Annotated in this window: 115 protein-coding genes, 2 tRNA genes, 1 other RNA gene and 1 riboswitch (2 of these 119 cut by a window edge); of the genes, 42 read left to right on the top strand and 76 right to left on the bottom strand. The window is 66.9% G+C overall.

Going from position 1 to position 109,556, the window contains the following annotated elements; genetic code table 11:
- Window positions 1-90: the 5' end (the start) of a PEPxxWA-CTERM sorting domain-containing protein gene (locus tag AC3WT0_RS05795; RefSeq protein ID WP_492752160.1), read on the bottom strand. Its footprint begins 495 nt before the window's first position; the window shows 90 of its 585 coding nt (coding positions 1-90); the start codon lies at window positions 88-90; its stop codon lies off the left edge, out of view.
- Window positions 91-305: 215 nt separating this feature from the next.
- On the opposite strand from AC3WT0_RS05795, the gene AC3WT0_RS05790 reads away from it, so the two are divergent.
- Window positions 306-1,541: a dicarboxylate/amino acid:cation symporter gene (locus AC3WT0_RS05790; protein ID WP_492752159.1), complete on the top strand. Its 1,236-nt coding sequence runs from the start codon at window positions 306-308 to the stop codon at window positions 1,539-1,541.
- A gap of 244 nt (window positions 1,542-1,785) precedes the next feature.
- On the top strand, window positions 1,786-2,160 hold the full coding sequence (locus AC3WT0_RS05785; RefSeq protein WP_492752158.1) for a UrcA family protein: 375 nt from the start codon (window positions 1,786-1,788) through the stop codon (window positions 2,158-2,160).
- Between the two features lie 111 nt (window positions 2,161-2,271).
- Here the strand turns inward: AC3WT0_RS05785 and AC3WT0_RS05780 are convergent, their stop codons facing one another.
- The 3 genes from AC3WT0_RS05780 to AC3WT0_RS05770 form a co-directional block, all read right to left on the bottom strand.
- Window positions 2,272-2,832: a TonB family protein gene (locus AC3WT0_RS05780; RefSeq protein WP_492752157.1), complete on the bottom strand. Its 561-nt coding sequence runs from the start codon at window positions 2,830-2,832 to the stop codon at window positions 2,272-2,274.
- Between the two features lie 65 nt (window positions 2,833-2,897).
- Window positions 2,898-3,650 carry a LytR/AlgR family response regulator transcription factor gene (locus AC3WT0_RS05775; RefSeq protein WP_492752156.1) on the bottom strand — a complete coding sequence of 251 codons (753 nt, stop codon included), beginning with the start codon at window positions 3,648-3,650 and terminating at the stop codon, window positions 2,898-2,900.
- Complete coding sequence (locus AC3WT0_RS05770; RefSeq protein WP_492752200.1) at window positions 3,640-4,752, bottom strand: sensor histidine kinase; 1,113 nt, start codon at window positions 4,750-4,752, stop codon at window positions 3,640-3,642. Before AC3WT0_RS05770 ends, AC3WT0_RS05775 begins: the two co-directional genes overlap by 11 nt.
- Before the next feature lie 132 nt (window positions 4,753-4,884).
- Between AC3WT0_RS05770 and AC3WT0_RS05765 the strand changes: the two genes are divergently transcribed.
- Window positions 4,885-5,085, top strand: coding sequence for a hypothetical protein (locus AC3WT0_RS05765; RefSeq protein WP_492752155.1), 201 nt, complete (start codon window positions 4,885-4,887; stop codon window positions 5,083-5,085).
- 292 nt (window positions 5,086-5,377) lie between these two features.
- A complete protein-coding gene (locus tag AC3WT0_RS05760) occupies window positions 5,378-5,929 on the top strand; it encodes a hypothetical protein (RefSeq protein ID WP_492752154.1) in 552 nt (183 codons plus the stop codon).
- 3 nt (window positions 5,930-5,932) lie between these two features.
- On the opposite strand, the gene AC3WT0_RS05755 is transcribed toward AC3WT0_RS05760, so the two are convergent.
- Window positions 5,933-6,691 (bottom strand): NUDIX hydrolase, encoded by a 759-nt coding sequence (locus AC3WT0_RS05755; RefSeq protein WP_492752152.1) that lies wholly within the window; start codon window positions 6,689-6,691, stop codon window positions 5,933-5,935.
- Window positions 6,692-6,771: 80 nt separating this feature from the next.
- Between AC3WT0_RS05755 and AC3WT0_RS05750 the strand changes: the two genes are divergently transcribed.
- From AC3WT0_RS05750 to AC3WT0_RS05740, 3 genes are all read left to right on the top strand, one after another.
- Complete coding sequence (locus AC3WT0_RS05750) at window positions 6,772-8,595, top strand: tetratricopeptide repeat-containing sulfotransferase family protein (RefSeq protein WP_492752151.1); 1,824 nt, start codon at window positions 6,772-6,774, stop codon at window positions 8,593-8,595.
- A 114-nt stretch (window positions 8,596-8,709) separates the two neighbouring features.
- Window positions 8,710-11,073, top strand: a complete 2,364-nt coding sequence (locus tag AC3WT0_RS05745) for a TonB-dependent receptor (RefSeq protein ID WP_492752150.1) — start codon at window positions 8,710-8,712, stop codon at window positions 11,071-11,073.
- Window positions 11,074-11,119: 46 nt separating this feature from the next.
- Window positions 11,120-12,388, top strand: a complete 1,269-nt coding sequence (locus AC3WT0_RS05740) for an APC family permease (RefSeq protein ID WP_492752148.1) — start codon at window positions 11,120-11,122, stop codon at window positions 12,386-12,388.
- On the opposite strand, the gene AC3WT0_RS05735 is transcribed toward AC3WT0_RS05740, so the two are convergent.
- A complete protein-coding gene (locus AC3WT0_RS05735) occupies window positions 12,389-12,511 on the bottom strand; it encodes a hypothetical protein (RefSeq protein ID WP_492752147.1) in 123 nt (40 codons plus the stop codon). It lies immediately after the preceding gene.
- A 155-nt stretch (window positions 12,512-12,666) separates the two neighbouring features.
- Here AC3WT0_RS05735 and betI point away from each other — a divergent pair, with 155 nt between their 5' ends.
- Complete coding sequence (gene betI / locus AC3WT0_RS05730) at window positions 12,667-13,254, top strand: transcriptional regulator BetI (RefSeq protein ID WP_492752145.1); 588 nt, start codon at window positions 12,667-12,669, stop codon at window positions 13,252-13,254.
- 40 nt (window positions 13,255-13,294) lie between these two features.
- On the opposite strand, the gene AC3WT0_RS05725 is transcribed toward betI, so the two are convergent.
- Window positions 13,295-13,370: transfer RNA gene (locus AC3WT0_RS05725), tRNA-Ala, on the bottom strand.
- Between the two features lie 203 nt (window positions 13,371-13,573).
- Between AC3WT0_RS05725 and AC3WT0_RS05720 the strand changes: the two genes are divergently transcribed.
- Window positions 13,574-14,563 carry an NADP-dependent oxidoreductase gene (locus tag AC3WT0_RS05720; RefSeq protein WP_492752144.1) on the top strand — a complete coding sequence of 330 codons (990 nt, stop codon included), beginning with the start codon at window positions 13,574-13,576 and terminating at the stop codon, window positions 14,561-14,563.
- 102 nt (window positions 14,564-14,665) lie between these two features.
- On the opposite strand, the gene ypfJ is transcribed toward AC3WT0_RS05720, so the two are convergent.
- Window positions 14,666-15,574 carry a KPN_02809 family neutral zinc metallopeptidase gene (gene ypfJ / locus AC3WT0_RS05715; RefSeq protein ID WP_492752143.1) on the bottom strand — a complete coding sequence of 303 codons (909 nt, stop codon included), beginning with the start codon at window positions 15,572-15,574 and terminating at the stop codon, window positions 14,666-14,668.
- 101 nt (window positions 15,575-15,675) lie between these two features.
- Here ypfJ and AC3WT0_RS05710 point away from each other — a divergent pair, with 101 nt between their 5' ends.
- From AC3WT0_RS05710 to AC3WT0_RS05700, 3 genes are all read left to right on the top strand, one after another.
- Window positions 15,676-16,827, top strand: a complete 1,152-nt coding sequence (locus AC3WT0_RS05710) for a patatin-like phospholipase family protein (RefSeq protein WP_492752142.1) — start codon at window positions 15,676-15,678, stop codon at window positions 16,825-16,827.
- A 45-nt stretch (window positions 16,828-16,872) separates the two neighbouring features.
- Window positions 16,873-17,658, top strand: coding sequence for a 3-hydroxybutyrate dehydrogenase (locus AC3WT0_RS05705; protein ID WP_492752141.1), 786 nt, complete (start codon window positions 16,873-16,875; stop codon window positions 17,656-17,658).
- A 73-nt stretch (window positions 17,659-17,731) separates the two neighbouring features.
- Window positions 17,732-18,364, top strand: coding sequence for a DUF4893 domain-containing protein (locus AC3WT0_RS05700; protein WP_492752139.1), 633 nt, complete (start codon window positions 17,732-17,734; stop codon window positions 18,362-18,364).
- 132 nt (window positions 18,365-18,496) lie between these two features.
- Here the strand turns inward: AC3WT0_RS05700 and AC3WT0_RS05695 are convergent, their stop codons facing one another.
- The gene (locus AC3WT0_RS05695) at window positions 18,497-18,799 is read right to left on the bottom strand and encodes a hypothetical protein (RefSeq protein ID WP_492752138.1); all 303 of its coding nucleotides are present in this window, start codon (window positions 18,797-18,799) and stop codon (window positions 18,497-18,499) included.
- Window positions 18,800-18,875: 76 nt separating this feature from the next.
- Window positions 18,876-19,847 carry a class II fructose-bisphosphatase gene (gene glpX, locus AC3WT0_RS05690; RefSeq protein ID WP_492752136.1) on the bottom strand — a complete coding sequence of 324 codons (972 nt, stop codon included), beginning with the start codon at window positions 19,845-19,847 and terminating at the stop codon, window positions 18,876-18,878.
- A 110-nt stretch (window positions 19,848-19,957) separates the two neighbouring features.
- Here glpX and AC3WT0_RS05685 point away from each other — a divergent pair, with 110 nt between their 5' ends.
- Both AC3WT0_RS05685 and AC3WT0_RS05680 read left to right on the top strand, forming a co-directional pair.
- Window positions 19,958-20,338 carry a hypothetical protein gene (locus tag AC3WT0_RS05685; protein ID WP_492752134.1) on the top strand — a complete coding sequence of 127 codons (381 nt, stop codon included), beginning with the start codon at window positions 19,958-19,960 and terminating at the stop codon, window positions 20,336-20,338.
- Between the two features lie 55 nt (window positions 20,339-20,393).
- Window positions 20,394-21,611, top strand: coding sequence for a multidrug effflux MFS transporter (locus AC3WT0_RS05680; RefSeq protein ID WP_492752132.1), 1,218 nt, complete (start codon window positions 20,394-20,396; stop codon window positions 21,609-21,611).
- 30 nt (window positions 21,612-21,641) lie between these two features.
- On the opposite strand, the gene AC3WT0_RS05675 is transcribed toward AC3WT0_RS05680, so the two are convergent.
- Complete coding sequence (locus tag AC3WT0_RS05675) at window positions 21,642-22,070, bottom strand: OsmC family protein (protein ID WP_492752131.1); 429 nt, start codon at window positions 22,068-22,070, stop codon at window positions 21,642-21,644.
- Window positions 22,071-22,170: 100 nt separating this feature from the next.
- Between AC3WT0_RS05675 and AC3WT0_RS05670 the strand changes: the two genes are divergently transcribed.
- Complete coding sequence (locus AC3WT0_RS05670) at window positions 22,171-22,395, top strand: hypothetical protein (RefSeq protein ID WP_492752130.1); 225 nt, start codon at window positions 22,171-22,173, stop codon at window positions 22,393-22,395.
- Between the two features lie 18 nt (window positions 22,396-22,413).
- Here the strand turns inward: AC3WT0_RS05670 and AC3WT0_RS05665 are convergent, their stop codons facing one another.
- Window positions 22,414-22,710 carry a glycine zipper 2TM domain-containing protein gene (locus AC3WT0_RS05665; protein ID WP_492752128.1) on the bottom strand — a complete coding sequence of 99 codons (297 nt, stop codon included), beginning with the start codon at window positions 22,708-22,710 and terminating at the stop codon, window positions 22,414-22,416.
- A gap of 565 nt (window positions 22,711-23,275) precedes the next feature.
- A complete protein-coding gene (locus AC3WT0_RS05660) occupies window positions 23,276-23,842 on the bottom strand; it encodes a carboxymuconolactone decarboxylase family protein (protein ID WP_492752127.1) in 567 nt (188 codons plus the stop codon).
- 155 nt (window positions 23,843-23,997) lie between these two features.
- On the opposite strand from AC3WT0_RS05660, the gene AC3WT0_RS05655 reads away from it, so the two are divergent.
- On the top strand, window positions 23,998-24,171 hold the full coding sequence (locus AC3WT0_RS05655) for a hypothetical protein (RefSeq protein WP_492752125.1): 174 nt from the start codon (window positions 23,998-24,000) through the stop codon (window positions 24,169-24,171).
- Window positions 24,172-24,304: 133 nt separating this feature from the next.
- On the opposite strand, the gene AC3WT0_RS05650 is transcribed toward AC3WT0_RS05655, so the two are convergent.
- Window positions 24,305-25,360, bottom strand: coding sequence for a hypothetical protein (locus tag AC3WT0_RS05650; RefSeq protein WP_492752123.1), 1,056 nt, complete (start codon window positions 25,358-25,360; stop codon window positions 24,305-24,307).
- A complete protein-coding gene (locus AC3WT0_RS05645) occupies window positions 25,357-25,545 on the bottom strand; it encodes a hypothetical protein (protein ID WP_492752121.1) in 189 nt (62 codons plus the stop codon). The genes AC3WT0_RS05650 and AC3WT0_RS05645 overlap by 4 nt, the downstream gene beginning before the upstream one ends.
- Before the next feature lie 188 nt (window positions 25,546-25,733).
- Between AC3WT0_RS05645 and AC3WT0_RS05640 the strand changes: the two genes are divergently transcribed.
- Complete coding sequence (locus tag AC3WT0_RS05640; protein WP_492752120.1) at window positions 25,734-26,168, top strand: hypothetical protein; 435 nt, start codon at window positions 25,734-25,736, stop codon at window positions 26,166-26,168.
- 26 nt (window positions 26,169-26,194) lie between these two features.
- Here AC3WT0_RS05640 and AC3WT0_RS05635 read toward each other — a convergent pair whose 3' ends face one another.
- Complete coding sequence (locus AC3WT0_RS05635) at window positions 26,195-26,590, bottom strand: cupin domain-containing protein (protein ID WP_492752119.1); 396 nt, start codon at window positions 26,588-26,590, stop codon at window positions 26,195-26,197.
- A 191-nt stretch (window positions 26,591-26,781) separates the two neighbouring features.
- On the opposite strand from AC3WT0_RS05635, the gene AC3WT0_RS05630 reads away from it, so the two are divergent.
- Together AC3WT0_RS05630 and AC3WT0_RS05625 are read left to right on the top strand one after the other, a co-directional pair.
- A complete protein-coding gene (locus AC3WT0_RS05630; RefSeq protein ID WP_492752117.1) occupies window positions 26,782-27,711 on the top strand; it encodes a hypothetical protein in 930 nt (309 codons plus the stop codon).
- Window positions 27,708-28,370, top strand: a complete 663-nt coding sequence (locus AC3WT0_RS05625; protein WP_492752116.1) for a GTP pyrophosphokinase — start codon at window positions 27,708-27,710, stop codon at window positions 28,368-28,370. Before AC3WT0_RS05630 ends, AC3WT0_RS05625 begins: the two co-directional genes overlap by 4 nt.
- A 26-nt stretch (window positions 28,371-28,396) precedes the next feature.
- Here AC3WT0_RS05625 and uvrA read toward each other — a convergent pair whose 3' ends face one another.
- The 3 genes from uvrA to AC3WT0_RS05610 all read right to left on the bottom strand — a co-directional run bounded on the left by uvrA (window position 28,397) and on the right by AC3WT0_RS05610 (window position 33,926).
- Window positions 28,397-31,348, bottom strand: coding sequence for an excinuclease ABC subunit UvrA (uvrA, locus tag AC3WT0_RS05620; RefSeq protein WP_492752114.1), 2,952 nt, complete (start codon window positions 31,346-31,348; stop codon window positions 28,397-28,399).
- A gap of 101 nt (window positions 31,349-31,449) precedes the next feature.
- Entirely contained in the window at window positions 31,450-32,772 is a 1,323-nt protein-coding gene (locus AC3WT0_RS05615; protein ID WP_492752112.1) for a lipopolysaccharide biosynthesis protein, read from the bottom strand.
- A complete protein-coding gene (locus AC3WT0_RS05610) occupies window positions 32,769-33,926 on the bottom strand; it encodes a CDP-glycerol glycerophosphotransferase family protein (protein WP_492752111.1) in 1,158 nt (385 codons plus the stop codon). Before AC3WT0_RS05610 ends, AC3WT0_RS05615 begins: the two co-directional genes overlap by 4 nt.
- Before the next feature lie 135 nt (window positions 33,927-34,061).
- On the opposite strand from AC3WT0_RS05610, the gene AC3WT0_RS05605 reads away from it, so the two are divergent.
- On the top strand, window positions 34,062-34,766 hold the full coding sequence (locus AC3WT0_RS05605) for an HAD family hydrolase (RefSeq protein WP_492752109.1): 705 nt from the start codon (window positions 34,062-34,064) through the stop codon (window positions 34,764-34,766).
- Between the two features lie 20 nt (window positions 34,767-34,786).
- On the opposite strand, the gene AC3WT0_RS05600 is transcribed toward AC3WT0_RS05605, so the two are convergent.
- The 3 genes from AC3WT0_RS05600 to AC3WT0_RS05590 are packed head-to-tail and all read right to left on the bottom strand — an operon-like array spanning window position 34,787 to window position 37,307.
- Window positions 34,787-35,149, bottom strand: a complete 363-nt coding sequence (locus AC3WT0_RS05600) for a reverse transcriptase-like protein (RefSeq protein WP_492752107.1) — start codon at window positions 35,147-35,149, stop codon at window positions 34,787-34,789.
- Window positions 35,146-35,694, bottom strand: a complete 549-nt coding sequence (locus tag AC3WT0_RS05595; protein ID WP_492752106.1) for a pseudouridine synthase — start codon at window positions 35,692-35,694, stop codon at window positions 35,146-35,148. The genes AC3WT0_RS05600 and AC3WT0_RS05595 overlap by 4 nt, the downstream gene beginning before the upstream one ends.
- On the bottom strand, window positions 35,691-37,307 hold the full coding sequence (locus tag AC3WT0_RS05590; RefSeq protein WP_492752105.1) for an NAD(P)/FAD-dependent oxidoreductase: 1,617 nt from the start codon (window positions 37,305-37,307) through the stop codon (window positions 35,691-35,693). Before AC3WT0_RS05590 ends, AC3WT0_RS05595 begins: the two co-directional genes overlap by 4 nt.
- Before the next feature lie 106 nt (window positions 37,308-37,413).
- Between AC3WT0_RS05590 and AC3WT0_RS05585 the strand changes: the two genes are divergently transcribed.
- Window positions 37,414-38,556, top strand: coding sequence for a pyridoxal phosphate-dependent aminotransferase (locus tag AC3WT0_RS05585; RefSeq protein WP_492752199.1), 1,143 nt, complete (start codon window positions 37,414-37,416; stop codon window positions 38,554-38,556).
- Between the two features lie 7 nt (window positions 38,557-38,563).
- Here the strand turns inward: AC3WT0_RS05585 and AC3WT0_RS05580 are convergent, their stop codons facing one another.
- The 4 genes from AC3WT0_RS05580 to AC3WT0_RS05565 form a co-directional block, all read right to left on the bottom strand.
- Entirely contained in the window at window positions 38,564-39,763 is a 1,200-nt protein-coding gene (locus AC3WT0_RS05580; RefSeq protein WP_492752198.1) for a mechanosensitive ion channel family protein, read from the bottom strand.
- 72 nt (window positions 39,764-39,835) lie between these two features.
- A complete protein-coding gene (locus AC3WT0_RS05575) occupies window positions 39,836-40,897 on the bottom strand; it encodes an acyltransferase family protein (RefSeq protein WP_492752104.1) in 1,062 nt (353 codons plus the stop codon).
- Window positions 40,894-42,231: a putative O-glycosylation ligase, exosortase A system-associated gene (locus AC3WT0_RS05570; protein ID WP_492752102.1), complete on the bottom strand. Its 1,338-nt coding sequence runs from the start codon at window positions 42,229-42,231 to the stop codon at window positions 40,894-40,896. The genes AC3WT0_RS05575 and AC3WT0_RS05570 overlap by 4 nt, the downstream gene beginning before the upstream one ends.
- On the bottom strand, window positions 42,224-42,421 hold the full coding sequence (locus AC3WT0_RS05565) for a hypothetical protein (protein ID WP_492752101.1): 198 nt from the start codon (window positions 42,419-42,421) through the stop codon (window positions 42,224-42,226). The genes AC3WT0_RS05570 and AC3WT0_RS05565 overlap by 8 nt, the downstream gene beginning before the upstream one ends.
- A 106-nt stretch (window positions 42,422-42,527) precedes the next feature.
- Here AC3WT0_RS05565 and AC3WT0_RS05560 point away from each other — a divergent pair, with 106 nt between their 5' ends.
- The gene (locus AC3WT0_RS05560) at window positions 42,528-43,172 is read left to right on the top strand and encodes a hypothetical protein (RefSeq protein ID WP_492752099.1); all 645 of its coding nucleotides are present in this window, start codon (window positions 42,528-42,530) and stop codon (window positions 43,170-43,172) included.
- 69 nt (window positions 43,173-43,241) lie between these two features.
- On the opposite strand, the gene AC3WT0_RS05555 is transcribed toward AC3WT0_RS05560, so the two are convergent.
- On the bottom strand, window positions 43,242-43,607 hold the full coding sequence (locus tag AC3WT0_RS05555) for a DUF983 domain-containing protein (RefSeq protein ID WP_492752098.1): 366 nt from the start codon (window positions 43,605-43,607) through the stop codon (window positions 43,242-43,244).
- A 102-nt stretch (window positions 43,608-43,709) separates the two neighbouring features.
- Between AC3WT0_RS05555 and AC3WT0_RS05550 the strand changes: the two genes are divergently transcribed.
- Entirely contained in the window at window positions 43,710-44,402 is a 693-nt protein-coding gene (locus AC3WT0_RS05550; RefSeq protein ID WP_492752097.1) for a VIT1/CCC1 transporter family protein, read from the top strand.
- Between the two features lie 7 nt (window positions 44,403-44,409).
- Window positions 44,410-45,654: an MgtC/SapB family protein gene (locus AC3WT0_RS05545; protein ID WP_492752096.1), complete on the top strand. Its 1,245-nt coding sequence runs from the start codon at window positions 44,410-44,412 to the stop codon at window positions 45,652-45,654.
- A gap of 17 nt (window positions 45,655-45,671) precedes the next feature.
- Here the strand turns inward: AC3WT0_RS05545 and AC3WT0_RS05540 are convergent, their stop codons facing one another.
- From AC3WT0_RS05540 to AC3WT0_RS05525, 4 genes are read right to left on the bottom strand one after another with little or no spacing between them, the layout of a single operon-like run.
- Window positions 45,672-46,190 carry an NUDIX hydrolase gene (locus tag AC3WT0_RS05540; protein WP_492752095.1) on the bottom strand — a complete coding sequence of 173 codons (519 nt, stop codon included), beginning with the start codon at window positions 46,188-46,190 and terminating at the stop codon, window positions 45,672-45,674.
- A 10-nt stretch (window positions 46,191-46,200) separates the two neighbouring features.
- Complete coding sequence (locus AC3WT0_RS05535; protein ID WP_492752094.1) at window positions 46,201-46,872, bottom strand: TPM domain-containing protein; 672 nt, start codon at window positions 46,870-46,872, stop codon at window positions 46,201-46,203.
- Window positions 46,866-47,699: a TPM domain-containing protein gene (locus AC3WT0_RS05530; RefSeq protein WP_492752093.1), complete on the bottom strand. Its 834-nt coding sequence runs from the start codon at window positions 47,697-47,699 to the stop codon at window positions 46,866-46,868. Before AC3WT0_RS05530 ends, AC3WT0_RS05535 begins: the two co-directional genes overlap by 7 nt.
- Before the next feature lie 21 nt (window positions 47,700-47,720).
- On the bottom strand, window positions 47,721-48,323 hold the full coding sequence (locus tag AC3WT0_RS05525; protein WP_492752092.1) for a LemA family protein: 603 nt from the start codon (window positions 48,321-48,323) through the stop codon (window positions 47,721-47,723).
- A 137-nt stretch (window positions 48,324-48,460) separates the two neighbouring features.
- Here AC3WT0_RS05525 and mscL point away from each other — a divergent pair, with 137 nt between their 5' ends.
- Together mscL and ssrA are read left to right on the top strand one after the other, a co-directional pair.
- Entirely contained in the window at window positions 48,461-48,880 is a 420-nt protein-coding gene (gene mscL, locus AC3WT0_RS05520) for a large conductance mechanosensitive channel protein MscL (RefSeq protein ID WP_492752091.1), read from the top strand.
- A 21-nt stretch (window positions 48,881-48,901) separates the two neighbouring features.
- Window positions 48,902-49,242, top strand: a transfer-messenger RNA (tmRNA) gene (gene ssrA / locus AC3WT0_RS05515).
- Between the two features lie 399 nt (window positions 49,243-49,641).
- Here ssrA and AC3WT0_RS05510 read toward each other — a convergent pair.
- Entirely contained in the window at window positions 49,642-50,058 is a 417-nt protein-coding gene (locus AC3WT0_RS05510) for a GNAT family acetyltransferase (protein ID WP_492752090.1), read from the bottom strand.
- A gap of 8 nt (window positions 50,059-50,066) precedes the next feature.
- Entirely contained in the window at window positions 50,067-50,558 is a 492-nt protein-coding gene (locus AC3WT0_RS05505; protein ID WP_492752089.1) for a GNAT family N-acetyltransferase, read from the bottom strand.
- 168 nt (window positions 50,559-50,726) lie between these two features.
- On the opposite strand from AC3WT0_RS05505, the gene AC3WT0_RS05500 reads away from it, so the two are divergent.
- Window positions 50,727-51,419, top strand: coding sequence for an energy transducer TonB (locus tag AC3WT0_RS05500; protein WP_492752088.1), 693 nt, complete (start codon window positions 50,727-50,729; stop codon window positions 51,417-51,419).
- 93 nt (window positions 51,420-51,512) lie between these two features.
- On the opposite strand, the gene pnp is transcribed toward AC3WT0_RS05500, so the two are convergent.
- From pnp to rimP, 13 genes are all read right to left on the bottom strand, one after another.
- Entirely contained in the window at window positions 51,513-53,843 is a 2,331-nt protein-coding gene (gene pnp / locus AC3WT0_RS05495) for a polyribonucleotide nucleotidyltransferase (protein WP_492752086.1), read from the bottom strand.
- Window positions 53,844-53,993: 150 nt separating this feature from the next.
- Window positions 53,994-54,263, bottom strand: coding sequence for a 30S ribosomal protein S15 (rpsO, locus tag AC3WT0_RS05490; RefSeq protein WP_492752084.1), 270 nt, complete (start codon window positions 54,261-54,263; stop codon window positions 53,994-53,996).
- Window positions 54,264-54,277: 14 nt separating this feature from the next.
- Complete coding sequence (gene truB, locus AC3WT0_RS05485; RefSeq protein WP_492752083.1) at window positions 54,278-55,174, bottom strand: tRNA pseudouridine(55) synthase TruB; 897 nt, start codon at window positions 55,172-55,174, stop codon at window positions 54,278-54,280.
- Window positions 55,175-55,198: 24 nt separating this feature from the next.
- Window positions 55,199-55,582, bottom strand: a complete 384-nt coding sequence (locus AC3WT0_RS05480) for a DUF6491 family protein (RefSeq protein ID WP_492752082.1) — start codon at window positions 55,580-55,582, stop codon at window positions 55,199-55,201.
- 84 nt (window positions 55,583-55,666) lie between these two features.
- Entirely contained in the window at window positions 55,667-56,815 is a 1,149-nt protein-coding gene (locus AC3WT0_RS05475; RefSeq protein ID WP_492752081.1) for a glycerophosphodiester phosphodiesterase, read from the bottom strand.
- A 28-nt stretch (window positions 56,816-56,843) separates the two neighbouring features.
- Window positions 56,844-57,422, bottom strand: a complete 579-nt coding sequence (locus AC3WT0_RS05470; RefSeq protein ID WP_492752079.1) for a GNAT family N-acetyltransferase — start codon at window positions 57,420-57,422, stop codon at window positions 56,844-56,846.
- On the bottom strand, window positions 57,419-57,997 hold the full coding sequence (locus tag AC3WT0_RS05465; RefSeq protein ID WP_492752077.1) for a thymidine kinase: 579 nt from the start codon (window positions 57,995-57,997) through the stop codon (window positions 57,419-57,421). Before AC3WT0_RS05465 ends, AC3WT0_RS05470 begins: the two co-directional genes overlap by 4 nt.
- A 2-nt stretch (window positions 57,998-57,999) precedes the next feature.
- Window positions 58,000-58,413, bottom strand: a complete 414-nt coding sequence (gene rbfA / locus AC3WT0_RS05460) for a 30S ribosome-binding factor RbfA (RefSeq protein ID WP_492752075.1) — start codon at window positions 58,411-58,413, stop codon at window positions 58,000-58,002.
- A gap of 46 nt (window positions 58,414-58,459) precedes the next feature.
- On the bottom strand, window positions 58,460-59,227 hold the full coding sequence (locus tag AC3WT0_RS05455) for a PEPxxWA-CTERM sorting domain-containing protein (RefSeq protein ID WP_492752073.1): 768 nt from the start codon (window positions 59,225-59,227) through the stop codon (window positions 58,460-58,462).
- 190 nt (window positions 59,228-59,417) lie between these two features.
- A complete protein-coding gene (gene infB, locus AC3WT0_RS05450) occupies window positions 59,418-62,042 on the bottom strand; it encodes a translation initiation factor IF-2 (RefSeq protein WP_492752072.1) in 2,625 nt (874 codons plus the stop codon).
- A complete protein-coding gene (locus AC3WT0_RS05445; RefSeq protein ID WP_492752070.1) occupies window positions 62,039-62,791 on the bottom strand; it encodes a DUF448 domain-containing protein in 753 nt (250 codons plus the stop codon). Before AC3WT0_RS05445 ends, infB begins: the two co-directional genes overlap by 4 nt.
- Window positions 62,772-64,409, bottom strand: coding sequence for a transcription termination factor NusA (gene nusA, locus AC3WT0_RS05440; protein ID WP_492752068.1), 1,638 nt, complete (start codon window positions 64,407-64,409; stop codon window positions 62,772-62,774). The genes AC3WT0_RS05445 and nusA overlap by 20 nt, the downstream gene beginning before the upstream one ends.
- Before the next feature lie 6 nt (window positions 64,410-64,415).
- Window positions 64,416-64,940: a ribosome maturation protein RimP gene (rimP, locus tag AC3WT0_RS05435; RefSeq protein WP_492752067.1), complete on the bottom strand. Its 525-nt coding sequence runs from the start codon at window positions 64,938-64,940 to the stop codon at window positions 64,416-64,418.
- A 234-nt stretch (window positions 64,941-65,174) separates the two neighbouring features.
- Here rimP and AC3WT0_RS05430 point away from each other — a divergent pair, with 234 nt between their 5' ends.
- Window positions 65,175-66,305: a PQQ-dependent sugar dehydrogenase gene (locus AC3WT0_RS05430; protein ID WP_492752065.1), complete on the top strand. Its 1,131-nt coding sequence runs from the start codon at window positions 65,175-65,177 to the stop codon at window positions 66,303-66,305.
- A gap of 5 nt (window positions 66,306-66,310) precedes the next feature.
- Here the strand turns inward: AC3WT0_RS05430 and AC3WT0_RS05425 are convergent, their stop codons facing one another.
- Window positions 66,311-67,570, bottom strand: coding sequence for a chloride channel protein (locus AC3WT0_RS05425; protein ID WP_492752197.1), 1,260 nt, complete (start codon window positions 67,568-67,570; stop codon window positions 66,311-66,313).
- A 38-nt stretch (window positions 67,571-67,608) separates the two neighbouring features.
- Window positions 67,609-68,292 carry a tRNA (guanosine(46)-N7)-methyltransferase TrmB gene (gene trmB, locus AC3WT0_RS05420; protein ID WP_492752064.1) on the bottom strand — a complete coding sequence of 228 codons (684 nt, stop codon included), beginning with the start codon at window positions 68,290-68,292 and terminating at the stop codon, window positions 67,609-67,611.
- A 116-nt stretch (window positions 68,293-68,408) separates the two neighbouring features.
- Between trmB and AC3WT0_RS05415 the strand changes: the two genes are divergently transcribed.
- Complete coding sequence (locus tag AC3WT0_RS05415; RefSeq protein ID WP_492752063.1) at window positions 68,409-69,098, top strand: DUF2490 domain-containing protein; 690 nt, start codon at window positions 68,409-68,411, stop codon at window positions 69,096-69,098.
- Window positions 69,099-69,152: 54 nt separating this feature from the next.
- Window positions 69,153-70,553, top strand: a complete 1,401-nt coding sequence (cls, locus tag AC3WT0_RS05410; RefSeq protein WP_492752196.1) for a cardiolipin synthase — start codon at window positions 69,153-69,155, stop codon at window positions 70,551-70,553.
- 54 nt (window positions 70,554-70,607) lie between these two features.
- Here cls and AC3WT0_RS05405 read toward each other — a convergent pair whose 3' ends face one another.
- The 15 genes from AC3WT0_RS05405 to AC3WT0_RS05335 all read right to left on the bottom strand — a co-directional run bounded on the left by AC3WT0_RS05405 (window position 70,608) and on the right by AC3WT0_RS05335 (window position 84,066).
- Window positions 70,608-71,939, bottom strand: coding sequence for a PQQ-dependent sugar dehydrogenase (locus tag AC3WT0_RS05405; protein WP_492752062.1), 1,332 nt, complete (start codon window positions 71,937-71,939; stop codon window positions 70,608-70,610).
- Window positions 71,940-72,254: 315 nt separating this feature from the next.
- Complete coding sequence (locus AC3WT0_RS05400; RefSeq protein WP_492752061.1) at window positions 72,255-73,160, bottom strand: hemolysin family protein; 906 nt, start codon at window positions 73,158-73,160, stop codon at window positions 72,255-72,257.
- A gap of 40 nt (window positions 73,161-73,200) precedes the next feature.
- Window positions 73,201-73,713 (bottom strand): rRNA maturation RNase YbeY, encoded by a 513-nt coding sequence (ybeY, locus tag AC3WT0_RS05395; RefSeq protein ID WP_492752060.1) that lies wholly within the window; start codon window positions 73,711-73,713, stop codon window positions 73,201-73,203.
- Window positions 73,713-74,708, bottom strand: coding sequence for a PhoH family protein (locus tag AC3WT0_RS05390; RefSeq protein WP_492752059.1), 996 nt, complete (start codon window positions 74,706-74,708; stop codon window positions 73,713-73,715). The genes ybeY and AC3WT0_RS05390 overlap by 1 nt, the downstream gene beginning before the upstream one ends.
- 71 nt (window positions 74,709-74,779) lie before the next feature.
- On the bottom strand, window positions 74,780-75,868 hold the full coding sequence (locus AC3WT0_RS05385) for an MlaA family lipoprotein (RefSeq protein ID WP_492752058.1): 1,089 nt from the start codon (window positions 75,866-75,868) through the stop codon (window positions 74,780-74,782).
- Window positions 75,869-76,144: 276 nt separating this feature from the next.
- A complete protein-coding gene (locus tag AC3WT0_RS05380) occupies window positions 76,145-76,918 on the bottom strand; it encodes an enoyl-CoA hydratase (protein WP_492752056.1) in 774 nt (257 codons plus the stop codon).
- Between the two features lie 90 nt (window positions 76,919-77,008).
- Window positions 77,009-78,352 (bottom strand): tRNA (N6-isopentenyl adenosine(37)-C2)-methylthiotransferase MiaB, encoded by a 1,344-nt coding sequence (miaB, locus tag AC3WT0_RS05375; RefSeq protein WP_492752195.1) that lies wholly within the window; start codon window positions 78,350-78,352, stop codon window positions 77,009-77,011.
- Complete coding sequence (locus AC3WT0_RS05370) at window positions 78,349-79,128, bottom strand: lysophospholipid acyltransferase family protein (protein WP_492752055.1); 780 nt, start codon at window positions 79,126-79,128, stop codon at window positions 78,349-78,351. The genes miaB and AC3WT0_RS05370 overlap by 4 nt, the downstream gene beginning before the upstream one ends.
- Window positions 79,100-79,522, bottom strand: coding sequence for a Fur family transcriptional regulator (locus AC3WT0_RS05365; RefSeq protein ID WP_492752054.1), 423 nt, complete (start codon window positions 79,520-79,522; stop codon window positions 79,100-79,102). The genes AC3WT0_RS05370 and AC3WT0_RS05365 overlap by 29 nt, the downstream gene beginning before the upstream one ends.
- Window positions 79,523-79,654: 132 nt before the next feature.
- Complete coding sequence (locus AC3WT0_RS05360; protein WP_492752052.1) at window positions 79,655-80,068, bottom strand: Ros/MucR family transcriptional regulator; 414 nt, start codon at window positions 80,066-80,068, stop codon at window positions 79,655-79,657.
- A 130-nt stretch (window positions 80,069-80,198) separates the two neighbouring features.
- The gene (locus tag AC3WT0_RS05355) at window positions 80,199-80,675 is read right to left on the bottom strand and encodes a GNAT family N-acetyltransferase (protein WP_492752050.1); all 477 of its coding nucleotides are present in this window, start codon (window positions 80,673-80,675) and stop codon (window positions 80,199-80,201) included.
- 8 nt (window positions 80,676-80,683) lie between these two features.
- On the bottom strand, window positions 80,684-81,301 hold the full coding sequence (gene tsaB, locus AC3WT0_RS05350; RefSeq protein WP_492752048.1) for a tRNA (adenosine(37)-N6)-threonylcarbamoyltransferase complex dimerization subunit type 1 TsaB: 618 nt from the start codon (window positions 81,299-81,301) through the stop codon (window positions 80,684-80,686).
- Window positions 81,302-81,304: 3 nt separating this feature from the next.
- On the bottom strand, window positions 81,305-81,898 hold the full coding sequence (locus AC3WT0_RS05345; RefSeq protein ID WP_492752046.1) for a malonic semialdehyde reductase: 594 nt from the start codon (window positions 81,896-81,898) through the stop codon (window positions 81,305-81,307).
- A 45-nt stretch (window positions 81,899-81,943) separates the two neighbouring features.
- The gene (locus AC3WT0_RS05340) at window positions 81,944-82,516 is read right to left on the bottom strand and encodes a NifU family protein (RefSeq protein ID WP_492752194.1); all 573 of its coding nucleotides are present in this window, start codon (window positions 82,514-82,516) and stop codon (window positions 81,944-81,946) included.
- Window positions 82,517-82,758: 242 nt separating this feature from the next.
- Window positions 82,759-84,066, bottom strand: a complete 1,308-nt coding sequence (locus AC3WT0_RS05335; RefSeq protein WP_492752044.1) for a M20/M25/M40 family metallo-hydrolase — start codon at window positions 84,064-84,066, stop codon at window positions 82,759-82,761.
- A gap of 128 nt (window positions 84,067-84,194) precedes the next feature.
- On the opposite strand from AC3WT0_RS05335, the gene AC3WT0_RS05330 reads away from it, so the two are divergent.
- From AC3WT0_RS05330 to AC3WT0_RS05320, 3 genes are all read left to right on the top strand, one after another.
- A complete protein-coding gene (locus AC3WT0_RS05330; RefSeq protein WP_492752042.1) occupies window positions 84,195-85,925 on the top strand; it encodes a tetratricopeptide repeat protein in 1,731 nt (576 codons plus the stop codon).
- Between the two features lie 251 nt (window positions 85,926-86,176).
- Entirely contained in the window at window positions 86,177-87,514 is a 1,338-nt protein-coding gene (locus tag AC3WT0_RS05325) for a DEAD/DEAH box helicase (RefSeq protein WP_492752040.1), read from the top strand.
- Between the two features lie 62 nt (window positions 87,515-87,576).
- Window positions 87,577-90,477, top strand: coding sequence for a M16 family metallopeptidase (locus AC3WT0_RS05320; RefSeq protein WP_492752039.1), 2,901 nt, complete (start codon window positions 87,577-87,579; stop codon window positions 90,475-90,477).
- Window positions 90,478-90,643: 166 nt separating this feature from the next.
- On the opposite strand, the gene hslU is transcribed toward AC3WT0_RS05320, so the two are convergent.
- From hslU to AC3WT0_RS05305, 3 genes are all read right to left on the bottom strand, one after another.
- A complete protein-coding gene (gene hslU / locus AC3WT0_RS05315; protein WP_492752037.1) occupies window positions 90,644-91,945 on the bottom strand; it encodes an ATP-dependent protease ATPase subunit HslU in 1,302 nt (433 codons plus the stop codon).
- A 100-nt stretch (window positions 91,946-92,045) separates the two neighbouring features.
- The gene (hslV, locus tag AC3WT0_RS05310; RefSeq protein WP_492752035.1) at window positions 92,046-92,594 is read right to left on the bottom strand and encodes an ATP-dependent protease subunit HslV; all 549 of its coding nucleotides are present in this window, start codon (window positions 92,592-92,594) and stop codon (window positions 92,046-92,048) included.
- A gap of 59 nt (window positions 92,595-92,653) precedes the next feature.
- Window positions 92,654-92,992, bottom strand: coding sequence for a DMT family protein (locus tag AC3WT0_RS05305; RefSeq protein WP_492752033.1), 339 nt, complete (start codon window positions 92,990-92,992; stop codon window positions 92,654-92,656).
- A 138-nt stretch (window positions 92,993-93,130) separates the two neighbouring features.
- On the opposite strand from AC3WT0_RS05305, the gene AC3WT0_RS05300 reads away from it, so the two are divergent.
- Window positions 93,131-94,558, top strand: coding sequence for a mechanosensitive ion channel family protein (locus tag AC3WT0_RS05300; protein ID WP_492752031.1), 1,428 nt, complete (start codon window positions 93,131-93,133; stop codon window positions 94,556-94,558).
- A 10-nt stretch (window positions 94,559-94,568) separates the two neighbouring features.
- Here the strand turns inward: AC3WT0_RS05300 and AC3WT0_RS05295 are convergent, their stop codons facing one another.
- The 4 genes from AC3WT0_RS05295 to metE form a co-directional block, all read right to left on the bottom strand.
- Window positions 94,569-94,979 carry a holin family protein gene (locus AC3WT0_RS05295; protein ID WP_492752030.1) on the bottom strand — a complete coding sequence of 137 codons (411 nt, stop codon included), beginning with the start codon at window positions 94,977-94,979 and terminating at the stop codon, window positions 94,569-94,571.
- A 132-nt stretch (window positions 94,980-95,111) separates the two neighbouring features.
- A complete protein-coding gene (locus AC3WT0_RS05290; protein ID WP_492752028.1) occupies window positions 95,112-95,651 on the bottom strand; it encodes a glycoside hydrolase family 108 protein in 540 nt (179 codons plus the stop codon).
- Window positions 95,652-95,815: 164 nt separating this feature from the next.
- On the bottom strand, window positions 95,816-96,220 hold the full coding sequence (locus tag AC3WT0_RS05285) for an acyl-CoA thioesterase (RefSeq protein WP_492752027.1): 405 nt from the start codon (window positions 96,218-96,220) through the stop codon (window positions 95,816-95,818).
- Window positions 96,207-98,522, bottom strand: a complete 2,316-nt coding sequence (metE, locus tag AC3WT0_RS05280) for a 5-methyltetrahydropteroyltriglutamate--homocysteine S-methyltransferase (protein ID WP_492752026.1) — start codon at window positions 98,520-98,522, stop codon at window positions 96,207-96,209. Before metE ends, AC3WT0_RS05285 begins: the two co-directional genes overlap by 14 nt.
- Window positions 98,523-98,639: 117 nt before the next feature.
- A riboswitch (cobalamin riboswitch) is annotated at window positions 98,640-98,857 on the bottom strand.
- 238 nt (window positions 98,858-99,095) lie between these two features.
- On the opposite strand from metE, the gene AC3WT0_RS05275 reads away from it, so the two are divergent.
- Entirely contained in the window at window positions 99,096-99,524 is a 429-nt protein-coding gene (locus AC3WT0_RS05275; protein WP_492752025.1) for an organic hydroperoxide resistance protein, read from the top strand.
- 58 nt (window positions 99,525-99,582) lie between these two features.
- Here AC3WT0_RS05275 and AC3WT0_RS05270 read toward each other — a convergent pair whose 3' ends face one another.
- The 3 genes from AC3WT0_RS05270 to AC3WT0_RS05260 form a co-directional block, all read right to left on the bottom strand.
- On the bottom strand, window positions 99,583-100,053 hold the full coding sequence (locus tag AC3WT0_RS05270; protein WP_492752024.1) for a hypothetical protein: 471 nt from the start codon (window positions 100,051-100,053) through the stop codon (window positions 99,583-99,585).
- Window positions 100,054-100,076: 23 nt separating this feature from the next.
- Window positions 100,077-100,607, bottom strand: a complete 531-nt coding sequence (locus AC3WT0_RS05265) for a hypothetical protein (RefSeq protein WP_492752023.1) — start codon at window positions 100,605-100,607, stop codon at window positions 100,077-100,079.
- Window positions 100,608-100,818: 211 nt separating this feature from the next.
- Window positions 100,819-100,895, bottom strand: a tRNA-Pro gene (locus tag AC3WT0_RS05260).
- Between the two features lie 192 nt (window positions 100,896-101,087).
- Here AC3WT0_RS05260 and yajC point away from each other — a divergent pair.
- Genes yajC through AC3WT0_RS05240 form a run of 4 tightly spaced genes read left to right on the top strand, consistent with a single transcriptional unit; the run spans window position 101,088 to window position 104,397 of the window.
- Window positions 101,088-101,429, top strand: coding sequence for a preprotein translocase subunit YajC (yajC, locus tag AC3WT0_RS05255; RefSeq protein ID WP_492752022.1), 342 nt, complete (start codon window positions 101,088-101,090; stop codon window positions 101,427-101,429).
- Window positions 101,429-103,027 (top strand): protein translocase subunit SecD, encoded by a 1,599-nt coding sequence (gene secD / locus AC3WT0_RS05250; protein ID WP_492752021.1) that lies wholly within the window; start codon window positions 101,429-101,431, stop codon window positions 103,025-103,027. The genes yajC and secD overlap by 1 nt, the downstream gene beginning before the upstream one ends.
- A 15-nt stretch (window positions 103,028-103,042) precedes the next feature.
- Complete coding sequence (gene secF / locus AC3WT0_RS05245; protein ID WP_492752020.1) at window positions 103,043-104,014, top strand: protein translocase subunit SecF; 972 nt, start codon at window positions 103,043-103,045, stop codon at window positions 104,012-104,014.
- Window positions 104,014-104,397, top strand: a complete 384-nt coding sequence (locus tag AC3WT0_RS05240; protein ID WP_492752019.1) for an Mth938-like domain-containing protein — start codon at window positions 104,014-104,016, stop codon at window positions 104,395-104,397. The genes secF and AC3WT0_RS05240 overlap by 1 nt, the downstream gene beginning before the upstream one ends.
- 50 nt (window positions 104,398-104,447) lie before the next feature.
- Here the strand turns inward: AC3WT0_RS05240 and AC3WT0_RS05235 are convergent, their stop codons facing one another.
- Both AC3WT0_RS05235 and AC3WT0_RS05230 read right to left on the bottom strand, forming a co-directional pair.
- A complete protein-coding gene (locus AC3WT0_RS05235) occupies window positions 104,448-105,599 on the bottom strand; it encodes a glycosyltransferase (RefSeq protein ID WP_492752018.1) in 1,152 nt (383 codons plus the stop codon).
- 10 nt (window positions 105,600-105,609) lie between these two features.
- Window positions 105,610-106,431: a class I mannose-6-phosphate isomerase gene (locus AC3WT0_RS05230; RefSeq protein ID WP_492752017.1), complete on the bottom strand. Its 822-nt coding sequence runs from the start codon at window positions 106,429-106,431 to the stop codon at window positions 105,610-105,612.
- Between the two features lie 111 nt (window positions 106,432-106,542).
- Between AC3WT0_RS05230 and AC3WT0_RS05225 the strand changes: the two genes are divergently transcribed.
- Window positions 106,543-107,325 carry an outer membrane protein assembly factor BamD gene (locus AC3WT0_RS05225; RefSeq protein ID WP_492752016.1) on the top strand — a complete coding sequence of 261 codons (783 nt, stop codon included), beginning with the start codon at window positions 106,543-106,545 and terminating at the stop codon, window positions 107,323-107,325.
- Window positions 107,326-107,375: 50 nt separating this feature from the next.
- Entirely contained in the window at window positions 107,376-109,031 is a 1,656-nt protein-coding gene (recN, locus tag AC3WT0_RS05220; protein WP_492752014.1) for a DNA repair protein RecN, read from the top strand.
- A gap of 39 nt (window positions 109,032-109,070) precedes the next feature.
- On the opposite strand, the gene AC3WT0_RS05215 is transcribed toward recN, so the two are convergent.
- Complete coding sequence (locus AC3WT0_RS05215; protein WP_492752012.1) at window positions 109,071-109,265, bottom strand: hypothetical protein; 195 nt, start codon at window positions 109,263-109,265, stop codon at window positions 109,071-109,073.
- Window positions 109,266-109,384: 119 nt separating this feature from the next.
- Here AC3WT0_RS05215 and ligA point away from each other — a divergent pair, with 119 nt between their 5' ends.
- Window positions 109,385-109,556 carry the 5' portion of an NAD-dependent DNA ligase LigA gene (ligA, locus tag AC3WT0_RS05210; RefSeq protein WP_492752010.1) on the top strand. 1,937 nt of this gene lie beyond the right edge of the window, so 172 of the gene's 2,109 nt are visible here — the first part of the coding sequence; its start codon is at window positions 109,385-109,387; its stop codon lies off the right edge, out of view.

Below are 109,556 nucleotides of genomic sequence, written 5' to 3'. Positions count from 1 at the left end.
CAGATCCACGCTGGTGATCGTCGCGGCCGAAGCCGGGGCCGCGATGGCGGCGCCGGCAGCCAGCGCCAGGGTCAGACAAAAGCGGTTCATTTACGCCTCGCTACAGTTACGCGAAACGCTAGGCACGGAGCGTGCCAATGGCGGATTTCCGCTAAAAATAACTATGGTTAACAATATGTTGTAAATCAGGGCGACGCCGTTTCTGGTTAATCGCCGGTGCTGGCGGTCGCCTGCGATGCAGCTTGCCGGGGGCGATCGGGTACGGCAAGCATTGGCTTTCGGGGCAGCGAAAGGGCCGGGGACGAATGAAGCGACTGTCGGGCGCATGGCTCATCCTCGGCGGTCTGCTCCTGGGTCTAGCCGCCGGCGCGCTGCTCGCGGCCGTCGCGCCGGCGCTGGCGCCGCAGGTCGCGGCGATCGCCGATCCGGTCGGCGGCATCTGGCTCGATGCGCTCAGGATGACGATCGTCCCGCTCGTCTTCGCCTTGCTCGTGCAAGGCGTCGGCGTCGCGGCCGAGGCGGCCGAGGCGGGCGGCGTCACCGCGCGCGCGATGCTCGTCTTCGCGCTCGTGCTGCTCGCATCGGCGCTGGTCGGCGCGATCGTCTATCCGCTGCTCCTCGATCTCTTCCCGCTCAACCCGGCGGCGACGGCCGCGCTGCGCGGCGGGCTGGCAGGCGCCGGGCCGGTGCCGCCGATCCCGCCGATCGGCGAATGGCTGCGTTCGATCATTCCCGCCAATCCGGTGAAGGCGGCGGCGGATTCGGCGATGCTCCCGCTCGTCATTTTCGCGCTGATCTTCGGCTTCGCCGCCTCGCGTATATCCGTCGGCGGGCGGACCGCGATCATGGACCTGATGGCGGCAATCACCGATACGATGCTGGTCATCGTCCGCTGGGTGCTCGCCTTCGCGCCGCTCGGCGTCTTCGCGCTCGGCCTTGCGACGGCGGCGCGCACCGGGCTCGCCGCGATCGGCGGGCTGGCGCATTATCTCGCGCTCTACCTCGCCATTCTCGCGATCGTGACGGCGGGGGGCTATGTGCTGGCGGTCATTTTCGGGCGCCAGCCCTTCGGCCGCTTCGCGCGCGCGGCGCTTCCCGCCCAGTCGATCGGCCTGTCGACGCAAAGCTCGCTCGCCGCGCTTCCCGCGATGATCGATGCGGCGCGCGGCCCGCTCGATCTGGGCGAGGAGAAGCCGGCGATCATCCTGCCGATGGCCGTGGCGCTGATGCGCGCGACCAGCCCGGCGGCCAATCTCGGCATCGTGCTCTACGTGGCGATGCTGGCGGGCGTGACGCCGGGCCTGACGGCGATGATCGCCGGCACGCTGGTCGCGGCGGTCATCAGCCTTGCCTCGGTCAGCATCCCCAGCACCGTCACCTTCTTTATCACCACCGTGCCGATCGCGCTGGCCATGGGCGTGCCGATCGCCCCGCTTGCCCTGTTCGTCGCGGTCGAGCAGATTCCCGATCTGCTCCGCACCGTCGGCAACGTCACCTACGATCTCGCCGCGACTGCCGTTGCCGCCCGTCGGCGGGATTAGATTCGCCGCGCGGCGGAGCATCCCGACGTTCGTCGATGCCATTCGTCGGTTGGTGGCCGACGCCGGCCGTTGGCCGATGCCATAAGCCCTCCGTCGAGCCGCGAATGCCTCGCAACAGCGCACGCGCTATCCCGGAAATGCGCGGCGGGCCAGCGATGCTCCCCGGCCCCCCGGCCCGCCGCGCAAACGCATCCCAGCGATGCGCCGACCCTTTGCGATTGCCCCTCGATTGGAAGGAATTGTCATGTTCAACAACCGTTATGCGAAGGCTGCGATCATGTCCGCCGCTGCGGGTGTGGCCGCCTTCGTCTTCATCCCCTCCGCCAACGCCGCGACCGGCTTCGGCGACACCGTTTCCACCCGCGTCAGCTATGCCGACCTCAACCTCGACACGCAGGAAGGCATGGATCGGCTGAAGGCGCGGATCGACTATGCGGCGCAGCGCGTCTGCGGCACGCGCTCGGCCCAGTCGCTGATCCAGCAGCGCGACGCGCAGCAGTGCCGCGTCGATGCGGTCGAAGGCACGCGCCTGCCCAGTGTCGAGGTGCTCTCGGCCTCGGCCGACAGCGCGAACCGCGTCGCCAGCCTCGCCGTCACGGCAACCCGCACCGGCCGCTAAGGCTGCCGGCAAGCCCAGCGCGCCGGTCCCTCATTCCGGCGCAACCCCACTGACGCCCTCGGCCACAGTCCCCGGCCGGGGGCGTTTCTTCGCGCCCCAGGCGGGCTGCGGTCAGTTCATCGGCGGGCCAAACGCGGTCTGCAGGCGGACCGACTCGGCGCGCGCGTAGGATTCGGCCAGGTCCCAGTCATGCTGGGTCAGGCAGACCTTCTTGCGGATGAAGAGCGATCCGGCGAGGGTCGACCAGCGACAGATCACATCTTCGCGCGCGCTGGCCAGCCTGCGCAGGCTGCTACGGGCCGGCGGCGGATCGCGGCGGGCCTCGACCGGCAATTCCCAGACGACGCGCGCCAGGCGATTGCCTTCGATACGCCTGCCTTCGACGGTCGTGACCGGCTTGATCCTGGCATTGGCGATCATCAGGTCGCACGTTGCGGTGTCGAGCGCAGCATAGCCGCTCGAAGCGATCACCGCGCAGCGCAGGATGCGGCCGTCGCGCATCGCGCGCACCTTCACGTCCACAGTTCCTTCCTCGCCGCGCTTGAGCGATTCGACCGGATAGTTCTGGAAGATGATCCTGTTTTCGGACGCCGGCGTCACTTTCGGCAGTGCCGCCTGCGCCGCGCCGGCCCAGCCCGCAAAGCACAATATGAGAAGATGCCCCGTCTTCATCCTGCCCCTCCTTCGCGAAAGAGGGGGACAGATTATCATCGAAGCATCGGGAGACAAAGGTGAATCTACCGCCCGGCAATCCCCTTGGCCGCCGCCAGATAGGTGCGCCCGATCCGCACTTCATGCCCGTCGGCAAGGTCGGCATACCAGACGCCGCTGCCGTCGTGGCGCAGCTTGGCGATGCGGTCGCGGCGGACGATCGTCGATCGGTGGAGGCGGATGAAGCGATCGGGATCGAGCCGTTCCTCGAGCGCGCTGATCGTCTGGTGGAGCAGGAAGCTGCGCGCGCCGACGTGCAGGCGCATATAATCGCGCTCGGCGTCGATCCGGTCGATATCCTCGGATGCGACGCGGATCAGCTCGGCGCGGTGCGGCACCCAGAATTCCTCGGCATAGGGCGAAGCTTCGGCCGGCGCGCCGGCCGGCGGCGCCTGGCGCCTCTTCTCCCCGACGCGCGCGATCGCGCGGGACAGGCGGTCGGGGGCGACGGGCTTCAGAAGATAGTCGATCGCCGCGAGATCGAAGGCCTCGACCGCGAAGCTGTCGAACGCGGTGATGAAGATCACCGCCGGCCGCTCCGCCGATTGCCCGAGCGCGCGGGCGACGGAGATGCCGTCGCGCTCGGGCATCGAGATGTCGAGCAGCAGCAGATCGGGCTTGAGCGCTTCGGCAAGCCGCAGCGCAGCCTCGCCATCGGTCGCGGTGCCGACCAGCGCGATGCCCGGCTCGCGCGCGCACAGCAGTTGCAGCCGTTCGACCGCGAGCGGCTCATCGTCGACGATCAGCGTGCGCAGCGGGGCATCGCCTTCAGCAGCCATTGCGTGTCTCCGGGAACGTCAGCGTGACGCGGAAGCCGCCGCCCGCCGGCGCTTCGCGGGTCAGCGTCGCCCCGGCGCCGAAGCGCGCCGCCAGCCGGTCGCGGACATTGGCGAGGCCGATGCCGCCGCCCTCGCCCTTGACCGCCGAGCCCTTGCCGTCGTCGGCGACCACGATCGTCAGCCAGCCGTCCGCGGTGCGGGCCGAGATCGTCACGGTCACCGGGCGCGCGGCGGGCGAGACACCATATTTGATCGCATTCTCGACCAGCGGCTGGAGGATCAGCCCGGGCACGCAGACGTCGAGCAGCGCATCGGGAATGTCGATCACGGTGCGCAGCCGATCGGGGAAGCGGACCGCCTCGATATCGAGATAGAGCTGCTGGAGCTTCACTTCCTCGGCCAGCGTCACATCCTCGAGCGGATCGCCCGACAGGCTGGTGCGGTAGAAGGTCGACAGGTTCATGATCATCCGCTCGGCCTCGACCGGGCGCTCGGTCATTACCAGCGAGCTCAGCGAATTGAGCGTGTTGAACAGGAAGTGCGGATTGACCTGATAGCGCAGCGCCCTGATCTCGGCATCCTTGGCCGCGCGGGCGAAGGCGGCGGCCTTGCGCTCGGCCTCGCGCGTCTCGGCGGCATAGGAAATGGCGAGGTAGAGCGCGGCCCATGCGGCGAGGAAGAAATAGCGCGAGATCGCAACTTCCGCGAAGACCTGCAACGCCGTGCCGCTGTCCTTCATCTCGCGGAGCAGTTCGGGGTCCTGCGTCAGCCCGACGGGATCGTAGACGTTGAAGATATAAAAGTTGAAGCCCGATATCGCGAGCGCGCACGGCATCGCGCCGAGAAAGGCGGCGATGACGCGCTGGCCGAACGGCCGGTCGTCGAACAGCCTGAGGAACAGGTAGAGGCCGTAGGTCAGCGCGATGCCGAACACAGTGACGACCGCACGGCGCTCCGCCATTTCGCCCTGCGACGGAAAATCCATCACCACGGCGCGCGCGGTGGTGACGAGGATATAGAACAGCCAGAATCCGAGTATCGTGTAGAGCGCGACTTCCTGGCCGATGCGAGGCCGGCGGTTCGCCGGGTTTTGGGCAATCATGCCGCTTTCTACCGCGCCCGCGCGCGCGGCGACAGCAGGCGCGCCGTCGATCGTCGAAACCGGTTGTTGCTTCATCGAACGGAACCCCTCGCCTGACCGCCCGTTGCAGCGTCATAACCGAAGGAGGACGACGTGGGAACGAAGGTCAGGGGAAAGCCCGGCGACGCCGGCCGCGATCGCAAGCTCTCCGAACGGCTGGCGCGCGATCCCGAGAATCTCGATGCCCAGCTCGATGTCGGGCTCGACGAATCGATGGACGCATCCGATCCGCCCGCCGTCGTCGCGCCAGGATCGGACGAACCCGAACCGGGCGTCGATAAGCCGGTGCGCTGACCGGCAAAGCCGTTACCGGTCCGTCATTGCGAGCGCAGCGAAGCAATCCAGAGTGGCGCCGGGCATTCTGGATTGCTTCGCTGCGCTCGCAATGACGGGAAGAGATGCAATTCCCACTGTTGCGATGCTGCAACGCCCGGTGCGCAATTGACCTGATTTCCGCGCCGTGTCGCAATTCTGTTGCAGTGCAACACGCTTTCTGATTCGATCCTGTCCTGTAGGCAACAGTCGGTTAACGCGCCGGTAAGCGGGGTCGGCGCATGATCCGCCTGATGGATCGGAGGCGAAGACGATGAGTTCGGGGGCAAGGCAGGCTGCCGGCGCGCTGGCTCTGGCCGAGATGCGCGAATTTGCTGGGTTCGAGGCGGCGACGCAGCGTTATATCCGTCGCTCGCTCGATGTCGGGCTTCGGCGGATCGACGCGATGAAGCTCTGGTCGCGCGACGTCGTAGAGGCCGCCAGCATCCGCGCGCAGTCCCGCGTCTACGACCGGCTCGACGAACTCCGCGCCCGCGTTCCCGACGATAGCGGCCTCGATGCGATCGAGCCGTTCATGGCGCCGCTCGTCACCGTCTCGGCATTCGACCTCGGGCAGAACCGGCTCAACAGCTTCGCCGCCTATCGCTTCCTCTACGAGCGGCTGATCGGCGCCAATGCGCGGCCCTGGCTGCCCGGCGCCTTCTGCGCGGCGGCGGCGCTCCCGCATCTCCACCCTGATAAAAGGCGCGCGCTGCTCCAGTCGATCAGCGAAGCGGCGGCGACCGCCCCTGGCTGGTCGAACCGCGAGCCCGGCTTCTACCCCGCCTGGGTCGACAAGGTGGACGTGACCGCGCTTCCCAACTGAGCGTCAGCCGCGCATCGCGCTCGCCAGCGTCTCGCTCGTCACAGGATAGCCCCGATCCTCGGGGATGCAGAGCAGCCTTTCGCCGTCGCGTTCCTCGATCCACGGCGTGATCGTCTCCGCCGGGATCGTGCGCGCATGCGCCACGGCGGACGCGAAGTCGGCGAACTGGGCAAGGCGTTCGAGGTTGCGGCGCGTGGGAAAGATGATCTTGCCCTCGCCCCGGTCGCAGGCGGCGATCACCTCGGCCGCGCCGGCCCAGAAGACGCGGACATTCTCGGTCGCGTCGACGACCGGGTCGGGCGCGCCCTCGGGAAGCGCCGCCAGATAGAAGCGCGTGTCGAAGGTCCGCGCTTCCTTGAAGTTGGGCCGCCAGCGCGCGAAGGGCTCGAGCCGGTCGAGCAGGGGATCGATCCCCGCGATCGCCAGCGCGTCGCCCAGCGCCCTGCCTTCGTGGAGCCGCGCGCGCAGTTCGGCCAGCGCCTCGCCGCCGGGCAGCGGGTCGAGCGCGGGGGCGATGCCGCTTTCCTCGATCGTCTCGCGGATCGCCGCGACGCGCGCCGCCGCATCGTCAGGATCGAGCACGCCGCCGATCGCCGCCGCCAGTTCGCGGTCGGCGGGGTCGATCCGCCCGCCGGGGAAGACGAGCGCGCCCGCCGCGAAGGCCATCGATCCCGCGCGCTCGACCATCAGCAGTTCGGGCGGCGCGTCGGCGCGGTCGCGGAAGAGGACGAGCGTGGCGGCGGGGATCGCGGTATCGGTCATCGTGCGATGCTATGCATGGCCGGCCTCCTGTTGCCCAGCCTCCTGTTGACAGCGGCGCGCCTGCCCGCCTTGATCGCGCGATGGCAACGACACCGCTTCGCCCCATGACCTTCGACGCCGCGATGACGCTGGGCTGGAACCACGCGCGCGCCGGCCGGCTCGAAGAGGCATCCCACGCCTTCGGCCGCGCGACGGCGATCGTGCCGGGATCGCCGGTCGCCTGGCGCGCGCTGGCCGACACGCGCCACGCCGCCGGCGACCGCAAGGGCGGCGACGCCGGGCATATGCGCGCCATATCGCTTTCGGTGCGCGAGCCGCGTCTCGTCGAGGCCGCGCGCGCCATGGCGGAGGACAAGATCGCCGTCGCCGAGCCTCTGCTGCGCGCGCAATTGAAGGACGCGCCGACCGATGTTGCGGCGATCCGCATGCTGGGCGAACTCGCGACGCGCCTCAGCCGCTATGGCGATGCCGAACGGTTGCTGGGCCGCGCGCTCGAACTCGCGCCGTCCTTCGATCCCGCGCGCCACAATCTGGCGGTGATCCTCTACCGCCAGACCAAGTCGCCCGAAGCGCTGGCCGAGGTCGAGACGCTGCTGAAGCGCGATGCGCAGAACATCGCCTACCGCAACCTGAAGGCCGCGATCCTCGTCCGCGTCGGCGATTACGAGACCGCGATCGCCATCTACCGCAAGGTGCTCGCCGACCAGCCGAAGCAGCCCAAGGTCTGGATGAGCCTGGGCCACGCGCTCAAGACGGTGGGCGACATTCCCGCCAGCGTCGACGCCTATCGCCGCAGCATCGATCAGCAGCCGGGGCTCGGCGAAAGCTATTGGAGCCTCGCCAATCTCAAGACCTTCCGCTTCGAGGACAGCGAGCTGGCGACGATGCGCGCGTTGCTGGCGGGCGACGCGCTTTCGCCCGAGGATCGCTTCCATATCGAATTCTCGCTGGGCAAGGCGCTTGAGGATGCGGCCGATCACGCCGAATCCTTCGCCCATTATGCCGAGGGTAACCGGCTGCGGCGCGAGCTGCTGCATCACGATATCGACGAGCTGACCGACCAGCGCGAACGCGCCGGGCGGCTTTATACGCCGGCCTTCTTCGCCGCGCGCGCCGACGCCGGTTGCCCCGCGCCCGATCCGATCTTCGTCGTCGGCATGCCGCGTTCGGGATCGACGCTGGTCGAGCAGATCCTTTCCAGCCATCCGCTGATCGAAGGCACGATGGAACTGCCCGACATGACGACGATCGTCCGTCGCCTCGCGGGCAAGAAGACGCGCAGCCAGGACAGCGACTATCCCGAGATCGTCGGCACGCTTTCCGCTGCCGAGCTGACTGCGCTGGGCGAGGAATATCTCGATCGCACGCGCATCCAGCGCAAGACCGACCGGCCCTATTTCATCGACAAGCTACCCAATAATTTCCTGCATGTCGGCCTGATCCGGCTGATCCTGCCGCAGGCGAAGATCGTCGACGTGCGCCGCCATCCGCTCGGCTGCTGCTTCTCGGGATATAAGCAGCATTTCGCGCGCGGGCAGGCGTTCAGCTACGACCTGACCGAGATCGGCACCTATTATGCCGATTATGTGCGGCTGATGGCGCTGTGGGACGCCGTGCTGCCCGGCCATGTCCACCGCGTCACCTATGAGAAGCTGGTCGCCGACATGGAAGGCGAGACGCGCGCGCTGCTGGCCTATCTCGGGCTCGATTTCGATCCCGCCGTGCTGCGCTTCTACGAAACGCGGCGCGCGGTGCGCACGCCCAGCGCCGAGCAGGTCCGCCAGCCCATCTACGCCGATGGGCTCGATCAATGGCGGCATTACGAACCCTGGCTTGGCCCGCTCAAAGCGGCGCTTGGCCCGGTGCTCGATCATTACCCCGATGCGCCGTCGCCTGTAGTATAATTGCAACATCGCGCAGGATTGCGACCGGACGTTGTGCGGCGCGGCATGAGTGCGCTTGACAGGATTTCGACCCCGTAACAGCCTTGTCGCAACAGACAAATTGGGGGGTCGTTGATGAAGTCCGTTGCCCGTGCAGGCGTGAAAACATTGTTTGTCAGCGCTTTGCTTGCATCCTCCAGCCTTGTGGCCGCGCAGACGACGCCGCCCGCCGAAACCAGTTCGCCCGATGCGGCCGAAGGGCTGGGCGACATCGTCGTCACCGCGCTGAAGCGCACCGATACGCTGCAGAATATTCCGCTGGCGATCACCGCGATCGACACCAAGAAGCTCGATCAGCTTCAGGTCGCCGATTTCTACGATTATGCCCGCTACCTGCCGTCGCTGTCCTATCAGACGATCGCGCCGGGCTTCTCCAACGTCTATTTCCGCGGCATCGCGAGCGGCGAGAACGCCAACCATTCCGCCCAGTTGCCCAGCGTCGGCACTTATCTCGACGAAGCCCCGATCACGACGATCCAGGGCGCGCTCGACATCCATGTCTACGACATTGCGCGCGTCGAGGCGCTCGCCGGCCCGCAGGGCACGCTCTACGGCGCGTCGAGCGAGGCGGGCACCGTCCGCATCATCACCAACAAGCCCGAGATCGGCAAATTCTACGGCGCGGTGAATGCCGAGGTGAATACCGTCCGCCACGGCGATCAGGGCTATGTCGGCGAAGGCTTCGTCAATATTCCCATCGCCGACATGATGGCGCTGCGCGTGGTCGGCTGGTACGATCATGCGGCGGGCTATATCGACAATATCTTCGGCTCGCGCACCTTCCCCACCGGCGACATCACCGTCAACAACGCGCCGTTCGTGAAGAAGAACTACAACGACGTCGACACTTATGGTGGCCGCGCCTCGCTGCTCATCGAGCTCGACGACAACTGGACGGTGATGCCCCAGCTCATGGGGCAGAAGCAGAAGACCAACGGCTCCTTCGCCGAGGAGCTGGGCCTCAAGAAATATCAGACGATCCAGTATAATCCGGAGAAGATCCAGGATAACTGGTATCAGGCCGCTCTGACCATCACCGGCAAGCTCGGCAGCTTCGACCTGACCTATGCGGGCGCCTATCTGAACCGCAAGGACCACACCCAGTCCGACTATTCGGACTATGCCTATTATTATGACGCGCTGTTTGGTTACGGCGCCTATTATGTCGATAACGAGGGAAACCCGATCCCCAACCAGCGCGTCGACGGCTTCGATCGCTACAAGAAGATGAGCCACGAGCTGCGGCTCAGCTGGCAGGGCGATCATGCCCATTGGGTCGTCGGCGGCTTCTACCAGCGCCAGACGCACAATATCGAGCAGCATTATATCATCGACGGGCTGGCGAACGACCTGTGGGTCGATCCCTCGGCGCCCGACAATATCTGGCTGACCAAGCAGCGCCGCGTCGATCGCGACTATGCGGCCTTCGGCGAACTGACCGTCAATCCGACCGACAAGTGGGAAGTCACGCTCGGCGCGCGCGTGTTCAAATATGACAATTCGCTGGTCGGCTTTTACGGCTACGGGCTGGGCTTCAGCTCGGGGACAGGCGTCGGCGGCTGCTTCGGGCCGGCGATCGTGCCGGGCAGCCCCTGCACCAATCTCGACAAGCGCGTGAAGGACACGGGCTTCACGCACAAGATCAACATCACCTACAAGATCACGCCGAACAAGCTGATCTACTTCACCAACTCGCGCGGCTTCCGCCCGGGCGGCATCAATCGCCGCGGCACGCTGCCGCCCTACAACCCCGATTTCGTGCTCAATTACGAAGCGGGCTGGAAGACGAGCTGGCTCGACAACCGGCTGCGCTGGAACGGCGCGCTTTACTGGATCGACTGGAAGGACATCCAGTTCTCCTATCTCGGCGCGAACGGCCTGACCGAGATCCGCAACGCCGGCAACGGCCGGTCGCGCGGTGTCGAGACCGAGATCACGGCGGCGCCGATCAAGGGGCTGACGCTCACTCTTTCGGGCGCTTACACCGACGCGAAGCTCAAGACGCCTTATTGCCGCATCGCCAATCCGCAGTTCGACTGCTCGATTCCTGAAGGCAATTTCACCCAGGCGCCGGCGGGCACGCGCCTGCCGATCACGCCGAAGTATAAGGGCAATGTGCAGGCGCGCTATGAATTCGATGCGCTGGGCGGCACCGCGCACGTCCAGGCGGCGGGCGTCTATCAGAGCAAGATCAGCTTCGATCTGCGCACCGTGGAGCGCGGCATCCTCGGCGACCAGAAAGGCTATGGCACCGTCGATTTCGCGGCGGGCTGGGACAAGGGACCGTATAGCGTAGAGCTTTACGTGCGGAATGCCTTCGACGCCGAAGGCGGCGTGTTCCGCTTCACCCAATGTGCGGTGCAGACGTGCGGAGGGACGGTCTATTCGATCCCGGTCCAGCCGATGACGATCGGCCTCCGGCTGGGGACCAAGTTCTGACTTATTCCTTGCGCGCGCCCGTCCGTTCCGTTTGAACCTTGACGTCATGAGCGAGAAACGTCCCTTCGGATTCTGGACGGCGACAGCGCTTGTCGTCGGCGGCATGATCGGCTCGGGCATCTTCATGCTGCCCGCGCAGGTCGCGCCTTATGGCTGGGTCAGCGTCATCGCCTGGGCGATCAGCATCGGGGGCGCACTGTCGATCGCCTGGTGCCTGTCCAGCCTCGCTTCGCACATGCCGGAGGAAACCGGGGCGATCGCGATCACCGCATCGGTGCTCGGCCGGCTGGTCGGCGTGCTGGTGGGGTGGAGCTACTGGATCTCGGTCTGGACGGCGGTGGCGGCCATCGCGATCGCCGCCACCGCCTATATCTCCGTCTTCCTGCCCGTGCTCAATGCGCGGCCGATCTACGGGGCGCTGGGATCGGTTGTACTCATCTGGCTGATGACCCTGCTCAACCTCGGCGGTGCGCGGCTTGCCGGGCGCTTCCAGGTCGTCACCACGATATTGAAGCTCGTTCCGCTCGCCGTCGTCATCGTGATCGCGGTGGCGCTGGCGCATGCAGGCAGCCTCGCGCCGCCGTCCTTGCCTGCAGGTTTCGGCATTGCGGCGCTCACCGCCCCCGTCGCGCTCACCTTCTTCCCGCTCGTCGGCTTCGAGACCGCTTCGGTCGCGGCGGAACGCGTGCAGCGGCCCGAAGTGACCATCCGCCGCGCGACCATGGCGGGTACGGCGCTCACCGGCTTGCTCTATATCGTCGTCTGCTCGGGCATCGTGCTGGCGTTGCCGGCGGACAAGCTGGCGGCGTCGGCGGCGCCTTTCGCGCTGTTCGTCGAGACCTTCTGGGGGCCGGGCGCGGCGCTGACGATCGCTGCCTTCGCCGCGATTGCCGCGATCGGCGCGCTCAACTGCTGGGTGCTGATCCAGGGCGAAGTGCCGCTGAGCATGGCGCGCGCCGGGCTCATCCCCCGCTGGTTCGCCAGGACCGAACGGCATGACGTGCCGGTGCGCGTGCTCGTCCTCTCCTCGATCGCCGCCAGCCTGCTGGTGCTGTTCACCGCCAGTGGGTCGCTGTCGAGCCTGTTCGAGCTTGTGCTGCTGCTCACCACATCCTCGTCGCTGTGGTTCTATCTCGCTGTGTGCATCGCCGCGATCGTCCGCCGCGTCGCGGTGCCGGCCGCCCTGCTCGGCGCCGCCTTCTCGCTCTGGGCCTTGTGGGGGGCAGGGGTGAAGCCGAGCTCGCTCAGCCTGCTGCTGACGCTGACCGCGCTCCCGCTCTACCTGATCCGCCCGCGCCAGCCGGCCGTGGCCTGATCAGCCCCGGCTGCGCAGCAAGGCTTCGGCTGGCATGGCCAGCAGGATCAGGTTAAGCGCGATCAGCAGCCCGATCGCTATATATTCGCCGCGCGTCAGCGGCTTTTCCTCATGCTCCCGCATGCACCCGGTTTAACGGCCTCCGGAGAGCATGGCGGGCGAACCTGCGCCATAACCGAGCAAAAAGGCCGGATTCGCGTCCGAATCGCATCGGCTTGTTCGACGCCCGTAAAACAGCTACGCCGAAAACCTTATTCCCCCCTGATAAGCTAGCAGGAATGTCCCGCGCCGCCTTCCACCGCGCCGATCCCGATGTCCGCCGCCTCGAACTGATCGAGGCCGCCGCGCGCGTGCTGGCGCGCAGCGGCGCCACCGGCGCATCGGTCCGCGCAATCTGTGCGGAGGCTGGCGTCTCGCCCGGTCTGCTCGGTCATTATTTCGCCGGGGTCGATGCGCTCATCGCCGAAACCTACCGCCATGTCGGCGAGAAGGTGGCAGGCGTGCATGGCGGAGCGATGCGCGCGGCGGGTGACGATCCGCGCGCGCAGCTCCGCGCCTATGTCACCGCCAGCTTCGGCCCGGAGATCGTCGATCGCGCGCTGCTGTCGACCTGGCTCGCCTTCTGGAGCCTCGTCATCTCCGATCCCGCGATCGCGGCGCTCCACGGCGATATCTATGCCGATTATCGCCGCACGATCGAAGCGCTGGTCGCCCAATGCGCGCCGCATCGCGACGCCCGCATCGCCGCGATCGCGATCGGCGCGCTGGTCGACGGCCTGTGGCTTGAGCTGTCGCTCGACCCCAGCGTCTTCACGCCGGCCGAAGCCTGCGCGATCGTCGAGGACTATCTGGAAAAGCTGGTCTAGATTGAGCGGCGCGGTCTGAGGTTTCTCGCGCTGATCTGGCTGGTGGAGCCGAAGGGAATCGAACCCTTGACCTCGTCATTGCGAACGACGCGCTCTCCCAACTGAGCTACGGCCCCTCGCCAGATTTTTCGCGGGTCGCCCCGCGAGGTCGCACCCTGTAGCGGCAGCTTTCGGGGGATGCAACAGCCTCTTTTACAAGATCGTGACCGCGTATCCGGGCAGCGGCGCGGCGCCGTGCCGCTTTCTTTCCAACATCGCCTTGTCGCTGCGTTCGGTTTCGGAATAGGACTGAATGCACAGACCAAAGAGGAGAGATGAAATGGCACGCGCCTGGCACCTGAAATCGCGCCCCAAGGGTGAGCCCGTGATCGGCGACTTCGAACTGAAGGCGCTTCCCGATCAGTCCCTCGCGGACGGCGAGATCCGCGTCCGCAATCTCTGGCTGTCGGTCGACCCTTATATGCGCGGGCGGATGAACGACGTGAAATCCTATGTGCCACCCTTCCAGATCGGCGAGCCGATGACGGGCGGCGCGGTCGGCGAAGTGATCGAGAGCCGCAACCCCGGCTTCGCGGTGGGGGACAAGGTGCTCCACATGGCGGGTTGGCGCGACGAGGCGGTCGTCGTCCCCGAACTGATGCCCACCAAGCTGCCCGATCTGGGCGTGCCCGACGAGGCATGGCTCCACAATCTGGGGCTGACCGGGGGCACCGCCTATTTCGGCCTGCTCCGCACCGCGAGCGCCAAGGAAGGCGACATCGTCTTCGTTTCGGCGGCGGCTGGCGCGGTCGGGTCGGCGGTGGTGCAGATCGCCAAGCTGAAGGGCATGACGGTGATCGGATCGGCCGGCGGGCCTGATAAATGCGCCTGGGTGAAGGAACTCGGCGCCGATGCCTGCATCGACTACAAGGCCGGGCCGGTGCTGCCCCAGCTTGCCGAGGCCGCGCCCAAGGGCATCGACGTCTATTTCGACAATGTCGGCGGCGAGCATCTCGACGCCGCCTTCGCGACCGCGCGGCAGAATGCGCGCTTCGCGATCTGCGGCATGATCGACAGCTATAATGACGGCAAGCCGCTGGAGATGCGTTACCTGATCCGCACCATCCCGGCCCGCATCCGCATGCAGGGCTTCATCTACACCGATTTCTACTCGGAGTTCCCGGCCTTCACGCAGGAGATGGCCGGGTGGGTGAAGGCCGGCAAGGTGACGGCGCGCACCACGGTGAAGGACGGGCTGGAAAGCACGGTCGATGCCTTTCTCGGCCTGTTCAAGGGCAGCAACACCGGCAAGATGCTGGTGAAGCTGTAAGATGGGGGCACGCCTCTGACGTCATTGCGAGCATAGCGAAGCAATCCAGTCCGATGCCGAGCATCGCTGGATTGCTTCGCCGTCTCGCAATGACGAAAGGGGTTACAGCACGCCCTTGAAGGTATCGCACTGGGCGGGATCGCCGCTGTCGATGCCGCGCTTCAGCCATTCCATGCGCTGCGCCGACGTGCCGTGGGTGAAGCTTTCGGGCACCGGGCGCTGGCCCGCCGCCTTCTGCAGCGTATCGTCGCCGATCGCATTGGCCGCGGTCATGCCTTCCTGCACGTCGCCGGGATCGAGCCGGTCGCGATTCTGCGCGGCCCAGACGCCGGCATAGCAATCCGCCTGCAATTCCATCCGCACCTGCAGCTGGTTGGCCTGCGCTTCGCCGCCGCGCGACTGGGCGGCGCGGACCTTGTCCGAAATGCCGGTGATCGTCTGGATATGGTGGCCCATCTCATGCGCGATCACATAGGCCTGCGCGAAATCGCCGGCGGCGTGGAAGCGGTTCTGGAGCTCGTTGAAGAAATCGGTGTCGAGATAGATGCGATTGTCGGTGGGGCAGTAGAAGGGCCCCATCGCCGATTGCGCCGCGCCGCAGCCCGAGCTGCCATTCTGGCTGTAGAAGACGAGCTTGGCTGGGGTGAACTGCTCGCCATGCTGGGCGAAGATCTTGCTCCACGTGTCCTCGGTGCTGGCCATCACCTGGCAGGAGAAGCGGCTGGCGGCGTCGATCGCGCAGCTTTGCGCCGCCGTCTTGCCGTTGGTCACAGCTTGCGGGGCGGGGCCGCCGACCGTGCCGCCGCCGCCGAACGGATTGATGCCGAGGAGGAAAGCGCCCGCGATCACCACGATGATCCCGACGATGCCGAATTTGGAGCCGACGAGGCTGAGGATCAGGCCGAGACCGCCGCCGCCCATCCCGCCGCCGCCAAGGCCCAGCCCGCTGCCACCGCCCGCGCCGCGCTGGTCCTCGACATTGTCGCTGGTCCGATAGTCGTCGAGCCGCATGATCTTTCCCCGATTTAATGACGGGGACAATGCGCCAGCTTCGCTTCTGTTGCAAAAGGAACAATAACGCTCTTACGCTATTTGGGATATTGCAGCGCAATATGGCCGACTCGGAAAGCCCCAGAGCACGCCACTCGGCGGAAGCACTCCCCCTCCCCAGCGAGGTGGCGCTCGTCCTTCAGGGCGGGGGCGCGCTCGGCTCCTATCAGGCAGGCGTATTCGAGGCGCTGGCCGAGCGCGGCATCGCGATCGACCGCGTGGCCGGCATCTCGATCGGCGCGGTCAACGCCGCGATCATCGCCGGCAATCCGCCCGAGCGTCGCGTCCATCAGCTCGAGCAATTCTGGAATATTGTGACGGGCGGACTGCCCAGCTTCCCGATCTGGAACGACGACCGGATGCGCGAATGGCTCCACGAGCTGTCGGCGGGCTGGGTGGCGAGCGCGGGGGTGCCGGGCTTCTTCAAGCCACGCATGATGCCGCCTTTCCTGGCGCCGCCGGGCAGCCCCGATGCGCTCAGCTTCTATGACAGCGGCGCGCTGGCCGAGACGCTAGACCGGCTCGTCGACTGGGATCTGCTCAACAACGGCCCCGTCCATTTCTCGGTCGGCGCGGTCGATGTCGAGAGCGGCAACTTCTTCTATTTCGACAACCGCAAGCAAAAGATCGATGCGCGCCACGTGATGGCGTCGGGCGCGCTGCCGCCGGGGCTGCCCCCGGTCGAGATCGACGGGCGGTTGTGGTGGGACGGCGGGCTCGTCTCCAACACGCCGCTGACCGACGTGCTCGACACGCAGACCAGCGACCTGCTCGTCTTCCAGGTCGATCTGTTTTCGGCCACCTCGGTTCGCCCCAAGACGATCATGGACGTGATCGCGCGCGAGAAGGAAATCCGCTTCTCCAGTCGCACGCGCCAGGTCAGCACCGAACAGGTCAAGCTGCGCCGCGCGCGAGAGATCGCACAGCGCCTGCTCGCCAAGCTGCCGCCGGAACTGCGCGACGATCCCGACGCTGTGGCGCTCTGCGCGATCGCGACCGAGAAGCCGGTCAGCATCGTCCACCTCATCTACCGCGCCAATGCCTGGGAAGGCGGATCGCGCGACTTTGAATTCTCGACGCGGACGATGCGCGAGCATTGGGATGCCGGCCGCGCCGCCGTCGCCAAGACGATGGGCAAGGCGGGCGTGCTTGCGCGCAACATCCTCGACGGGCGGACCGCGACGTTCGACCTTGCGCGGGATCATGCCGAATAATCCACCGCGCCAGTCCCTCGGGCGCCAGCAGAAAGGCGAATGCACATGTTCCTGAAAGGCAAGACCGCCCTCATCACCGGTTCCACCTCGGGCATCGGCCTCGCCTATGCGAAGGCGCTGGCGGGCGAGGGCGCGGCGGTGATGATCAACGGCTTCGGCGACGCGGCTGATATCGAGAAGGAGCGCGCCGCGATCGCCGGGATCAGCGGGGCGGGGGCGCTCTATTCGGCCGCCGACATGACCAAGCCCGAGGAGATCGAGGCGATGGTCAAGGAATGCGCCGACAAGCTGGGCGGGCCGGACATCGTGATTTCCAACGCCGGTATCCAATATGTCTCGCCGATCGACCAGTTCCCGATCGACAAGTGGAACGCGATCATCGCGATCAACCTGTCGTCGACCTTCCACCTGATGCGCGCCGCGATCCCGGGCATGAAGGCGAAGAAGTGGGGGCGGATCATCTCGACCGCATCGGCGCACTCGCTGGTCGCCAGCCCCGACAAGTCGGCCTATGTCGCGGCCAAGCACGGCATCGCCGGGCTGACCAAGACGGCGGCGCTCGAAACAGCGCGCTATGGCATCACCGTCAACTGCATCTCGCCCGGCTATGTGTGGACGCCGCTGGTCGAGAAGCAGATCCCCGACACGATGAAGGCGCGCGGGATGACGCGCGAGCAGGTGATGAACGACGTGCTGCTCGAGGCGCAGCCGACCAAGGAGTTCGTGACCGTGGATCAGGTCGCGGCGCTCGCGCTTTATCTGTGCGGCGATGCGGCCAAGTCGATCACCGGCGCCAACCTGTCCGTCGACGGTGGCTGGACGGCCGAATAGACCGCTCCGGTCGCGATCGCGGCTGGCCAAGCGCGCGCGCCCTGCTATCCTCGCCGCAAAAGCGGGGGTCGTAATGTTGAGGGTTGCCGGGCTGCGCGCAGGTGGCGCGTTGCTGTTTCTGTCCATGCCCGCGTCGCCGGCCATTCCGGCGCGCGTGGACGTGACCAAGCTCGATTGGCGGCGCGTTGCGACCGATGCTGATCGCCAGCGCATCCGGGGCTGGCGCGATGCGCTGCTGAAGGGTGTCGCGGCGGCGCAGGCCGACGGCTATGGCCGCGAGATCGCCGCCGAAGGCGCGCTGTTCAAGCCCGAGGCCGCGCTCGACGGCGCCGCGATGCCGCCGGGCAATTATAGCTGCCGCGTGATCAAGCTGGGCGCCAAGGGCAGCGCGACGCTGACCTATACCAGCTATCCCGTCTACACCTGCCGCGTCGACGGCGCGGGCAATGGCGCGCAGCTGCGCAAGACCACGGGGTCGCAGCGCCCCACCGGCGTGATCTTCACCGACGGCGATGCGCCGCGCCAGATCTTTCTCGGCACGATGATGCTCAGCGACGAACGGCGGCCGGTCAATTATGGCCTCGATCCCGATCGCGACATGGCGGGGATCATCGAACGGATCGGCGACAAGCGCTGGCGGATGCTGCTGCCCTATCCGCGCTTCGAAAGCATCGTCGACGTGGTGGAGCTGGTCCCGCAGCCTTAGTCCGCGCTGACCCGCTTCCCCTCCCGTTCGCTTCGAGCGTAGTCGAGAAGCGTCGGTGCAAGCATATCTCGACTTCGCTCGACACAAACGGAGAACCTGTCTGCGCGCGGTCGAGGTCAGGATGACGCTCGATCACTTGCCGTCGGGCGTCATCGCCATCACGTCGATAAAGCGGCCGCGCGCGTCGAAGCGGCATTTGAACGCCTTGATGCCTTCGCTTCCCCTGTCGACCGTGCCCGAGATAGAGGTCGTCCCGCCTTCGTCCTTCGCCAGCTTCGCGGTCTTCACGTAGATCGGCCTTGTGCCGTACATGCCAGACACCTCGCCGCGGCAATAGGCCGCGCGATTGCCGTGGGTAACGGGCGGCCCGGCAGCGACGATCAGCGCCGCCGCGGGCGCGAGGAGCAGGAAGCGGGGGACGGGCCGGTGCATCATCACCTCCTCCATGCGGTGGCAGTCGCCCCGACCTTAGCCGATCGGGGTGCGAGGACCAACCGGCCCGGCGCGCCGATCAGCGCTTGCGATGCTCGCCCTTGACCCAGCGCACGGTACCAGAGCTGGCGCGCATCACCACGCTGTCGGTGGTCATCACGCCGCCCTTGAGGCGCTTGACGCCGTCGAGCAGCGAACCGTCGGTCACGCCCGTCGCGGCGAAGATGCAGTCGCCGCGCGCCAGTTCGGTCAGGTCATAGATCTTGTTGAGATCGCTGATGCCCCATTTGCGCGCGCGCGCCTTCTCATCCTCGTTGCGGAAGAGCAGGCGGCCCTTGAACTGCCCGCCGACGCAGCGGAGCGCGGCCGCCGCCAGCACGCCCTCGGGCGCGCCGCCCGATCCCATGTAGATGTCGATCGTGGTGTCCGGGTCGGTCGTCGCGATCACGCCGGCCACGTCGCCATCGGGGATGAGCATGATGCCGCAGCCGATCTCGCGCAGCCCGGCGATCAGCTTCTCGTGGCGCGGACGATCGAGGACGCAGGCAATCACCTCATGCGGCTCGACGCCCTTGGCGGCCGCGACGGCGCGGATATTGTCGGCGGGCGACTTGTCGAGGTCGATCACGCCTTCGGGATAGCCGGGGCCGACCGCGAGCTTGTCCATATAGACGTCGGGCGCGTTGAGCAGGCAGCCTTCCTCGCCGATAGCAAGCACGGCCAGCGCGTTGGGGCCGGCCTTGGCGGTGATCGTGGTGCCTTCGAGCGGATCGAGCGCGATATCGATGCGCGGGCCCTTGCCGACGGCGGAGCCGACCTTCTCGCCGATATAGAGCATCGGGGCCTCGTCGCGCTCACCTTCGCCGATCACGACGGTGCCGTCCATGTAAAGGCCGTTCAGCGCCTCGCGCATCGCCTCGACGGCGGCGGCATCCGCAGCCTTCTCGTCGCCGCGGCCAACCAGCTGCGACGCGGCGATCGCCGCCGCTTCGGTGACGCGAACCATTTCGAGCACCAGAACGCGATCGAGAACCTTGCTTGCCTTCACCATATTCGAAAACCTCTCTAGCCGGTGATCCGGTCCTATTGGCTTGCGCCGCGCGATAGGCGAGGCTTGGGACAATGTCGAGAATCGCCGCCGTATCCTGCCTGGCATTTTTGATGTCCGCCCTGCCGGCAAGCGCGCAGACGGCGGAGGAGGCGATCGCGCAGTCCCGGTCGCTGACCGGCGTCGATGCCGATGGCTGCGCGAAGCAGCGCGACGCGAGCGCCATCGTGGTGTGCGGATCCAACCTCGAAAGCCGCCGTCAGCGCCTGCCCTATCGCGAGCCGGACGATGCCGGGGCGCCGCCGCCGAAGGGCGAGGTTCGCGCCGCGTCCGCCGCGCCGATCCGGCAAGGCTCGTGCGGGGCGTTGATCGCCGACAAATGCGGGGGCGGTTTCAGCATCCTCGCGCTGGTGCCGTTCGCCGCGAAACTGGTCGCAAAGGCGATCGACCCCGAAAGCGGCGATCCGCCGACGCCCATTCCGACGCCGCGTTGATCGCGTTGTCAGATAAGGGGTTCCCCCACAGCGCCTGACTTGCCATGGAGCCGCCATGGCTTCCCCCCGGCAATTTCCGCCGTTCGGCGAATTCGTCGCGCTGATCGCCGCGTGCATGGCGATGACCGCGCTGTCGATCGATTCGATGCTGCCGTCGCTGCCCGCGATCGGCGAGGGGCTGGGCGTGGCCAACCCCAATCATCGGCAGTGGGTGATCGGGGCATTCATGATCTCGTTCGGCGTCGGGCAGGTCATCCACGGTCCCCTGTCCGACAGGTTCGGGCGGCGGCCGGTGCTGCAGGTCAACCTGATCCTCGTCGCCATCTTCAATCTCCTCGCGGCCTTTGCCGGCAGCTTCGCGATGCTGATCGCCGCGCGCGTCGCCTGCGGACTCACCGTTTCCGCGTGCCGCGTGCTCGCGGTGTCGGTGGTGCGCGACCGGTTCGAGGGACGCCAGATGGCGCGGGTGATGAGCCTTGCGATGATGGTGTTCATGGCCGCGCCGATCCTGGCGCCGAGCGTGGGGCAGCTGATCCTGTTCGTCGCGCCCTGGCACTGGATATTCATCGCGCTGTCGGCCTTCTCGCTCGGCCTGTGCATCTGGATCACATTGCGCCTGCCCGAGACGCTGACGCCCGATCATCGCCTGCCGCTTTCGGTAAGCCGCATCGCGGCGGGGTGGCGGACGACGCTCACCGAGCGCAACTCGCTGGGCTACACCGCTGCGCTGGCATTGCTGTCGGGCGGGCTCTACGGCTTCATCAATTCGGTGCCGCAGGTCTTTTCCGAGGTGTTCCATCGGCCGCTGCTGCTCACACCGGTCTTCGCCTGCGTTGCGGGAACGATGGCGCTGGGCTCGCTGCTCAACTCGCGATTGGTGGTGAAGCTCGGCACGCGGCGCATCTCGCACAGCGCGCTGATCTGCTTCATCGGCTTCGCCTCGCTCCACCTCGCGGCGGGACTGACGCAGATGGATACGCTGCTGAGCTTCGCGGTCGTGCAGGCGCTGATGATGGGCTGCTTCGGCCTCGCCACCGCCAATTTCGGCGCGATGGCGATGGAGAAGATGGGCGGGCTCGCGGGCACTGCGGCAAGCGTGCAGGGCTTCTTCGCGACCGTCGTCGGCGCATTGATCGGGGTCAGCATCGGCCAGGCCTTCGACGGCACGACGGTGCCGCTCTACAGCGGCTTCGTGCTGACCGGGCTTGCCGCGCTCGGCGTCGTGCTGGCGACGGAGCGCGGCAAGCTGTTCCAGCCGCACGCGCGGGCTTAAGGGGGGTGGAGTTCGCTCCTGAACGCCGCCTCAGGCGTTCAGCGTGTGCGTCAGGCTGATCTGGGCCTTCAATAGCTTCGAGACCGGGCAATTGGCTTCCGCATCGGCGGCGATCGCGGCGAATTCGTCGGCGCCGATCCCGGGCACGGTGGCGGTGAGCGTCAGATCCGAATGGGTGATCGTGAAGCCCGCCCCATCCTGCTCGAGCTTGACCGCGGCCTTGGTCTCGAGACTGCCTGCGCTGTAGCCGGCGCGGGCGAGCGCGAAGCTGAGCGCCATGGTGAAGCAGCCGGCATGCGCAGCGGCGACCAGCTCCTCGGGATTGGTGCCGGGTTCGTCGCCGAAGCGCGTGTTGAACGAATAGGGCTGGTCGCTGAGCACGCCCGACTGCGTCGTCAGCTTGCCTTTGCCGTCCTTTCCAAAACCTTCGTAGCGGGCGGTTGCGGTGCGGGTGGTCATCACGTCATCCTTTCGCGATCGATTGCGGCGAGTCGTCCGGAACCAGCCGGGCAACTACGCTGTTTTGGTTTCAGCGCACGGATCGGGAAAGGGATACCAAATGGTGGGTCCGAAGGACAGGATCGAGGAAGAGCGCGAAGGCTATGACGACAGCCAGCGCGCCGAGGTCCATGAATATGAAGGCGGCGGCCCGAATGACGGGGTGGTGCTGACCGACATGAGCCGCGATCGCGGCGAATCGATCGACAGCGACGACGAGTTTGAAGGGTTGGACGACTTCGCGGCCGACGCGCCGGAACCGGGCGACGACCGCGAAGCCGAATAGCGATCGACTGGCCGGGGATCAGCGGCAGCGGCGCTTGCCACCGCGATCGATCTCGCGGCCGAGCAGCGCGCCGGCGCCGGCGCCGACGAGGGTGCCGACCGTGCGGTCGCCGCGCGTATCGATGGCGCGGCCGGCGAGGGCACCCGCCGCGCCGCCGACGATCAGGCCGGTGGTGCCGTTCGAACGGCGGCAATAGACGCGGCCGTCGCGCCCGCGCCATTCGCGATATTGCGAGCGCGCATCGGCGGCCGAGGGGATGGCGGCGATCGACACTGCCGTCGCGACCATGGCGAGACCCAGAACAAGTTTACGCATGAACGTCCCTTTCTTCTTCTTGTTGACGGGCGGGACAACGAGGCGGGACAGCGCCGGTTGCATGAACCTGAAACAACAAGCCGGACGGAGTGCGCGGCGCGGCCTGAATTATTCCCGTTATCCTCGTTATCCACAGGCTTGAGCAGCGGATTCAGGCTTTGTCGAATCGGGGATGAATGACAGCATCTCCCCAAGGCCAACAGAGAAAAACCGCCGGAAACGGGGGCGGATCGAGGGGCCGGATCCGGTGAGGACGGTCGGGAACCGCAAGGAAACCGCCACTACTCCCGCCGGAGGGGACGAGGGAGCGACATCCGCTTCCCAGCCGCAAGGCAGGGAATGGACGATGCGAAGACGGACCCGGCACCGCAAGGGCCCTTTGGGTCGGACGCGATGCGAAAACGCCAGGCGGGCATGGCCGGTCGCGAGACCTTGCCAGGCAAGGCCGGCGTGAGAGTGGGGGCTGGCGGCGACGCCGGCCCCCATTTGATTCCGGCATTTCCGGCATTTCCGGCATTTGATTCCGGGCGGATCGCGCCGCGATGCGCCCGGATATGCGACCTCCCTATTCGCGTTCGGGGACGGGGACGTTGAAGCCGTTGAGCGTCATCGAGACCATGCAGTAGAGCCCGACGAGGTAGATGAGTTCGTTGGCGCCGTGCTGGCCGAAGAGCTTCACCGCGCGCGCGTAGCAGGGCTCAGGCAGCACGCCGCCGCCGGTGAGCGCGAAGGCGACGTCGTAGGCGCAGCCTTCCTCCTCGCTGAAATCGGCGGGGCGGCTGCCCGAGACGAGCGTCGAGATGCGCGAGTCGCTCATGCCGTCGCGCTCGGCGACCGCGATATGAGCGTAAAGCTCATAGGCCGCATTGAAGCGCGCGCCGACGACGAGGATCGCGATCTGCCGGACATTGTCGGGAAGCGAAGCCTCCGCCGTCATCGCCTCGGTCAGTTCCCAGATCGCCGCGCCGATGCGCGGTTCATGGAGCCAGGCGTTCCACGGGCCGATCAGCGAGCCGTCGTCTGTGATCGTGCGGAAAGCATTGAAATCGGAGGCGATGCCCTTCTTCATATCTTCGTAGAGCGGCTTCTGGGCAGCGCTGAGATCGGCGACGGGGATGAGGGGGAGGCGCATCGGCAAGGCTCCTTCGCGGTTGCAGCATCGTCATAGCGCAACGCGCGATTCGGCGCATCATGCCAATGGTTCGGCCGCGACATGCGGCGAAGCGAGGAACGGGGCACCGTCTCCACCGGTTCTAACGGGCGGAGCGGGAATCCAAGGAGAGTGCCATGAACGAGCGCAACCAGGGCCAGCAGGGCGGCAACGACCGCAACCCGCAGCAGCAGCAGGACCGCGAACATCGCCAGCCCGGCCAGCAGCAACAGCAGCAGCAAAAGGGCGGCCAGAAGCGCGACGAGCATCAAGGCGGGAGCGAGAAGCGCGACGATCCGCAGCGCCGCTAAGGCGCGGGCGCCGATCGCCTGCCCGTCACCGCGCGGCGCGCGGAGACGACGCAATCCTGCCCCATGCCGGGCATAGTGGATTGCTTCGCCGCACTCGCAATGACGGCGTGAGGCGGTGGGCGGCCCATCGGCCCTAGATCGGGCTGTGGGCGGGCGGATCGTTCCCGGCGGGGCGGTCCGCCCGCTTCGCGTCCGCCGCGCGCCAGCGGGCATGATCGACCTCGTTGGCGGCGCGAAGTTGACAAAGTTGAGAGGCTGGCGCGTCGTCCTCAAGCCCGCGCTCGGCGGCTGCGGCGCGGGCGAAGATGGCGCGCCGCGCGCGGATCGTCGCCCAATCCTCCGCGTTCAGGTCGATGCCTTCGGGGAGGAGATCGTCGTCCTCGCCTTCGGCATCGACATCGTCATAGCCGTCGTCGAACTCGGGATCGTCCATCGCGCGATCGGCGACGACGATCAGGCCGGCGGCGTCGGCGCGCGCCCATTGATCGGCGCTCCACTGCGCGCGGCGCGCGGGATCGAGATCGCTGATGTCGACCTCGCCCGCCATGCCGGCATGGCCGCGCAGGTAGCGATCGGCGCGGGCGAGCGCGAGGACGGGATCGATGTCGCCCCAGGCGACGCCATCGCCCGCGACGCGCGCACCGACGAACAACCCGGTGCGCGCCGGCCCCTCGTCGCGCTCGACGAGATCGAGGAAGGCATCGAATTCCTGCGCGACGAGGCGCGCGGCCTGCGGCACGGGTCCCTGCGCATCCTCGGCCAGCCGATCGAGCCGGGCGAGCATCGCCGTGGCGAGGCGATTGTCGTAGCGGTGGCGCGTGAAGACGGCGTCGCCGCGCGTATAGGTTTCGGTCTGCCCCTCGATCGCGCGGGCGAGGAGGGTATCGGCCACCTTGTCGCGCGCGAGCAGGTTCGCCGCATCCCAGCCGAGGCGGAAGGACGTACCCGCCGCGCGGCGGCGCAGCGCATAGGCCGATGCGGGCGAAAGGCCGACATGCGCGCAGGCCTCGCCCACGGTCGAGCCCTCGGCGATCGCCTCCAGGAAGGTGCGCTGGCGCTGGGGCGACCAGCCGTCGCGCCGGGCATGGGCGGCGGCGGGCGACGGGCCGTGGAGGACGGGCGGCTGCGCCGCAGATCGCGCCGCGGCGGTGCGGGGCGTGGCGCCGGACGTGTCGGGCGAGGCGCTCATTGCGCGTCCTCCGGATGGCGCTGCCATGCGGCGAAGCGGCCGAGCAGATCGGCCATGCGCGCCTTCTTCGCGACCAGCGCGGGATCAGGCGGCGGGCGGCGGCCGATGCGCCCGGCCTCGACATGCGCGCGCCACGCATCGACGGCGGCGCGGCCATCGGGGCCGTCCGCGAAGGGAATGATCATATCGGTTCTGCTGAGCTGCGGATGATCCACGGCCGGTCCTTTCGGTTCGAGAAGGACCGTCTAGATATGCCGGAATGGGGTCTGTAGGACAGCCTTATTTGCACCACGCAAAAGGCGCCATATTTGTTCGTGGCGGATTGACCTACTCGCGTTCGAGTGTGATCCTATTCGTGGAGATGGAGGCATCCATGAATAACAAGATTATCGCACTCATAGGTGCCGCGATGCTTTTCGTCGGCGTGTTTACTCCAATCGTCAGCATGCCAATCGTAGGCCAGATGAACTACTTTCAAAATGGACGAGGAGACGGGATCTTTATCTTTGGATTCTCCTTGATCGCCGCGATTCTCGCGTTGATGGGGTGGGTGCGCCACGTCCTGTGGCCCGGTATCGCAAGCCTCGCCTTGCTGGGATATACTTTTTTCGGTTTTCAACAGCGCATGAGCGAATTGCGGGTTCAAATGAACTCTGAGCTAGCTGATAATCCGTTTCGGGGACTTGCTGAAGCAGCGATGAGTTCGGTCCAGTTGCAATGGGGATGGGCTATCCTGGTCCTCGGCGCCGCGCTGACCATTTATGCTGGAGCGTCCGAGTTTCGCAACGGCGCGCCCGAAGAGCCTTAAAGCGGTGCGATCAGGGCTTTCGCGCCTCAGCGACCCCGATGCTCCGTCCCCAGCCCTGCCGTGATGAAGATCGCGGTGCAGACGGTGCCGGCGGGAACATCGGCGGTGTGCCAGGTGCCGGGGGGATTGATCGCATAGTCGCCGGGAGTGAGGGTGACGCTCTCGCGCGTGCCGTCGGCATGTTCCTGATGCAGCGTGATGCAGCCGGCGGTGCAGATGACGACCTCCGCGCCGTGGGGGTGCATCTCCCACATGTCCCAGCTCCGGTCGAAGCTATATTGCGAGACGAGCCGGCTCTCGACCCCATCGGCCTCGTGGCGCGCGCCATAGGCGGCGTACCATTCCATGCCGGTGAAGGCTGGCTCGACCGATGCGGCGGCGGAGAGGCCTAGATGGATGGGGTTGGTGGGGAGGTGGGGCATGGGAAAATATCATCCGCAATGGTTTGATCGTTGGCCAATTGAAGGAAGTTTAGCATTGATTTTTTTCCCCTACCAAGGTCACGTGGAAATAGGGGAGGATCAATTTGCCAATATCAAAAGCTTTTGCGTTCCTGACCCCACCGGGGAAGGGTGCTTCTGGGTGCGGAGCAATATCCGGAAAAGAGATACCTTTGGGTACCGGCAAGCTCTTCAGAATGCTGGACGGGATATTTTCGGGAGACGCGTCCTCTCGGGATTTTGAGATTACCTTCAATCCCGCCATCGAAGGCGTGCAGGTAAATGACTGCCGTAATTTGTTTATCGAATTTGAAGCGGCGCCCACTCAGGATAACGGACTAGCCATTGCCCAGCGATTGCATCGGGCAACAGATAATCGAAGCGGCGATGGCTTGTTGTTTCTACTAGTTGGCGTCAATGGAACTAAAAGGCGATTGATAGTATCAAGATTTCCTACAGATGAGGCCATTTTAGCCGAAGTAAGTTCAGAAGGACTGGCTGTAGAGTTTCTTGAGCAAGTATTCATCAAGAGATTGTCTTCATATAAGGCAGTTATGCTCGAGCATCATGTTCCAAAGGATGGATATTGGAAAGGATTTGCTACCGATAGGCAGGCTGGTCAATCGGGCGAGCATATATCCGAATATTGGCTAAAAGATTTTCTGAACGCTGATTTCTCTGAAACTGCGGCAGCTGGAACAAGAAGGCTGGCGACGGCGCTAAAACAGGCTGTAAAATCAACGCCAAATCTTTCTATTAAATCAGAAATTGCTCATGCGAGCACGCTAGCGCCGGCTGTTTTTAAAGGGAAATCAATCACTATAGACGACTTCTGTGAACGTTTCGGATTTAGTCAATCCGCCAGGGATACTGTCATAAATCAGCTCGCGAAGCCGAGTTTATCTGGAAAGAAATTCCAGTTCGACCACAATGAGTTTCGGATTGTGGCTCCATATCGAACCGTCGAGATGAATAACGGGGCTATACTGACGGCTCCGAACGACGATTTTGAGAGGGTGTTTGAGTTGAAATCTTCCGACAATGGAGAAGTGGAATACACAACTAAAGGCAAGATAAGTGATCAGAGGTTGGCTAGAAAATGAAAAATGATCATATTCTTAGTGAATATGAAGAGAGATATCCGACACTAGTCGGAATTGCTAATTCTCTTGAGAAGTATATAGCAGTTCATCTTGAAGGCGCGGAGCGCATAGACAGAATTTCTGCGAGAGCGAAAAGTCCCGATAGGTATATCTCTAAGGCAGAAAAGTTAGATCAAGATGGATCAATGAAATATAAAAATCCGAACGACGAAATACAGGATCAAATAGGAGCAAGAATAACGGTATTTTATTTGAAAGATATCGGCATAATAAAGAAGAGTATCGAAAAATATTTTCGATTTATAGAAAAACAGAACAAGATACCTAGCTCTGACTCTGAATTCGGTTATTTCGGACTGCATTATATATTAAAATTGCCGGATGACGTTGTGCCGGATGGTATTGACGTTAAAATACCTGATTTCTTTGAGTTGCAGATAAAGACGCTTTTTCAACACGCTTGGTCAGAGGCGCATCACGATTTGGGTTATAAATCTCTAAAGAGCATTACCGGAGATGAGCGAAGAAAAATTGCATTTACGGCCGCTCAAGCCTGGGGGGCGGATACAATTTTCGATGAATTGGCAAGTGCCCTCGTTTACAACGATAACGAGGCAGAAAATCAGGCGGCTACTAGTTCCTCTAAAGAACACGAATAGCGCAAAATCGCCAGTGTATTAATCGCTCACCCCAATAACGGCGCTAGATAGGCCCCGGTAAAGCTCCCCGCGACCTTCGCGACCGCCTCCGGCGTGCCTTCGGCGACGACCTGGCCGCCCTTCACGCCGCCTTCCGGGCCCATGTCGATGATCCAGTCGGCGGTCTTGATGACATCGAGATTATGCTCGATCACGACGACGCTGTTGCCTTGCTCGACGAGGGCGTGGAGCACTTCCAAGAGCTTGCGGACATCCTCGAAATGGAGGCCGGTGGTGGGCTCGTCGAGGATGTAGAGCGTGTTGCCGGTGGCGCGGCGGCTCAGTTCCTTGGCGAGCTTGACGCGCTGGGCCTCGCCGCCCGAGAGCGTCGTCGCCTGCTGGCCGACCTTCACATAGCCGAGGCCGACTTCGACCAGCATCGCCATCTTGTCGCGGATGGGGGGCACGGCCTTGAAGAATTCGGCGGCGTCCTCGACCGTCATGTCGAGCACGTCGGCGATCGACTTGCCCTTGAACTTCACTTCCAACGTTTCACGGTTGTAGCGCGCGCCGTGGCAGACGTCGCACGTCACATAGACGTCGGGGAGGAAGTGCATCTCGATCTTGAGCACGCCGTCGCCCTGGCACGCCTCGCAGCGGCCGCCCTTGACGTTGAAGCTGAAGCGGCCGGGCTTGTAGCCGCGCGCCTCCGCCTCGGGCAGGCCCGCGAACCAGTCGCGGATATTGGTGAAGGCGCCGGTATAGGTGGCGGGGTTGGAGCGCGGGGTGCGGCCGATGGGCGACTGATCGATGTCGATCACCTTGTCGAGATGCTGGAGCCCCTCGATCTTCTCATGATGGCCGGCGAGGAGGCGCGCGCCGTTCAGCTGGCGCGCGGCCGAGGCGTAGAGCGTGTCGATGGTGAAGCTCGACTTGCCGCTGCCCGAGACGCCGGTGATGCAGGTGAAGGTGCCCAGGGGGATGCTGGCGGTGACGTTGCGCAGATTGTTGGCGGTGGCGCCGCGCACGGTGAGCTTCTTGCCCGATCCCTTGCGGCGCTTTGCCGGCACGTCGATGCGGCGGCGGCCGGCGAGATAGTCAGCGGTGATGCTGTTTTCGTTGGCGAGCAGTTCCTCCAGCGTGCCGCGCGCGACGACCGCGCCGCCATGGACGCCCGCGCCGGGGCCCATGTCGACGACATAATCGGCCTGGCGGATGGCATCCTCGTCATGCTCGACCACGATCACGGTGTTGCCGAGATCGCGCAGGCGGCGCAGCGTGGCGAGGAGCATGTCGTTGTCGCGCTGGTGGAGGCCGATGCTGGGTTCGTCGAGCACGTAGAGCACGCCCGAGAGGCCGCTGCCGATCTGCGAGGCGAGGCGGATGCGCTGGCTCTCGCCGCCCGAAAGCGTGCCCGAGGTGCGATCGAGGTTGAGATAATCGAGCCCGACATTGTTGAGGAAGCCGAGGCGCTCGACGATTTCCTTCAAGATGCGCTCGGCGATCGCGCGCTGCTGATCGCTCAGCTGCGGGGGGAGGGCGGTGAACCAGCCGAGCGCGTCGACCACCGACATGCGCGTGGCCTGGCTGATGTCAGTCATCGCGATCTTGACCGCCAGCGCCTCGGGCTTGAGGCGCGCGCCGAGGCAGACCTCGCACGGGGCGGAGGACTGGTACTTGCCCAGCTCCTCGCGCATCCAGGCGCTCTCGGTCTGGAGCAGGCGGCGGTTGAGATTGCCGATAACGCCCTCGAACGCCTTCTTGACCTCGTAGCTCTTGCGCCCGTCCTGGAAGCGGAGCGTGACGGGCTTGCCGCCGGTGCCGTGGAGGATGATCAGCTTCACCTCGCCGGGCAGGTCCTGCCACGGCGTATCGATGCTGAAGCCGAACTCGGCCGCGAGGCTGTTCAGCACCTGCATGTAATAGGGGCTGGGCGGGTTGGACTTGGCCCAGGGGACGATCGCGCCCTTCTTGATGCTGAGCGCGTGGTTGGGGACGACGAGATCCTCGTCGAAGATCAGCTTCTCGCCAAGGCCGTCGCATGCGGGGCACGCGCCCTGCGGGGCGTTGAACGAGAAGAGACGCGGCTCGATCTCGGCAATGGTGAAGCCCGAGACGGGGCAGGCGAACTTCTCGGAAAAGGTGATGCGGCCGGGGGAGGCGTAATCGAGCTTCATGCCCGATCCGGCGGCTTTTGCTCCGTTCGTGTCGAGCGCAGTCGAGACACGTCCCTCGACTTCGCTCGGGACGAACGGCGATTCTTCTCCCGCCGTCGGAAGCGAGTCCGCCGGATCGACATAGGCAAGGCCCTCGGCGAGCTTCAGCGCGGTCTCGAAGCTGTCGGCGAGGCGCGTCTGGATGCCGTCGCGCACGACGATGCGGTCGACCACCACCTCGATGTCATGCTTGTACTTCTTGTCGAGCGCCGGGGCTTCCTCGATGTCGTGGAACTGCCCGTCGATGCGCACGCGGGTGAAGCCCGCCTTCTGCCACTCGGCCAGCTCCTTGCGATATTCGCCCTTGCGCCCGCGCACCACGGGGGCGAGCAGGTAAAGGCGCGTGCCTTCGGGCAGGGTCATCACGCGATCGACCATCTGGCTGACGGTCTGCGCGCTGATCGGAAGGCCCGTCGCGGGCGAATAGGGGATGCCGACGCGCGCCCAGAGCAAGCGCATATAATCGTAGATCTCGGTGACCGTCGCGACCGTCGAGCGCGGGTTGCGCGAGGTCGTCTTCTGCTCGATCGAAATGGCGGGGGAGAGGCCCTCGATATGATCGACGTCGGGCTTCTGCATCAGCTCGAGGAACTGGCGCGCATAGGCCGAGAGGCTCTCGACATAGCGGCGCTGCCCCTCGGCATAGATGGTGTCGAAGGCGAGCGAGCTCTTGCCCGATCCCGACAGGCCGGTGATGACGATCAGCTTGTCGCGCGGGAGATCGACATCGACGCCCTTGAGGTTGTGCTCGCGCGCGCCGCGCACGGAAATATGGGTGAGCATGACCGGATATGTTCCATATATGTTCGCGCGAGGCAAGGGGCGCGGATGGCAGCCCCTAGGATGGGGAGCGCGGTCACGAGTCGCAAGGCCGGGGCCGTTGTTCAGCCCGGCGCGGACCGGCGCACCCCGGTCTCGCGATTCAAATAGAGGACCAGGATTCCTGTCGCGATCGCCGCCTCGACCGCAGCCAACATGCCGGCCCCGGAAAGTCCCATAAGCTGCATCGCAAGAGGCAGGAGCGGGAGTGTCGCGAGTGCCGCGAGCAGGCTGGCCGATACCGACGCGCCCGGCCGGCCCAGCGCCACCAGCGCCGCGCCGGCGGGGGGCGCCGCCATGCGTATCACGCGCGCCAGCATCAGCCAGGCGACGATTCCCGCCGCGCCGCCAAAGGCCCCGCCCGCGATCAGCTTGATGAACAGGCGCGGGAAAGCGAGCAGCAGGAACAGGACCGGGCTCGCGGCCAGCGTCGCGATCCCGACGCATCGATAGACGGCATGGCGCAGCGGCAGGCCGCGCTTGCCCTCCGCAACGAAGCGCGCAAGCTCCGCATAGGCGGCCTGGCCCAATATGATCGCGGGCTGGGCGATGATCGCGGTCGCCCGCTGACCGATCGAATAAAGCCCGGCGGCGGCAGGACCCAGCACCCAGCCCACGGCGAGCAGCGCGATGCGGGGCGCCAGATCGGCGAAGGTCGCATCGACATTGGCCAGCGTCATGAACCGGAAGAGGCCAGGATTTTCGCGCCGCACGCTCGGCGCGCGTGCGGGAGGCCCGGCCCAGGGGCGATAGCGGCGCATCGCCCAATAGCCGAGCAGCCACATCGACAGGCATTCGGCGAGCGCCGCGAGCAACCAGGTCGCGAGGAAGGTCCGGAGTCCCGCATGAAAGGCGAGCGCGACGATCGTGCCGGCGAGCCGGACCAGCGGGTTCACGATATTGTGGAGGCCCAGCAGCCTGAACTGACCCTGCAGCTGCAATAGTCCGGCGGGGGTCGTGCGAACAGTGGCGAGCACCGCGAGGCAATACATGGTCGCAAAGGACTGCGCGGTCGGATCGAGCCCCAGATGGGGGCCGATGACCGGCGCGAGCAAGGCGGCGAGCGCGACCGCCAGCACCCCCGCTGCCAACTCGAGCAGCGCCGTGAAGCGCATCAGGCGAAGGAGGCGCGGCGCATCGCCGGCGTTGAGCGCTTCTGCCCCGTAGCGGACGACGGCGTGCCAGGCCGGGAAGGTCACGACGCCGGCGACGACCAACGTATAGCCGTGAATCAGGACCAGCATGCCATAGTCGGCAGGCCCGAGCAGGCGCGCCGCGATCCCGGTGTAGATCAGGCTGAGGGCGCCTGCCGCCGCCTTGCCGCCCAGCAGCGCGCCCAGATTGCCATAGATGCGCGCGACGATCCCGCGACTGCGCCCGGCCGTCACGTCGGCGCGGCATCCAGTATCGCGCGGGCCGCGCGCGCGGCCGACGGCTCCGCCCCGATGTCGAACGTATAATCGAAAAGCCCGTCCTGCGCGGCGGCATAGCGGCTTTCGTGCAGCGCCCATGCACGGTCCAGCGCGGCGCCGAGTTGATCGACGTCGCCGATGACTTCGCCCGCGCTCCAGTGACTGAAATTCGGGTCGCCCCGGTGGTCTATGCCGTGCGCGTTCAGGAAAATACACGGCCGCCGCCGGCGCATGAATTCATAGACCTGGCTGCTCACGTCGCCCAGATACAGGTCGGCCACGGCGACATAGCTCATGTCGGTGCTGTAATGGCTCCCAAGATCGACGTGGATATTCTCCGCCCCGAAATATTTCATCGCGATTCCGCCGGGGAAGGCGATGCGCAACCGATCGATCGTGGTGACCACGCGCCGGTTGAAGAGCATGATATGCGGCGCGAAGATCAGATTATAGCGTTCGGATCCGAGGAAATAGTCGAGCACCCGCCGCCCCATGCCGAACCAGGACGAAAGGTGCGGCGAGAGATGCGGGTTGTAAAGGACGGTCGGCCGGCCATTGTCGCGCATCGGAAGCGCCATGAGCTCCCTCGGGGACAGATCGAATTTGGGATAGCCGACCATCGATATGCGCGACGGATCGACGCCGGCGTCCGTCACCATGCGATCGCGTATCTTCGGCCCAGCGACGAGCAGTTGATCGAAATCGGAAGCGCTGGACCCAAATCCGATCGCCCGATCGCCGGCTCCATGATCGATAAGCACCATCCGCAAATTGTTCAGCGCATAGCGCCGCTTGAGGATCAACGATGTCCGCTCGGTGACGACGAGGATATCCAGAGCCCGAAAAAACGCCAGATTATCCCTGTATATCAGGATCTTTCTTGCGGGGACCAGGCCATTGAGCGCCGAGGCCACGCCCCGCGCCAGCGCGCTTTCGAGATCAAGCATGACGAGCTCTGCGCGGGTGAGTTGCGCCGGGTCGGCGATCCGCCTGATCTCCGCCATGATCGCGGCGTTCGTCGCGGCGATGACGACCTGCGCGTCGGGCCGCCCGGTCAGCGCCAGCGCGACCGGCAGGCTGTGCGCGATCTGGTGAATCTGATCGTGGTTGAAGAGGAAACATACCCGCATGTCGTCTAGACGACGCGGGTCCCGACTTTCCGCACCCAAGCCGTTACGGGCCGCCTGCTGCCGCGGCGTCTACGAGACAGAAGGGGGCTCTGCGACATGCAATCGGAACATCCAGTCAACGACCCGGATCGGCGCTTGGGCAAGCCGCTCCTCGTCGCGGTCGAGCGAGCGGTGGCGGTATCCGTCTTCGATCTCGACAGGACGCTGACCCGGCACGGCACCTGGTCGCCGCTCCTGCTGATGGCGGCCTGGCGGCTCGCGCCCTGGCGGTTGCTGTTCCTGCCCGCCGTGCTTGGGGCGATGATCGCCTACAAGGCGAAACTGATCGAGCGCGAGACGCTCAAGAGCTTCATGCAGCGCTGCATGATGGGCGGCCGTGTACCCGCCCGATCCGTTCGCGCGCTCGCGTCGGCATTCGCAGAGCGGCTGACGCGAAGGCAATGCTATGCCGAGGGGATCGCCCAGATCGCGCTGGACCGGGCGGCCGGACGTCGCGTGATCCTGGCGAGCGCCGCCAATCGCTTCTACCTCGACGCCATCGCCGCGCGCCTCGGCATCACCGAGATCATCGGCACCGAGTGCCGCTGGGAGGACGGACATCTGCTGCCCGCCATCAAGGGCTTCAACTGCTATGGCGCGATGAAGGCCCGGATGTTTCTCGACTATGCGGCGGCCGAGGGGCTTGCGCCGGGCGGCATGCACGTTCGCGTTTATACCGACCACGCATCGGACACGCCGCTGCTCGAGCTTGCTGACGAGCCCGTGACCGTGAATCCATCGCGCAAGCTGCGCGCCATCGCTGCGGCCCGCGGCTGGGGGATCGTCAAATGGTCAGGCTGACCATGCCAGCGCGAGGAGTGTTATCGCTGCAGGCGGGCGAGGGCGATGCCGGCGAGGTTCTGGGTCCGCTTGACGTGGCGGATGCGCAGGGCGGCGGGATCGGTCAGCGCCGCCAGCGTCGCGAGATGGCGTACGAAGGTAGCCCGGCATTTCACCGCGCCGGTCGCCTGCTCAATGACCGCGAGGGCGTCGCCGAGGAAGAGGGGATTCTCTGCCCCAAGCTCCTGCGCGACGCGGACGGCGTGGATCAGTGCCAGCCATTCGGCGTCCATGGCGGTGCCGGGGCCGAGATCGCGCCGGAGCCAGGTGCGGCCGCCCGCGACGACGGCGGTTTCCATCCCGATGGGCGCGGGGCGGCAGCCGCCGTCGAAATAGATTTTCACGGTCGCTGCGATCGCCATTCGCCCGGGGGCACGTCGGCGATCGACCAGTCGCCGATGCTCCAGCGGACGAGGCGCAGCGTCGGGTGGCCTACGGCGGCGGTCATGCGGCGGACCTGGCGGTTGCGCCCTTCGCGGATGGTCAGGCGGACCCAGCAATCGGGGACGCTCTTGCGGAAGCGCACCGGAGGCACGCGCGGCCACAGATCGGGCGCATCGATGCGCGCGGCCTCGGCCGGGCGCGTCGGGCCGTCCTTGAGCATCACGCCCTTGCGGAGCGCGGCGAGCGCGGGTTCGGCCATATCGCCCTCGACCTGCACCAGATAGGTCTTGGGCATCTTGTATTTGGGATCGGCGATGCGCGCCTGCAGCCGACCGTCGTCGGTCAGCAGCATCAGCCCCTCGCTGTCGAGATCGAGGCGGCCGGCGGGATAGACGCCGGGCAGGTCGATATAGTCGGAAAGCGTCTGGCGATCCGATCCCGCCGTGCCGCGATCGGTGAACTGGCTGATCACGCCGTAAGGCTTGTTGAAGAGGATCAGCGTCATGGCGCGGCGATGCTGCGCGCCACGGCCTCGGCGACCTTGATGCCGTCGACCGCCGCCGAGAGGATGCCGCCCGCATAGCCCGCGCCCTCGCCCGCCGGGAACAGGCCGGGCGTGTTGAGGCTCTGAAAATCCTCGCCGCGCGTGAAGCGGACGGGCGAGGAGGTGCGCGTCTCGACGCCGGTCATCACCACGTCGGGGTGGTCATAGCCCTTGATCTGGCGGCCGAAGGCGGGGATCGCCTCGCGCATCGCCTCGACCGCGAAATCGGGGAGGCAGGCGGAGAGATCGGTGGGGGTCACGCCCGGGCGGTAGGAAGGGATGATGCTGCCGAGCGCGGTCGACGGACGCCCGGCGAGGAAATCGCCGACGCGCTGCGCGGGCGCCCTGTAGTCGGACCCGCCCGCCACGAAGGCGAGCGATTCCCAGTGGCGCTGGAAAGCGATGCCCGCCAGCGGATCGCCGGGATAGTCGCGCTCCGGATCGATGGCGACGACGAAGCCCGAATTGGCGTTGCGCTCGTTACGCGAATATTGGCTCATGCCGTTGGTCGCGACGCGGCCTTCCTCCGAGGTCGCGGCGACGACGGTGCCGCCGGGGCACATGCAGAAGCTGTAGACGGTGCGGCCATTCCTGCAGTGATGCGAGATATGATATTCGGCCGCGCCGAGGATCGGATTGCCCGCATCGACGCCGAAGCGCGCCTTGTCGATCCACGACTGCGGATGCTCGATCCGCACGCCGATCGAGAAGGGCTTGGCCTCGACATGGACGCCAGCCTCGACGAGCATCGCGAAGGTGTCGCGCGCGCTGTGGCCGATCGCCATCACCACGCGATCGGCCTCCAGATAGCCGTCGTCGTTGAGGTGGAGCCCGACGATGCGGCGTTCGCCCTGCGCGTCGGTGGCGATGTCGAGCCCGTCGACGCGGGTGGAGAAGCGATATTCGCCGCCCAGCCCCTCGATCGTCTCGCGGATGCTCTCGACCATCGTCACCAGCCGGAAGGTGCCGATATGCGGATGCGCTTCGGTGAGGATTTCGGGCGGGGCGCCGGCCTTGACGAACTCGGTCAGCACCTTGCGATCGAGGTTCCGCATATCCTTGATCCGGCTGTAGAGCTTGCCGTCGGAAAAGGTGCCCGCGCCGCCCTCGCCGAACTGGACGTTGGATTCGGGGTTGAGCACGCTGCGGCGCCACAGGCCCCACGTGTCCTTGGTGCGTTCGCGCACCACCTTGCCGCGATCGACGATGATCGGGCGGAAGCCCATCTGCGCGAGGATGAGCGCGGCGAACAGCCCGCAGGGGCCGGCGCCGATCACCACCGGACGCTTCACGCCCGCCGGCGCCTGCATGATCGGGCGGTAGCTGGTGTCGGGGGTCGGGCCGATATTGCGATCGGCGCGGAAGCGCGCGAGCACCGCCGCCTCGTTCTTCACATTGACGTCGACCGAATAGACGAGGCGGATGTTGGTGCGGTCGCGCGCGTCATTGGCGCGGCGCGCGACGCTGTAGCGGATCATCTCGCGCGGGGTGATGCGCAGGCGCTTGCAGATGGCGGCGGGCAGCGCCTCCTCGGCATGATGGAGGGGCAGGGTCAGTTCGGTCAGGCGGATCATCGCGCACGCTTTAGCGTGGCGCAGGCGGCCGCGCCATTGATGCGTGCGCCCGCGAAATCGGACATAGGGCTTGAGCTATGCCGCCGGGCGCGTCATCGCTCTGCGCATGACCGCGCGCATCGATCCCTTCCACGCCATCTCGCTGAGCCGCCTCGCGCATCGCATGGCGGCGGCGGGCGAGCCCGTCATCCACATGGAGTTCGGCCAGCCTTCGACCGGCGCGCCGCCCGCCGCGATCGCACGCGCGCATCATGTGCTCGACCATGACGGCATGGGCTATTGGGAAAGCCCGGCGCTCAAGGAACGGATCGCGCGCCATTATGTCGAGGCTTATGGCGTCACGGTCGATCCCGAGCAGGTGATCCTGACCTGCGGCGCGTCGCCGGCCTTCGTGCTTGCGCTGTCCTGCGCCTTCGCGCCCGGCGCGCGCGTCGCGCTCGCGCGGCCCGGCTATGTCGCCTATCGCAACACGCTGAAGGCGATGCATATCGAGCCCGTCGAGATCGCCTGCGGGGAGGCCGAGCGCTTTCAGCTTACCGCCGCCGCCGTCGAGGCGCTCGACCCCGCGCCGGAGGGGCTGATCATCGCCAGCCCCGCCAACCCGACCGGGACGATCATCGGCGACGCCGAGTTGCAGGCGATCGTCGCGGTGTGCCGGCGGCGGGGCATCCGCATCATCTCCGACGAGATCTACCACGGGCTCTCCTATGTCGGCGCCGCGCGATCGGTGCTGCAGGACGAACCGACGGCGTTCATCGTCAACAGCTTCTCCAAATATTTCAGCATGGCCGGGTGGCGATTGGGCTGGCTGGTGGTGCCGGCCGATCAGATCGACGCGGCGCGGGCGCGGATGGGCAATCTGTTCCTGACCCCGCCCAGCCTTGCCCAGCATGCCGGGCTGATCGCCTTCGACGAGCGCGACGTGCTCGAGGGCCATGTCGATACCTATCGCCGCAACCGCGACATATTGCTGGGCGCGCTGCCCGACATGGGGCTGCGGCGGATCGCGCCGCCCGACGGGGCCTTCTACATTTATGCCGATGTCGGGCACCTGACCGGCGACAGCTTCGCGCTATGCATGAAGCTGCTGCAGGACACCGCCGTCGCGACCGCGCCGGGGCGCGACTTCGACCCCGTCGACGGGCATCGCTTCATGCGGCTGAGCTTCGCCGTCTCGACCGACCGGATCGAGGAGGCGTGCCGGCGGATGGCGCCCTGGTTTGCCGAGATCGCGCGGCAGGCGGCGTGAGCGCCGATCAGCCCCCGGTCGCTTCGCCGCCGCTTCCATCCGGCCTGGGCGCCGTGATCTCGGCATAGGGCATGATCATCCGGCCGTCGGGCGCGGCGGTGAAGGTCGTCTGGGTGGGATAGGCGAAATCGATGCCTTCGTCGTTGAAGCGGCGAAGGATGGCGAGGCCGATATTGTGGCGCGTCTGGAAGGTGACGGCGAAATCGGGGCTCATCACGTCGAAATCCAGTTCGAAATCGAGCGTGCTCGCGCCGAAATTGACGAAGCCCGCACGGACCAGCGCCGCTTTGTTGGCCCTGACGATCTCGGCAAGCATCGCGGGGATCTTGTCGCAGACATCGGGCGGCGTCTGGTAAGTGACGCCGAGCATGAAACGGATGCGGCGGCGGGTGAGCTCGCTGAGGTTGGAGAGCTCCTTGCCCAATAGCTGCGAGTTGGCGATCACCTTTTCCTCGCCGGTGATCGCGCGGATGCGCGTCGACTTCAGCCCGATCGCCTCGACCGTGCCCTGCGTCTGATCATATTGCACCGTGTCGCCGCGCCGGAATGGCTTGTCGAACAGGATCGAGAGTGCTGCGAACAGATCGGAGAAGATCCCCTGCGCGGCGAGGCCGATCGCGATGCCGCCGACGCCGAGACCGGCGATCAGGCCGGTGACGTTGACGCCGAGATTGTCGAGCACGACGATCACCGCGATCGCGAACAGCACCACCGTGACCAGCAGGCGGATGATCCCCATCGCGCTGCCCAGCGCCTCGCCCTCGTCGGTGTGCGTGCGATGCTCGATGAAGCCGAGGATCAGCTCGCGCGCCCAGATCGCCGCCTGGAAGGCCGAGGCGACGATGAAGATGAAGACGAAGACCTCTGCCACCGGCCCCGGCGCCTGCGCGAAATGGACGACGAGGCGCGCCGATATGGCGAAGATGAAGAAATTGCCGGTCCTGGAGATGGCGCGGCCGAAGATCGTCGTCCAGCCCGCGCCCGACCGGTCGTGGCGGCACAGCCTTTCGCCGAGCGAGCGGGCGAAGCGCAGCGCGAGCGCGATGATCAGCGCCGCGCCGATGCCGATCGCGATCTGCAGCCAGTGGGTCTGGAACCAATGCGTGGCGGCGACCCAGAATTCGGTCGTCTGGCGGCTCAGGTCGGCCGGATCGAGCTTGTCGGCGAAGGTCGGCGACGGGCTCGGGCTTGCGGTCGGGGAAGCGATGATCGGTCCTTTCGGGCTTGCTGGCCGCGGGCGCGACCCAGATAGCCGGTCGCGCGGGGCGACGGCAACGGGTCAATCCCGCTGGAGCCGAAGGGTTCCCATGGGCCGGTGTGCGTTGAGCCACGCCTGCGCCGGGCGCTCGACGAGGCGGTGGAGCAGCCCCGATGCGACGATGACGATCGCGACATAGGCGGCGATTGCGACGGGGCCGACATGCGCGGCGTCCTTCACGAACAGCAGCTTGAACGCGATCCAGATCAGCACGTGCGACAGGTAGATCGAATAGCTGACCTCGCCGAGCCAGATCAGCGCGCCCGACCGCCCGAGCAGGCCGGGGCAGCAGGCGAGGAACAGGACGAGGCCGGCGAAGCCGAGCGGCGCGGCGATCGTCTCGGGCACGCCGCCGAACCAGATGAGCGGGGCCATGGCGAGCATGATCGCGCCGCCGATCGCGCCTGTCGTGCGCGTCGAGCGTTGCCACAGCGCGCAGACGATCGTGCCCAGCGCGAATTCGACGAGGCAACGGACGAGGCCGTAGTGCGCGACATCGAGATACAGCACGCCCTGTGGCGCATAGGCATAGGCGAGGATCGCGAGCAGCAGCGCGAAGGCCAGGGCCAGCGCGATCGTCGGCAGCCGCCGCCAGTCGATCGCGACGAGCAGGGGGAAGGCGAGATAGGCCGCCCATTCGGTGCTGATCGACCAGGCCGGGATGTTCCATGTGAGGACGGGCGTGAAGCCCCAGTTCTGGAGCAGCAGCATGTGGAGCGGAAGCTCCGCAAAGGGATAGCGGACGGGATCGGCGCGTCCGGTCAGCGCGAAGAGCAGCGCCATCGCGGCGGTGCCCGCGAGCAGCGTGATATGGAGCGGCCAGATGCGCGCCCAGCGTCGCCACAGATAGGCCGGGACGCCTGCCGGCCCCGCCTCGCGCAGCCGCGCGGCATAGTTGAGCCAGATGACGAAGCCCGAGAGGACGAAGAATAGATCGACCGCCAGATAGCCCCGCCCGAGGAACAGGTGCATCGGGCGCGACAGGCCGTCTATGCTGTCGCGGATGTGGAAGAACATCACGTAGAACGCCGCGAAACCCCGGATCGCGGTGAGCGCGGGCAGATCGGCGATGCGGCTGCTCATATGGCGGCGATGCGGCGCGCGAAGCCGCGCGGTGCGGCCTGCCGATTACGCCGCGCCAGCCAGGCCTCGAGCCCGATCTGCAGGCCGGTGAGCATCAGCATGAAGGGCTGGATCGCGATCGCGACGAACAATGCGCCGACCATATAGACGATCTGCGCATTCTGGAGCGCGGTGGCGAAGGGGCGCACCCAGGCAAGATCGGACGGCGCATCGGCATAGCGCCTGCGGATCGCGCCCATCCGCCACAGCCCGCCGAGCTGGATCGCGAGCCACAGGCCGAGGCCCGGCCAGCCCTGTTCGCCCAGCATCTCGAAATAGGCGCTGTGATAGGCGCGCGCCTTATCGACGATCGGGGTCATGGCGACGGAACGGGAGCCATCTTTCGTCTCGGTCTCCACCACGATGCGGTTGGCGCGATAGGCGTCGAAGCCGCCGCCCAGCGGATGCGCCTTGGCATAGTCCCACGTCCATTGCCACACGGCGAGGCGCGTCGAGGCCGACTGGTCGGCACGGTAGCTGCCGATCGTTTCCATGCGCTGGGTGAAGCTCTGCGGCAGGAAGGGCAGGGCGACGAGCGCGAGCGCGCCGAGCGCCGCGACATAGGCTGCGCGGCGCCTGACCTCGCGGAGCATCAGCAGCGCCAGCACCCCGATGCAGACGAGGCCGGTGCGTGCCTCGGTCCCCACCGGCAAGATCAGGCAGGCGAAGATCAAGGCCCCGCCGAACAGTTTCACCCGCCAGTCGGGCGCGAAGATCGTGCCGTGGCGCATCAGGAAGAGGATGAGCGGGATGAGCGCGATCGCCACCGTCGAGATGGTGCTGCCTTCGTAAAGCCCGCTGTTATTGTCGACCATCAGGTTGAGCGCGCCATAGCCGCCGCCCGAGGCCAGCGTCTTGATGCCGCCGACGATGATGATCGAGGCGGCCGACAGCGTCATGAACAGCGCCAGCGCCTCCATCCGCAGCCGGGTGCGCAGCGTGAAGGGCAGGAAGGCGGCGAAGGCCAGCGCCTTCCACACCCAGCCCCATTTGTCCTGCGCCTCGACCGGGAAGGCGGCCCATCCGGTCGTCAGCCAGCACCAGCCGAGCAGCAGCAGGATCAGCGCCTGACGCGGGGCGAGGCGGAGGCCGCGCTTGTCGTCGGCGAGAATCCAGCCGCCGAGCGCGAGCGCGGCCACGATCAGCGAGACGGGAACGGCGTTGAGCAGATAATAGGTCAGCCGCTGGGGCGCGACGATATCGACATAGGCATAAGCGAGGACGAAGAGGAACGGCCGCCTGAACCCGAAGCCGAGCAGCGCGACGAGAAAGCCGATGAAGGCGAGATCACGCACGGGGCCGCCGCCAGCCCTTGCCCCCCGGCGCGGCATCGGGGGCCGGCGGATCCCCGCGATCGAGATCAGGGCGCGACAGCAGGCGCCATGCCGCGATCAGCAGCAGCGCATGCGTGAGGCCCAGCGAAAAATTGTCGATCACGTCGCGGCTATAGGCGCGGCGCGGTTGACGCCGTGTAAACCGTGGCAAGGGGCATCATCGCCATTGCAAAATGGCCGGGCCTGCGCAACGTCCCCACGGGGGCGGAACGATCTTCGACCGGCGCGCCCGCCGACACAATGAGGCCCAGTCCATAATGCTCGACGTCCACACTCCGCATCACGCCCTTCAGGGCTGGCGTTCCTTTTTCGCGCATATCGCGACGATCACGGTCGGCCTGCTCATCGCACTCGGGCTGGAGCAGACGGCCGAGCATTTCCACCATCGCGCCCAGGTGGAGGAGATGCGCGAGAGCCTGCGCCAGGAGGGACTGGACACCCAGACGATCGTCTCGGAAAACAGCCGCGCGATCGACGCGACGATCGCGAAAATCGACAGATCGATAGACCGGATTCAGGCGTCGGAACATGTCGAGCATCCGGACGAGGTGATTCTCGCCATTCCCAGCGACAGCGCCTGGGCGGCGGCCCGCGACAGCGGATTGCTGTCGCTCGCGCCGCGGACGCTGGTCGACAATTACTGGAAGGTCTATTATCTTCAGGAAGCGGCTGTCATCCAGATACGGACGACTTATGTCGAGCTCGACAATCTCAACGCGATGTTCCGGATCCATCCCGACACGGCCGTGCTGTCCCCCGCCGAGCGCGAAACCATGCTGATGTCGTTCGCGCGCTATCGCGAGAAGCTGAAGATCCTGAAGCTCGATCTCAGCATCCTCGGCAAGGTGGAGAAGCTGGCTGCGCAGGACCGGAAGATCGACGCCGCAGCGATTTACAAATAACGATCCGCGGTAAGCGGATCCGCGCCGCCGCCGGAGCGGCGCTCTCCGGACCGGACGTTGCGTGCAGCGCTAGCGCGCCCAGAGCAGGCCGAGCACGAAGCCCTTGGCTGGCTGGATCATCGCCAGCGCGATGAGGGCGGCGAGGATCGGCCACCCGACCATCTGGAGCCAGATCGGCAGATCGGTCTTCAGGTTGACCGCGACCACGACGGGCACGAGCAGGTGGCCGAGGATCAGGATCACCAGATAGGCGGGGAAATCGTCGGCGCGCCGATCCGCCCAATGCTCGCCGCAATGCGGGCAGGCGGCGACGGGCTTGAGGAAGCTGGCGAACAGCTTCGCCTCGCCGCACGACGGGCATTGCCCCATGATCCCGCGCCTGAGCGCGAGAGCCAGATCGCGCTTGCCCGAAGCGTCGTTTGAGGATGTGCTCATGCGCCGTCTGGTGCCAGCTTCGCAGGCATGGAGCAAGCTGGACGGATTGCCGCGGCCAGCGACCTGCCCTAGCAAAGGCGGGCCGCATTTCCGGGGGATGCCATGCCTCGTCACCGTGAAGTCCACCTCGTCGCGCGTATCGGCTGGCTGCGCGCCGCCGTGCTGGGGGCCAATGACGGTATCGTGTCGACGGCCTGCCTGATGATCGGCGTCGCGGCCTCGGGCGCGCCGCGCCCGGCGGTCCTGGTGGCGGGCATTGCGGGGCTGGTGGCAGGCGCGATGTCGATGGCGGCGGGCGAATATGTGTCGGTCAGTTCGCAATCGGACACCGAAAAGGCCGATCTGGCGCGCGAGCGTTCCGAGCTGGCGACCAGCCCCGAAGCCGAGCTCGAGGAGCTTGCCGCCATCTATGTGGCGCGCGGCGTGGAGCCCGAGACGGCGCGCCACGTCGCCCGCCAGATGATGGCGCATGACGCACTGGGCTCGCACGCGCGCGATGAGCTCCACATCTCCGCGCAGACGACCGCGCGTCCCGTCGTCGCGGCGCTGACGTCCGCCGCCACATTCACCGCAGGCGCTGCCGTGCCCGTATTGCTGGCCGCGCTGCTGCCCCGATCGACGATCGTCGCGGGCGAGGCTGTCGGCTCGATCCTGTGCCTTGCGGCGCTGGGGGCGATCGGCGCGGTCACGGGCGGGGCGAGGCCGTGGCGGCCGGTGGCGCGCGTCGTTTTCTGGGGCGCGCTTGCCATGGTGGTGACGGCGGGGATCGGCCGCCTGGTCGGCGCGGCGGTTTAGCGGCCGCATGGCGGCGGTCGACCCCCAACTGATTCCGCTCGCGGCGGCGCTCGCCGCCGGCCTGATCGTCGGCATGGAGCGCGGTTGGGCGCAGCGGGCGATGGAAAGCGGCAGGCGTGTCGCGGGGTTCCGCACCTTCGGGCTGATCGGGCTGGCGGGCGGGCTTGCCGCCCTTGCGCCCGATTCGATCGGAGCCGCGATCGGCATAGGCGTCGCGATCGTGCTGGGCGTTGGCTATGCCCGCTCCGCGCGCGACGACCACATGTCCGCGACGACGACGATAGCGGGGCTGCTGACGTTCGCCATCGGGGTTGCGGCGGTGCGGCTGGGGCCGGCCCCAGCGCTTGCCGCCGCCGCCGCGACATTCGCCATATTGAGCGCCCGGCGATCGATGCACGCCTTGCTGAGAGGGCTAAGCGCGGCCGAGGTGGAGGCCGTCGCGCGCTTCCTTCTCGTCGCGCTCGTCGTCCTGCCCTTTCTGCCCGATGCCGACCTCGGCCCCTATGGCGCATGGAATCCGCGCCGCATCTGGATGGTCGTGGTGATGGTCGCCGCGCTGTCCTTCGGCGGCTATGTCGCCGCGCGGCGATTCGGCAGCGAGCGGGGCATCCTGATCGTCGCCCTCACCGGCGCCATCGTTTCGTCGACGGCGGTGACAGCCGATCTGGCACGCCGCCTGTCCGCCCAGCCCGCGGCCCACGGCGCGCTGACCGCCGGCATCGCGCTGGCGTCGATCGTCATGTTCCTGCGCGTCCAGTTGCTGACCGCGATCCTCATGCCGCGCGCGCTACCGACGCTGGCGATCGCCATAGCGCCGGCGACGATCGTCGCGGCGCTGCTCGCGCTGCTCGCCTGGCGGCGACAGGCGGGCGAAAGCGGCGCCGTGCCCCTTGGCAACCCCTTCGCTTTCGGGCCGGCGCTGATGCTCGCGGGGCTGGTAGCCCTCTTGTCGCTGGTCGCGCGCTGGTCGCTGCATCAGTTCGGCAGCTCCGGCATGGCGGTGGTGCTGGGGCTGACCGGCATGTCCGATGTCGACGCCGCCGTGATGACGCTGGCCGGCCTGCCCGCCGATTCGATCGACGATCGCGCGGCGGGGCTGGTGCTCGCCGTTCCCGTGCTTGCCAATACGGCGATCAAGGCGGGCATGACGATGGCGATCGCGCGGGGCGTCGCGGGCGTGAAGGCAGCCGCGCCGCTTCTCGCCTCGCTTTCCGCCTCGCTTGTCGGGCTCGCCGTCTGGCGGCTTTTATAGGTCAGCGCCGCAGGCGCTCAGCCGATGATCTCGCCGGCGAGGAGCAGGAGCAGCTTGACGTCGATCATCGCGCCGTCCGCGCGCTTGCCGGCGATGAAGGCGGGCACGTCTTCCAGCTTCACGCGGTGGACGATGATGTCCTCATCCTCGATCCCGCCGCCCGCGCCGACCTTGTCGAGCCCGTCGGCCTTCACCAGCGTGAAGGTTTCGGAGACCATGCCGGGGGAGGAAGCGAAGCGGCCGATCAGCGTCAGATGCTCGGCGCGGTAGCCGGTTTCCTCTTCCAGTTCGCGCGCGGCAGCGACGCGGATCGCCTCGCCGGCATGATCGTCGCCGACCAGCCCGGCGGGCAGCTCGATGCACCAGGCGCCGAGCGGGACGCGATACTGCTCGACGAGCAAAATGTGCCGGCCTTCCTCATCCTCGTCGATCGCGACGATCACCGCCGCCTCGATATCGCGTGAGCGCGAGACATATTCCCACTTGCCGTCGCGCTTGGTGGTGATGAAGCGGCCCTGCCAGACGATTTCTTCCATAACCCGATCCCTACAATAGGATGATCCTGTCCGGCAGTTCGTTCTTGTCGTCCGCGCCGCGCGGGAAATGTTCGGCCAGGATCGCGCCGACGCTGTCGACGGCGGCGATCATCCCGTCGGCCACGCGGCCTTCGCGGACATGATCGATCAGCGCGGCCATCGCGTCGCCCCATGCTTCGGGTGCGACCTTGGCGTGGATCGCCTCGTCCGAGACGATCTCGGCGACATGCTCGGCCATCGAGAGGTAGATGAGGATGCCGGTATGCCCCACGGTGCGCTTCTCCGCGCCGACCTTGAAGCAGGTGATCGCCCGCGCCCGCACGCGCGCCGCCTTCACCCCGCGCGGGGTGAGCCAGACGCGCAGCGGCCGCCAGCGCGTGACCAGCCAGACGGTGATGAACTTCAGCACCATCATCGCGAGCAGGGCCGCGCTGATCGACGCCGCCTCATGCTCGCCCGCCCAGCCGCCCGAGGCGAAGGTGACGATCTGCATCAGCAGGCCCGGGCGAAGCGCGAAGAAGGCGGGCACGAGCAGCATGATCGCAATCGCCCAGTGCAGCGCGGTGTCATAATAGGGATCGGAGGCATCGGCGACGATCGTCACGATCTCGCCGTTCGAGCGGGCCTCGGCATTGGCCACGGCCCGCGATACGCATTCGGCGTCCTCGGCGTTCATCACCATCCCCCCGATGCTCCGCCGCCGCCGAATGATCCGCCGCCGCCCGAGAAGCCGCCGCCTCCACCGCCGCCGCCACCCCAGTCGCCGCCGCCCCAGCCGCTCCCGCCACTGCCGCCGCCCGAGCCCCAGCCGGGGCCCCAGATGACCACGGGGCCGCTGCCGCCGCGATAGCGCCGCCCGCGCCGGCGGCCGAAAATGGCGGGAAGGACGAAGACGAAAAGCACGATCAGCCAGAAGATCAGCGCGATCGGCACGCCCTGCTGCTTCTTGTGCTTGGCCTGCGAGAGCAATTGCTGCTGGCGCGCCTGCGCCTGATCCTCGGGCAGCTTCAACTGCTCGATGATCGCATCGGCGCCGGCGATGATCCCGCCCGCCATGTCGCCCTGCTTGAAGCGCGGGACGATCTGGGTGTTGATGATTACCGAGGAAAGCGCGTCGGTAAGATAAGGTTCGAGCCCGTAGCCGACCTCGATCCGCACCTTGCGCTCGTTGGGCGCGACGATCAGCAGGACGCCGTCATTTTCCTTCTTGCTGCCGATCCCCCAGGCGCGGCCGAGGCGGTAGCCATAATCCTCTATCTCATAGCCTTCGAGGCTGGGCAGCGTGACGACGACGAACTGCCGTCCGCTCGCCTGCTGGATCGCGGCGAGCTTCGCGGTGAGATCGGCGGTTTGCGCGGCATCGAGCAGATGCGCATCGTCGACGACCTGGCCGGTGAGCTTGGGGAAGGTCTGGGCGTGCGCCGCGGTGGCAAGCAGCAGGGCAAGCGCGAGCAGCAGCCACACAATGCCCGTCTGCCATGCCCTCCGCCGCATCGATATGGCGGTCATCGATTTTACTCCGCCCGCGGTTCAGCCCTTCGTGCCGAAATCGACCTTGGGGGCCTGGTCGGCGTTGGGCGTGGTCGCCTCGAACGGCGTCATCGGCTTGGCGCCGTGGACCAGCTTCGCGCCGATGATGTCGGGGAAGGTGCGGATCATCGTGTTATAGGCGCGCACCGCTTCGTTATAGTCGCGGATCGCGATGGTGATGCGGTTCTCGGTGCCTTCGAGTTGCGACTGGAGCGACAGGAAATTCTGGTCAGCCTTGAGGTCGGGATAGGCCTCGGTCGTCACCAGCAGGCGGCCGAGCGACTGGCTGAGCGAGCCCTGCGCATCCTGGAATGCCTTGACCTTCGCGGGATCCTTCAGGTCCTCGGCGCTGAGCTGGACCGAGGAGGCGCGCGAGCGGGCCTCGGTCACCTGCGTCAGCACGTCATTCTCATGCTGGGCATAGCCCTTCACCGTCGCGACGAGATTGGGGATCAGGTTGGCGCGGCGCTGATACTGCGCCTGCACGTCGGCCCAGCGCGCCTTGGCCGTTTCCTCGGCGGCGGGGACGCTGTTGATGCCGCAGGCCGAAACCGACAGCGCGATGGCGGGGGTGGCAAGCGCGGCAAGCAGGCGACGATCCATAAACTCACTCCTCTCGGGGGCGTAACTGTATTGCCCGCCAAATACAGTAGCGTCGCCCGCGCCGCAATCGCTCTTGCTTTCACCGGCCGACGGGGGAAGTCTGCCCGTTCGCGGGGAACAGTAGAGGGAGACCCAGCATGCTCAAGGAATTCAAGGCGTTCATCGCGCGCGGCAACGTGCTCGATCTGGCGGTCGCGGTGATCATCGGCGCGGCGTTCAGCAAGATCATCACGTCGCTGACCGAGGATGTGCTGATGCCGATCATCGGCAAGCTGTTCGGCGGCCTCGACTTCTCAAGCTACTTCATCGCGCTCGGCCCGATCCCCGAGAAGCTGGCCGGATCGACCGACTATGCCGCGCTCAAGAAGGCCGGCGTGCCGTTGCTCGGCTATGGCGAGTTCATCACCCAGTTCGTCAATTTCGTGATCATCGCCTTCATCATCTTCCTGATCATCCGCGCGGTGAACAAGGTCGCGCCCTCGACGCTGGCCGATGCCCCGGCCGATCCCGCCGATGTCGTGCTGCTGCGCGAGATTCGCGACCTGCTGAAGAAGTAAGGCCGCGCCCGCCGGGTCCGCTCACTTCACATTCACCGCCGATCGCCTATATCGGGCGTGCCGGATTCGTCCGGAGATGGCGATGAACGATGCCGTGTAATAGATGCAGCGGACCCGGGGGCAGTACCCGGCGGCTCCACCAAAAACCCCGGAAACGGGGCTTCTGACGGGGCCGAACCAGGATCGACGTGTGTTCAAAGACGGTATTTTTGCCCGGGCTGAGTAACCCGTTAAAGGCTCAAAACGACAAGTGCCAACGACAACGAGGCGCTCGCGATTGCTGCCTAACTGAACCCCTCTTGGGACTAGGTTAGAAGGCTTTAGCGCGGTCCGGGCCGCACCGGGCAACAGAAGCGGATTCCAGCGGTACGGGAGGCACCGGGCAACAGAAGCCTCCCACTTTCCCCAACTTTTCAGGCGCGTGGGCTTTTTGCCCTGTTTTCAACGCCGATCGCCAAATAAAGGCGCCGCGAAGTCGATCGGTGGACTTGGCCCGCCCAGTCGTCGCGGCGAAGCGATTCACAAATTCGTCGCACATTTGGGGCGGGGGATCATTTTGGGACTTGCTCCAGATCAGTTTCGCGACAAAATGTTTCCGTCCGATGGCGAAATCGATTCCGGTTGAGCCCTTCCGGTCGCAAAGGGTCGGCGTCTCCTCCTACCCCTGGAGGCGCCGGCTTTTTCTGATAACGCTCTCAACGATTTGGCGGGACGGCTGCGGGCGTGGCTAGCGCTCGGGACGAATCGCTGACGTCATGCCGTCAGGGTTGGAGCAGGCGGCCCATGCTGATGCGCGGTTCTACCGCATAGCCCAGCCGCTCGTAGAAGCGGACGACGGCTTCGTTGCCGCTCCTCACCTGCAGGTTGATCTTGGCGCAGCCGAGCGCGCGCAACGCGGCCTCGGCATGGCGGACCAGCGCGGTGCCGACCCCGCCACGATGCGCCGCGCGCCGGACCGCGACGGCATAGAGCCAGCCGCGATGGCCATCATAACCCGCCATGATCGTGCCGATCACCGCATCGCCGGCGAGGGCGACGAAGAAAAGGTCGGGCTGGACGGCGAGCTTCTCCCGAATGGCATGGGTAGCGCGATTGCGCGGCGGATCGTTGGGGAAGGCTTCGTTCCACAGGCTGTCCACCCCGTCGAAATCGCCCGGCCGATAGCATCTGATCTCCATGCCCTGCCTCAGCCTTCCAGCGCGCGGAACATCACCAGCGCGTCGACATAGCCGAGCGCGGGGTGACGGAAGGCAGCGGGCAGGCGGCCGACGACCGCGAAGCCGAGCGATTCCCACAGATGCACCGCGCGCGCGTTGCTGCTCACCACGAAGTTGAACTGCATCGCCCGGTAGCCGCGCGCCCGGGCATGGTCGAGCGAGTGGAGCGCCATGCGCCGCGCCACGCCCCGGTCGGTCGCGGCGGATGCGGTCATGTAGCCGCAATTGCAGACATGGCCGCCGCCGCCCGCCTGATTGGCGCGGATATAATAAGTGCCGAGGATCGCGCCGGCCTCGTCCTCGGCGACGAACGTCTCCTTGTCGGCGGCCAGCCAGTAGGCGAGCGCATCGGCCTCGCTCATCTGCGGATCGAGCGCATAGGTTTCGCCCGCGCGGATCGTGGGGCCGATGATCGACCAGATGGCGGCGCGGTCGCGTGGCGCGGCAGGACGGATCTGCATGATGCCGGGCTATCTCGATGCGCTGGCGGCGGCAATGGCGGGCGAATACAGATCCATGCCATTGTCACCGAGCGAATGCATGTTGTTGAACCGGCGCCCGATAATTGTAGTTAGTGGTCGTCATACGGGGCATGGATGTCACTATGATTTATGAGGGGGAGCGAGTTCATGCGGTCTGTCAGGATGGTGTGGGCGACGATTTGCGCCATTTTTCTTGTTTTCGGGGCTGGGCAGGCGACGATCGCCCAGATATCTGAAGGCGATCAGAAATATATCCTAAGCGCGTATCAAATGTGCATCCAGGGTGAATTTAGAAATCTGCTGAAATATGACCTTGCGAGTAAAGATATATATCCGCTCATGCGGATCGCCGACGAGGATGTGTTCAAATATCTCAAGTCGAAATGCTCGTCGGTTCTGACTGGACTTCTGTCGCGGGCGGATGATGCCGCGACGGCAGGCCAGTATGTCGACGAGATGGAGGTGGCGGATCAGCGACGCCTGCTGACCACGCTTCAGAGCTTGCGACCGAAAATCACTACGGTCGTCAATTCCATTAGGATGCCTGGCCCGCGGCCCGCCGTCCGCCTGCCGGAGTTCGGCGTCGCGATGGACGATTATCCGAGCATGGCATTGAGAAACAATGAGCAAGGGACGTCAGAGGCAGTCTTCACGGTATCGGCGGACGGTAAAATCGCCGCCTGCTCGGCGAGCGGCGCGACGGAGCTGCTCAACGCAAATACCTGCCGGGTCATCCAACGTCGTTGGAAATATGCCCCTGCACGCGATGCGCATAACGAGCCAGTCGCCTCTGTGCTGACCAAATATATGACGTATTCGATGGGGTCGGTTCAGTATTAAGTCCGGAAGCGCTCGCGATCGGAGTATCGGCTAGACAAAAAAAAGGGGGCCGCGAGGCCCCCTTTCCCGTTTCAGCGCTGACGCCGGGACGACTTAGTCGTCGTCGCGGGTCAGGAAGGCCGGGGCGAACTCGGGCGCGGGGCCGTCGTCGCGCTCGGCGCGTTCGCCACGCTCGCGGCGGGGGCCGCGATCGCCGCGATCGCCACCACGGTCGCCACGGTCACGGCGGGGACCGCGATCGCCACGGTCGCCGCCGTCACGACGCGGACCGCGATCGCCGCGCGGACCACGATCCTCGCGCGGCTCGCGCGGGGGACGGGTGTCGGGCAGTTCCTCGCCGGTTTCCTGGTCGACGACGCGCATCGACAGGCGGACCTTGCCGCGATTGTCGATCTCGAGGACCTTGACCTTCACGTCCTGGCCTTCGGACACGACGTCGGTCGGCTTCTCGACGCGCTCATTCTTCATCTCGGAGACGTGGACGAGGCCGTCCTTGCCGCCCATGAAGTTCACGAACGCACCGAAGTCGACGATATTGACGACCTTGCCGCTGTAGATCTTGCCGACCTCGGGCTCCTCGACGATGCCGAGGATCCACTTCTTGGCCGCTTCGATCTGCGACACGTCCGACGAGCTGATCTTGATCACGCCTTCGTCGTCGATGTCGACCTTGGCGCCGGTTTCCGCGACGATCTCGCGGATCACCTTGCCGCCGGTGCCGATGACTTCGCGGATCTTCGACTTGTCGATGGTGATCGTCTCGATACGCGGCGCGTGAGCCGAAAGCTCCTCGCGGGTGTGGTCGAGCGCCTTGGCCATCTCGCCGAGGATGTGGGCGCGGCCCTCATGCGCCTGCGCGAGCGCCTGCTTCATGATCTCCTCGGTGATGCCCGCGATCTTGATGTCCATCTGAAGGCTGGTGATGCCTTCGCTGGTGCCGGCGACCTTGAAGTCCATGTCGCCGAGATGGTCCTCGTCGCCGAGGATGTCGGAGATCACGGCGAACTCCTTGCCCTCGAGGATCAGGCCCATCGCGATGCCCGACACCGGGCGCTTCAGCGGCACGCCCGCATCCATCATCGACAGCGAGCCGCCGCAGACGGTGGCCATCGACGACGAGCCGTTCGACTCGGTGATGTCCGACAGGACGCGGATCGTGTAGGGGAACTCCTCCTTCGTCGGCAGCACCGGGTGCAGCGCGCGCCAGGCGAGCTTGCCATGACCGACTTCGCGACGACCCGGGGCGCCGAAGCGGCCCACTTCGCCGACCGAATAGGGCGGGAAGTTATAGTGCAGCATGAAATGCTGGTAGGTCAGACCGTTGAGGCCGTCGATCATCTGCTCGGCGTCCTTGGTGCCGAGCGTGGTGGTGCAGATCGACTGCGTCTCGCCGCGCGTGAACAGCGCCGAGCCGTGGGTGCGCGGCAGGAAGCCGACGACAGCCTCGATCGGGCGGATCTGCGTGGTGGTCCGGCCGTCGATGCGCTGACCGTCCTTGAGGATGGCGGTGCGGACGATCTCGGCCTCGAGCTTCTTGACGAGCTTGATCGCGGCCATCTGGTCCTGCGGCGTCTCGTCGGCGAAGGCGGCCTTCGCCTTGGCGCGCGCCTCGTTGAGCGCGTTCGAGCGGGCGGACTTGTCGGTCAGCTTGTAGGCTGCCGCGATGTCCTTGCCGACGAGGTCCTTGAGCTTCGCCTTGGCGGCCGAGAGATCGGCCTGCGGCGCCATGTCCCACGGCTCCTTCGCAGCCTGCTCGGCCAGCTTGATGATCGCGTCGATCACCGTCGCAGAATGCTTGTGCGCGAACATGACGGCGCCGAGCATGACCTCTTCCGAAAGCTCCTTGGCTTCGGATTCGACCATCATCACCGCGTCCTGCGTGGCGGCGACGACAAGGTCGAGATCGCCGGCCGCGACCTGTTCGTCGGTCGGGTTCAGCACATAGTCGCCGTCGACATAGCCGACGCGCGCGGCGCCGATCGGGCCGAGGAAGGGCACGCCCGAGAGCGTCAGCGCGGCCGAGGCGGCGACCATCGCGAGGATGTCGGGCTCGTTCTCGCCGTCATAGCTCATCACCTGGGCGATGACGTTGATCTCGTTGTAGAAGCCTTCGGGGAAAAGCGGGCGGATCGGGCGGTCGATGAGACGCGAGACGAGAGTCTCCTTCTCGGTCGCGCCGCGCTCACGCTTGAAGAAGCCGCCCGGGATGCGCCCGGCGGCCGAATATTTTTCCTGATAGTGGACGGTCAGCGGGAAGAAGTCCTGGCCTTCCTTCACCGACTTGGCGGCGGTCACCGCGCAGAGGACCACGGTCTCGCCAAGCGTCGCGAGAACCGCGCCGTCGGCCTGGCGGGCAACGCGGCCCGTTTCGAGCGTGAGGGTCTTGCCGCCCCACTCGATCTCAACTTTCTTCATGTTGAACATTTGGTTTCCTTCGTCCGGCGACCCTATGCCGCCGGGGCCTGTTTGAGAGCCCGTCTGGATGGGCTCGGGGGCAGTCCGCCCCACCGGAGCCCGCGCCGGATTGCGCGGATGCCGGATATGAAACGGCCCCCGTGGCGGGGGCCGTTGGACTTAGCGGCGAAGACCCAGCTTCGCGATAAGTGCGGTGTAGCGATCGCCGTCCTTCTTGCGGAGATAGTCCAGAAGGCTGCGACGCTTGTTGACCAGCATCAGCAGGCCGCGACGCGAGTGGTTGTCCTTCGCGTGGCTCTTGAAGTGCTCGGTCAGGTTGACGATGCGCTCGGTGAGGATCGCGACCTGGACCTCGGGCGAACCGGTGTCGCCGTCGATGCGGGCATGTTCCTTGATCAGCGCTTCCTTGCGCTCGGCAGTGATCGACATCGTGGTCCTTTCATCTAGAGGTTGAAGCCGCGCACCACCCGGACTTCAGGTCCGGTGGCTTCCACCAAAGCGACGGGGGTTTCGCCCAGCATCGCGAAGTGAAGGCCTTGGGTGTCGACAATCCCGACCAAGACCCGCCCCTGACGGAGCAGCCCTGCCTGATCGGGGGTGAGGGATAGAGCCGGGATGTCGTCCAGCCCCGCCCTCAACGGCAGGCAAACGTCTTCAAGGGCGCGCCCATGCCCCAGTTGCTCCAGCTTGTCCAGCGAAATCGCGGGTTCGAGCGTGAACGGACCGGCCTTCACGCGCCTGAGCATCGTCACATGTCCGACGGTGCCGAGCGCCTGCGCGATGTCGCGCGCGAGGCTGCGGATGTAGGTGCCTTTGGAGACATGGGCGGTGAGGGTGACGCTTTCAAGCGCGCCGGACGCCGGCGTCGCGGGATCGGCGGAGAGCGCATGGATCGTCACCGCGCGCGAGGCGAGCTGCACCGCCTCGCCGGCGCGGGCAAGGTCGTAGGCGCGTTCGCCGTCGACCTTCAGCGCCGAATAGGCGGGGGGCACCTGATCGACAGGGCCGGTGAAGCGGGGAAGGACGGCCTCGACCTCGGCGCGGGTGGGGCGGTGGTCCGACGACGCGATTGCCTTGCCCTCGAGGTCGAGCGTATCGGTCTCGACGCCGAAGGCTATGGTGAAGTCATAGACCTTGTCGCTGTCGAGCATCCGCCCGGCGAGCTTGGTCGCTTCGCCCACCGCGACGGGCAGCACGCCCGACGCCAGCGGATCGAGCGTGCCGCCATGGCCGACCTTCGCCTTGGGATAGCCGCCCGCGCGCAGCGCGCGCTTTACCGCCGAGACGATCTGGGTCGATCCCGGACCCACGGGCTTGTCGATGATCAGCCAGCCATGCATCGCGCCCCGATAGGGGCAATGCGATCACTTGTCCGCAACCTTATGCGTGCTGGGCGGCGGATTGGAGGTGACGAGCTTGCTGATCTGGCAGGTCTGGCGGCCGACGATGATCGACGAGAACTGATCGAGCGAGCCCGTGCCGCCGCCGCTGTCGAAGCCCACCGTGTTGGCGAAGGGCAGGTTGGGGCAATAGCCCATCAGCGAGGCATAGTACCAACGGTTATTGTAGGTCTGGATGTAGAGACCCTTGTCGCCATCGGCCTGGTAATTCTGGATGCTCGTCCCCGGGAAGGGGATCGTCGCCTCGGCGCCGATCGGCTGCGGCTGGGCAGGTTTCGCCATTGCGGGGGCGAAGGACAGGCCCAGCATCAATGCTGCGATCGGGGCGGTCAGTCTGAAGCGGTTCATCGTCCGGCTCCTTGCTCAAATGCTGCGCGCATTAAGGCACCGAGCGGCTGGACCGTTGCTGAACCGAAAATATCTGGACGCGAGTTAATGGCGCGGAGAGGTTGGCGCGAAGGCGCCGACCGCCGCGCGGGCGCGGTCGGGCGCGTCGGCGAACAGCGCATCGACCCCGGCTTTCAGGAAGGCGGCGAACTCGGCAGCGTCGTCGCCATAGGCGCGCAGGTCGTCGCCCTTGCGCAGGCTGGTCGGCAGGAAATAATTTTCGGGCCGGAAGGTGTAAGGCGTGACCAGCAGCCCGGCGGCATGGGCATCGGCGACGAGCGTCGTGGGGGCGAGGAGATTGCCCGCCGTGTCGCGCGGGATGATCCAGCCCTTGTCAGGGCCGATCGCGTCGGCATGGGCGTGAAGCTGTTTCAGCCCGGCCGGGGTCATCAGATCGGCATAGGTGCGCTTGTCGCCGGCGATGACGAAATCCTGCGGCCGGGCGTCGGGAGAGTCGACGAGCTGGACCAGCCGCGCTTTGGTCATCGCGCGCAGCTTTATAAGGTTGGCGACCTCGAAAGACTGGATGAACACCGGGGCATCGGCGCTGTCATAGCCGTTGGCCTTGAGCGCCTTGACCAGCGGCTCTTCCAGCGCGAGCCCGATCGACTGGAAATAGCTGGGATGCTTGGTTTCGGGGATGATCCCGATGCGGCGCCCCGTTTCCTTCTCGCGCCTCTTCACCAGATCGATCATGTCCTGGAAGGTCGGCACCTCGAAGCGGCCGTCATAGCCGGCATTGGCGGGGCGGAGCTGGGGCAGGCGCTCCTTCGCGCGCAGCGTCTTCAGCTCGGCGAGCGTGAAATCCTCGACGAACCAGCCCGTCAGCGACACGCCGTCGATGACCTTGGTCGTCTTGCGCGCCACGAATCCGGGGTGGCTCGCGACATCGGTGGTGTCGCCGCCGACCAGCGCCGACGAATCGCCGCCGATGTAATTTTCATGCCGGCAGACGAGCACGCCGTCCTTCGTCGAGACCAGATCGGGCTCGACGAAATCGGCGCCCATCGAAATGGCCAGATCATAGGAAGCGAGCGTATGTTCGGGCCGGTAGGCCGATGCGCCCCGGTGGCCGAAGACGAGCGGCGCGGCGTGCTGCGGGTTGTGCTGCGGCGGGGGTGAGGCAGCTTCTGTGCCGGTGACGGTCATGGCGCTGAATAGCAGCAGCGCGGCGGCGCGGAAAAGCGGGATCATGCCGCGCCTTAACCCGCCATCCATGACATCAGCGTGACGTGGCGGCCTCTGCGGCGCGTTCCTCGGCCAGTTTCGCCATCCATTCGTCCCTGAGGATCGAGAAGATAGCGGTGTCGCGGACATAGCCCGTCCAGGTCACGCGTTCCTGCCGCAGCAGCCCTTCGCGCACGCCGCCGATCTTCTCCATCGCCGCCTGGCTGCGCTCGTTGCGCTGGTCGACGCGGAACTCGACGCGGCGATAGCCGCTGGCGAAGGCATGGCCGATCATCAGCCGCTTCATCTTGTCGTTGAGGCCGGTGCCGCGCTGCTTGGGGACGATATAGGTCATGCCGATCTCGACCACGCCCTGCTGCTGGTCCGGATCGATATAGGATGTCATGCCCACCACGCGGCCGTCGATCGTGACGGCATAGGGGCGATAGCGAACATCATTAACCAGCTTGTTGAAATTCTTGTCGAAATTGAGCGGATCGAAGGAGATGCTGTAGATTCCCCAGATGTCGCGATCCTCGGCGCAGGCCGAGGCCAATGCGCTGCGATGATGCTCGCCGAGCAGCGCCATCAGCACATGCCCGTCGACCAGCGGCGCCCACAATGGATCGCTCATGCCCGTCGTGCCTCCATGAAGTGCCTGCGGCACAGTGCGACATAGCGGTCGTTGCCGCCGATTTCGGTCTGGTCGCCGTCGCTCACCGCGCGGCCCCGGGCGTCGACGCGCAGGTTCATCGTCGCCTTGCGCCCGCATTCGCATACCGCCTTCAGCTCGACGAGCGAGTCGGCGATGGCGAGCAGATGCGCGCTGCCTTCGAACAGATTGCCCTGGAAATCGGTGCGCAGCCCATAGGCGAGCACGGGGATCGACAGCTCGTCGCAGATGGCGGCGAGCTGGAGCACCTGCGCGCGCGTGAGGAACTGCGCCTCGTCGACCAGGACGCAGGAAAGCGGTCGGCGGCGATGCTCGGCCTCGACCGCGACGCGCAGATCGCTCGCCGGATCGAAGCAGGCGGCCGGGCTTTCAAGCCCGATGCGCGAGGTGATCGTGCCCGGTGCGTAGCGATCGTCGATCGCGGCGGTGAAGAGCATCGTTTCCATGCCCCGCTCGCGATAGTTGAAATCGGCCTGCAGCAACGTCGTCGATTTGCCCGCGTTCATCGAGGCATAATAGAAATAGAGCTTGGCCAAGCTCAGTCTTCCCCGTTGTCCGGATCGTTGCCGCCCAGATCGCGCGCGACGCCCGGCGAGCGCAGCACGGCATCGATATGGCTGCCTTCGTCGAAGCTTTCGTCGGCGACGAATTTGAGCTTCGAGGCATATTTCATGTTCACGCGCCGCGCGACTTCGCTCTGCAGATAGGCGGTGTTGGTGCGCAGCGCCTTGATCACCGCTTCCTCATCCTTGCCGAGCAGCGGCTTCACGAAGACCGTGGCGTGGCGAAGGTCGGGCGACATGCGGACTTCGGTCACGCTCACCATATGGCTGGCGAGCGTATCGTCATGCACGTCACCGCGCGTCAGTATCTCGGACAGGGCATGACGCACCTGTTCGCCGACGCGCAACGTGCGCACCGACTTGGTTTCGGGGGATGAGCTTTGCTTCATCCCCGCGATGTAGGCGTTCCGCCCGGGAAAGGCGAGACGGCTCCGATCAGGCGATGGCGCGGGCCGTGCGCCGGCGCGTCGCAGCCCCGACGAGACCGAAGCCGGCGATCATCATCGCCCAGGTCGCAGGTTCCGGCACGGCGTTGATCGCGATCCGGAAATTGTCGGCGCGGAGTACGCCCGAGGCGTCGCCCTCGACCGGATTGCCGTTGCCGTCTGTGACGCCCGCAGCGCGCATCGCGAAGCCGAAGGTGATTGCGCCGCCAGCGAAGTCGAGCCCCGTCAGCGTGCCACTCGCCGCATAGTTGGCGGGATCGAACAGCTTGAAGTCCGAGGCGAGCAGACTGGACTGCGAACCCGTGTACCAGTCGCCGCCCGGCTGGTTGGTCGGGCCGAACGTGTAGATGGCCTGATAGAGATTACCGCCCTGCTGGGCGAAGATGCGCATGCTGTAGCTGCCGACGTTGATCGGAGCGCCAAGGAAGGTCGGGACGAAATAGCGATCGAGCGAGGCGCCGAGCGAAGTGATCGCGCCCTGCGCAGTCGGATCGTAGACGAAGCCGTTGTTGAGCGCGACGAAGAGCGTGCCGAGCGAGTTGCCGCCGGTTGAGGCATAGGTGCCCTGAAGCGCGGTTCCGGGATTGCCCGACGCGGTCTGCCCGAAGGTCGTGGCGACGCTCGGCTGCGCATAGGCGGTCAGCGTGTAATCGGCGGTGTTGAAGGTGCTATCGGTGAAGGTGACGCTGGCGGCGGAGGCCGGTGCGGTGGCGATAGCGAGCAGGGCGAACGAGAACGTCTTCGAAAGATTCGGCATGGTTTCCCCCAAAATCAGACGAGTCGCAGCAATATTCCGTCACAACTCATAGTCGAGATTTAACAATGTTTCATGACGTCATTGCGTCATGTCCTGTCCCGGGACAGGACAGCGGGGGAATGCGGCGGACATGGAAAGGCCGCCGCCGACCATTGGTCGGCGACGGCCCCGTCCATTTCGATGCAGCGGTTTAGAGCGTGCGTTCGCGCAGCTCGACCTCGAAGGTTTCGAGATAGTCGCCTGCCTTGATGTCGGTGAAGTTCTGGCTGAACGTCACACCGCATTCCAGACCGGCGCGAACCTCGGCCACATCATCCTTGAAGCGGCGGAGCGAAGCGATCTCGCCGGTGTAGATGATGACGTCCTCACGCGTGATGCGCGCCTTGAGCGCCTTGCGGATGACGCCTTCGGTGACGAGCAGACCCGCCGCCTTGCCGTGCTTGCCAGCCGAGAAGACCTCGCGGATCTCGGCGCGGCCGACCACCGTCTCGAACGCCTCGGGGCCAAGCTCACCGGCCATGCCCGCGCGGATCTCGTCAATCAGGTCGTAGATCACGTCATAATATTTGAGCGCGACCTTGTTGCGTTCGGCGATCTCGCGCGCCTTGGCGTTGGGGCGGACGTTGAAGCCGATGATCGGCGCGCCGCTGGCGGCTGCCAGCGTCACGTCGCTCTCGGTGATGCCGCCGACGCCCGAATGGAGGACGCGCGCCTTGATGTCGTCGGTCGAGATCTTGTTGATCGACGAGACGATCGCCTCGACCGAACCCTGCGTGTCGGCCTTGACCACCAGCGGATATTCGATCGCCTGCTTGTCCTTCAGCGCGGAGAACATGCTCTCCAGGCTCGCCGGGGCCTGCGTCGTCCGCTTCTGGTTGATCACGCCCTGGCGATAGGCCGCGACCTCGCGCGCACGCGCTTCGTTCTCGACCACGGTCAGCGCATCGCCTGCCTGCGGCACGCCCGACAGGCCGAGCACCTCGACGGGCATCGACGGCGTCGCTTCCTTGACGTTGCGACCCTTGTCGTCGACCAGCGCGCGGACCTTGCCGCTTTCCGCGCCGACGACGAACACGTCGCCGACCTTCAGCGTGCCGCGACGCACGAGGACGGTCGCGACCGGACCGCGGCCCTTGTCGAGCTGCGCTTCCACCACCGTGCCTTCGGCGGCGCGATCGGGATTGGCCCTGAGCTCGAGGACTTCGGCCTGCAGCAGGATCTTGTCGATCAACTCGTCGAGGCCGGTCTTCTTGAGCGCCGAGACTTCGACTTCCTGCGTCTCGCCGCCCATGCTTTCGACCTGGACGTCATATTGCAGGAGCGCCTCGCGGACGCGCTGCGGATTGGCTTCGTGCTTGTCGATCTTGTTGATCGCCACGATCATCGGCACGCCGGCCGCCTTGGTGTGGTTGATCGCCTCGATCGTCTGCGGCTTCAGCCCGTCGTCGGCGGCGACCACGAGGATCACGATGTCCGTCACGTTGGCGCCGCGCTGGCGCATCTCGGTGAAGGCTTCGTGGCCCGGCGTATCGAGGAAGGTGACCTTCTCGCCCGACTTCACCGTCACCTGATAGGCGCCGATATGCTGGGTGATGCCGCCCGCTTCGCCCGCGACGACATCGGTGCCGCGCAGCGCGTCGAGCAGCGAGGTCTTGCCGTGGTCGACATGGCCCATGATCGTCACGACCGGCGGACGCGGCTTCAGCGTCTCGGGCGCATCGACATCGTCATGGCTGGCGATATCGACGTCCGAATCGGACACGCGCTTGATATTGTGGCCGAATTCGGTGACCAGCAGCTCGGCCGTGTCCTGGTCGATCGTCTGGTTGACGGTGACGGGCATGCCCATCTTGAACAGCGCCTTCACGAGGTCGGCGCCCTTCTCGGCCATGCGGTTGGCGAGCTCCTGGACGGTGATCGCCTCCGGCACCACCACGTCGCGGACCTGCTTGGCCGACGGCTGATAGCCGCCGCCGCCCTGCGCACGACGCTCCTTCTCTCGCGCGCGCTTGAGCGCGGCGAGCGAGCGGGCGCGGGCCGCGCCGTCGCTCTCGTTGAGCGCGCGGGTGACGGTCAGCTTGCCCTGACGGCGATCGTCGCCGCCGCGCGGCGCGGCGCGCGCCGGGCGCGCCGGCGGCTCGGGCCGCTTGGCGGGCGTGACGGGGGTGAAGCGACGCGGCGCGGGGCGTTCCTCGCCGCTGCGGGCCTGTTCCTGCGCGGGAGCGGCGGCGGCAGTCGCCGGGGTCGCAGCGGGGGCGGCCGGCGCGGCCGGCTCAGCCCTGGCCTCGACCTCGGGCTGCGGCGCATTCGCGGCTTCCTCGGCGGCCTTGCGGCCGGCTTCCTCGGCGAGGCGATTTTCCTCGGCGCGGCGGCGCTCCTCCTCGCTCGCGGCGGCGCGTTCGCGCTCTTCGCGGCGGCGGGCTTCCTCGAGCGAGTTCATGCGCGCTTCGTCGGCCTGACGCAGCAGCCGCTCCTGAAGCTCGCGGCGCTCCTGCGGCGACAGGCTGGCGGCCGGGGTCGGCGCCGGGCCGGCGGGGCGCTGCGCGACGGGGGCCGGCTGCGGACGCGGGGCCGGCGCGGGTGCCTCGGGCGCGGCGACGGGCGCCGGCGCGGGGGCCGCAGCCTCCTCGACGACGGGCGCATCGCCTTCGCCCGGCTTGCCCAGGATGCGGCGGCGCTTCACTTCGACGACGACCGTGTTCGAGCGGCCATGGCTGAAGCTCTGCTTCACCTTGCCCGTCTCGACCGTGCGCTTCAGCCCCAGCGGAGCACGCGCGCCCAGTTTCGGTTTGTCCTTGTTGTCGATATCACTCATGAATCTGCTCGAAACCCTTCGTTCGTCGTCTGCTCGCGCGCTGCGCCACTGGCTGCGGATGCCGATGAACCTTGCGAGACGCTTTCGCAAGGCCGGTCGCCCGCTTTGAATCCTATGAAGGCGTGCCAGCGGGCGATGGCTTCGCCCACGCGCTCCGCCGCGCCGCGATCGATGATCGCGATATGTACCACATTTTCGCGCCCCAGCGCCAAGGACAATATGGTGCGCGAAGCCGCGATCACCAAGCCCCGTTCGCCCGATCCTTCCGAATCGCTGCCCACGCGCTGCGCCTGATCGAGGCGGCGATTGCCGTCCTCGCCCGCGTCGGCGGCGTGGATGAGCAGGAAGACGCGACCTTCGCGCGCCGCCGTCGCGATCCGTTCGGATCCGGTCAGCAGCGTGCCGCCGCGCGCCTCAAGCCCCAGCCGGTCGAGTACGCCCCGCTCCAGCGCATCGGCGATGCGCTGGCCGAGATCGGCGGGCGGATTGATCTCGCCGGCCTTGAACGCGCGCGCCAGCGCGGCCTTGAGCTTGCCCTTGGCCTGCGCCGCGTCGAGCGTTTCGCGATCGACGCCGATCCACGCGCCGCGCCCCGGCGCCTTGCCGCGCACGTCGGGGAGGATCTGGCCGTCGGGGCCGAGGGCAAGCCGCACCAGCCGCGCCGGATCGGCGCGGTCGCCGCTGAGGATGCAGCGGCGGCTATTGCCCTCGAAATCGGGGTCTAGCGTGTCATTGGGGAGTATCCGCAACCGCGTCCTCCCCCTGCTCCACGCCGGCGTCGGCGCCAGCTTCCTCGTCGGTGAACCAGTGCGCGCGCGCCGCCATGATGATCTCGTTGCCCTGCTCTTCCGAGAGGTTGTACTCGGCCAGCACGCCGCCGCGATCCTCGCTGCGGCGCTGCTCGGCGGCATCGCCACGGCGGCGCGGCTCGGCGCGACGCTTCTGGATCAGCTCGTCGGTGGCGAGATCGGCGAGATCGTCGAGCGTCTTGATGCCCGCCTTGCCGAGCGTGACGAGCATCGCCTCGGTCAGATAGGGCATGGTCGCCAGATCGTCCTCGACGCCGAGGTTGCGGCGTTCGGTGCGGTTGGCTTCCTCGCGGCGCTCGAGCGCTTCCTGCGCACGGCTCTGCAGTTCGCCCGCCAGATCCTCGTCGAAGCCTTCGATCGTCGCGATCTCGTCGGCTTCGACATAGGCGACTTCCTCGAGGCTGCCGAAGCCCTCGGCGACCAGCAGCTGGGCCAGCGTCTCGTCGACGTCCAGCTCGTTCTGGAACATTTCCGAACGCTCGGTGAACTCGCGCTGGCGCTTCTCGCTGGCGTCGGCCTCGGTCAGGATGTCGATCGCCTTGCCGGTGAGCTGGCTGGCGAGGCGGACATTCTGGCCGCGGCGGCCGATGGCGAGCGAGAGCTGATCGTCGGGGACGACCACCTCGATGCGATCCTCTTCCTCGTCGATGACGACGCGGCTGACGTTCGCGGGCTGAAGCGCGTTGACGACGAAGGTCGCCGTATCCTCGCTCCACGGGATGATGTCGATCTTCTCGCCCTGCATTTCCTGGACGACCGCCTGGACGCGGCTGCCCTTCATGCCGACGCAGGCGCCGACCGGATCGATGCTGCTGTCGCGGCTGATGACGCCGATCTTGGCGCGGCTGCCCGGATCGCGCGCGGCGGCCTTGATCTCGATGATGCCGTCGTAAATCTCGGGCACTTCCTGCGCGAACAGCTTCTTCATGAAATCGGGGTGCGCGCGGCTGAGGAAGATCTGCGGCCCGCGATTCTCGCGCACCACGCGCAGGATCAGGCTGCGGATGCGATCGCCGACGCGGACGACTTCGCGCGGGATCTGCGCGTCGCGGCGGATGACGCCTTCGGCGCGGCCCAGATCGACGACGACATGGCCGAACTCGACGCGCTTGACGACGCCGGTGATGATCTCGCCGGCGCGGTCCTTGAACTCGTCATATTGGCGCTCGCGCTCGGCGTCGCGGACCTTCTGGAAGATAACCTGCTTGGCGGCCTGCGCGGCGATGCGGCCGAACTCGATGGCGGGCAGCGGATCGACGATGAAGTCGCCGACCTCGGCGCCCTTCTGCAGCTTCTGCGCGTCCTTGACCGAGACCTGCTTGAAATAGTCGTCGACCAGCTCGACCACCTCGACGACGCGCCACAGACGCAGGTCGCCCGACTGCGGATCGAGCTTCGCGCGGATGTCGTTCTCGGCGCCGTAGCGAGCGCGGGCGGCGCGCTGGATCGCGTCTTCCATCGCCTCGATGACGATCGACTTGTCGATCAGCTTTTCCTTGGCGACCGCGTCGGCGATCGCGATCAGCTCGGCCTTGTTGGCGGAAATGGCGTTGGCCATCGTCTCTTACCCTTCTACCTTGATACTGTCGGCGCCTTCGGCCGAAAGCGGCGCGGTGGCCGCGATGAGAGCGTCGGTGAAGAGCAGCTTGGCGTTCTTCACATTCGCGAAATCGATATGCGCCTGGCCATGCTTGCCCATGTCCACGGCGATGACATTGCCTTCGACGCCGGTGAGGATGCCCGTCACCTGCTTGCGCCCGTCGACCGGCTCGACCAGCCCGACGCGCGCTTCGTGGCCGGCCCAGTCGCTGAAATCCTTCAGCCGGGTCAGCGGCCGGTCGATCCCCGGCGAGCTGACCTCGAGCCGGTACGCTTCCTCGATCGGATCGACCTCGTCGAACAGGTCGGACAGGCGGCGCGACAGATCGGCGCAGTCGTCGATCGTCAGCTGGCGCGTATCGGGCCGTTCGGCCATCACCTGCAGCGTGGGATCGGATGCGCCGCCGATCATCTTCACGCGCACGAGTTCGAAGCCCAGGGCCTTGGCCTCGGGTTCGATCAGTCGTGTCAGCGCGTCGATGTCGGTCATCGGGTCTCCGTCGGATGCACGAGCCTTTTGCCGCCGGCCCCGGCGGGACCAGCCTCAACTCCGTTGCCGATGTCGAGAAAGCTCACGGGCGATATAGGCGGTTCGGCGGCGCGCGGCAAGCGGGGACTTGGCGAAGACCCGCCTTGCCTGAAACCCGCCCTCTTGCGATGCGTTGACATGAAAGTTTGTGCGGTGCCGCGCCGAACAAACATCAAACGGCTGGAGGAGCCCCCGATGAAGCATCTGCCCGCGCTCGCCGCGATCCCCTTGCTGTGCGCCGCCTGCTCGGGGGCCGCCCAGCCTGTGGCGAAGGCGGCCAGCGACGCCTTGCCCTTCAAGGTCCAGACCGTCGCCACGCTCGACAGCCCCTGGGCCATGGCCTTCCTCCCCGGCGGCCGCATGCTGGTGACCGAGAAGGCGGGGCGCATGTTGCTCGTCTCGCGCGACGGCAAGACCAGCAAGGCGCTCGCCGGCATCCCGGCCGTCGACAGCGACGATCAGGGGGCGCTCATGGACGTCGTCCTTGCCCCCGATTTCGCGACCAGCGGCCGCGTCTATTTCAGCTATTCGGCAAAGGGCCCGGGGGGCAGCGGCGTCGTGCTCGCGCGCGGCACCTTCGTCGATGGCGCGGCGCCCGCGCTCGCCGGGGTCGAGACGCTGTTCACCGGCAGCCCCTTCGTAACCGGCGGCGGCCATTATTCGGGGCGCATCGCTTTCTCGCCCGACGCGCAATATCTGTTCTTCACCGTCGGCGAGCGCCAGAAATTCACGCCGGCGCAGGACAGGCAGGCGACGCTGGGCAAGGTGCTGCGCCTTACCCCGGACGGCAAGCCGGCGCCGGGCAATCCGCTTGCCGCGCAGGGCTTCAATCCGGCGATCTGGTCCTATGGCCACCGCAACCTGCTGGGCATCGCCTTCGACAAGGCCGGGCGGCTGTGGGAGATCGAGATGGGGCCGCGCGGCGGCGACGAGGTCAACCTGATCCAGCCGGGATTGAACTATGGCTGGCCCAACGCTTCCAATGGCGATCATTATAACGGCAAGCCGATCCCCGATCATCGCCCCGGCGACGGCTATGAAGCGCCCAAGGTCTGGTGGAACCCGTCCATCTCGCCTGCCTCGCTGATGATCTATTCGGGCGACATGTTCCCTGAGTGGAAGGGATCGGCCTTCATCGCCGCGCTTTCCGGCCAGGCGCTGATCCGCGTCTCGCTCGACGGCGACAAGGCGGCGAAGGCCGACCAGTGGGACATGAAGACGCGCATCCGCGACGCCGCGCAGGGGCCCGATGGCGCGATCTGGCTGCTCGAGGATGGTGAACGCGGCGCGGGCGGCCGCCTGCTGAAACTGACCCCGGCGCGGTAAGGCGTTTACTGCACCTTCGCCAGCCAGGGCTTGGACAGGCCGTGGTAGAGGCGTTCCTTGCACACCAGCCGCGCCGCGCCGTCGGCGATCAGCGCCGTCGCGAAGAGCGGCATGATGAGCCCGCGGCTCGCCGTCGCCTCGACGATGATGATGACGGCGGTCAGCGGCGCGCGCACCACGCCGGTGAAATAGGCGGTCATGCCGAGCAGCACGATCGGCCCCGCCGCGTCGCCAGGGAAGAGCAGGCGCAGCAGTCCGCCGAAGCCCGCGCCGGTCGCGAGCGAAGGCGCGAAGATGCCGCCGGGGACGCCCGCCACCGCCGTCGCCAGCGTCGAGACGAACTTGGCGGGCGCGAACCACCAGGGGGAACTGCTCCCCTCGATGATCGCGCGCGCGGCGTTGTAGCCGGTGCCCCAGGTCAGCCCGGTCGCGACGCCAACCCCTGCGACGATGAGGCCGCAGGCCAGCGCCCAGAGGATCGGGCGTGATCCGATATAGGGAAAGAGCCGTGCGCGGCGGAGGCTCATTTCAAGCATCCCGCGCGCGAACAGCCCGCCCGCCAGCCCGCCGAGCATCCCGGCCACGGGGGCGGCGAACATCGCCGATGACAGCGTCAGCCGATCGGCGACGAAGCCGAAATAGACATAGTCGCCGGCAAGCCCGAGGCTGACGATGCCCGAGATGAGGATGGTCGTCATCACCAGCAGCGCGACGCGCTGCTCATAGGCGTCGGCCAGTTCCTCGATCGCGAAGGTGATGCCGGCGAGCGGAGTGTTGAACGCCGCCGCCACGCCCGCCGCGCCGCCCGCGATGATCACCGATGCACGGATCGGCACGCGCAACAGCCGGTGGAGCCACGCCATGATCGCGGCAGAAATCTGCACCGTCGGCCCCTCGCGCCCCACCGATGCGCCGCCGACCAGCGCGGCGAGGGTGAGCAGGAACTTCACGCCCGCCGCGCGCATCGAGATGAGCGTGGTCGTCGCGCGTTCGGGGTCATTGGTCGCGGCGATCACCTGCGGGATGCCCGATCCCGCCGTCTCGGGTGCGATGCGCAGCGTGACCCAGGCGATGCCGGCGAAGATGGCCGGGGTTAGGATCAGCGGCAGCCACCAGGCGAGGTGGACGATCTGCGCGAACTGCGCATTGGCGCGGTCGGCGAAATTGGCGAAGAGCAGCGCCGCGAGACCCACCACCACCGCGCCCGCGCCAAGCGCGATCCGCCGCCGCCAAACCAGCGCGGTCGGCCCGTGCCGCCGCGTCATCACGCGCGCCATCCGGACGGCGCGGTCGATGTGCGCGTTCAGCCGCATCGGCGATACCGGAAATACCACACTTCGTGACCCTTGCGCCGCGCCTTCGCCTCGTAGCGCGTCTGCGGCCAGTCGGCGGGGCGGGTGAGGAAATCGTCGGGCGTGCGCGCCAGCCATTCGAAGTCGCGGCGCTGGTCCATGATCATCATCGACCAGCGGCAATAGGTCGGGTCGTCGGTGCCGAGGCGGAACTCCGCGCCGGGCTTCAGCTTGCGCGCGATCATGTCGACCGGGCCGTGGTTCATCATCCGCCGCTTGGCGTGGCGCGCCTTGGGCCAGGGATCGGGATGGAGCAGATAGAGCCGGTCGAGCGAGGCGTCGGGCAGGCGATCGAGCACGGTCAGCGCGTCGCCCATGTGGAGCCGCACATTGGTGAGCTCCCGCTCGCGGATATGGAGCAGCGCGCCGACGACGCCGTTGAGGAAGGGCTCGCAGCCGATGAAGCCATGGTCGGGCCGCGCCGCTGCCTGCCCGGCGAGATGCTCGCCCGATCCGAAGCCGATCTCGAACTCCAGCGGCCTGTCGTCGCCGAACAGCGCGGGCGCGTCGAGCGGCCCGTCCTCGGGCACCGAAAGCGCGGGCAGCGTCTCCTCGACCAGCGCGGCCTGGCCGATGCGCAGCTTGTGCCCCTGCCTGCGCCCGTAGAGGCGCCTTATCGTCGTCGGATCATTCACCACCGCCCCGCTAGGCAATCGCGCCGCCCGCGTCAAAGGGCCAGAGCGGCCGGCGCCGTCATCCTTCGTGATTGTCCGGCAACGGTCCAGCAATATCGCCGCTCTACCCGCGCCCGATGCCCCATCTTCCGTTTCGCGCGCTCGCCGCCGCGCTCCTGCTGTCCGCCGGCCCCGCTCTCCATGCCCAGACGCGCCATGACGAGCAGATCTGGGTCAACCTCACCGCCATGGGCGCGATCAAGGGCGACATCGTCTATTTCGCCGAGGTGCAGCCGCGTGTGGGCGACGGGGTGTCGCGGCTCGACCAGATGCTGCTGCGCGGCGCAATCGGCGTAAAGCTGTCGCCGTCGCTGACGCTTTATCAGGGCTATGCGCATGTCGCGGTGCCGCTGGAGGGGCGGCGCGACGTCAACGAGGAACGCAGCTTCCAGCAGCTGACATGGACGCTGGGCAAGGCGCTGGGCGGCGAGTTCTCGTCGCGCACGCGGCTCGAGCAGCGCTGGCGTTCCGACGGCCATGACATGGGCTGGCGGCTGCGCGAGATGATCCGCTACGAAGCGCCGCTGCGCCGCGACGGCAAGGGGCCGAACGCGCTGCTCCATTCGGAGAGCTTCGTCGCCTTCAATGATACCGACTGGGGCGCGCGGGCGGGCTTCGACCAGATCCGCAACTTCGCCGGGCTCGAAATCCCGGTCGGCGGCGCGTCGACGGTCGAGGCGGGCTATCTCAACCAATATATCAACCAGGCCGGCGGGCGCGGCCGGATGAACCATGTCGCTTCGCTGACGCTGTTTTTCCGGCACTGACGAGCGATCAGGGGCGTTCCCATTTGCCGTTCCCCGGCATAGGATCGCCCGGTGATCACGCTGTCGCCCGCGCTTGGCGCGGCTTATAATCTGATCGAATGGGCGATCCGGATCGGCGCGCTGATCGTCGTGCCCTGGCGGCGGACGCCCGATGCGACGCGAAGCTGGCTGCTGCTGATCTTCTTCCTGCCCATCCCCGGGCTGCTGCTGTTCCTCGCCATCGGCCGGCCGCGCTTTCCCGCCTGGCGCGAGGCGCGTTTCCAGAAGATGATCCATTATTTCGGCGAGGTGGCGGCGCGGCTGGAGGCCGGTGCGCCGGCGCCGCAGGACGACGCGGCCGAGCTTGCCCGGCGGCTGGGCTATCTGCCCGCGACCGCCGGGAACGGCGTCGAGCTGATCGAGGATTATGACGCGACGATCGACCGGCTGTGCGCCGACATCGACGCCGCGCGCCACCATGTCCGCCTGCTCGTCTATATCTTCGCGAGCGATGCCATGGGGCAGAAGGTGGCGGCGGCGTTGAAGCGCGCGGTGGCGCGCGGGGTGACCTGCCAGGTGATGATCGATCCGGTCGGGTCGCACAAAGGCTTCAAGCGGACGATGCGGCTGCTGGCCGATGCGGGGGTCGAGACGCGCGCGGCGCTGCCCTTCCGCCTGCTGCGCCAGCGCACGCGGCGCGACATGCGCAACCACCGCAAGCTGTTCGTGATCGACGGGGCGATCGGCTATGCGGGGTCGCAGAACATCATCGACAAGGATTTCCGGCCCGGCGTCGTCAACCGCGAGCTGGTCGCGCGCGTGACCGGGCCGGCGGTGGCGGCGATGGAAGCGGTGGTGCGGGCTGACTGGTATCTGGAGACCGAACGGCTGCCCGACGATCCGCTGACCATCCCCGCGCCGGCGGGCGCTGCCCTGGCCCAACTGCTGCCCAGCGGCCCCGACTATCCGCTCGAAGGCTTCGAGACATTGCTCGTCTGGCAACTGCATCAGGCGCGCGATCGCGTGACGATCGTCACCCCCTATTTCGTCCCCGACGAGGATGTGCTGGGCGCGATGCGCACGGCGGTGGCGCGCGGGGTCGCGATCGATCTCGTCGTCTCGGCAGTGGCGGACCAGCCGCTCGTCAACCTCGCGCAAAGCTCATATTATGACGACCTGCTGACCGCCGGGATCGGCATCCACCTGTTCCGCGACTTCCTGCTCCACGCCAAGACGATCAGCATCGACGGCACGCTGGCGATCGTGGGGTCGAGCAATGTCGACCTGCGATCCTTCCAGCTCAACGAGGAAGCGAGCCTGCTGCTCTACGACGCCCCGTCGGTCGCGGCGGTGGAGCGCATCCACGACGCCTATCTGGACGGCAGCGACCGGCTGACCCGCGACGAATGGCGGCGGCGATCGCCGCTGCGCAAGCTGCTTGAGAATATCACGCGCCTGTTCAGCGCGCTGCTTTAGAGTCACCGAAGATCGTCATCCCCGATCAAGTCGGGGATGACGAAAGGGGCGGAGTCACTGTGCCTTCGACACGCGCCAGATCTTGTTGCCGACATCGTCGGCGACGAGCAGCGCGCCGGTCTTGTCGATGATCACGCCCACCGGGCGGCCGCGCGCCTGGCCCTTGTCGTCGAGGAAGCCGGCGAGCAGATCGACGGGCTTAGCGCCTTTGACCGGATAGCCGTTGTCGCCGAAGGGCACGTAGATGACCTTGTAGCCCGAGGGCGGGCGACGGTTCCACGAACCGTGCTCGCCGATGAAGGCGCCGTTGGCATAATCCGGCCCCAGATTGGCGCCGGCCGCGAAGCTCAGCCCCAGCGCCGCGACATGCGGCCCCAGCGCATAGTCGGGACGCTTGGTATATTCGAGCAGGTCGGGGCGCTCGGGCTGGACGCGGTGGTCCACATAGCCGCCCCAATAGCTGTAGGGCCAGCCGTAGAAGCCGCCGAATTCGACGCGCGTCAGATAATCGGGCGCGATGTCGCCGCCCATCATGTCGCGCTCGTTGACCACGGTCCACAGGTCGCCCGAATGGGGCTCGAAGGCGAGGCCGTTGGGATTGCGCAGCCCGCCGGCGAAGATGCGGAAGCGGCCGTTGGCGACGTTGACCTGCAGCACCGCCGCGCGATTCTCCTCGGCCTCGATGCCGTTGTCGGCGATGTTGGTGGCCGATCCGACCGTCACATAGATCGTTTTGCCGTCGGGCGCGGGCAGCAGGTTGCGCGCCCAGTGGTTCGCGCCGCCGGGCAGCGCCACGATCTTGCGCGGCTTGGCCGTGATCTTCGTCTGTCCGGGCTGGAAGGGATAGGCAAGCACCGCATCGGTATTGGCGACAAGCAGCTCGCCGCCGAGCAGCGCCATGCCGAAGGGCGAATGGAGCCCGTTCGACGCGTCGAGCAGCACCGATCGGCTCTCGGCGCGCCCGTCGCCGTCGGCGTCGCGCAGCAGCACGATCTTGTCGGGCGAGGGGACGCCGGCGCCGGCGCGGCCCATTAGCCAGTTCATGATCTTGGTCTGGATGCCGCCCTTGCGCGGGGGCGAATTGGTCTCGGCGACCAGCACGTCGCCATTGGGCAGCAGCAGCATCCAGCGCGGATGCTCGAGATCGCCGGCGAATTGGTTCACCGCCAGTCCCTTGGCGGGGACGGGCTTGGCATCGCCCCAGCCGATCGGCTTGGCGATGCGGACGGTGGGGATCAGCTCGTCGCGCGGCGCGGTGATGTCGGGCTTGGCGCCGACCACTGCGTCGAAGGCGAGCTTAACATTGTCGCGCCGCGCCATGATCGCCACGGCCGCCGCCGCAGCGACGATCAGCACGAGGATGAAGATGATCAGTTTGCGCGACATATCCGCTTGCCTCTCCAGTCAGTCGGGCAGGGGTTCTAACCCGGAGCCGCAGTCGAACGGAAGCATCGGCGGGAAAAAAGAAAAGTGCCGCCGGCAAGGGGGGCAAAACCGGCGGCACATTTCGTGGGGCGAAGGGGGGCGCCCCAGTTGCGACCCGAAGCGGCAGATACGCGCCTTCTCCGGATGTCCCGCATCCCCGGGGAGGGGGAGAAGGGATGCTGGACCCGGAAGACTTGCTTCCGTTGAGGTTCATATAGCGCGCGAGGGTCGATCGAGGAAACGCACACTTTCGTATAGAGTGATCGATTGCACCGATCAGTCGTCGGCGCTTTCCTCCACCACCGGCGCGTGAAGGCGCAGGCGGGTCACCCGCCGCGCATCGCCCGAGACGATCTCGATCTTCCACCCGCTGGGATGCACGATGACTTCGCCCGGCTGGGGGATATGCCCTGCCAGCACCACCGCGAGCCCGCCCAGCGTCTCGACATCCTCGTCGACCAGCGCCAGCCGGGGATCGATCATCGTGCCGACGTCCTCCAGCGGCGCGCGCGCATCGGCGTCCCACAGGCCGGGTCCGACCTCGGTCAGCGCGGCGGGGGCTTCCTCGTCATGCTCGTCCTCGATGTCGCCGACGATTTCCTCGACGATGTCCTCGATCGTCACCAGCCCGTCGGTGCCCGAATATTCGTCGACCACGATGGCGAGGTGCGTGCGCGTCGCGCGCATCTCGGCCAGCAGCTCGAGCACGCCCATCGATTGCGGCACATAGCGCGGCTCGCGGATGAGGCCGCTGAGGTCGGCGGGCTTCTCGGCCCCCGTGGCGAGGATGCCGAACACGTCCTTGACGTGGATCATCCCGATCACCGTATCGAGGCTGCCGCTGAACACGGGCAGGCGGCTGTGCCCCGCCTCGGCGAAAAGCGCGACGAGCGCGTCGAAGCTCGCCGTCTCGCTGACTGCGATGATGTCGCCGCGCGGCACCGCGACCTGGCCGACATTGCGCTGGCCGAAATGGAGGAGGTTGCGGACCATCTGCCGCTCGATCGGCGAGAGATCGCCCTTGGCGTCGGGTTCGGGATCGCCCTCATGCTCCTCGATCGCTTCCTCGATCTGATCGCGGAGCGTGGGCTCGCTCTCGGTGCCGAAAAGGCGGCCGATCAGCCCGTGGAACAGGCCACCACCCTGCTGGGGGTGGCCGTTGCTACTCGAATCCTCTGGCATCTTGGGTGGTCGTCAGCCCCTGTTGCGCGACGCCTGCCGATCAGACGTCCTCATCGTCTTCATAGGGATTGTGGAGGCCAAGCGCAGCCATCGTGGCGCGCTCCAGCGATTCCATCGCCTCGGCCTCTTCGGTCCCCATGTGGTCATAGCCTAGCAAATGATAGGTGCCGTGGACAATCAGATGCGTGGCGTGGGCGGCGATCGCCACGCCTTTCTCGGCCGCCTCGCGCGCGCAGACGCCATGCGCGAGAACGATGTCGCCCAGCAATATCTCGCCGTCATCGGTATCGGCGAGGGCATCGATCAGGTCGGGCTGCACCATCGGGAAGGACAGGACGTTGGTCGGCTTGTCCTTGCCGCGATATTGCGCGTTGAGGGTATGGACCTCCGCGTCGGAGGTCAGCCGCACCGCGACTTCGACGCTGGCCGACAATGCGGCGATCGGCGCATGCGGGCTGTTCGCCACCGCCGCCTCGACGGCGCGCGTCGCAAGCGCTTCCCAATCGGTATCGGCAGGCCAGTCCTCCTCGGCCTGCACCGCGATATCGAGCATCAGGCGTCCGGCCCCTCATAGGCTTCGACGATGCGCCCGACGATCGGGTGGCGGACGACGTCGCCCGCGCCGAAGCGGATCATCGACATGCCCTGCACGCCTTCCAGCCGGCCCACCGCGTCGGCAAGCCCGGACTTGCCGATATCGGGAAGGTCGATCTGGCGCGGATCGCCGCACACCACCATGCGGCTGTTCTGGCCGAAGCGGGTGAGGAACATTTTCATCTGCGCGGGCGTGGTGTTCTGCGCCTCGTCGAGGATGATGAAGGCCTCGCTCAGCGTGCGGCCGCGCATGAAGGCGATCGGCGCGATCTCGATCTCGCCGCTGGCGATGCGCCGCTCGACCTGCTCGGTCGGCAGCATGTCGTAGAGCGCGTCGTAAAGCGGGCGGAGATAGGGATCGACCTTCTCCTTCATGTCGCCGGGCAGGAAGCCCAGCCGCTCGCCCGCCTCGACCGCGGGGCGCGACAGGATCAGGCGGCTCACCGATCCCTGGATCAGCTGCTGCACCGCCTGCGCGACGGCGAGATAGGTCTTGCCCGTGCCGGCGGGGCCGAGCGCGAAGATGATGTCGTCGCGCGACAGCGCTTCCATATAGCGGATCTGCGTCGCCGATCGCGGCACGATCGTCTTCTTGCGCGTGCGGATCATCACGCTGGGCGGTTGCGACACGTCGGCGCGGATGATGCCTTCCAGCGTCGGTTCGGCCGACATCTGGATGACCGCATCGACCGCGCCCGAATCGACATCCTGCCCCTGCACGATGCGATTGTAGAGCCCGGTCAGCACGTCGCGCGCGCGCGCCGCCGCCTCGGCCTCACCCTCGATCTGCAGCTTGTTGCCGCGCGCCGCGATATAGACGCCCAGCCGATTCTCGATCGCGACCAGATTCTGGTCATATTGGCCGAACAACTGGCCCAGAAGCTGGGGCCGGTCGAACAGCACCTCAAGACGGGCACGCTCCCCCGCCTGCGCGGGAACTGGCTTACGGCTCATTCGGACCTTTCATGTGCGCGAGTCACGACCGGCAGGTTGATCCGCGCGCGGAAGAAAATCCACCCCGTTCGTCACGCCGCCTCATCGAGCGGGCAGGGCGATGCAGCCGTGCCACAGTCGGGGGTCGGCGCAGGCGCGGGCGGCTGCGCTGCGGGGACCGGGACGGGTGCGGGCTGCACCGCAACCGGGATGGCCGTGCTCTTCGCCGGGCGCGCGAACGGCGCGGGAATCGGGTTGGGCACGACGAACAGGCCGTGCTTCAGCCGGTATTTCACGCTGTGCAGCGCCGCGATCTCGGCCTGCCTCTGCTTCAGGTAAAGCTCGCGCGTCGAGCTGTAGCCGTCGCTCTGGGCGCGCATCGTGCGGATCTGGTCGTCGCGCTGGATGCGGTCGTCGAGCGAGCTGATGATGAACACCGGGATGACATATTCGGGCCGGTCGAACGGCTTGCCGATCAGCCCGGGCAGGACGAGCTTGTCCGCCCAGTTGCCGAGCAGGTCGCGCAGCGTCGTCGGCCCGACCAGCGGCACGAAGAAATAGGGGCCGGGGCCGACGCCGTAATAGCCCAGCGTATTGGCGAAGCCGTTGGCCTGGTAAGTGAGCCTGAACGGCTTGCGCTTGGCCTGATCGAACAGGCCGGCGACGCCGATCGTCGAGTTGATCGCGAAGCGTCCCAGCGTCCGCGCCGCGCGCCCCGGCTTCAGCTGGAGCATGAAGTTGAGGAAATTGACGGGCTCCCTGAGGTTGTTCAGGAAGTTGCGCAGCCCGCTGCGCACCTGGTTGGGCAGCGCCGACTTGTAGGCGTTCGACACCGGCGCCACGAAAGCGTCGTCGACCTTCTGCGTCACCTGGTAGGATTTGACGTTCACGTCCTGCATCGGATCGGCGGCCGATTTACCGCGCCCGGTGACGACGATCGAATCGTCATGCGATCCGGGCGCTTGCGCAGCCGGGGGAGGCGTCGCATCGCCCGGGGGGGGCGCCGCAGCGGCATCGCCATCGGACGCCGCGGCCGGCGCGACGGGCTGGATCTGCGCGGCCGGAGCCGCCGCTTGTTCGGCGGCGGGCTGCGTGGGCGTCGTCGCCGTCACCGCCTGCATGTCGAAGGGAAGCTGGGCCCCGGCAAGCAGCATCGCGCCAGCGAAAATCGGATGGCTCATCCGCGATTCTCCGACCCGCGCCCGGCGCGCCGCATTGCGTGGATGCTCAACCGACTCAATCTACTCAACATGCAATCCCTGTCCCGTTCGCGAAACGGGCTGGCAGAAACTCGGTTCCCGGTAAAGGCCTGCGCGGTCATGACTTGCCGCAACGCAGCGTCGTGCAGGCGCGTAATCTGATTTCAACCCGTCATTGCGAGCATAGCGAAGCAATCCAGAGGATGCCCGACGTCAATCTGGATTGCTTCGCTACGCTCGCAATGACGAAAATGTGCTTTAACCGAAGCGACTGAAATCGGGCGCGCGGCGCTCGGCGAAGGCGGTGAAGGCCTCGCGTGCCTCGTCGGTGGTCAGGCGGCTGGCGAAGTGATCGCCCTCGGCCGCCATGCGCGCGGCGATCGCCTCGTGCTCGCGCATCAGCATCTTGGTGGTGACGACCGCGCCCAGCGGCTGCTTCGCCAGCCGCGCCGCCAGCGCTTCGGCCGTCGCCTGCAGGTCGGCGAGCGGCACGACCTTGTTGGCGATGCCCCAGGCAAGCGCGTCGGCGGCGCTCGCCGGCTCGCCGAGCGCGAACATCGCGAAGGCGCGGGCATGGCCGATCCGCTGGGGAAGCAACATGCTCGAAGCCGCCTCGGGCACCAGCGCCAGATTGACGAAGGGCGTGGTGAGCTGCGCGTCATCGGCAAGCACCACGAGGTCGCAGTGGAGCAGCATCGTCGTGCCAACGCCGACCGCGCGGCCCTGCACGGCGGCGACGAGCGGCTTGGTGGCGGCACCGAGCGCGTGGAGGAAGCGCGTGACGTTGCCCGGGCCGCTGCGCCCGCCGCTCGCCGCCGTCGCCGCGAACTCGCCGACATCGTTGCCCGCGCAGAACAGGTCGCCTTCGCCGCGGATCAGGATGGCGCGCACCGCCGAATCGCCTTCGGCCTCCTCGAGCGCGTCGGCGAGCGCCTTGTACATCGCGTCGGTCAGCGCATTCTTCTTGTCGGCGCGGTCCATCACCAGCGTCAGCACGCCGCCGGCCTTCGCGATCCTGATATGCTCGCTCATCGGTCTTGCTCCTTCGCCGCAATCCCTCGCGCCTTCCATGGCGGGCGGTAAAGCGCGAAGGCGTCGCGACGGGGTTTTCAGGACGCCTTGTCAGGCCGCGTGCGGAGCGGCTTCGGCGTCGAGTGCGACGGCGGACAGGCTGTTGGGGCCGGCCGCGACGATCTCGACCTCGACCAGTGCGCCGATCGGCGCTTCGGTCTGGAGATGGACCGACTGGAGCCAGGGCGACTTGCCCAGCTTCTGTCCAGGCAGCTTGCCGATGCGATCGAGCAGCACGCTCATCCGCCGGCCGACAAAGGCGCGGTTGAAGGCATGTTGCTGTTCGTTGAGCAGGTCCTGCAACCGCTTCAGCCGCTCGTCCATCAGCGCGGGCGCGATCTGATCGTCCATCGACGCGGCGGGCGTGCCGGGGCGCGGCGAATATTTGAAGCTGTAGGCCTGCGCATAGTCGCACGCGCGAACCAGCGCCAAAGTCTCCTCGAACTCGGCATCGCTCTCGCCGGGGAAGCCGACGATGAAGTCGCCCGACAGCGCGATGTCCGGCCGCACCGCGCGCACGCGGTCGATGATCCTGCGGTAGCTCAGCGAATCATGGCTGCGGTTCATCGCCTTCAGCACCCGATCGCTGCCCGACTGAACGGGCAGGTGGAGGAAAGGCATCAGCTTCTCGACATCGCGGTGTGCCGCGATCAGCCCGTCGCTCATGTCGTTGGGGTGGCTGGTGGTATAGCGGATGCGCGCAATCTCGGGGATCAGCGCGATCGCCTCGATCAGGTCGTGCAGCCCGCGCCCGGCCTCGTCGGCCCAGGCGTTGACGTTCTGGCCGAGCAGGGTGATCTCGCGCGCGCCGGCATCGGCCAGCGCTTTGGCCTCGTCGACGATCGCGTCCCATGGGCGGCTGATCTCGGCGCCGCGCGTATAGGGCACGACGCAATAGGTACAGAATTTGTCGCAGCCTTCCTGCACGGTCAGGAAAGCGCTGGCCCCCGTCCGCCGCCGCGCCGGCAGCGCGCCGAACTTGGAATCGGCGGGCATGTCGGTATCGACCGCCAGTTCGCCCTTTGCTGCCTGCGCGACCAGTTCGGGCAGGCGATGATAGGCCTGCGGGCCAACGACGATGTCGACATCGCGCGTGCGGCGCTTGACCTCGCCACCTTCGGCCTGCGCGACGCAGCCGGCCAGCGCGACCATCGGGCGCGTGCCGTCCTCGCGGCGCAGCCGGCCGATGTCCGAATAAACCTTCTCCACCGCCTTCTCGCGGATATGGCAGGTGTTGAGCAGCACGATATCGGCGTCGTCGGCGCTGGCGGCGGCGCTCATGCCTTCGGCGGCGAGCAGCTCGGCCATGCGCTCGCCGTCATAGACGTTCATCTGGCAGCCGAACGACTTGACGTGGAAACGGCGGGGAAGCGGGCGGTTCATCGCCGGCCCTATAGGATGGTCTGGCCTCCGAGTGAAGCCGAGAGCGCGGCGCGGATCCGCTCGCGCGCCTCGCGGGCGATCGCCTTGCGGTCGCCGAGCGCCGCCGGATCGAAGGGCTCGAGATACTCGATGCGCACCTTGAAGCCGCCGGGGCGGCCGAGCACGCGGCGCGTATTGTCCAGCCCCGCTTCCTCGCCGACCCAGGCGATGTCCGGCCCGGCCTCGCCATAGTCGAGCAGCACGGGCTGGACGAGCATCGGGCGCGGCGGCGGCGTCATCACCGCGAACAGGGCGGGCTTGAAGGGCAGCAGGCTGCGCCCGTCGGTCGTCGTGCCTTCGGGGAAGATGGTGATCGGCTGCCTGGCCGCGAGCGCCCAGCGCAGCGCCTCGACCTGCGATCCGACGCTCAGCCGATCGGTGCGCGAGATGAAGACGGTGTTGTTGAGCCCGGCCAGCCAGCCGACGACGGGCGCCGTCTCGATCCCGTCCTGCGAGACGAAGGCGGTGCCGCTCGCACCGCCCAGCACGCAGATGTCGATCCAGCTCAGATGATTGCAGACGTAGAAGACGTCGCTTTTCACGCGCTCGCCCTCGGTCGTCACCACCGCCCCGCAGATGCGCCCGACGCTGCCGAGGAAGATGCGCGGGAAGGGCGAGGGCAGGCGGAAAAGCCGGGTGATCAGGTGCAGCGGCACGCAGACGATGAGCGCCGCGACCATGCCCGCGACGCGGGCGAAGACGCGCAGATTGGCGAGCGGATCAGCTCTTGCGATCGAGAGCGACGCCATAGAGCTCCATGCGGTGGTCGACGAGGCGGAAGCCGAGCTTCTCGGCGATCTGGCGCTGGAGCTGTTCCAGCTCGGGATCGACGAACTCGATGACCTTGCCGGTCTCGACGTCGATCAGATGATCGTGATGCGCCTCGGGGGCCGCTTCGTAGCGTGCGCGCCCGTCGCCGAAATCGTGGCGCTCGAGGATGCCGGCTTCCTCGAACAGACGCACGGTGCGATAGACCGTCGCGATCGAGATGCCCGGATCGATCGCCGCAGCGCGGGCATGGACCTTCTCGACATCCGGGTGATCCTCGGCCTCGGACAATACCTGCGCGATCACGCGGCGCTGGTCCGTGATGCGGAGCCCCTTTTCGGCGCACAGCGCCTCGACATCGATTTTGCGATTCATGGCCCCGATGTAATCACTTTGGCCGCATCGGAAAAGCCGCCGGAATCATCCGGCGGCTTTCATGATCCCGGGCTTTGTCCGGCAATGCGCCGCAGGCGCATTTCGCGGCACCGGCCCGCCTCAAGTCGAAACTCAGCGCTTGCGGCGCTTGGTGCCGAGGCCGATCTTCTTGGCGAGGCTGCGGCGCTGCTCGGCATAGTTGGGGGCGACCATCGGATAGTCCGCCGGCAGGTTCCACTTGGTGCGGTATTGCTCGGGGGTCATCTGGTAATGAGTCATCAGATGACGCTTGAGCATCTTCAGCTTCTTGCCGTCCTCGAGGCAGATGATGTAGTCCGGCTTGACAGAAGCGCGCACCGAAACCTTGGGTTCGAGCTTGACTTCCGGAGCCTCCGGCGCCTGGCCGAGGTTGGAAAGCGCTGCGTGAACATTCTGGATCAGCGCAGGAACATCCGAAACCGCGACGCTGTTGTTGCTCACATGCGCGGCAACGATGTCGGCGGTCAGGGTCATCAGCGTTTCGCGCAATTCGGTCGAATCTGTCATGTCTTGGCGACTCCGTATGCTACGGCGGAAAGATTGGCAGTCGGGGGCGGCTGCGCGGAACCGCATGTCGCTTCCAATGGATCAATACAAGATTAATTCGACGGAACGCAGGACATTTCTGCGCAGATCATCATGAAATCTGCGTAAGGTCTCTGCTGAACGTCAGCGCATCAATCATCCGGCCGTCGCTGCCGCGATAATATTGCGAACGTCTTCCAACACATCTGAAACCCGCCGCCATGTAAAGCGCCATTGCTTCGTTGCCCGCGCGGACTTCGAGATGGAGCGGGCCGACACCGCGTTCGCGCGCCGTATCGATCACACGGTCGAGCAACGCGCGGCCGATGCCGCGCCGCCGCCAGCCGGGCCGCACGCCGATCAGCAGCAATTCGCCTTCGCCCGCCACCGCGCGACTGAGCGCGAAGCCGGCCGGTCCCTCGGCCGTGCGCGCGACGAGCAGCCAGGTGCCGGGCATGCCCATGATCCCGGCGCACTGCGCCTCGGTCCATGCCTCGCCGTAGAGCGGGTCGAAAGCCTCGCCCATCACCTGCATCACCTCGCCAAGGTCGGCGGTGCAGGCGTCGCTTACCAGCAGCATATCCCCCATCGGCCGTTTCAGCTCCCCGGCAGGCGCGCATCGGGCGCGCGGCCGTAGATCGGGCTGGCGGGCAGATCGGCGAAGGCGGCGGGCAGCCGCGCGACGTCGCGTGCATCGGGGACGAGGTCGAGCGCCACGCCCCCGGTCAGCGCTGCGACCTGCGCGGCGCCCGATCCGTAGAGCGGCAGCGATCCCACGGCTTCCGCCGCGACGGCCGGCGGCAACGAGGCAAGCGGTGCGATCTCGCGCATCGGATCCCCTTCAAAGGCGTGGACGAACAGCTCACCATGCCCGCCGATCAGCACGACGGCAAGCGAGCGCGGCGCATCCCCGGAGGCAAAGGCTGCGGCGGCGATCAGCGCGGTCGACGAGAAGCCCCGGGCCTCGGCGCCCCAGCCCAGCGCCAGCGCACGCGCCGCCGCTAGACCGACGCGCACGCCGGTGAAGCTGCCCGGCCCGCAATCGACGAGCAACCGGTCCGCGCGCCCGCCGTCGGGCAGTTCGGCGATCATCGGGATCAGGCGTTCGGCGTGGCCGCGCCCGACAATCTCATGCCGGGCGTCGACGAGCGCGCCATCTTCCCAGAGCGCGACCGAGCAGGCGGTGGTCGCTGTCTCGATCGCAAGCGTCCGCAAGATTTACGCGATCTTGTTGAACTTCTCGAAGGCCGGGCGAGGCAGGCGATCGAAGATGGTCGAAGGATCGCCGTAGCCCAACGTCGAGATGAAGTTGGACTTCACGGCCGGCGTGTCGGCGAAGAAGGCGGCATCGACGGCGGCGTTGTCGAAACCCGACATCGGCCCGGTATCGAACCCCAGCGCGCGCGCCGCGATGATGAAATAGGCGCCCTGCAGCGAGCTGTTGCGCATCGCGTGCGTCTTGCGCAGTTCCAGATTGCCCTCGAACCAGCTCTTGGCGTCGACGTGCGGAAACAGCTCGGGCAGATGCTCGTGGAAATTCTCGTCCATCCCGATGATCACGGTCACCGGCGCCTTGCGGATTTTCTCGCCGTTGGTGCCGGAGGACAGCGCGGCCAGCTTGTCCTTCGCGTCCTGGCTGACGCACCAGATCAGGCGCGCGGGAAGCTGGTTGGCCGAGGTCGGCCCCATCTTCATCAGATCCCAGATCTCGTGCAGCTGAGCCTCGGTCACGGGCCGGTCGGTATAGCCGTTATAGGTGCGCGCCTTGCGGAAGATGAGGTCGAGCCCTTCGGGCGACAGCGGAGCAGCCATGTTTTCAGTCCTTGATCGAGAAAGATGGAAATCGCGGGAACGCACTCAGATGGCGCGGACCTCGGTCACTTCGGGCACATAATGTTTGAGCAGCGATTCGATGCCCTGCTTGAGCGTGGCCGTGGACGAGGGGCAGCCGGCGCAGGCGCCGTGCATGCGCAGATAGACGGTGCCCTTGTCGAAGCCGCGATAGACGATGTCGCCGCCGTCATTGGCGACGGCGGGGCGCACCCGCGTCTCGATCAGGTCGCGGATCTGCTCGACGATTTCGGCGTCCTCGGGATTGTCGGCGAAATCCTCTTCGGCGTCGATCGCGATGCCCGCCGCGCTGCCGGGGCGGAACAGCGGCATGTCGGCGACGAAATGGTCGAGGAGGACGGCCAGCACCTGCGGCTTCAGGTCGCGCCATTCGGAACCCGGCGCGGCGGTGACCGATACGAAGTCGCGCCCGAAGAACACGCCTTCGACATCGCCCAGCGTGAACAGCGCCTCGGCCAGCGGCGATGCCTCGGCTTCCTCGGGGCTCGCGAAATCGCGCGTCCCGGCGTCCATCACGATGCGGCCCGGCAGGAACTTGACGGTCGCGGGGTTCGGTGTCGCTTCGGTCTCGATCAACATGCCCGCCATGTGGGGCGAGCCGCGCGCGCGATCAAGCCATAACAGGGGCTGCTGGCGGCAACGCTGGGTTTCCGTCCACGATGTGCTCCAGCGCAGGCTGGAGGCAGCCGTATCGACGCCGGCTCCTTCCGTCATTGCGAGCGCAGCGAAGCAATCCAGTGGGGCGCCGGGCATCGCCTGGATTGCTTCGCTGTGCTCGCAATGACGATCGTGTCGGGCAAGAGCATTTATGAGGTCGTCCCTCAGCGCGGCGTCGCGGCGAGGCGGCTCATCAGGATTGCGGCGCGTTTGGCCTGGCGCTGGATGCTGTCGAGGTCGACGGTCTCGCCCGGCGCATGATCGCCTTCGCTCGCCGTGCCGAGGCCGACCAGCCCGTCGACATCCTTCGCGACGAAGGCGATGTCGCCCGCGCCGCGCTTGAGCGGGTCGAGCGCGGGCATCTCGGCCAGGCCGAGGTCGCGGTTGACGCCATTCAGGCGCGCGAGCAGCGCACGGTTGCCGTCGGTGGGCGCCATCGCCGGATAGCCGCCCTCCTCGAAGACGATCGTCGAGGTCGCGCCGGGCAGCGGGGTGGCGACGATCGCCTTCATTTTCGCGCGCGTCCGCTCGGTCTGCTCGTCGCTCAGCGTGCGCATGTCGCCACGCGCGATCGCCTTTTCGGCGATGATGTTGCTTTTGCCGGCTGCGGTCGCGCGGATGCCGCCGTCGTCGAGCTCTGCGCGCGATCCGCCGGTGACGAGGCCGACATTGTAGGTGAGGTTGGGCTCGCGCAGCTCGCGGCGGAACTGATCGAGGATGCGCGCCATCTCATAGACCGCGCCGAAACCGGCGGCGTCGCTGAAGATGCCGCTCGAATGGCCGCCGCGCGCGGTGACGGTGAGCGTCCAGCTCGACGAGCTGCGCCGCGCGATCGATCCCATGTCGACGCCGTTGTCGACGATCAGCCCCTCGAAATCGAGCGCGGCGTCGGCGCGCTTGCCCGCTGCGATCAGGTCGGCGCGCGCGATCGCGATCGGATCGCCCGAATCCTCCTCGTCGCCGGTCAGCACGATCTCGATGTCCGCATTTTTGAGCGTGCCGGCGGCCTGCATCGCGCGCAACGCGGCAACCATCACCACCATGCCGCCCTTGTCGTCGCCGGCGCCCGGCCCTTCGGCCTTCGATCCCTTGCGGACGAACGTCTGGAAAGGCGAATCCTTCTCGAACACCGTGTCGAGATGGCCGATCAGCAGCATGCGCTTGCCGCGCCCGTTGCCCTTGTGGACCGCGACGATATGTCCTGCGCGCTTGGCCGCCGCCATCGGTACCCAGCGCACCTCGAAGCCCAGCGGCTCCAGCTCGGCGCGCATCATCCGGCCGACCTCGGTCACGCCCGCAAGGTTGAGCGAGCCCGAATTGACGTTCACCAGCCGCTCGAGCAGCGCGATGCTCTGTTCTTTCCCGGCATCGACCGTCGCGACGATCTTCTTCTCGGGCGGCGTCAGCGCGGCAGGCGCGGCGGTGGCGGCGAGCGCGAAGGCGATGACGGCGGCAAGCGACGGATAGGTCATTGGTTTCTCCCTGTGCCGCCGGTTTCGCAGAGCCGGCGCGCGAAGGGAAGTCCGTCGCGTTCGCGTCGCCGCTTCCGCCCGGTGCCGCTGCGGAGTAGGATGGGAGCGCTGCGGCGGGGGGATGCGCGATGAACCGATATTGGCTTGGCGGTGCGATGGCGGGCGGCGTGGCGATGGCCGCGCTCGGGCTGCAGGCGGCTTTCGCCTATCCCGTGCCCGATGCCGCGATGATGGCGCGGCTCGACCCGACATGGGCCAAGGCCAATGGCTGCTTCGCCGCCGGGACGGAAAGCAGCGAGGCGCCGGCGGGGACCAGGCCGATGCCGCTGGTCGAGGGGCTGGCCCCCGTCCACTTTCCGGTTTCGGCAGCCACGCCCGTCGCGCAGCGCTATTTCGATCAAGGCCTCGCCTTCCTCTACGGCTATGAATTCGAGAAGGCCGAACGCAGCTTCGCGCAGGGCGCGGCCGCCGATCCGCAATGCACCATGTGCCTGTGGGGCAAGGCGCTGGCGATGGGGCCTTATATCAACAGCGGACCGCTCGGCCCCGGCCGCGTCGCCGAGGCGCGGGCAGTGACGCAGACGGCGCTGGCGGCGACCAATCTCAGTCCCCTCGAGCGCGATCTGGCGAAGGCGCTCGACGATCGCTACGCGCCCGGTGCGCCGAAGAAGGATGCGCTCGGCGTCCACGGCATCCGCTTTGCCGAGGCGATGCGCGCCATCTCCAACGCCAATCCCGACGACGACGTGCTGATGGTCATGGCGGCCGAGGCGGCGATGGAAGTGCGGCCGTGGGACTATTGGGAGAAGGGCGGCGCCAAGCCGCGTCCATGGGGCGCGCGCGCCATCTACCTCGTCCAGACCGTGCTCGCGCGCAATCCCGACCAGCCCGAGGCGCAGCATCTCTACATCCACCTGACTGAGGCTTCGGTGAACCCGGGCCTTGCCGAGCAGGCGGCCGATCGGCTCGCCAGATCATCGCCTGCCTCGGCGCATCTCATCCACATGCCCGGCCATACCTATTATGGCATCGGGCGCTTCGCCGATGCGCTGAAGGTCAACGAGCAGGCCGTGGTCGCCGACGACGCGATGGCGACGAAGCTGGGCGAGGCGGAGCCCTTCTACGGCTATTTCCGGCACCATACGCATTTCATGGTCTCGGCATCCGAACAGATCGGCGACAAGGCCGGCGCGCTCAGGCATGCCGCAGCGCTCGAAGCATCGGTCACTCCCCAAATGCTCGCCAGGTCGGGCCGTGGCCAAATCTTCCTGGTGACGGCGATGCAGGCGCGCGCGCAGTTCGCGACCACGGCGGAGATGCTGGCCATGCCCGCGCCGCCGATGACCGCGCCGATCGCGCGCCAGCTCTGGTACGCGCTGCGCGCCGAGGCGCTGGGCCGCGACGGGGATAGGAAGGCGGCGATGCGCGAGATCGCGGCGATGCGTGCCGAGCGCGGGCGGGTGAAGATCGATCCGGACATGCGCGCCGCCGCGATCATCGCCGAGCATATGGCGCTCGGCCGCATCGCCTTCGGCGCGGGGCGCTACCGCGACGCCGCGAAGCAGTTCGCCAGGGCCAACGCGATCGATCTCGCCTTCGGCTATAACGAACCGCCGGTCTGGCATCAGCCGATCGAGGCGTCGGTCGGCGCATCGCTGCTCAAGGCCGGCGACGCGAAGGGCGCGATCGCGGCCTTCCAGCGCGCGCTGGTCGAGCGGCCCGGCAATGGCTGGGCGCTGTGGGGGCTGGCGCAGGCGCAAGGCGCGGCCGGCGACCCCGCCGCCCAAAGCGCGACGCTGGCGAGGCTCAACGCGCAATGGGTCGGCGACAAGCAACTGCTCCAGCTCGCGCGGCTTTAGGCGTCTGCCACCGGCAGGTGGCACCAAATCCGCACCGCCGCCTTGCTTTCGCCTTGATCGACAGCCATATGGCCCCTGCGCACGGGATTTCCCGCAGGCGGCGGCAGCGTGAACAGCTCGGTGATCGAGCCCGGCCGCCCCTATATGCGCTCCCAAGCCCAAGGCTTCCCTATCACGCGGGTCGTCACAAGACCCCGCGTCTCGTGGCCCGCCGCCGTGCGCGCTGCGTTGCGCCTTTTTGAAGGTATTCCATGACCAAGTTTTCCGATCTCGGCCTTGCCGAGCCGATCCTGAAGGCGCTTGCCGCCAAGGGTTACGAAAACCCCACGCCGATCCAGCAGAAGGCGATCCCGCCGCTTCTGGAAGGCCATGACCTGTGCGGCATCGCGCAGACCGGCACCGGCAAGACCGCGGCCTTCGCGCTGCCCAGCCTCGATTATTTCGCGCGCCATCCCAAGCCGACCCCGATCGGCGGCTGCCGTATGCTCATCCTTTCGCCGACGCGCGAGCTGGCGGCGCAGATCGCCACCTCGTTCCGCGACTATGCGCGCTTCCTGCGCCTGTCGGTCGAAACGGTGTTCGGCGGCGTGCCGATCGGCCGCCAGATCAACAAGCTGCGTCCCGGCGTCGACATCCTCGTCGCCACGCCCGGCCGCCTGCTCGACCTGATCGACCAGCGCGCGCTGAGCCTGCGCAATGTCGAGATCTTCGTCCTCGACGAGGCCGATCAGATGCTCGACCTCGGCTTCATCCACGCGTTGAAGCGCATCGACAAGCTGCTGCCGGAAAAGCGCCAGTCGCTCTTCTTCTCGGCGACCATGCCCAAGACGATCGCCGAGCTGGGCGACCGCTTCCTGACCGATCCGGTCAAGGTCGCGGTGACCCCCGTCGCCTCGACCGCCGAGCGCGTCCGCCAGTTCGTCACCTTCGTCAATCAGGCCGAGAAGCAGGCGCTGCTCACGCTCACGCTGCGCGCCGAGCCGATCGATCGCGCGCTCGTCTTCACCCGCACCAAGTACGGCGCGGACAAGGTGGTGAAGCATCTGATGGCGGCCGGCATCGGCTGCGCCGCGATCCACGGCAACAAGAGCCAGCCGCAGCGCACCGCCGCGCTCCAGGCCTTCCGCGACGGCCGGATCAAGATCCTCGTCGCGACTGACATCGCTGCGCGCGGCATCGACGTGTCGGGCGTCAGCCATGTCTTCAACTTCGAGCTGCCCAACGTCGCCGAGCAATATGTCCACCGCATCGGCCGCACCGCGCGCGCCGGGGCCGACGGCATCGCGATCAGCTTCGTGGACGAGGAAGAGCGCGCCTATCTGCGCGGGATCGAGAAGCTGACGCGCATCAAGCTCGAGCCCGTGCCGCTGCCCGAGAACTTCATGGCGCAGAAGGCGTCGCTGCCCAAGCCGTCCAACGCGCCGAGGGGCGAGCGTCGCGAAGATCATGGCCGCAGCGATCATGGCCGCAATGGCCGTCCCGGTGGCGGCGAGCGGCCGGCGGGCGACCGTCCGAAGCGTCCGTTCCGTCATGGTCCGCGCCGTAACGGTGTCGGCGCCCACAAGGGCGCGGTCACCCGCGCGCGGTGAAATCGGCGGCGGTCGTGCGCCGCCGCCTTCCAACCGTTGAAAAAGCCCGGTAAGCCGGCGCGATGTTCCCCTCGTGCCGGCGCCTGGCGCGCTTCGTCGCTCCGCTGCTCATCCTGTCGCTCGGCCTTGGCGGCTGCGCGACTGTCGGCACGGGCGGCGGCGGCGCCGGCGCGGGGAGCCGGGGCAAGCCCTGGCTCTACAAGGGGTCGGACGTTCCCATCGATCGCGACTGGGCGTTCGGCACGCTCCCCAACGGCATCCGCTATGCCGTGCGCCGCAACGGCGCGCCGCCGGGGCAGGTCTCGATCCGCGTGCGCGTCGACGTCGGCTCGCTGATGGAGGCGGATGACGAGCGCGGCTACGCCCATTTCATCGAGCATCTGTCGTTCCGCGGCTCGACCTTCGTGCGCGACGGCGAGGCGAAGCGGACCTGGCAGCGGCTGGGCGCGACCTTCGGCAGCGACAGCAATGCCGAGACCACGGCGACGCAGACCGTCTACAAGCTCGATCTTCCCGCCGCCACGCGCGGCGGGCTGCGCGAAAGCCTCAACATCCTTGCCGGCATGATGTCCGGCCCGATCATCGACAAGGCGACGGTCGACAGCGAGCGCCAGATCGTGCTCGACGAGGCGCGCGAGCGCTTCGGCCCGGCCGTGCGCGTCGACGATGCGACGCGCGCGCTGTTCTTCGCCGGCCAGCCGCTCGCCGATCGCGCGCCGATCGGCACGACGCAGAGCCTGACCGATGCGAGCGCCGCCAGCCTGCGCGCCTTCCACGATCGCTGGTACCGGCCCGATCGCACGGTGGTGGTGATCGCGGGCGACGGCAATCCGCGCCTGTTCGAACAGATGGTCCGCGCTACCTTCGCCAGCTGGCGCGGCAAGGGGCCGAAGCCGAAGCAGCCCGATTTCGGGCGGCCCGAGGCGGGCGGGCGGACCAGCGCGGTGATGGTCGATCCTTCGCTGCCGCCGATGATCACGATGGCGACGCTCCGGCCCTGGAAGCAGAAGGCCGATACGATCGCCTATAATCAGGGGCTGATGCGCGACATCCTCGCGACGCGGCTGATCAACCGCCGGTTGGAGACGCGCGCGCGCGCCGGGGGCAGCTTCCTGCAGGCGCAGGTCGACCGCGACGACGTGTCGCGATCGGCCGATGCGACCTTCGTCGGCATCGTGCCGCTGGGCGACGACTGGCCGGGCGCGGTGCATGACGTGCGCGCGGTGATCGCGGAGGCGCTGCTCCAGCCGCCCAAGCAGGCCGAGATCGACCGCGAGGTCGGCGAGATCGATCTGGCGATGGCGGCGGCGGCCGCGCAGGCCCCGACCGCGCGCGGCGCGAAGCTGGCCGACGATCTCGTCAACGCCGTCGACATTCGCGAGACGGTGACGTCGCCCAAGGCCGCGCTCGACATTTTCCGTGCCATGAAGGGCAGCTTCACGCCCGAACTGATCCAGGACGCGACGAAGCGCCTGTTCACCGGCGTCACCACGCGCGCGGTGATGGTGCTGCCCAGGGCCGATCCCGATGCCGAGGCGCGGCTGGCGACGCTGCTCACCGAAGATGTGTCGAAGGACGCGCTCGCCGTCGCCGATCAGGCGCCGGTCAGCTTCGACAGCCTGCCGCGTCTGGGCGATCCGGGATCGGTCGTCCGCCGCGACCCCAGCGACGCGCGCGGGGTCAATTTCATCGAGCTGTCGAACGGCGTCCGGCTGGTGCTGTTTCCCAATACGTCCGAAGCCGGCAAGGTCAGTGTCCTCGTCCGCTTCGGTAACGGACTGCTCGGCCTGCCGACCGATCGCCCGACGCTGGCGTGGAGCGGACAGGCCGGGATGGTCGCCAGCGGCATCGGCGATCTGGGGCAGGAGGAGCTGGACCGTCTGACCTCGGGCTATCAGGTCAGTATGGGATTCGGCATCGATGAGGATGCGTTCGAGCTGCGCGGCAATACCACCGCCGCCGATCTCAGGAACCAGTTGCTGCTGCTCGCCGACAAGCTGGCCTTCCCCGGTTGGGATCCGCGCCCGATCGTCCGCGCGCGCGCGGCGATGCTCGCCAATTACGACAGCGCAAGCGCCTCGCCGCTCTCGGTGATGGGGCGCGATCTGCCCTCGATCCTGCGCGGCGGCGACCGGCGCTGGAAAGCGCCCGATCGCGCCGCGATCGAGGCGCTGACGCCGCAGGCTTTCCGCAGCTTCTGGGAACCGATCCTCCGGACCGGGCCGATCGAGGTGCTGGTGTTCGGCGATTTCCAGTTGCCCGACGCGATCATCGCGGCGACCGAGACCTTCGGCGCGCTGCCGCGCCGCACGCGCCCGCCGATCGATCCGGCGGCGCGGCGCCCGTCCTTCCCGCCGCATGATGCGAAGCCCTTCGTCGCGCATCATGCCGGGCCGGAGGATCAGGCGGCCGCCGTGATCGCCTGGCCGACGGGGGGCGGGCTGAAGGACGTGTTCGAGGCGCGCAAGCTCGACGTGCTGGCGGCGATCTTCTCTGATCGGCTGTTCGAGCGTTTCCGCCAGCAGGAGGGCGGCAGCTATTCGCCCAGCGTCAACAGCGTCTGGCCGCGCGATCTGGAGACCGGCGGCTATGTGATCGCGGGCACCGGCCTTCGGCCCGACCGCGTCGACAGCTTTCTGACGATGGCGAAGGATATCGCGGCCGATCTCGCCGCCAATCCGGTGAGCGCGGACGAACTTGGCCGCGCGGTCGGCCCCCTGCTGCAATATTTCGTCCGCGCGTCGAACAGCAACGCTTTCGGCATCGACCGCTACAGCGCGACGAGCTGGGATCGCGCGCGGCTGGCGACGATCTATTCGGTGCCCGCCGACCTGAAGCGCATCACCCCCGCCGACATTCAGGCAACCGCGCTCAACTGGCTTCAGCCGGGCAAGAGCTGGTCGATGGTCGTGCTGCCCGACGCGAAAACCGGCGGGGGCGCGGGCACAAGCGCACGACCCTAGCCGCCGTTCGGGCTGAGCCTGTCGAAGCCCTTTCCTTCTTCTTCCGCGCGGAGAAAGGGAGGGCTTCGACAAGCTCAGCCCGAACGGGAGGAGCATCGGGCGCCGCCCCCTTCCGTCATCCCCGCCTGCGCGGGAACGGCGATGAAGGGGCTAAGCACCCCCCGCCTTACAGCACATATTTCGACAGGTCGGTGTTCCGCGCGATCGGGGCGAGCTGCCTGTCGACATAGGCGGCGTCGATGGTCAGCGTCGTGCCCTGGCGGTCCTCGGCGTCGAAGCTGACTTCCTCCAGCAGCTTCTCCATCACTGTCTGCAGCCGGCGCGCGCCGATATTCTCGACCTGCGCGTTCACCTCGGCGGCGATGCGGGCGATGGCGCGGATGCCGTCGTCGGCGAAGCCGATCTCGACGCCCTCGGTGCCGATCAGCGCCTTGTACTGCTGCGGCAGGCTGGCCTTCGTGTCGCTGAGGATGCGGACGAAATCCTCCTCGGTCAGCGCGGTCAGCTCGACGCGGATCGGCAGGCGGCCCTGCAGTTCGGGCAGCAGGTCGCTCGGCTTGGCGACGTGGAAGGCGCCGCTGGCGATGAAGAGGATGTGATCGGTCTTCATCGGCCCATATTTGGTCGAGACGGTCGTGCCCTCGATCAGCGGCAGCAGGTCGCGCTGCACGCCTTCGCGGCTGACGGAGCCGCCGCGCACGTCGCTGACCGCGATCTTGTCGATCTCGTCGAGGAAGACGATGCCATTGGCCTCGGCGTCGGCAAGCGCGATGCGGCTCACCTCGTCCTGGTCCATGCGCTTTTCGGCTTCCTCGTCGACCAGCTTGTCCCACGCGGCGCGGACGCTCAGCTTGCGGCGTTTGGTCTGGCCGCCGCCAAAGGCCTTGCCCATCATGTCGCCCAGATTGATCATGCCGATCTGGCCGCCATTGCCCGGCATCTCGAAGGGCATTTGCGGCGTGGCCTGCAATTCGATCTCGATCTCGGTCTCGTCGAGATGGCCGTCGCGGAAGCGCTGGCGGAAGGCGGTGCGCGTCGCCTCGCTCGCATCCTTGCCGGTCAGCGCGTCGAGCAGGCGGTTCATCGCCGCCTCCTCGGCCTTGTCCTTCACCGCGCTGCGGCGGCGGTCCTTCTCCAGCCGCACGGCTTCCTCGACCAGATCGCGCGCGATCTGCTCGACGTCGCGGCCGACATAGCCGACCTCGGTGAACTTGGTGGCTTCGACCTTGACGAAGGGCGCGTCGGCCAGCTTGGCGAGGCGACGGCTGATCTCGGTCTTGCCGCAGCCGGTCGGCCCGATCATCAGGATGTTCTTGGGGGTGACCTCGTCGCGCAGATCGGCGCCCAGCCGCTGGCGGCGCCAGCGGTTGCGCAGCGCCACGGCAACCGCGCGCTTGGCGTCGTTCTGGCCGATGATGTGCGCGTCGAGCGCCGCGACAATGGCCTTGGGGGTGAGGGATTCGTTCATGGGTTCATATTTCCGTTCGTCCCGAGCGAAGTCGAGGGACGTTCTGGGGCAGGAATAACGTGTCTCGACTTCGCTCGACACGAACGGCGATCTGGACTCGTCAGATGGAATCCAGCGTCTCGATCGTCACATTCTCGTTGGTGTAGACGCAGATGTCGGCGGCGACCTTCATCGCCTTGCGGCCGATCACCTCGGCATCGGCTTCATAGTCGTCGAGCGCGCGCGCGGCCGACAGGGCGTAGTTGCCGCCCGATCCGATCGCGGCGATCCCGCCCACCGGCTCCAGCACGTCGCCATTGCCGGTCAGCACCAGCGTCACGTCCTTGTCGGCGACGATCATCAGCGCCTCGAGGTTGCGGAGATATTTGTCGGTCCGCCAGTCCTTCGCCAGCTCGACGGCGGCGCGCATCAGCTGGCCGTTATGTCGCTCCAGCTTCGCTTCCAGCCGCTCGAACAATGTGAAGGCGTCGGCGGTCGCGCCTGCGAAGCCGGCGATCACCTTGCCGTCGCCCAGCGGGCGCACCTTGCGGGCATTGGGCTTCATCACCGTCTGCCCCATCGAAACCTGGCCGTCGCCGATGACGATGACCTTGCCGTTCTTGCGCACGGACAGGATCGTCGTGCCGTGCCATTTCAAACTGTCGCTCATTCAAGTCCCGCTCTGATTGGGTCTGGCCGCCATATGGGAAGCGCCCGGGCGCCCTGCAATCAGTGCGTCTTGCCGACGAACATGAAGCCCGCCGCGCCGATTATGCAGGCGAAGGCGCCAAGGTAGCGCCAGCCCACCGGCTCCTTCAGCACCAGCACGGCGAAGATCGCGAAGACGGCCAGCGTCACGCATTCCTGCATGATCTTCAACTGGCCGCCGGTCAGCCCATGGGCATAGCCGATCCGGTTGGCGGGCACCGCGAAGCAATATTCGACGAAGGCGATCCCCCAGCTCGCCAGGATCACCAGCCACAGCGGCGCCTGCGGGAATTTGAGATGCCCGTACCAGGCGATCGTCATGAAGCTGTTGGAGGCGATGAGCAGCAGCAATGTCGTCATCAAAGTCCCTCGATCCGAAAGCGCGGCCAATCCGTCCGCCGCTGACCTTTCTTTTCGCGCAATGCAAGATTGCAGATTGGCTGTCGCGCGGCGCTGCGCCAGACTGCGGCCGGGCGGTCATGCCCGGGGGAGGATCGCATGGGGCTTGCCTTGATGCCCGCTGCGCTGCTGGCGTTGACGCTGATCGCGGTGTTCGTCGTCCGGTCGCGCCCGCTGAGCGTGAAGATCGCGTGCGAGGCGGTGCTGCTCGCGGTCATCGGCGGCTATCTGCTGTATCGCGGCACCACGCCGCTGCCGATGGACAACCAGATCGGCACTGCGCCCGACGGCGCATGGTTGCGCGCGCTCGCCGTCCTCTGGTGGCTGATCGGCGCGCGTTTCGTCGCGATCCTGACGGTGATGGCGCTGGGCCGCGACGCACGGTCGCGGCAGGCGCGGCTGTTTTCCGATCTGCTCGCGGGGGCGATCTATCTCACCGCCGTGCTCGTCATCCTCAATTCAGTGCTCGACGTGCCGGTCAGGGGGCTGCTCGCCACATCGGGCGTGATCGCGATCGTGCTTGGCCTCGCGCTGCAGAATACGCTGTCGGACGTGTTTTCGGGGATCGCGGTGGGGCTGGAACAGCCCTTCCATGTCGGCGACCGCGTCAGCATCGGCGATCATCCCGAAGGGACGGTGGTCGAGATGAACTGGCGCTCGGTGCGCATCCAGACCGACGGCGAGGATCTGGCGACCATTCCCAACAGCATCGTCGCCAGGAGCCAGATCATCAACCGCAGCGTGCCCACCGCGCGCCGCGCCGCCACGGTCGAGATTCCCACCCAGTCGGCGGCGCGGTCGGAAGTGCTGATGAACCTCATCTGGCAGGCGATCCAGCTTTCGCCCGCGATCCTCGATCAGCCGACGCCGTCGGTCTCGATCAAATATGTCGGCGCGCGCACGACAACTTTCGGCGTCACCTATTTCGTCGCCTCGACCTCGGCGCTGTCGACCGCGCGCAGCCAGTTGCTGCGGCAGGTGCGGCGGCTCTTCCGCCACGCCAATGTGCAGGATGGCCCGCCGGGGACGGACGCCAGCCTGCTCGCCGGCCTCGTCCTCTTCGAATCGCTCAACATGGAACAGGTCGGCAAGCTCGCCGACGCGCTGGCGGAACGCACGCTCAGCGTCGGCGAGACGCTGTTCGAGCAGGGCAGCCACGGCGCGTCGCTCTACGTCATCCGATCGGGCATCCTCGAAGTGACCCGGCTGGAGAAGAATGGCAGCCGCACCTTCTACGGCCGCATCGGCCCCGGCGAATATCTGGGCGAGATCAGCATGATGACGGGCGAGGCGCGCACCGTGACGGTGACGGCGCTGTCGCCCGCCGAGGTGCTGGATCTGCCGCGTACCGCGATCGAATCGCTGCTCGGCGAGGACAGCAGCCTCAGCGCCGCGCTCGAACGCTCGGTCCAGCGCGGGCTGGCGCTGCTCGATCGCGACGCCGCCGCGCGCAACTGCCAGCCGCTCGACGAGGCCGGTGCGCTGCTCGACCGCATCCGCATTTTCCTCGGCCTGCGGAGGAAGTGAGCGGCGGGCGTCAGTCGGTGCCTTTCGCCTTCCCCCACTGGCGCGCGATCGTATAGCCGAGATAGCCGGTGCCGAAGAGCGCATAGAGCGGCTCGGGGATGCCTGCGAGATAGGCGTTCATCCCCGCGCCGATCGCCCGCGCCGCATCGGGCCGGAACGCGGCGAGGATGCCCATCGGGATCGACCAGAGCAGCAGCACGTACATCACGTAAAGAAAGCTCGGCCGCGCCCGGCTGGTCCAGGGATCGGCCGATTGCGCCTCGGCGAGGATCGCCGCCATCTGCGCCTTGGCCGCTTCGAGCTGGTTGCTGCTTTCGAGGCGCAGCAGCTCCAGCTTTGCGGCGTCGCGCGCCCTGGGATCGGGGATCAGCTTGTCGATGATGCTGGTGATGGGGCCGAGCAGGCCGTCGAGAAGCGCCATGGGATGACCTTTCGTTGGAAGGGGTTTGTTCGTGGATCAGGAGACCCGTTCGTCCCGAGCGTAGTCGAGGGACGCATGACGCCGCGGATGCGTGTCTCGACTACGCTCGACACGAACGGAGGACGTGGCGCATCACGCCAGCCGGTTGGCCAGCCAGCCATAAAGGAACGCCTCGTTCGCCGGCCGGCGTTCGGCGAGGCGGATATAACGTTCGCCCTGCAGCGCATTGAGCGCCTTCAGCAGCACGGCCTCGCCTGCCTTGCCGCGCCGGGCGATGAAGGCGGTGAGCGCGGCGATGGTGTGGTCGCCGATCACGGCATCGACGGCGATGTCGGCATAGTCGCTCGCGTCGCGATTGAGCGCGTTGAGCGCGCGCTGGAGAAAGCCGGTCGCGACCCCCGGCCCCATATTGACGCCGGTGTCGAACAGTTCGGCCGCCACATCGGGCGCGGCCGCCGCCACGCGCGCATAGCCCGGCTTCTCCCAATAGCGCCGTCGGTAGATCGCGGCCGCCGCGTCGCGCGGAAAGCCGCGCATGTCGCCGTCATAGCCGTTGGCGCGCGCCACGGCCTGCGTGATGCCCCAGCGCGTGGAGCCGCCCGTATCGGCCGGGTGGCTGCTAAAACCGCCCTCCCGGCCGATCAGTTCGTCGATCATCTGGTCGATATCCATCATCCGCCTCCTGCGAGTCGGCGAATGATAACCATATAGGTTATCTGTAGGACAGAGAATTATCCACAATCCGTCATTGCGAGCGAAGCGAAGCAATCCAGACGATGCCCGGCGCCGAATCTGGATTGCTTCGCCGGCTGCGCCGCCTCGCAATGACGCGGCGCCTACGCCCCCGCCACCTCCAGCGGCTTCACCGCGCGCGGCCGCCGATCCGGTCCCATCGCGACGAAGGAGAAGCTGGCGTGAGTCACCTTGTTCTCCTCGTCCGAATGGCGATCGCGCGCCCAGGCCTCGACCTCGACCTGCATCGAGGTGCGGCCGACCTTCACCAGCCGCGCGAAGACCGAAAGCTCGTCGCCGACGAAGACGGGGCGGTGGAAGGCCATGCCTTCCACCGCGATCGTCACCGCGCGGCCGCCCGCATGGCGCGACGCCACCGACGATGCCGCCAGGTCCATCTGCGCCATCAGCCAGCCGCCGAAAATGTCGCCATAGACATTGGCATCGGCGGGCATGGCGGTGACGCGCACCGTCGGCTGCCCCTCGGGCCGATCCTCACTGCGCGTCATAGGCCGCCTTCACGCGCAGGCGCTGCGCCGCGCCGACCATGGCGACCAGCGCGGGCTTCACCTCGTCCCACTTGCGCGTCTTGAGCCCGCAATCGGGGTTCACCCACAATTGCGCGGCGGGCACGCGCTTCGCCGCGAGCGTGAGCAATTCGGCCATCTCGCCTTCGGCCGGGATGCGCGGCGCGTGGATGTCGTAGACGCCCGGCCCGATATCGTTGGGATAGGCATAGCTGGCGAAGGCGCCGAGCAGTTCCATCCGCGACCGCGCCGTCTCGATCGAGATCACATCGGCATCCATCGCCCCGATCGAGGGCAGGATGTCGTTGAACTCCGAATAGCACATATGCGTGTGGATCTGCGTCTCGTCGCCCACGCCAGAGGCGGCGATGCGGAAGCAGTCGACCGACCAGTCGAGATAATGCTGCCAGTCGGCGCGGCGCAGCGGCAGGCCCTCGCGCAGCGCCGCCTCGTCGATCTGGATGATCTGCGCGCCGGCGGCCTCGAGGTCGACCACCTCGTCGCGGATCGCGAGCGCGATCTGGCGGCAGCTTGCCTCGCGCGGCTGGTCGTCGCGCACGAAGGACCAGTTGAGGATGGTGACGGGGCCGGTCAGCATCCCCTTCATCGGCCGGGCGGTCAGCGACTGGGCATAGCGCCACCAGTCCACCGTCATCGGATCGGGCCGCGAGACGTCGCCGAACAGCAGGGGCGGGCGCACGCAGCGCGATCCATAGCTTTGCACCCAGCCCGCGCGCGTGAAGGCGAATCCGGCAAGCTGCTCGCCGAAATATTGCACCATGTCGTTGCGCTCGAACTCGCCATGGACGAGCACGTCGAGCCCGATTTCCTCCTGCCAGGCGACGGCATCGCGCGTCGCATCGCGCAGGAAGGCCTCATAGCCGGCCGCGTCGAGCTCGCCCTTGCCGTGGAGCGCGCGGGCGTGGCGGACCTCGGCGGTCTGCGGGAAGGACCCGATCGTGGTGGTCGGGAAGGCGGGCAGGCCGAGCCGCGCCTGCTGCGCCGCCTTGCGCGCGGCGAAGGGCGATGTCCGCTGCGTCATCGCCGCGTCGACGGCGGCGACGCGCGCCTGCACCCTGGGATCGTGGATCAGCGGCGAGGTGAGGCGCGCGGCCGCCGCCACCCGCGAGTCCTCCAGCTCGGCGCGGACCGCGTCGCGCCCTTGGTTGAGCGCTTTGGCGATCGTCGCGAGCTCGCCGATCTTCTGCGCGGCGAAGGACAGCCACTGCTTCACCTGCGGGTCGAGCGCGGTTTCGAGCGCAAGGTCGACGGGGACGTGGAGCAGCGAGCAGGACGGCGCGATCACCACGTCGCGCGTCGCCGCGATCGGGGCGATGCGATCGATGATCGCGTCCAGATCGGCGCGCCAGACGTTGCGCCCGTCGATCACGCCCAGCGACAGCAATTGCGTGGCGCGCAGCCGCGCGGCGACCGGGGCAAGCTGGTCGGGCGCGCGGACCAGATCGACATGCAGGCCGTGGACGGGGAGTGCGACGGCGAGGTCGAGATTGTCGCCCAGTCCGCCGAAATAGCTGGTGAGCATCAGCTTGGCGCCCTTGGTCGCCAGCCGGGCATAGGCGCGGCGGAAGGCGTCGCGCTGCGCGTCGCTCAGGTCGAGCACCAGCGCCGGCTCGTCGATCTGCACCCAGTCGGCGCCCAGCGCGACCAGCTTCCAGATCACATCCTCATAGACGGGGAGCAGCGCGTCGAGCAGGTCGAGCGGATCGACGCCCTCGCCCTTGGCGAGCGAAAGGAAAGTGACGGGGCCGAGCAGGACGGGCCGGGTCTGATAGCCCAGCGCCTTCGCTTCGGCGAACTGGTCGAGGATGCGCGTCGACGACAGCGCGAAACGCTGGCCGGCGGCAAGCTCGGGCACCAGATAATGATAGTTGGTGTCGAACCATTTGGTCATTTCCTGCGCGGTCGCGTCGATCGCGTGCGCGCAGCCGTCATGCCCCTTGTCGGCAGCACCCTGCGTGCCGCGCGCCATCGCGAAATAGGTGGCGAGGTCGACGTCGCCGCCGTGCCAGCCGTAGCGCGCGGGAACGGCGCCCACCATCGCGCTGGTATCGAGCGCATGGTCGTAGAGCGAGAAATCGCCCGAGGGCAGGATATCGGCGCCCAGCGCCTTCTGGCGCGCCCATGCGGCGGCGCGCAGTCCGCTTGCCGAGGCAAGCAACGCGGCGGCGCTGCTTTTGCCTGACCAGTGGCTTTCGAGCGCGAACTTCAGTTCGCGGCGCGGGCCGATGCGGGGGAAACCGAGGGTGGCGACAGTCGCGGTCATCGTCTTCAAGCCTTGCGTTGGGCAAGGTGAGGGGTCTGACGCACGATGCACGGGAATCCGCACCCGCCGGCAAGCCGGGCGCAGCCATGCACGCGGCCTGACCGGACACCCCGCCGGAGGACGTTATCTGACGAGGCAGGTCTCCTGGCTCACGGATCGCAGCGGCGGTCTGGCCTTCCCGATCCTTGCCGGATCAGTGACACGTATCGACCGCCGCTCACCGCTTACAGTTGCGGGGGCAGCGCCGGACTGGCCCCGAGGGGCGTCACCGGCTTCCCGTCTTAGCTCCGCACCGCCCGGGGGTGACGCGAAGAACCTCGACAGCTTCAGGATAGGCAAAGCCGCGCGCCTGTCAATCCACATATAAAGAAATCTTTATATCCATTCCATCATTGCGCGAGGGCGGAAATCGCACCGGATGGCCGCGCTTGGCTCGCAACGGCGATGCAACGAAAAAAATCGCACACGATATAATGGCAGGCCTTGACCACCATGCTCGCTGCGCCTATTTGTCGAGCACACGATTTGATCGTGTACGATATAAAAGCCGACGAAAGACGAAAGGAAGCCCTCATGTCCGTGAACGTCCTCTATCAGACCTCCGCCCGCGCCACCGGCGGCCGCGACGGGCACAGCGCCACGCTCGACGGCGCCGTCGACGTCAAGCTGACCACCCCCAAGGAACTGGGCGGCGCGGGCGGCGACGGGGTGAACCCCGAGCAGCTTTTCGCGACCGGCTATGCCGCCTGCTTCATCGGCGCGATGAAGTTCGTCGCCTCGCAGGGCGGCACCGCCAAGGTTCCCGCCGACACCGCCGTCACCGCGACGGTCGGCATCGGCCCGCGCTCGGAAGGCGGCTTCGGCCTCGCCATCGCGCTCGAAGTCTCGCTGCCGGGCGTCCCGCGCGACCAGGCCGAGGAGCTCGTCGCCAAGGCGCATCAGGTCTGCCCCTATTCGAACGCCACGCGCAACAATGTCGACGTCCAGCTGACCGTCGCCTGATCGGCCCGATCGGTTTCTGGAAAAGCCCCCGGCTGCGCTGCGGCCGGGGGCTTTCGTTTCAGCTTGTGGGCTTTGCGGCGGGCTTGAGGAAGGATTTGGTGCCTTCCTCGCTCATCTCTTCCTCGGCGGTCTTGCAGAAGGCGGCCTTGCGCGGCGCTGCCTCGTCGATCATCAGCCCGACGAGCGACCCGAAGCCCACCAGCGTGCGGTCGCGGAACATGCTCTTGTCCGCATCGGTCGGCAGGTCGGGCAGGCTTTCGTTGATCACCGCAGTCAGCGCGCCTTTGACGGCTTCCTCGTTCATGTCGATGCTGTCGCACAGCACGGCGGCGGCGGTCGCATGCGCCACCAGGTTGAGCACTGCCACCTGCCGCACGGTCAGGTCCTTGCCCAGCCGGTCGGTGATGATGTGGCGCGCCGGATTGTCGGCGATCGCCGGTGCTGCGCGCTTGGCTTTTGCCTTGGTCGCGGCCTGCGCCGGCGCCGTGGCGAGGATTGCGATCGCGAGCATGTAGGTCGCTGATTTCATATCCATTCTCCCCGATCTGCCGGTCAGTATCCGCCGAACTCGCGGCGCGTCCATTTCGACGAGAATTCGCCATATTTATAGCAGGTCGCCTGCCGCCGGTAGCAGACGACATTGTCCGCCGGGCTGTACTGGCCATAGCGATCGCCATAGCGGCCATTGTCGTAATAATCGTCGTCATGATGCTTGTTGCTGCTCGCCGCGCCCGCGACGATCGCACCGATCACCAGCGCGCCGATCACGCCCGCCGCCACGGCATCGCCCTTGCCGCCCTTGCCGCAATCCTTGTTGGTCGCCGGATCGAGATTCTGCACGCGCCCGTTCCACACATACATGGACACGCAGTCCTTCGATCCGCTGTTCCACCAGTAGGATCGGTCGTTGGCGTTGCGCGTCAGGCTGTAGCCGCGCTGCCCCAGCGCGGATTCGGCGGACGATCCCCTGATGCCGATCAGGTCGCGAAGATTGCTTGCCTGCGCCGATGCGGGTGCCGCCGGAAGCAACGCCCCGGCCATTATGATGCCGATCGCGGCCATGCGGCCATATTGTCGTGTCATGCCTCGTCCTCCTCCGACTCGCGGCACGCCGGCTGCGGCCGGCATCCCTCCGTTGCGCGAACCCGAATGCCGCCGCCTGTTACTGCGACATGCACGTTGCCGGCGGACGACAAGCCCCGCGCCGCCGGAAATCCATCTGAAGCTGGAAGAGGTTGCGCGCGGCCCCGGCGCTTGTCCAGCGCCCGTGCGATGCTGCGGCTTTAGGATGAAATGGTCGGGGCGACAGGATTCGAACCTGCGACCCCCACACCCCCAGTGTGATGCGCTACCAGGCTGCGCTACGCCCCGACCAGGCGGACTCGACCTGTCGGCCGACGTCCGGAGCCGCGCCCCTTAAGGCCATGCGCGCGCCGACGCAAGCAGGGAGCGTGCGCCCGCCCCCTGCAACCAATGTTGCGCCCCCGCGCCCTTACGTGATAGGCGCGCGGCTTTCCGGGGGACTTTGGGCTGTCCCTCCCTGATCAGGCGATAAAGAAAACGATGTTCGCAACCCCCGCTTTCGCACAGGCCGCAGGCGGCGCGTCCGCCGCAGGCACGGGCGCCTTCTTCGTGCAGATGGTGCCGCTGCTCTTCATCTTCGTCATCTTCTACTTCCTGCTGATCCGTCCGCAGCAGCAGCGGATGAAGAAGCATCGCGCGATGATCGATGCCGCCAAGAAGGGCGATAGCGTCGTCACCGGCGGCGGCCTCGTCGGCAAGGTGACCAAGGTCGAGGACGAGTTCGTCGAGATCGAGCTGGCGCCCAGCGTGCGCGTCCGCGCGGTCAAGTCGACGTTGACGGACATCACGCCGCTCGGCGGCGGAAAGCCGGCAAACGACTGATGCTCGATTTCCCGCGCTGGAAGGTGGTGGGGATTCTCGCCGTCGTCATCCTCGGTGTGATGATGGCGGTGCCCAGCCTTGTTCCCGAATCGGCCTGGCCCAAATGGCTGCCCGCGCCCCGCGTCAATCTGGGGCTCGATCTGTCGGGCGGCAGCCACCTGCTGCTCGAGGCGGATTCGACCGATATCGCCAAGCAGCGTCTGGAACAGATGCAGGAAACGATCCGCACCGAGATGCGGCGCGGCAACCCCCGCATCGATATCGGCGATATCTCGACGCAGGGCGGCCGGCTGGCCTTCCTCGTCCGCGATCAGGCGCAGACCGATGCCGCGGTCGAGCGCGTCCGCGCGCTGACCCAGGGCGTCGGCGTCACCGGCCAGCGCGACTGGGACGTGAAGGTCGAGGATAGCAGCCGCGTCATCGTCACGCCGACCCCGGCCGGCCTTGCCGCCGCGACCAACAGCGCGATGCAGGTCGCGACCGAGGTCGTCCGCAAGCGCATCGACGAAATGGGCACCAAGGAGCCGACGATCATCCGCCAGGGCGCGACGCGCATTCTGGTGCAGGTCCCCGGCCTCCAGAACCCCGAAGCGCTCAAGCAGCTGCTCGGCAAGACCGCCAAGCTCGAATTCAAGATGGTCGATCTGACCGCGACCGCCACCGACATCGCGCAGAACCACGCGCCGGTCGGCAGCCAGATCCTGCCTTATCCCGATGCGCCGGGTAATGGACCCAAGGCGATCGCCGTCCACCGCCAGGTGATGATATCGGGCGATCAGCTCATCGACGCGCAGCAGGGCTTCGACCAGCGCACCAATATGCCCGTCGTCAACATCCGCTTCGACGGGCAGGGCGGCCGCAAGTTCGCGAAGGTCACGCAGGAAAATACAGGCAAGCCCTTCGCGATGATCCTCGACAACAGCGTGCTGTCGGCGCCCAACATCAACGAACCGATCCTCGGCGGTCAGGCGCAGATCAGCGGCAATTTCACCGTCGAAAGCGCCAACCAGCTCGCCATCGCGCTGCGTTCGGGCAAGCTGCCCGTGGCGCTCAAGGTGATCGAGGAACGCACCGTCGGGCCGCAGCTCGGCGCTGACTCGATCCGCGCGGGCATCCTCGCCTCGACGATCGCGGCGGTGGCGGTGATCATCTTCATGCTCGTCACCTATGGCCGCTTCGGCATCTACGCCAACCTCGCCGTGGTGATTAACATCTTCGTGATCCTCGGCGTCATGGGCCTGCTCGGCGCGACGCTGACGCTGCCCGGCATCGCCGGCTTCGTGCTCACCATCGGCACCGCGGTCGACGCCAACGTGCTGATCAACGAACGCATCCGCGAAGAGCGGCGGCGCGGGCGCAGCGTCGTCCAGGCCGTCGAACATGGCTATAAGGAAGCCAGCCGCACCATCTTCGAGGCGAACGTGACGCACGCGATCGCAGGCCTGATCATGCTCGTGCTCGGCTCCGGGCCGATCAAGGGCTTCGCCATCGTGCTGCTGATCGGCATCGCCACGTCGGTGTTCACCGCCGTCACCTTCACCCGCATGCTCGTCGCCGGCTGGATCCGCAGGAACCGCCCGACCGAGATGAACATTTAAGGGCGGGAGCGAACCATGCGACTTTTGAAACTCGTCCCCGACAATACCAATCTCGGCTTCGTCAAGCTGCGCTTCTGGGCCTTCGGGCTCACTGCGCTCCTGACCCTGCTCGCGGTCGGCGCGGTCGCCACGCGCGGCCTCAATCTCGGCGTCGACTTCGTCGGCGGCCTGATGATCGAGGCCAAGTTCCAGCAGGTCCCGCAGCTCGATCAGGTGCGCTCGGATGTCGACAGGCTGGGCGTCGGCGAAGGCCAGCTCCAGCAGTTCGGCGATCCCAACACCGTGTCGATCCGCCTGCCGCTCCCGGCGAGCGAGGATCCCGGCGCGACCAATGCCGTCGTCCGCAAGGTGCAGGGCGCGCTGTCGGCCAAATATCCCGGCGTCGTGTTCAACAAGGCCGATACCGTCTCGGGCAAGGTCTCGGACGAACTGATCCGCAACGGCATCATCGCGGTGCTGCTCGCGATCATCGGCATCGCGATCTTCTCGTGGCTGCGCTACGAATGGCAGTTCGGCATCTCGACCGCCGTCGCCATTCTGCACGACGTGCTGATGACGCTCGGCTTCTTCGCGGTCACGCGGCTGGAATTCGATCTCAACATCGTCGCCGCCGTGCTCACGATCATCGGCTACTCGATCAACGACAAGATGGTGATCGACGATCGCATCCGCGAAAATATGCGGAAATATCGCCAGATGGACATGAAGTCGCTGATCGACCTTTCGGTGAACGAAACGCTGCCGCGTACCGTGATGACCTCGATCACCGTGCTCATCGCGCTGGGCGCGCTGCTGATCTGGGGCGGCCATGTGCTGCGCGGCTTCACCGCCGCCATGATGCTCGGCATCGTCGTCGGCACCTACTCGTCGATCTACGTGTCGTCGTCGCTGCTCATCACCCTCGGCCTCACCCCGCGTGCGCCCGATCGCAAGGCGAACGCCGCCAGCGTCGCCAGCGGCGCCGAACGGGTCGGCCCGCGCGACTGATGGCGGGCAAGGATATCGGCGTCCGCGTCTCGCGCGATCGCGCGGGCGCGGGGCCGATGGTCACCGGCTTTGCGGGGCGCGGCTTCCGCGTCGATGGCGTCGCGATGGAAGGCGCGCTGCTCACGCCCTTATGGGCGCGCGAATGGGCCGATCCCGCGATCGACGAAGCCGCGATCGCCGATCTGCTTGCCTTTGGCCCGCCGCCCGAATTCATCCTGATCGGCACGGGCAGCAGCCTGCTCCGTCCGCCGCCCGCCTTCGTCGCCGCGATCGAGGCGCTCGGCATCGGCGTCGAGGCGATGGACAGCCGCGCCGCCGCGCGCGCCTGGGGCGTATTGCGCGCCGAAGACCGCTGGATCGCCGCCGCGCTGATGCCGCTCTGACTCCCCGTCATTGCGAGCGCAGCGAAGCAATCCAGAGCGGCGCCTGACGTTCAGTCTGGATTGCTTCGCTGCGCTCGCAATGACGCTGCTTTCCCTGCAATCCCGGACAAATGCTCGAACAGCACCTGGCTATTGGCTTCCCAGGTAAACCCCTCAGCCGCGCGCCGCACGACATCGCGGTCCGGCGGCGTGGCGAGCAGCTCTTTCACGGCATCTGAAATCGCCTCGGGCGTGCGCGCCACGATCCGCCCCGCGCCGTCGTCGCGCAGCAGTTCGCGCGCTCCGCCCACGTCGGCGATCACGATCGGCGTTCCGCAGGCCAGCGCCTCGACCCAGGCATTGGCCAGCCCTTCGGACGCCGAGGGCAGCAGCATCACGTCGGCTGCGGCGAGGATGGCGGGGAGGGCGGCGTGGGGCTGCGCACCCAGAAAATGCACGCGCCTTCCCGGTGCGCGCGCCTGCGCCTGATAGGCCGCGCGCATCGGCCCTTCGCCGACGATCAGCAGCGTGGCGTCGGGCAGCGCCTTCATCGCTTCGATCGCCAGCGCCTGCCCCTTGCGCTCGATCAGCGCGCCCACCGTCGCGACGACCGGGCCGGACAGCCCCAGCGCCGTCTTTGCCGCGTCGCGGTCGGCGATCGCGAACAGGTCGAGGTCGACGCCGGTATAATGAACGCGCACCGTGTCGCGCGCGATGCCGATCGCCGTCATGTCGTCGGCGAGTGCCGCCGAAACCGCAAGCAGGCCGTCCGCCTTTTGCGCCGCCGCCACGATCTGCGGCCCGCTGTCGCGCCGCCGTCCCCAATAATGGATATCCGCGCCGCGCGCCTTGATCGAAAAGGGATAGCCCAGCGCCGCTGCAGCGACGCCGTCGGGCCAGAAGAATTGCGCGTCGATCACGTCGAACGGGAAGTCGCGCCTGATCTCCGCGATCAGCGGCCGCAACGCACGCGCCATCGACGCCGCGTTGTATTTTCCACCAACTATCGGAAATGAAAGGAAATTGGTCCGATAGACCGTCAGCCCCTTCCAGTCAGACCCGATATTCCCCTGATAACCCAGCAGAACGCCGCGCGGCGCCACCACCCGAAGGTCGACATCCTTGCGCTTCGCCAGCTCCAGCGTCTGCCGTTCCACGAAGATGCCGAAATCGGGCCGGTCCGCATCCGGGAAAAGGCTGGAAAGGGTGAGGACGCGGAGCATCCCCGCAACCCTAGCCGATCGCCTGCGCTCCCGGATAGGCGATCAGCACGTCGGCCTCGTCGAAATCGACCGCGATCTCCCCCTTCGCCGCCCAGGCCTCGCCCGCTTCCCACGCTTCGCCGTCGATAATGCCCTTGCCGGTGAGCGGCACGAACCAGCCCTCGATGCCCGCCGGCAGCGTCAGGCCGCGCGGCCGGGTCCAGCGTTCCATCACGAACTTCTCGCCTTCGGTCAGGATTGCGCGCCCGGGCGCCGCCTCGCGCACATGCGTCGTCGGGGTGAAGGGCATGGGGTCCGAAACCGCCAGCCCCGCGTCGAGATGCAGTTCGCGCGGGCGGCCATAATCATAGAGCCGGTAAGTCAGATCGACATTCTGCTGGATCTCGACCAGCGTGATCCCCGCGCCGATCGCATGGATCGTGCCGGCCGGCGAATAGATGACGTCCCCCGCCTTCACCGGCCGCCAGTCCATCAACTGCTCGATGCTGCCGTCGAGCGCGGCCGCGCGCAGATGCTCGCGCGTCGTCGCTTGCTTCAGGCCAAGCGCGATCGTCGAATCGGGTTCGGCAGCCAGCACGACCCACGCCTCATCCTTGCCTCGCGGGTAGCCCGCCTTTTGCGCGGCCGCGTCGTCGGGATGCACCTGGACCGACAGCCGCTCGCTGGTGAACAGATATTTGACGAGCAGTTCGGACTGCGTGTCGCCCTCAGCCTGGAACCAAACCTCGCCGACCGGATCGGCGTCGGGTGCCGGATCGGCGAATCCCGGCCAGAGATGATGGCGCCCCCAGGGCTTTTCGACGCGTTGGGTGGCGAGGCGCGTGGCGGGCATGCTTGTCTCCCAGCGGTCAAATATGGCTGACGACTAACGCATAAGCCTTGTGACGGTGCCACGGCAACGGACGCTTGGCGACAGGCAGGCTCTCGGTTAAGACGCTCCCCCATGCGTAAGACCGTCTTCCGGCCAGCCCTCCTCATGCTTGGCCTCGCTCTCTTCGGTGTCCTCTCGGGATGTGCCGGCCGCGGCAAGAAGGCGGACACCGCCTATGTGGCGCGCGACGTCAATTCGCTTTACGACGCGGCGCGCACCCGCTTCGAGCGGAAGCAGTATAAGCTGGCGGGCGCGCTGTTCGACGAAGTCGAGCGTCAGCATCCCTATTCGGTCTGGGCGCGGCGCGCGCAGTTGATGAGCGCCTACAGCTATTATCTCGGCGGTTCCTACACCGAATCCATCGCGGCGGCGCAGCGCTTCCTTGCGATCCACCCGGGCAATCGCGACGCAGTCTATGCGAACTATATCGTCGCGGTCGATTATTATGAGCAGATCAGCGACGTCACGCGCGACCAGAAGATCACGCAGCAGGCGCTCGATGCGCTCAACGAAGTGATCCGCCGCTATCCCGATTCGCGCTACGCCGCCGATGCGCGGCTCAAGGTCGATCTCGTCACTGATCACCTCGCCGGCAAGGAGATGGAAGTCGGCCGCTTCTATCAGCGCCGCGCCCAGTGGCTGGCTGCGACGCTGCGCTTCCGCCAAGTGATCGACAATTTCCAGACCACCAGCCATGTGCCCGAGGCGCTGATGCGCCTCACTGAATGTTATCTGGCGCTCGGCATCCCTGCGGAAGCCAAGAAGGCGGCCGCAGTGCTTGGCTCCAACTATCCGGGCACTGACTGGTATGAACATGCCTACAAGCTGATGAAGGAAAAGGCGCCCGGCGCCTGAGGCGTGCGCGGCGATTGTATCGCGCCTTCGCGATCGGATAGATCGGGGCGATGCTGACCGCGCTTTCCATTCGTGACGTCGTGCTGATCGAGGCGCTCGACCTCGATTTCGGGCGCGGTCTTGGCGTGCTGACCGGCGAGACGGGTGCGGGCAAATCGATCCTGCTCGATTCGCTGGGGCTGGCGCTCGGCGCGCGCGCCGACAGCGGGCTCGTGCGGCAGGGCACGGCACAGGCGGTGGTCAGCGCGAGTTTCGACGCTGCCCCGGCCGTTGCCGCGCGGCTCGCGGAAAACGGGATCGAGATCGAGCCGGGCGAGCCGCTCATCATTCGCCGCATCGTCAAGGCCGATGGCGGCAGCCGCGCTTTCGTCAACGACCAGCCCGTGTCGGCGACATTGCTGCGCGACATCGGCGCGATGCTTGTCGAAATCCACGGCCAGCATGACGACCGCGGCCTGCTCAACCCGCGCGGGCATCGCGCGCTGCTCGATGCGTTCGGGCGGCTCGACGTTGCCGGCGTCGCTGCTGCACACGCGCGCTGGCGTGCGGCCGAGGACGCGCTCGCAGCGGCGCGCGAGGCGGCCGATCTGGCGGCGCGCGACCGCGACTGGCTGGAACATTCGGTCGCCGAGCTGACCGCCTTCGCGCCTGAGCCGGGTGAGGAAGCGGCGCTCGCAGAGGCGCGCAGCGCGATCCAGAAGGGCGCGAAGCTTGCCGATGATCTGGCGGCGGTGAAGGCGCATCTCGAGGGGTCGGACGGCGCGCTCGCCAATTTGCGGCAGGCGGCACGGCGGCTCGATCGCATCGCGGGCGAGCATCCCTTGCTCGCCGAGGCCCTGTCGGCGCTCGACCGTGCGGTGATCGAGGCTGCCGAGGTCGAGGACCGGCTGGCGCGCGCCGACGAGGCCTTTGCCTATAGTCCGGACCGCCTCGACGCGATCGAGACGCGATTGTTCGACCTGCGCGCGCTGGCGCGCAAGCATCGCGCCGAATCCGATGCGCTTGCCGCGCTTACCGCCGAATTGAGCGAGCGGCTGGCTTCGATCGAAGGCGGCGAGGAAAGGCTGGGCGCGCTCGCCGGTGAGGCGCGCGCGGCGCGCGCGGCCTATGTCGCGGCGGCAGATGCGCTGAGCGAAGCACGGGCGGCGGCAGCGGCGCGGCTCGATGCCGCCGTCGTCGGCGAACTCGCACCGCTCAAGCTCGATGCCGCGCGTTTCCGCACAGCCGTCGCCACGCTCGACGACGCGCAATGGGGGGCCGCCGGCCGCGACCGGGTGGAGTTCGAGATTTCGACCAATCCCGGTGCGCCTTTCGCGCCGTTGGCGAAAATCGCGAGCGGTGGCGAACTGTCGCGCTTCATCCTCGCGCTCAAGGTGGCGCTCGCCGAGGAAGGCGGGGCGGCGACGATGATCTTCGACGAGATCGATCGGGGCGTGGGCGGCGCGGTTGCCAGCGCGATCGGCGATCGCCTGGCGCGGCTTTCGGCCAACGCCCAGCTTCTTGTCGTCACGCACAGTCCGCAGGTGGCGGCGCGCGGCGCGGCGCACCTGCTGATCGCCAAGAGCCATGACGGCTTCGTCACGCGCACCAGCGTGACCGCGCTCGATGCAGCAGCGCGACGCGAGGAAATCGCACGCATGCTCTCGGGCGCGGAGATTACGGACGAGGCGCGCGCGCAGGCCGGCCGTCTGCTCGAGGCGGCATAGAAGAAAGGCCGGCGTGTTGCGCGCCGGCCCATCGTCATTTCAGCGGTAGCGCCAGCTGCAGACGCGCTGGCGATGGTGATGACGCCATACGGTGCGACACACCTTCACGCGCTTGCGGTGATAGCCATGATGCGGCGGGCGGTGATAACCCTGCGCGTCGGCGGCGGCCGTCGCGAAGGGCGCGACGCTCGTCACGCAAAGCGCCGCCGCCGCCAGAATCGCCGATATCTTCATCCCCTATCTCCCTTGATCGTTCGTCCTCCAGCCGATCGTTCAACCGACCGTTTCCGGTTCGGTTCCGTGATGGCCAGCCGGGGCTTGATCGCGGGATGAGGCATGGCTAGCGCTGGGCCATGGCTCAGATCGACGAAAACAGCGCCGCCGCCGAGCTGGCCCGTCTCGCCGCCGAGATCGCGCATCATAATCGCCTTTATCATGACGATGATGCGCCCGAGATCAGCGATGCCGACTATGATGCGCTGATGCGCCGCAATGCCGAGCTGGAGGCGCTTTTCCCGCATCTGC

Source organism: Sphingomonas sp. EU05-FHT14C10 (genome assembly GCF_058790595.1).
The sequence above is the reverse complement of the archived record's forward strand: the minus strand, read 5'-3'. Positions and strand labels throughout refer to the sequence as shown.

Coding starts and splice junctions, on each gene's coding strand:
- AC3WT0_RS05780 (WP_492752157.1), bottom strand. CDS start 2,832: ATGAAGACGGGGCATCTTCTCATATTGTGCTTTGCGGGCTGGGCCGGC.
- AC3WT0_RS05740 (WP_492752148.1), top strand. CDS start 11,120: ATGAGCGAGAAACGTCCCTTCGGATTCTGGACGGCGACAGCGCTTGTC.
- AC3WT0_RS05610 (WP_492752111.1), bottom strand. CDS start 33,926: ATGCGGGTATGTTTCCTCTTCAACCACGATCAGATTCACCAGATCGCG.
- AC3WT0_RS05355 (WP_492752050.1), bottom strand. CDS start 80,675: ATGGGGGATATGCTGCTGGTAAGCGACGCCTGCACCGCCGACCTTGGC.
- metE (WP_492752026.1), bottom strand. CDS start 98,522: ATGACCGCGACTGTCGCCACCCTCGGTTTCCCCCGCATCGGCCCGCGC.
- ypfJ (WP_492752143.1), bottom strand. CDS start 15,574: ATGCGGCTCGACGACTATCGGACCAGCGACAATGTCGAGGACCAGCGC.
- AC3WT0_RS05735 (WP_492752147.1), bottom strand. CDS start 12,511: ATGCGGGAGCATGAGGAAAAGCCGCTGACGCGCGGCGAATATATAGCG.
- AC3WT0_RS05265 (WP_492752023.1), bottom strand. CDS start 100,607: ATGACACGACAATATGGCCGCATGGCCGCGATCGGCATCATAATGGCC.
- pnp (WP_492752086.1), bottom strand. CDS start 53,843: ATGTTCAACATGAAGAAAGTTGAGATCGAGTGGGGCGGCAAGACCCTC.
- AC3WT0_RS05645 (WP_492752121.1), bottom strand. CDS start 25,545: ATGATCATTCCCTTCGCGGACGGCCCCGATGGCCGCGCCGCCGTCGAT.
- AC3WT0_RS05705 (WP_492752141.1), top strand. CDS start 16,873: ATGTTCCTGAAAGGCAAGACCGCCCTCATCACCGGTTCCACCTCGGGC.
- AC3WT0_RS05455 (WP_492752073.1), bottom strand. CDS start 59,227: ATGCCGAATCTTTCGAAGACGTTCTCGTTCGCCCTGCTCGCTATCGCC.
- AC3WT0_RS05770 (WP_492752200.1), bottom strand. CDS start 4,752: ATGATTGCCCAAAACCCGGCGAACCGCCGGCCTCGCATCGGCCAGGAA.
- AC3WT0_RS05405 (WP_492752062.1), bottom strand. CDS start 71,939: ATGTCGCGCAAACTGATCATCTTCATCCTCGTGCTGATCGTCGCTGCG.
- AC3WT0_RS05340 (WP_492752194.1), bottom strand. CDS start 82,516: ATGTTGATCGAGACCGAAGCGACACCGAACCCCGCGACCGTCAAGTTC.
- AC3WT0_RS05745 (WP_492752150.1), top strand. CDS start 8,710: ATGAAGTCCGTTGCCCGTGCAGGCGTGAAAACATTGTTTGTCAGCGCT.
- nusA (WP_492752068.1), bottom strand. CDS start 64,409: ATGGCCAACGCCATTTCCGCCAACAAGGCCGAGCTGATCGCGATCGCC.
- AC3WT0_RS05650 (WP_492752123.1), bottom strand. CDS start 25,360: ATGAGCGCCTCGCCCGACACGTCCGGCGCCACGCCCCGCACCGCCGCG.
- AC3WT0_RS05300 (WP_492752031.1), top strand. CDS start 93,131: ATGGGGCTTGCCTTGATGCCCGCTGCGCTGCTGGCGTTGACGCTGATC.
- AC3WT0_RS05555 (WP_492752098.1), bottom strand. CDS start 43,607: ATGAGCACATCCTCAAACGACGCTTCGGGCAAGCGCGATCTGGCTCTC.
- AC3WT0_RS05225 (WP_492752016.1), top strand. CDS start 106,543: ATGCGTAAGACCGTCTTCCGGCCAGCCCTCCTCATGCTTGGCCTCGCT.
- AC3WT0_RS05385 (WP_492752058.1), bottom strand. CDS start 75,868: ATGAGCCATCCGATTTTCGCTGGCGCGATGCTGCTTGCCGGGGCCCAG.
- AC3WT0_RS05685 (WP_492752134.1), top strand. CDS start 19,958: ATGTCCGCCCTGCCGGCAAGCGCGCAGACGGCGGAGGAGGCGATCGCG.
- AC3WT0_RS05470 (WP_492752079.1), bottom strand. CDS start 57,422: ATGAGCGATCCATTGTGGGCGCCGCTGGTCGACGGGCATGTGCTGATG.
- AC3WT0_RS05230 (WP_492752017.1), bottom strand. CDS start 106,431: ATGCCCGCCACGCGCCTCGCCACCCAACGCGTCGAAAAGCCCTGGGGG.
- secF (WP_492752020.1), top strand. CDS start 103,043: ATGCGACTTTTGAAACTCGTCCCCGACAATACCAATCTCGGCTTCGTC.
- AC3WT0_RS05285 (WP_492752027.1), bottom strand. CDS start 96,220: ATGACGCGCAGTGAGGATCGGCCCGAGGGGCAGCCGACGGTGCGCGTC.
- AC3WT0_RS05305 (WP_492752033.1), bottom strand. CDS start 92,992: ATGACGACATTGCTGCTGCTCATCGCCTCCAACAGCTTCATGACGATC.
- AC3WT0_RS05345 (WP_492752046.1), bottom strand. CDS start 81,898: ATGGCTGCTCCGCTGTCGCCCGAAGGGCTCGACCTCATCTTCCGCAAG.
- AC3WT0_RS05325 (WP_492752040.1), top strand. CDS start 86,177: ATGACCAAGTTTTCCGATCTCGGCCTTGCCGAGCCGATCCTGAAGGCG.
- AC3WT0_RS05700 (WP_492752139.1), top strand. CDS start 17,732: ATGTTGAGGGTTGCCGGGCTGCGCGCAGGTGGCGCGTTGCTGTTTCTG.
- AC3WT0_RS05270 (WP_492752024.1), bottom strand. CDS start 100,053: ATGAAATCAGCGACCTACATGCTCGCGATCGCAATCCTCGCCACGGCG.
- AC3WT0_RS05670 (WP_492752130.1), top strand. CDS start 22,171: ATGGTGGGTCCGAAGGACAGGATCGAGGAAGAGCGCGAAGGCTATGAC.
- AC3WT0_RS05530 (WP_492752093.1), bottom strand. CDS start 47,699: ATGACCGCCATATCGATGCGGCGGAGGGCATGGCAGACGGGCATTGTG.
- AC3WT0_RS05370 (WP_492752055.1), bottom strand. CDS start 79,128: ATGGCGTCGCTCTCGATCGCAAGAGCTGATCCGCTCGCCAATCTGCGC.
- AC3WT0_RS05390 (WP_492752059.1), bottom strand. CDS start 74,708: ATGAGCCGTAAGCCAGTTCCCGCGCAGGCGGGGGAGCGTGCCCGTCTT.
- AC3WT0_RS05215 (WP_492752012.1), bottom strand. CDS start 109,265: ATGAAGATATCGGCGATTCTGGCGGCGGCGGCGCTTTGCGTGACGAGC.
- AC3WT0_RS05575 (WP_492752104.1), bottom strand. CDS start 40,897: ATGAGCAGCCGCATCGCCGATCTGCCCGCGCTCACCGCGATCCGGGGT.
- mscL (WP_492752091.1), top strand. CDS start 48,461: ATGCTCAAGGAATTCAAGGCGTTCATCGCGCGCGGCAACGTGCTCGAT.
- betI (WP_492752145.1), top strand. CDS start 12,667: ATGTCCCGCGCCGCCTTCCACCGCGCCGATCCCGATGTCCGCCGCCTC.
- AC3WT0_RS05475 (WP_492752081.1), bottom strand. CDS start 56,815: ATGATCCCGCTTTTCCGCGCCGCCGCGCTGCTGCTATTCAGCGCCATG.
- AC3WT0_RS05665 (WP_492752128.1), bottom strand. CDS start 22,710: ATGCGTAAACTTGTTCTGGGTCTCGCCATGGTCGCGACGGCAGTGTCG.
- AC3WT0_RS05540 (WP_492752095.1), bottom strand. CDS start 46,190: ATGGAAGAAATCGTCTGGCAGGGCCGCTTCATCACCACCAAGCGCGAC.
- AC3WT0_RS05755 (WP_492752152.1), bottom strand. CDS start 6,691: ATGACCGATACCGCGATCCCCGCCGCCACGCTCGTCCTCTTCCGCGAC.
- infB (WP_492752072.1), bottom strand. CDS start 62,042: ATGAGTGATATCGACAACAAGGACAAACCGAAACTGGGCGCGCGTGCT.
- AC3WT0_RS05625 (WP_492752116.1), top strand. CDS start 27,708: ATGAAAAATGATCATATTCTTAGTGAATATGAAGAGAGATATCCGACA.
- hslU (WP_492752037.1), bottom strand. CDS start 91,945: ATGAACGAATCCCTCACCCCCAAGGCCATTGTCGCGGCGCTCGACGCG.
- AC3WT0_RS05790 (WP_492752159.1), top strand. CDS start 306: ATGAAGCGACTGTCGGGCGCATGGCTCATCCTCGGCGGTCTGCTCCTG.
- AC3WT0_RS05720 (WP_492752144.1), top strand. CDS start 13,574: ATGGCACGCGCCTGGCACCTGAAATCGCGCCCCAAGGGTGAGCCCGTG.
- AC3WT0_RS05330 (WP_492752042.1), top strand. CDS start 84,195: ATGAACCGATATTGGCTTGGCGGTGCGATGGCGGGCGGCGTGGCGATG.
- AC3WT0_RS05635 (WP_492752119.1), bottom strand. CDS start 26,590: ATGCCCCACCTCCCCACCAACCCCATCCATCTAGGCCTCTCCGCCGCC.
- AC3WT0_RS05675 (WP_492752131.1), bottom strand. CDS start 22,070: ATGACCACCCGCACCGCAACCGCCCGCTACGAAGGTTTTGGAAAGGAC.
- AC3WT0_RS05430 (WP_492752065.1), top strand. CDS start 65,175: ATGAAGCATCTGCCCGCGCTCGCCGCGATCCCCTTGCTGTGCGCCGCC.
- AC3WT0_RS05380 (WP_492752056.1), bottom strand. CDS start 76,918: ATGAGCGAGCATATCAGGATCGCGAAGGCCGGCGGCGTGCTGACGCTG.
- AC3WT0_RS05365 (WP_492752054.1), bottom strand. CDS start 79,522: ATGAATCGCAAAATCGATGTCGAGGCGCTGTGCGCCGAAAAGGGGCTC.
- AC3WT0_RS05785 (WP_492752158.1), top strand. CDS start 1,786: ATGTTCAACAACCGTTATGCGAAGGCTGCGATCATGTCCGCCGCTGCG.
- AC3WT0_RS05595 (WP_492752106.1), bottom strand. CDS start 35,694: ATGACGCTGATCCTCTTCAACAAGCCTTACGGCGTGATCAGCCAGTTC.
- AC3WT0_RS05660 (WP_492752127.1), bottom strand. CDS start 23,842: ATGCGCCTCCCCCTCATCCCCGTCGCCGATCTCAGCGCTGCCCAGAAG.
- glpX (WP_492752136.1), bottom strand. CDS start 19,847: ATGGTGAAGGCAAGCAAGGTTCTCGATCGCGTTCTGGTGCTCGAAATG.
- AC3WT0_RS05640 (WP_492752120.1), top strand. CDS start 25,734: ATGAATAACAAGATTATCGCACTCATAGGTGCCGCGATGCTTTTCGTC.
- AC3WT0_RS05550 (WP_492752097.1), top strand. CDS start 43,710: ATGCCTCGTCACCGTGAAGTCCACCTCGTCGCGCGTATCGGCTGGCTG.
- AC3WT0_RS05505 (WP_492752089.1), bottom strand. CDS start 50,558: ATGCAGATCCGTCCTGCCGCGCCACGCGACCGCGCCGCCATCTGGTCG.
- AC3WT0_RS05750 (WP_492752151.1), top strand. CDS start 6,772: ATGGCAACGACACCGCTTCGCCCCATGACCTTCGACGCCGCGATGACG.
- AC3WT0_RS05290 (WP_492752028.1), bottom strand. CDS start 95,651: ATGGATATCGACCAGATGATCGACGAACTGATCGGCCGGGAGGGCGGT.
- AC3WT0_RS05710 (WP_492752142.1), top strand. CDS start 15,676: ATGGCCGACTCGGAAAGCCCCAGAGCACGCCACTCGGCGGAAGCACTC.
- AC3WT0_RS05760 (WP_492752154.1), top strand. CDS start 5,378: ATGAGTTCGGGGGCAAGGCAGGCTGCCGGCGCGCTGGCTCTGGCCGAG.
- rbfA (WP_492752075.1), bottom strand. CDS start 58,413: ATGAAGCAAAGCTCATCCCCCGAAACCAAGTCGGTGCGCACGTTGCGC.
- AC3WT0_RS05295 (WP_492752030.1), bottom strand. CDS start 94,979: ATGGCGCTTCTCGACGGCCTGCTCGGCCCCATCACCAGCATCATCGAC.
- yajC (WP_492752022.1), top strand. CDS start 101,088: ATGTTCGCAACCCCCGCTTTCGCACAGGCCGCAGGCGGCGCGTCCGCC.
- AC3WT0_RS05500 (WP_492752088.1), top strand. CDS start 50,727: ATGCGGTCTGTCAGGATGGTGTGGGCGACGATTTGCGCCATTTTTCTT.
- AC3WT0_RS05545 (WP_492752096.1), top strand. CDS start 44,410: ATGGCGGCGGTCGACCCCCAACTGATTCCGCTCGCGGCGGCGCTCGCC.
- AC3WT0_RS05335 (WP_492752044.1), bottom strand. CDS start 84,066: ATGACCTATCCGTCGCTTGCCGCCGTCATCGCCTTCGCGCTCGCCGCC.
- hslV (WP_492752035.1), bottom strand. CDS start 92,594: ATGAGCGACAGTTTGAAATGGCACGGCACGACGATCCTGTCCGTGCGC.
- AC3WT0_RS05655 (WP_492752125.1), top strand. CDS start 23,998: ATGAACGAGCGCAACCAGGGCCAGCAGGGCGGCAACGACCGCAACCCG.
- AC3WT0_RS05695 (WP_492752138.1), bottom strand. CDS start 18,799: ATGATGCACCGGCCCGTCCCCCGCTTCCTGCTCCTCGCGCCCGCGGCG.
- AC3WT0_RS05240 (WP_492752019.1), top strand. CDS start 104,014: ATGGCGGGCAAGGATATCGGCGTCCGCGTCTCGCGCGATCGCGCGGGC.
- AC3WT0_RS05400 (WP_492752061.1), bottom strand. CDS start 73,160: ATGCCAGAGGATTCGAGTAGCAACGGCCACCCCCAGCAGGGTGGTGGC.
- truB (WP_492752083.1), bottom strand. CDS start 55,174: ATGCATGGCTGGCTGATCATCGACAAGCCCGTGGGTCCGGGATCGACC.
- AC3WT0_RS05560 (WP_492752099.1), top strand. CDS start 42,528: ATGCTCGACGTCCACACTCCGCATCACGCCCTTCAGGGCTGGCGTTCC.
- AC3WT0_RS05585 (WP_492752199.1), top strand. CDS start 37,414: ATGACCGCGCGCATCGATCCCTTCCACGCCATCTCGCTGAGCCGCCTC.
- AC3WT0_RS05425 (WP_492752197.1), bottom strand. CDS start 67,570: ATGACGCGGCGGCACGGGCCGACCGCGCTGGTTTGGCGGCGGCGGATC.
- AC3WT0_RS05275 (WP_492752025.1), top strand. CDS start 99,096: ATGTCCGTGAACGTCCTCTATCAGACCTCCGCCCGCGCCACCGGCGGC.
- AC3WT0_RS05590 (WP_492752105.1), bottom strand. CDS start 37,307: ATGATCCGCCTGACCGAACTGACCCTGCCCCTCCATCATGCCGAGGAG.
- AC3WT0_RS05680 (WP_492752132.1), top strand. CDS start 20,394: ATGGCTTCCCCCCGGCAATTTCCGCCGTTCGGCGAATTCGTCGCGCTG.
- rpsO (WP_492752084.1), bottom strand. CDS start 54,263: ATGTCGATCACTGCCGAGCGCAAGGAAGCGCTGATCAAGGAACATGCC.
- ybeY (WP_492752060.1), bottom strand. CDS start 73,713: ATGCTCGATATCGCGGTGCAGGCCGAGGAGGACTGGCCTGCCGATACC.
- AC3WT0_RS05510 (WP_492752090.1), bottom strand. CDS start 50,058: ATGGAGATCAGATGCTATCGGCCGGGCGATTTCGACGGGGTGGACAGC.
- rimP (WP_492752067.1), bottom strand. CDS start 64,940: ATGACCGACATCGACGCGCTGACACGACTGATCGAACCCGAGGCCAAG.
- AC3WT0_RS05360 (WP_492752052.1), bottom strand. CDS start 80,068: ATGACAGATTCGACCGAATTGCGCGAAACGCTGATGACCCTGACCGCC.
- secD (WP_492752021.1), top strand. CDS start 101,429: ATGCTCGATTTCCCGCGCTGGAAGGTGGTGGGGATTCTCGCCGTCGTC.
- AC3WT0_RS05535 (WP_492752094.1), bottom strand. CDS start 46,872: ATGGTGATGAACGCCGAGGACGCCGAATGCGTATCGCGGGCCGTGGCC.
- uvrA (WP_492752114.1), bottom strand. CDS start 31,348: ATGCTCACCCATATTTCCGTGCGCGGCGCGCGCGAGCACAACCTCAAG.
- recN (WP_492752014.1), top strand. CDS start 107,376: ATGCTGACCGCGCTTTCCATTCGTGACGTCGTGCTGATCGAGGCGCTC.
- AC3WT0_RS05775 (WP_492752156.1), bottom strand. CDS start 3,650: ATGGCTGCTGAAGGCGATGCCCCGCTGCGCACGCTGATCGTCGACGAT.
- AC3WT0_RS05320 (WP_492752039.1), top strand. CDS start 87,577: ATGTTCCCCTCGTGCCGGCGCCTGGCGCGCTTCGTCGCTCCGCTGCTC.
- AC3WT0_RS05235 (WP_492752018.1), bottom strand. CDS start 105,599: ATGCTCCGCGTCCTCACCCTTTCCAGCCTTTTCCCGGATGCGGACCGG.
- AC3WT0_RS05415 (WP_492752063.1), top strand. CDS start 68,409: ATGCCCCATCTTCCGTTTCGCGCGCTCGCCGCCGCGCTCCTGCTGTCC.
- AC3WT0_RS05480 (WP_492752082.1), bottom strand. CDS start 55,582: ATGAACCGCTTCAGACTGACCGCCCCGATCGCAGCATTGATGCTGGGC.
- AC3WT0_RS05525 (WP_492752092.1), bottom strand. CDS start 48,323: ATGGATCGTCGCCTGCTTGCCGCGCTTGCCACCCCCGCCATCGCGCTG.